This window comes from Cupriavidus sp. P-10, assembly GCF_003402535.2.
Classification (GTDB): domain Bacteria; phylum Pseudomonadota; class Gammaproteobacteria; order Burkholderiales; family Burkholderiaceae; genus Cupriavidus.
Genome location: NZ_AP025170.1, coordinates 3,621,421 through 3,735,108 on the forward strand (window position 1 = coordinate 3,621,421; position 113,688 = coordinate 3,735,108).

Here is a 113,688-nt window from a genome sequence, read left to right on the forward strand (position 1 = left end):
CGCAACGTATCGCGCATCGCCGCCAGCTCGGCGATGCGCTGTTCCAGGTCAGCCACGTGCCTGAGCGTCAGCGCCTTGACGTCGGCACTGGCGCGGCCGCGGTCGTGCCACAGCGACAGCAGGTTGCGGATCTCGTCGAGCGAGAAGCCCAGATTACGGGCGCGCCGCACGAAGCGCAAGGTATGCACCGCGCGTTCGTCATAGCGCCGGTAGCCGCCCTCGGTGCGCGGCGGCGCCTCCACCAGCCCGATCGATTCGTAGTGCCGGATCATCTTGGCCGACACGCCCGACGCTTGCGCCGCTTCGCCGATATTCATCGCTTGCCTCCCTCGGTCGTGGCCGCCGCGGCCGCGCCGGACTGCGGATGCCAGCGCCGCAGCAGCAAGGCATTGCTGACCACGCTGACGCTGGAGAACGCCATCGCCGCGCCCGCCACCACCGGGTTCAGCAACCCGGCCGCCGCCAACGGGATGCCGACCACGTTGTAGAAAAATGCCCAGAACAGGTTCTGCCGGATCTTGCGCACGGTGCGGTGCGAGACCACCAGCGCATCGGCCACCAGCGCCGGGTCACCGCGCATCAGCGTGATGCCGGCGGCGTGCATGGCCACATCGGTGCCGGTCGACATCGCAATGCCGACATCGGCCGCCGCCAGCGCCGGCGCGTCGTTGATGCCGTCGCCCACCATCGCCACCACCGCGCCGCCCTGGCCCAACGCCTGCACGCGCGCGGCCTTGTCCTCGGGCAACACCTCGGCCTGCACGTCGTCAAGGCCAAGCTCGCGCGCCACCCGCGCCGCCGCGCCAGCGTTGTCGCCGGTCAGCATCACGGTGCGAACGCCCGCCGCGCGCAGCCGGGCAATGGCCTCGGTCGCGCGCGGCTTGATCGCATCGCCAAATGCAACCAGCCCCACCACGCGCGGCGGCGTGGTCTCGACCAGCCACGACACGGTGCGGCCTTCGTCGCGCAGCCGCTGCGCCACCGGGGCCAGCGCACCCGCTTCGGCACCGAGCGATTCACGCAGCCGTTCGCTGCCGAGCTGCAGCGCCTGGCCGTCGACCACGCCGGCAATGCCGCGGCCCGGCAGCGCCTGGACGTCATCGGCCTTGGGTACTGCGATGCCGCGCGCCTGCGCCGCGGCCAGCACCGCGCGCGCCAGCGGGTGTTCGCTGCCGGCCTGCAGCGCGGCCAGCCGCGCCAGCAGCACGCCGCCGTCGGCATCGGCGCGATCCGCGGCATGCAGCGCCACCACCTCGGGCTTGCCGACCGTCAGCGTGCCGGTCTTGTCGAACGCCACCACGCTGACGCGATGCGCCACTTCCAGCGCCTCGGCGTCCTTGATCAGGATGCCGGCACGCGCCCCGGCGCCGGTGCCGGCCATGATCGCGGTAGGCGTGGCCAGCCCGAGCGCGCACGGGCAGGCGATCACCAGCACCGCCACCGCGTTGAGCAGCGCCGCTTCCCAGTCGCCGCCCAGCAGGCCCCAGCCCAGCACCGTCACCAGCGCAATGCCCAGCACTATCGGCACGAACACCGCGCTGACCTGGTCCACCATGCGCTGGATCGGCGCCTTGGCCGCCTGCGCATGCTCGACCATGCGGATGATGCGCGCCAGCACGGTCTCGGCCCCAACGGCAACGGTGCGCGCCACCAGCAGCCCTTCGAAGTTGATCGCGCCGCCGGTCAGCCGGTCGCCCGGCTTCTTGGGTACCGGCACGCTCTCGCCGGTCAGCATCGATTCGTCGGCATGGCTGCTGCCTTCGATCACCTCGGCATCGACCGGGATGCGCTCGCCCGGGCGCACCACGACCTCGTCGCCGACGCGCACCGACGCCAGCGGCACGCTCACTTCCTGTCCGCCGCGGCGCACGCGCGCGGTATCGGGGCGCAGCGCCGCCAGCGCGCGGATGGCCTCGGCGGTCTGGCGCTTGGCGCGCGTCTCCAGCCACTTGCCCAGCCGCACCAGCGTGATCACCACTGCCGCGCTTTCAAAGTACAGGTGCGGCATGGCATCGGCAGGCGTGCGCCACATCAGCCACAGCGACAGGCCGTAGGCCGCGGTCGTGCCCAGTGCCACCAGCAGGTCCATATTGCCGGCGCCGGCGCGCACGGCCTTCCAGCCGGCCTTGTAGAACCGCCAGCCAAATACGAACTGCACCGGCGTCGCGAGCAGCCACTGCACCCAGGCGGGCAGCATCCAGTGCACGCCGAACCATTCCAGCACCATTGGCGCAACCAGCGGCAGCGACAGCACGGCCGAGATCGCCACCGGCCAGGGGCCGTCCCAGAACGCAGGCGTGCGTGCGGCTTGCGCCGATCCCGCTTCACCGGCTTCGGCTCCGGCCGCCGGCGTTGCGCCATAGCCCGCGCGGGCCACGGCGGCCACCAGCTCGGCGTCGTCGGCGGTGCCGCGCAGCACCGTGACCGTGGCGCGTTCGGTGGCCAGGTTGACCTGCGCCTCCACCACACCCGGCACCGCGCGCAGCGCCTTTTCGACACGCGTCACGCAAGACGCGCAGGTCATGTCGGTGACTTGCAACTCGACGGTGTCCTGCGGCACCGCATAGCCGGCATCGGCCACGGCGCGCGCCGCGGCCGGAAGCACGGCAGCGGATTCCGCATGCAGCGTAGCGGCCTCGGTGGCGAGGTTGACGGCCACGTCGCGCACGCCGGGCACGCGCGCCAGCGCATTCTCCACGCGGCGCACGCATGAGGCACAGGTCATGCCCTCGACCGGCAGGCGCCATTCGGCCGCATCGTCAGCGGTCTTGGCGGATTGCGGGGCGAGCACAGCGCTGGAACTGGTCATGGTCCTGGATCATCCACAGTGTCGATGTCAGCATCATGGACCTTACCATCATGGGAAGGTCAAGGTGCAATCGAATGCTTTTGGCGCCACATTGAATTTCCCCTTGCGCTTCCCACCATGGCAAGGTTCACACTACGTCTGTCGCGGCGCCGTGCCGCCAGTCATCCCCTTCAGGAGGTTTCCAATGATCCAGTTCCAGGTCGAAGGCATGTCTTGCAACCATTGCGTCGGCGCCATCACGCGTGCCGTGCAGGCAGTCGACCCGGCCGCCAAGGTCAGCGCCGACGTGCCGAGCCAGGCCGTGCGCGTGGACAGCGGCGCCGACACGCAGGCATTGCGGCATGCCATCGAAGAGGCTGGCTATCCGGTCAAGTCGGTGGCGTAGGCGGGCAGGCCTGCAGCAAAAAGGGACGCCCCCGGGCGTCCCTTTTTTGCTTGTTCGTGGCGCTGCGCTCAGAAGCGGTAGCCCACCGTCAGGAACGTCACCACCGGATCGATCTTGATCTTGGTATGCGAGACGATCGTGACGGGGCCGGCCTGCGTCGTCAGCGTCGCGCGCGTCGACAGCGGCAGGTAGGAAACGGATAGTCCGAGGAACCAGTTGTCGTTGAGCGCGTAGTTGGCACCGATGTTGAACACGGGGTTCCACGACGGCTTGGCGCTGGCGGTCATCGTGGCGCCGGGAATGCCGAACGCGCCATTGACGAACTGCTGGTTCGTGATGGTTTCATCGGTAAACCACGTGTAGTTCACGCCAATGCCGACATATGGGCGGAACTTGGTCCTGGCGTCGAAGAAGTGGTACTTGACCAGCAGTGCCGGGCTCCATTGCTTGACCGAGCCCAGCTTGCCGTATTTCGCGTAATCGCCCGTGCCCGTGACGTCATGCTTGGGCGGAATCCCCGCGACCAGCTCGCCCGAGATGTTGTCGGTGAAGAAGTGCGTGAACGCCAGGCCCAGCGTATTGGCGGTCTCGATCTCGGCGCCGGTGTTGGCGCGGGTCATGTTGACCGGCCGGCCGTTGATGCTGTCGACAGTCAACGGATCCGCAGAGCTGTTCGGCATCACGCGGAACCAGCCCAGGCTGACGATATTGCTGCCTGCCGACTGTGCTTGCGCGGCTCCTGCCAGCGCCATGACAGCGCCAGCCGCGAGCATCTTCTTCTTGTTGGTCGATTTCATAGTCCTCTTACTCCTCATTCGTTTACTGCCGCATGCATTATCCGGCGTGTGGGAGCTGAACTGTTTCACCGACGATACAGATTCGTAGAGGACGCCCCCTAATGGAGGGTTAACCACTAAGAAACCCAGGCTGGACGGCGGTCAGGCCGGGTAAACGCGGCGTCGGCGCAACGCTTTATGCCGCGCGTCGGAAAAAACCCTGACTGATACGAGGGTTTAGGGGCGGGCTGCGCAATAGCGCCCCGCCTGCCCCAACCTTCGCAGCCCAGTCACGCTCAGGTTCAGGGTGTGACGATGGCGAAGCTCGGTTCGAACTTGTCCATCAGCGCCACCCATGCGGCGAGCGCCTGCGGATCGCCATCGACCTTCGTGCGGCCGGCCTGGGTCTCCGCCTGCAGCGTGGTCTGCCCCGCCAGCACGCCGGTCAGCACCGCACGCGGCATCGTCAGCGTGGCCTGCGGTGCGGCATGCTGCGCGCCGGCCTTGTAGCGGAAGACGCCGTTCTCGACCGTCAGCGCGTAGCGCTTGCCGGTGTCCGGCTGGACCCAGTTGATCGCCACGGTCTTGCCCGCGGCGCGGTCTCCGTTCAGGCTGATCGCGAGGTAGTCCAGGAACATGGTGTCGGTCATCGCGCGCAGCACGTCGGGGCTGCCGGTGCGGCGCGTGGACTTGGGCGCGCCGTCGCGCAGCTCGGCCGCACCGCTCAGGTAGGCATTGCGCCAGGTGGACGACTCGGCCTGGTAGCCGAGCTGCTCCAGCGCATCGGCTTGTAGCCGGCGCGCGGCCTGGTTGTTCGGGTCGGCAAAGACCACGTGCTTGAGCACTTCGGCTACCCAGCGGTACTCGCCGCGCGCATACGACGCGCGCGCCTGCTCCATCACGCGCGCCGCGCCGCCCATGTATTCGACATAGTGCTTGCCGGCGTCCTCGGGCGGCAGCGGGTTGAGGTTGGCCGGGTTGGCGTCGTACCAGCCCAGGTAGCGCTGGTAGACCGCCTTGGCGTTGTGGCTGACGGTGCCGTAGTAGTCGCGCAGGTGCCACTCTGAGGCCAGCGACGGCGGCAGCTTCACGCGCTCGGCGATCTCGGCTGGCACATAGCCCAGGTTGGCCAGCCGCAGCGACTGGTCGTGGATGAACTTGTAGCCATCGCGCTGCTTGCCCAGGTAGGTGACGATGTTGTCGCGGCCCCACGTCGGCCAGTGGTGCTGCGCGAACAGCACCTCGGTGCGGCCGCCGAAGCGGTCGATGGTTTCGTCCAGCGCGCGCCACCACTGGTTGGCATCGCGTACCTGCGCGCCGCGGATGGTGTACAGGTTATGCAGGTTGTGGGTGGCATCCTCGGCCGCGCACAGCGCCTTCCACTGCGGCAGGTACATCAGCATCTCGGCGGGGGCCTCGGTGCCGGGGGCCATCAGGAACTCGATCTGCACGCCGTCGATGGTGCGGGTTTCGCCGGTTTTGGTGATCAGGTCGGTCGGCGGCACCAGTGTCAGCGTGCCCTGCGCCACCGCCTTGCCCAGCCCGGCATCGACCTGGGCGGTGGCCGAACGCGGCAGGTTCGTCCCGTACATGTATTGGGCGCGGCGGCTCATCGCGTTGCCGGCAAAGACGTTCTCGCTGACCGCCTCTTCCATGAAGCCTTCGGGCGCCAGCACCCTGACCTTCCCCGCCTTGACGTCGTCTTCGCTGATCACGCCCTTGGCACCGCCGAAGTGGTCTGCATGGCTGTGCGTATAAATTACCGCCACCACCGGCTTTTTGGGGCGGTGCTTGTAGTAAAGCTCCAGGCCCGTGCGGGCGGTCTCGGTGGCGGTCAGCGGGTCGATGATGATCAGGCCGGTGTCGCCCTCGATGATCGTCATGTTGGAGATATCGAAGCCGCGGATCTGGTAGATGCGGTCGGTCACCTGGAACAGGCCGTGGTTCATGTTCAGCCGGGCCTGGCGCCACAGGCTGGGGTTGACCGTCGCCGGAGCGGCCTCCTTGTCAATGAAGCGGTATGAATCCAGCGACCACACCACCTTGCCTTGCGCATCGCGAATCTCGCCGCTATCGATGGTGCCGATGAAGCCGCGGCGCGCGTCCTCGAAATCGCGCTGGTTCTGGAATGGCAGCTGCTGCAGCACGGCGGCCTGGGCACGGGCCGTGGCCTCGCTGGCCGGATTGGCCGGTGTGGGGACGGTACCGGCGGAAGCCGAAGAAGCGGCGAAAACAAGCGCGGCGGCAAGTGCTGCGGTGGTGGCGGTCGGGTACATACGGTGCTCCTGTCAACGCTGCCACCGGCCTCACTGGAACCGGGGGAGCGATAAGATTGTCCTGAACGTTCAGTACAATCTTGCAGTTTGCTAGCAGAGCGCTGCTACTGTCAAATCACTTCCGGCTGGAAAATTCTGAAATTCGCCCCCCGTATGTCGCCGCCGATGCCCCCGTCCCCCAAAACCCCGCCCGCCGCAATCAAGAACCGCCGCGGCCTGGAAACCCGCGACCGGATCCTCGCCGTCGCGCGTGCGCTGATCAGCGCGCATGGCTACTCCGAGGTCACGCTCGACCAGCTCTCCGCCGAGGTTGGCGTGGCCAAGAGCAGCCTGCTGTGGCATTTCGGCAGCAAGGAGATGCTGCTGGCGCAAGCCGCGACCAGCCTGTTCGAAGACTTTGGCCATGACCTGGGGGGTGTCGCCAGGCATGCCGGCAAGACGCCCCCGCAGCGGCTGGAAACGTTGTTTGACGAGCTCGCCGACTATTTCACGGCCAACCCCGAGGCCAAGGGCGTGGTGCTGGGCCTGTTGTTCTCCGGCGGCGTGCCGGCCAGCGTGCGCGAGCAGATCCGCCACAGCTGGGACGCGCATGTGCGCGACCTGGCCGAGGTGCTGTCACTGCCGGGCCAGCCGATGCCGCCCGACATGTCGCGCCTGATCGTGGCGACGCTGCACGGCTGCTATGTCCACTGGTACGCCAGCGACCGCAGCGAGCCCATTGCGAGTTTCCTGGCGCCCGCGCGTACCTTGTTCAGCGATTGGCTGCGTATGCGGGAGCGCTGATCGGCCGGCGTCAGGCGCGGCTGGCCAGCACGCACGCCGCGAGGTCCCACAGCGCATAGCCCACGCTCTTGAACACCAGCGGGCTGCCGCCGCGCGCGCGGATCGCGTCCGCCTGCAGGATCGCGGTCTCGAACGGCTGCACGGTGCCCCAGTCGATGCCCGCCTGCAGCAGGTCGCCCGCCTCTTCCTCGATGCCGAACAGCGTATCGGCCAGCAGGCGCCCATGGTCCGCGGCGGCATGGCACAGCTGCGGCGGCAGTTCGCACATGTCTGGGCGGAAGGCGCCGACCGCGGCAATGAAGTGATCGTCGCGCCAGAGGCCGCTGTCCAGGTCAGGCAACACCGGAGTACGGCTGGACGTGACCGTGACCACCATCGACACGCGCGGCAGCACCGCTGCAACGGTCTCAGTCACCTCCGCATCGACTCCCAGCGTGCGCGCCTGCGCAGCCAGCGCCTCGGCCTTGCCGCGCGTGCGCGACTGCAGCCAGACTTTGCGCACGCCCAGGCCGGCGATAAAGGCCTCCAGGTGCGTCAGCGCCTGCACGCCGGCGCCGATGATCAACAGTTCGCCGTCGGTGCGCGCCGCGAAGCATTGCGCCGCCAGCAGCGACACCGCCGCGGTACGCCTGCCGGTTACCGTCGGTCCGTCAAGCATGGCAAGACGCGCGCCGGTATGCGCGTCGGCCACCACCACCTCGCCGAGAATACTGGGCAGCCCGCGCTGCGGATTGCCAGGATGCACGGTGATGTTCTTGGTCATCACCAGGTTGCGGTTGCGCGCCGGCATTACCAGCAGCGTGCCCTCGCCGTGCTGCGCGTCGCCGACCGGCAGCGCGATGCGCGGCGGCGCCATCGCCGTGCCATCGCGCAGCTCGGCCAGCATGTCGGCGATGGCGCGCGCCAGTTCGGGATACGGCAGGCGGGCCGCCGTGCTGGCGGCATCGAGGGGAAGCAGGGACATGCGGGCGCTCCGGCTGGATGGTGAAGCGGCAATTATGCGTTACGGCCCGTGCAGCGATGTCAGCGCCTGGCAGGCACGGACGGTGAACGCACCGAAGCACCGCGCACCTCGATGCCGATCCGGTCCACCACCCTGCCCGCAGCGTCGAGCAGTTCCACCTGGTGGCGCCCCGGCCACGGCAGCCACGCCACCTCGGCGCCGCGGCCGAGCGGCTTGCCGTCCATGCGCCAGTTCACCGCGCGTGCGGACTGGCCGGCGATGCCTTCGGCGTGGAACCACACGCGCTGCGACGCCGGTGGCATGTCAGGATCGAGCGCGAACACAGTGCCGTTGGCCGGGCTGGCAATCACCGGAGAGGTGCTGGCTGCCGCTGCGGGCTTGCCTACGCTGACGCGCGTCATTGCCGTGCCGGCGAGGAACACCTCTTCCCGCGCGGGCTCGAGGCCATCGTCGAAGCTCAGCGCCACGCGCTGGACGCCCGCGGGCATGTCGGGCGCGCGGCTGCCTTGCGCGCGATGCAGCGCGTCCATGACCTCGTGCCAGATCGGTGCCGCGCCGGACACCCCGGAGACATCATGCATGGCCGCGCCGCTGGCGTTACCGACCCACACGCCGACGGTATAGCGCTGCGACCAGCCGATGCACCAGTTGTCGCGCATGTCCTTGCTGGTGCCGGTCTTGACCGCGGTCCAGAAGCGCGTGGTCAGCGGGCTGTCGAGTCCGAAGGTGCGGGCGCGTGCGTGGCGGTCGGCAAGGATGTCGCCGATCACGTAGCTCGCGGCCGGCTGCATGACGGGCACCGCAGCGGCGGACGGCGCGCCTTCGCGCAGCCGCGGCGGCGCATAGCGCCCGCCATTGGCGAGCGCGCGATAGGCATTGGTCAGCGCCAGCAGCGACACGTCGGCGCTGCCCAGCGCCAGGCTGTAGCCGTAGTAGTCGCCCGCCTCGGTCAGCGGCAGGCCCAGCGCCACCAGCCGCTTGTGGAAGCGGTGCGGGGTCACCATCACCAGCGTGCGCACCGCCGGCACGTTCAGCGATGCCGCCAGCGCCGCGCGCGTGCTGACCCAGCCGGCGTAGCGATGGTCGTAGTTCTGCGGCACGTAGAGTCCGCCGCCCACCGGCAGGTTCACCGGCCGGTCATCGAGCAGCGACGCCGCGGTCAGCCGCCTCTCCTCCAGCGCCTGCGCGAACAGGAACGGCTTGAGCGTCGAGCCGGCCTGCCGCAGCGCAGCCGCGTGGTCGACCTGCGCGGCCGACGACAGCGCGCCGGACGATCCAACATAGGCCAGCACGTCGCCGCTGGCGTTGTCGATCACCACCACCGCGCCATCCTCGACATGGCGCCCCGCCAGCTCGCGCAGGTGACGGTCGAGACTTGCCACCGCCGCGCGCTGCAGGCGGGCATCGAGCGTGGATGTCATGCGTGCTGGCATGGGCGCGCCCGGCGCAAGCTGCGCGCGCATGTCGCTGACCAGCCGGCGCGCGAGATGCGGAGCAAGCTGCCGACCCGCGGCGTGCGCCGACGCCATGGCGTTACGCTGCGCCACCGGTCCGGTACGCAGCAGCGCCAGCTGCGCGAAGCCTTCCAGCCCCTCGCATTCGCGCGGCAGCCGCATTTCGCGCAGGATGCCGCACGCGCGACGCGCCACCTGTGCGGCCGGCGCATTGGGCGCGCGCACCAGCGCCACCGCCAGCGCAGATTCGCGCGCATCGAGCCCTTCCGGATACTTGCCGAACAACACCTGCGACATCGCCGACAAGCCGACCAGCTCGCCGCGGAACGGCACCAGGTTCAGGTACGCCTCGAGGATCTGGTCCTTGTTCCAGCTGCGCTCGAGCACCGCGGCGCCCGCCGCCTGGCCGACCTTCTGCGTGAAGCTGCGCCCCTGCGCCGCCGCGCCGGGCCTGCGCAGGTCATCGTCCAGCAGCCCGGCCAGCTGCATGGTCAGCGTCGAAGCGCCACGCGTGCGCGTGTTCCACAGGTTGGCCCACGCCGCAGCGGCCACGCCCTGCCAGTCGACGCCGCTATGCGCATGGAAGCGCTTGTCTTCCGACAGCACGATAGCCGTGCGCAGCGCGGGCGAGGTTTGCTCCAGTGCGACCCAATCGCCGCGGCGTGCGCGAAAGTCGTCGCGTACCCGCCCGACGACGTCGCCGTGGCGATCCAGCACGACCACGTCGGCGCTGCGCCAGTCGTCGCGCACCTGCGCGAAGGTCGGCATGAAGGTCGGTATGAAGGTCGGCAGCGCGGCGGCGTGCGCGCTCCATAGCAGCGGCCACAGCGCAAGGATGGCAAGACGCCCGCTGCGCGGCTTCATGGTTGCGACCGTCCGGATACGATGCCCGCCACCAGTAGCACCTGCGCCGCCGCGTAGGTCCACCAGATCCCGAGCGCGAAGGTCTCGAACGGCACCAGGAAACGCGCGATGCCGATCATCATGTCGGACGCGGCAAAGCACAGCGCGCCCAGCGCGGCCAGTGGCGTCGGCAGCCGAGCCACCAGCGCGCTGCAAGCCATTGCCGCGAGCACGCCCACGTACAGCGACACCGGCACCGTCAGCGTGCCAAGATTTGGCCAGAAGCGGCCCAGCATGGTGCCGGCCACGCCCAGCAAGGCGCCGCATGCGATCAGCCGATGCGGGCGCAGGTCGCCCGCCAGCGGCACCAGCAGCCGCAGGTAGGCGAGGTGCGCCAGCAGGAAGGCACCCAGCCCGCCCACGAACGAGAACGACAGCGCCGGCACCGCCAGCAGGAAATCGCCGATGGCCGAGCAGACCAGCGCCGTCACCAGCCAGCGCCGCTCCGCCAGCGGGCGGTGAAACCACGCGGCGCGCGCCAGCAGCAGCGCCATCGCGACCTTCCACGCGGGCTGCATGGCGATCTGGCCGTTCAGCGGCGCGCCCTCGGGCAACTCCATCGACACCTGCACCAGCAGGACGCCATAGATCAGGCCCGCCAGCGCGCCCGCGAGCCACCACTCGCGCACGCGCGCCGGCATCCTCATTGCCAGCCAGCTCATGGACGTGCCCCGACTACCAGCCGCGCGTTCGGCGCCACGCCGAACACATCGGGCGCGTACATCGCCTCGACACGCGACGGCGGCAGCGAGAACTCGCCGGCGTTGTTCAGGCGCACCGTGTACTCGACCGAGACCGTCCCCTTGGGCAGATAGCCGAAATACTCGCGATACGCCTGCGGCGTGCGTTCGGTGTAGGCCGGCCACGCCACGCCCTTGCGCCGCTCGCCGCGCGTGGCGATCTGCGAATCGCGGCCCAGGCCGCTGCCGAGTATGGTGGCGCCGGCGGGCACCGGATCGCTGACCACGACCCAGGTCATGTCGGCCTGCGCATCGATCTCGAGCTTGACGCGGTACACGTCGCCGCGCGACCACTTGCCCGGCACCGCCTGCTCCTGCGGCGTCACGGTGCGCATGATGCGGTAGCCCGCGGCCAGCGGCGCGGTGACCGGCACCGCGGCCAGTGCCTGCACAGTCGCCCAGGGATGGCCCGCGCCGGCCTGCTCGACATGCAGCGTGCCGCCTTCGGTGCCTGCCGGCCACGGCAGGTCGACACTGCCCTGCGCCACGCCGTCGTTGCGCTGCGCCCGGGCCCAGTCGAAGCTGCGCGTGCCATCGGCTGCGTTGCTCACAGCGACACGCGCGCTGCCCGCCACCGGCGTCTTCTCGAACACCTGCGCGAAGCGCGCCACCGCCAGCATGCCCCACGCGTTGGCAGTGGTGGTGCCCCATGCGCCGCGCACCTGACGGCCGATCAACCCGGTGGCCAGCTGTGGCGCGTCTTCCTTCCAGCCCGGCAGCTCCGCGGCCAGCGCCAGCAGGCGCGCGGCGTTGGTATCGCCACCGGCCATCATCCACCACCAGTTGTCGTTGCGCTCGGTGGAGAACGCCAGCCGCGTGCCCTGCACCGTCAGGCGCGAACGCAGCAATTGCTGGGCCTCGGCCAACCGCGGCTCGCGCTGCGGGATATCGGCCACGCGCGTCAGCAGCAGGGTCCAGTCGAGCAGCGCCGACGTCGGCCATTGCGCCGGCAGGATCTGGATCGCATCCAGCATGCGTGCCTGCGCATGGCCGGTGCGTGACAGCGCTTCGAGCGCGGCCAGCTTGCGCACCTCCAGGTACTGCGTGCCGCCCGCCGGCGACCAGCTGTCGCGGCGGATGCGCCCTTCGACGAAGTCGGCCAGGCCGCGCTCCATCTGTTCGCGCTGCGCGTCGGGAATGCGCAACGCCAGACCGGCGCGCGCGGCCTCGTCCGTCACCGCCAGCAGGTAAGCGGTCAGCACCTCGCTGCCATAGTCGCTGTCCGAAGCCAGCGGGAAGTACGAAGCCAGCCCGTTGGCGTCGAGGTACGACGGCAGCTGTGTCATCAGTGCTTCCCACGCGGCCGTGTCGTTCAGGCCGATCGCCTTCGACGCGCGCTGCTCCAGGCAGGTGAACGGATAGTTGCGGAACCACTCGCGCACGCCCGGCATGCCGCCCGCCAGCGACGACTGGAAGTTCACTTGCAGCCCGCCGCGCACCTTGCCGGCGGGATCCGCCAGCGCACCCGGCGGCGCCTTGACCGGCACCGACAGCGACGGCGCCACCTGCGCCAGCGTGGCCTGCTGTACCGTCACCGGCACCGCTGGGACGATCTGCTGCGAGACCTTGATGCGGTCGCCGGCATTGCCGCCGCCCTGCTCGCTCGCCTGCACTTCCCACATCACGGTGCCGCTGCGCGCATACGCCAGCAGCATGGGTGCGGTCACGTCCCAGCCGATTTCGCGCGCTTCACCCGCGGGAATCTGCACGGTCTGCGCCGGCAGCGTGCCGTCGTTGCCGAGCAGCGTGGCGCGCGCGCTCGCCTGCACGGTCATCGCGCGCCTGGTGGTATTGCGCAGCGTGAACATGGCGCGGTAGCGGTCGTCCTCGCGCACCAGCTGCGGCAGCCCGGAAATCACCTGCAGGTCCTGCGTGGCGGCGATGGTGGCGCTGCCGGTACCGAAGCGGCCAACGCCAAGGTCGGCCACCGCGACGATGCGGAAGCTGGTCAGCGAATCGTTGAGCGGCACTTCCAGGCTGGCGCGCCCTTCGGCATCGAGCTGCACGCGCGGGTTCCACAGCAGTAGCGTGTCGAACAGCTCCCGCGTCGGGCTCTTGCCGCCGCCACCGCCCGCGGGCACCGCTTTGCGGCCATAGTGCCGGCGACCGATGATTTCCATCTGCGCGGTCGACGTTTCCACGCCATAGCCGCGCCGCTGCAGCATGGCGTCGAGCAGGTCCCAGCTGGTGTTGGGCATCAGCTCCAGCAGCGCCTGGTCGACCGCGGCCAGCGCGACTTCGCCATTGGCGGCGGGCTTGCCGTCGGGCAGCCTGACCTGGATCGCCACGCGTGCCTTGCCGCGCACCGGATAGCTGGTCTTGTCGGGCGTCACCGTGACATCGAGCCGGTGCCCGGCATTGCCCACCCTGATCTCGGCCAGCCCCAGCCGGAAGGCCGGCTTGGACAGGTCGACCAGCGCCGTCGGCGCGGCATATTCGCGGCCTTCGCTGCGGAAGGCGCGCCACCACTCGCCGGGCTGGCGCCAGCCCCAGGTAAAGAACGAATACCACGGCACCTCATGCAGGCGCCCGCGCAGCGCCAGCACCGAGACGTAGACATTGGGCCCCCACTCCGGCTTGACCTGCACGCGCACCGTGGGGTCGCTGCCATGCAGCTCGACCACCTGGGTCTGGTAGACGCCCTCGCGCTCCACCGCCACCAGCGCAGTGGCGTGGCGGAACGGCATGCGCACCTGGAACTCCGCGGTGTCGCCCGGCGCGTAGAACTTCTTCTCGGGCAGCAGGTCGATGCGGTCATGGTTTTCGCCGCCGAACCACAGTTCGCCCTGGCGCGTGACCCACACCGTCGAAGCGGCCTGCGCGGTGCGTCCCTCCTTGTCGCGCGCGCTCGCCACCAGTTCGACCTGGCCGGCCTGCTCCAGCGCCACCTCGCAGCGCGCGCGGCCCTGCGCATCGGTGCGGGTCTCGCACACGGTGCCGAGGTCGCGCGTCTCGGTGCGGTTGTCATAGCGGTAGAAGCCGCCGACCACGCGCTTGCGCGCCGAGGTAGTAATGCGTGCGCGCGCGTTGAGCTTGACCGGCGCATCGGCCACCGGCTTGCCATTGAGGTCCAGCACCACGCCATGTACCGCCAGCTTCTGCTTCACCGAGACCCACCCTTCGGTACGGATGCCGACCACCACACCGGCCGGCCACAGCGGCACGGTCTGGCGCAGCGTCTGGATCTCGCCGTTGGGGTCGGCAAAGCCGGCTTCGAGCAGCAGGTCACGCGGTGCATCGGTCTTGGGCAGCTTGCGCAGCGTGACGGTGCCGTTGCCGTTCTTGTCCAGCGTCAGCGGCAGCTTGTCGGCCACCAGCTTCTGGCCGTCATCGGGCTGCTCCGAGTCATCCACCTCCTCATCGCCGCCGGCGCTTTCGCGCTGCGGGCGCGGCGGGTTGAACGAGAACTCGTCATAGCCGGGGAAGCTGACGCTCTTGTCGCGCAGCAGCGCCGACACCCGCACCGGCAGGCCGGCCGCGCCGCCGCCGGACAGGTAGTGGATTTCCACGCCGACCGGCAGCTCGGCCGGCGCGATCGCGGCGCCTGCCTTGCCGGCCAACTGCAGCGTGCCGGCCAGCACCGGCAGCCGGAACGCTTCGACGCGGAAGCTGCCGCTGGAATAGGTACGCGAACCCTCGTCCCGGCCGTTCGCCCCCCCACCCTGCTGCGCTTCCAGCTCGACGGTGTAGACGCCGAGCTTGGCCGCCGGCGGCACCTGGAACGTGCTTTCCGCGCTGCGCCCGCCGGTCGCGGTCTGGCGCCATTGCAGCGGCAGCTCGTAGGTCTGGCCGCTGCCGTCGTGACGGATCGTCACGCGAGTGGGTAGCGGGCGGCTGGCCGGCGGCAAGGCAAAGCCCTGCGCGGTCTCGGCGCGGATCAGGTGCTTCATCGACACGGTCTCGCCGGCGCGCAGCAAGGTACGGTCGAAGATGGTATGCGCACGCACCGTCGGCGCGGTGCTGGTGTCGGTGGGCACGTTGAAGCGCCAGGTTTCGATGCCGCGGTTCCAGTCCGACATCACGAAGGCCATGTCGGCCTTGCCACGTGCCTGCGGATGCCCCGCGGCGATACGCGCCGACACGAAGTAGCCGGACAGTCCGTTCTGGTCGCAAGTGGATTCCGGCGCGGCTTCGAGCTTGGCAAAGCGCACCACGCCGCTGGCGTCGGTGCGGCCCTCGCCCAGCAGGCGCCCGCTGCAGTCGCGCACCGCGACGGCGGCGTCGGCCACCGGCTTGCCGTCGTCGAGCGCTGTGACCCACGCCAGGCCACTGCGGCTGCCGTCATCCTCGTTGCCCAGGCTGCGGCCCAGCTTGAAATGCACGCCCAGGTTGGTCACCAGCGCAGCGGTGCGCACGTACATCGGCGCGCGCTTGCCGAGCAGCGCCTCGCCCAGCATCGGCGAAGCGATCTCGACCACGTGGAAGCCCGGCTCGGGCAGCGGGATGCCGACCACCTCGAACGGCCGCGGGCCGTCGCCCGATGGTTTGGGTACGGCCAGCTTCTGCACGCCGGGCGCGCGCTCCAGCAGAGACACCGAGCGCGTCTCGATCGATACCGCATTGCGCGGGTTGTTGACGCGGTAAGGCGAGCGGCCCGCCAGCACCGCGTCGAGTTCGCCGCGGGTATAGCTGGACTCATGCATGCGCCGCACCAGGCCGAGCCATTGCATCACCGCTGCATCGTCATCCACGCGCAGCTTCATCACCGTGCCAGCGCGGGCCTGGATGCCACGAACGGCCAGGTCCGCCTCGACATTGCGCAGCGTCACCGGCAACAGCGGCGGATAGTCCGCCGGCGACTTGCCGCGCGGCAGCTCGCCAAAGCGCTCCACCACGCCGAATGGCGCGGCCGAGAACTTGGCCAGCGGCGGCATGGCGGCGGTCGCGACCTTGAGCGGGAAAAGGTCGGCATTAGACAGCGTGCGGCCGCTGTCATCCTTCAGGTCCTTCGGTACCTCGATGGTGAATTGGACTTTCTCCGCGAACGGAGCGGCAAAGGTCAATGCGCTGACGCTGGCATCCGGCGCCAGGTCGGGATCGAATCGCGGCGCGCGCGGGCCGTTCGGTGTCTTCAGCACGACCTGTTCGGCCTGCTTGCGCGGCACCGGCGCCGAAAACGTGACCGACATCGGCCGCAGCGGCGTGCACGGCGACTGCGCATGCTCGCGCTCGCAGCTGAAGCTGGCGGTAAAGGGCTCGCGCACGGTGTAGTCGAAGCGCCGCTCGTCGCGCGTGGCCACACCCGACGGCGTGGCGATGCCCGCGCCCAGCACCAGTTGCACGCGCGCCGCAGCCGGCAGCCGCTGCTGGCAGGCAAGCAGATGGACGGCATCGGGCGCCGGCTTGGCCAGCTTGGTCCAGCGGATCGCTTCGAGCAGGTCGTCGCGTTCCTTGCCCGTGAGCAGCCGCACTGGGATGCGCTCGCCCAGTCCTTGCGCCTGGCACCAGGCGTGCTCGCGTACCGACGCCGGCGTGGCCAGTCCGTTGAAGCGCAGCGCGAAGACCTGGTCTTCCTCGATCTCGCCGCCGGACGGCCGGCTGGCGATCACGGTCGGGCCACCGGTCTCGAAGCGGTATTCGGGCTTGCCGGCATAGGCGGTGCCGGCGACGCTCTTCAACCCGGTACGCATGCGCACGCTGCAGCGTACGCCGGGCGGCAGGTCGCTGGCGAAATCGTAGACCCAGTTCCTGGCATCGACCCAGCGGGCCTGGCCGCTGGTGCTGGCGCCGGTGCAGGACACCGCGGCGGGCGCGGCGGCCTGCACGTCGCCCATCGGCACCATGGCCTCGTCGAAGCGGATCGCCACCTGCCGGACCTGCCCCACCGTGCCTTCCGGCGAGAAGCGGGTGACCTGGGCGGCATGGGCGGGCGGGCTCCCGGCAAGCAGGGCGAGCGCGGCGCCCAGCGCCAATGCCGCAGCGCATGACACGCGCGCCGGCTGCCTCCTGCCAAGGTCCCGATCGGCTCCGGCGACGATTCCCCTCATCCTGCCATCCTCCCTTTTCCGCCACTTTGTGGCACCCGGCGAGGGTGACACGCACGCCACAGGAGTGCAAGACCGGCACGCAATCCTGCAAGGCGTCCCGGGAAAAGATTCAACGCAGGTGCGACAGCGGCAGCGCCCCCTCGCACTTGATCGCGGTCAGCACGATATTGGAACGCACGCTCTCCACGCCGGGCACCCGCATCAGCCGCTTCATGGTGAATTCCGCCAGCGTCGGCAGGTCCGGCACGACCACGCGGATCAGGTAGTCGGCCTCACCCGCCACCGAATAGCACTCCTGCACCTCTTCCAAAAGCAGGATTTCCTCGCGGAAGCGCTCGACGATGGTGTCCCCGTGGTGCGCCAGCTTGACGCTGATAAAGACCAGCACGCCCAGCCCCAGCGCCTGCGTCGACAGGCTGACACGGTAGCCGGTGATGACGCCGTCGGCTTCCAGCCGCGCCAGCCGGCGGCCGACCTGGCTCGGCGACAGGTGCACGCGCTCGGCCAGCTGCTGGTGGGTGGCGCGGCCGTCGGCCTGCAGCGCGGCAAGCAGGGCAAGGTCGAACTGGTCGAGTGAGACGCTTTGGGCAGTCATACACAAATCCCGCATTCCTTGATCGTATGGCGCACATTACATGCACGCCACCTCCAAAACAAGCCGATATTGCGGCCTGCATGCAGCACGCAATCCATAAACTACGCAGTAAATCCGCATTCAAGCTGCCTGCGCCGCAGCAAACCAACAAATCCAGGAGACAAACCCATGTCCACACCCGCCATGGCCGCCACCGAAGCCCCCGCCGCCTTCCAGGGCACCCTGACCGACAAGTTGCGGGAACAGTTCGACGAAGGCCTGCTGTCCGGCCAGTCGCTGCGCCCCGACTTCACCATCGCGCAGCCGGTGCACCGCTACACCAGCACCGACCACGCTATCTGGCGCAAGCTGTACGAGCGCCAGGCGGCAATGCTGCAGGGCCGGGTCAGCGACGAATTCCTGCAAGGACTGGCCACGCTGGGCATGGAAAAGGACCGCGTGCCGGATTTCGGCCAGCTCAACGAAACCCTGATGCGCGCCACCGGCTGGCAGGTGGTGGCCGTGCCCGGCCTGGTGCCGGACGAGGTGTTCTTCGAGCACCTGGCCAACCGCCGCTTCCCGGCGAGCTGGTGGATGCGCAAGCCCGAGCAGCTGGACTACCTGCAGGAACCGGACTGCTTCCACGACGTGTTCGGCCACGTGCCGCTGCTGATCAACCCGGTCTTCGCCGACTACATGGAGGCCTACGGCAAGGGCGGCCTGAAGGCGGCCGGCATGGGCGCGCTGGACATGCTGTCGCGCCTGTACTGGTACACGGTGGAGTTTGGCCTGATCCGCACCGGGCAAGGACTGCGCATCTACGGCGCGGGCATCCTGTCGAGCCAGGGCGAATCGATCTACAGCCTGGATTCGGCCAGCCCGAACCGGATCGGCTTCGACGTGCGCCGCATCATGCGCACGCGCTACCGCATCGACACGTTCCAGAAGACCTACTTCGTGATCGACAGCTTCGAGCAGTTGTTCGACGCGACCCGTCCGGACTTCGCCCCGCTGTACCAGGAACTGCGCGCGCAGCCAACGCTGGGCGCCGGCGACGTGGTGCCGGGGGACCAAGTGATTAACGTCGGCACCCGCGAAGGCTGGTCCGAGACTGACGACATCTGAGCGACGCTTTTTGGGCGACGCTTTTTGAGCAACGATTTCTGAGCGAAGACGAACGCCGGGGCGCCTGCCCCGCTTCCCGCTTTGTGAAACAATGCCGGCATGCCCGCCGCCACGGCGCGGGCGGGCCGGCTATCCGCTTTTGCGGCGTCCCCGGACGCTGGTTGCTGTTTTCCCCAAGACCCAGATCGAGCCCACCATGACCCCTCTGTCCCCGCAAGCCCGAGCCACGCTGCTCGCCGAACTGCCTGGCTGGACCACCGTCCAGGACCGCGACGCGATCTACAAGCGCTTTACCTTCCACGACTTCAACGCCGCCTTCGGCTTCATGACGCGCGTGGCGATCCAGGCTGACAAGGCCGACCACCATCCCGAGTGGTTCAACGTCTACAACCGCGTCGACATCACGCTGTCGACCCATGACGCCAACGGCCTTACGCAGCGCGACATCGACCTGGCCCACTTCATCGAGCGCGCCGCGGCGGCGCTGGTAGTGCCGGAATAAGACCCGGCAGACCCGGCGCGGCGGCAGATATCCGGGCGGATGTAGGCAAACCGTAAGGAAGCGGCCGTCCGCGCCTAGTACAATCTGCGGCAGGCCCGCACCTGCGTGTGCTGCATGGGCCCTCCTCCAGCCATGCCCAACCTCCTGCCCGAGCCGCCATGCGTATCCTGCTGATCGAGGACGACCGCCAGATTGCCAGCGGCGTCGAAGCCGGCCTGTCCCGCGCCGGCCACCAGGTACGCGTCGTCCATGACGGCGTCTATGCCACCGAACACCTGCTGCGCGAGCAGCACGACCTGGTCATCCTCGACCTGGGCCTGCCCGGGATCGACGGCATGACCCTGCTGGCGCGCTACCGCGCGCGCAACCGCACCACCCCGGTCATCATCCTGACAGCGCGCGACGAGCTGGAAGACAAGCTCTCGGGCCTGAACGCCGGTGCCGACGACTACCTGATCAAACCCTTCGCCCTGCCCGAGCTGGAAGCGCGCGTGCGCGTGCTGCTGCGCCGCAGCCAGCATGGCGAAGCCGCGCCCGAGCGCGACGTGCGCCTGGGGCGCCTGCGCCTGTCCGGCAACGATCGCCGCATGTTCATCGACGCCCGGCCGCTGGAGCTGTCGCCGCGCGAGTTCGCGGTGCTTGAGCTGCTGCTGCAGCGCCAGGGCCGCGTGGTCAGCAAGGCGCAGCTGCAGGACCACCTGGCCACCTTTGCCCACCCCGCTGGCGAAGGCGGCGACACCGTGGGTGACACCGCGATCGAGGTCTACGTGCACCGCGTGCGCAAGAAGCTCGAGGACAGCGATGTCGAGATCGTGACCGTGCGCGGCTTCGGCTACCTGCTGCAGAACCGCGCCGGCCAATGAAACCGTTCCGGCCGCTTGCGCTGCCCGCGGCGCGGCCCTGACCCTCGGCCCTGATCCTCTGCCCAGCCGGCAATGTGGCCCCGCTCCCGCACCTCCTCCCGAGTCTCATGGCGCACTGCCTCCCGCATCGCAACGCGGAACGTGCTGCCAGCTTCCGCCGCGGCTGACGGCAGCGGCGCCGCGCCCGCCTCGGCACGCCAGGCCACCCGCCCCGGCTCCAACATCAGCCTGCGCGTGCACCTGCTGCGCGCGCTGGCGACCCCGCTGTTCGCGCTGGTACTGACCAGCGGCTCGCTGTCCTACTGGCTGGCGGCGCACTACACCACGCAGGTATTTGACCGCGCGCTGTACGGCGTGGCCAACAACATCGCCCAGCAGATCCGCATTGCCGGCCCGCGGCTGGAGCAGGACATTCCGATGATCGCGCAGACGCTGGTCGAGGCCGAGGGCACCGACCGCATCTACTGGCGCATCCACGGGCCCGACGGGCTGATCGGCGGCATGGACACGTGGCTCGGCTACGGCACCGGCCAGACCACGCTGCACGACGCGCGGCTGTTCTACGCCTGGTTCAGCGGACGCCAGGTGCGCGCGGTGCGGCTGCCGGTGATGCTGCCCAGCGCCGCCGTGGACGAGCTTGGCACCAGCGAGGCCGGCAAGCCGGCGCGCGGGCCCATCGTGATCGAGGTGGCCGAGCTGCTCGACCGGCGCGAGACCGCTGCCAACGAGATCCTGCTGTCGGTGTCGGTGCCGCTGATCCTGCTGCTGCTGGTCGGCAGCCTGATCCTGTCGCACGTGCTCAAGGAAGAGCTGGTGCCGCTGCAGATCCTGGCCGACAAGCTCAACCGGCAGACCGCGCGCTCGCTGGCGGCGCTGGACGAGACCCAGGTGCCGGCCGAAGTGGCGCCGCTGATCCGCGGCCTGAACGGGCTGCTGGCGCGGCTGCGCGACGCCCTCGACGCGCAGCGCAAGTTCATCGCCGATGCCGCGCACCAGCTGCGCACGCCGCTGACCGCGGTCAAGCTGCATGCCGACCGCGCCGTGGAAGCCGATTCGCCGGAAGTCGCCCGGCATGCGCTGCGTGAAGTCCAGACCGCCGCCGACCGCGCGGTACGGCTGTCGAACCAGCTGCTGTCGCTGGCGCGTGCCGAGCCCGGGCTGTCGCTGGAGCGGCTCGGGCCGGTGGAGCACTTCGACCTGGCCGAGCTTGCCTTCGAGATCGGCGCCGAATGGGTGCCGCAGGCGCTGGCGCGCCGCATCGACCTGGGTTTCGAGATATTGCCCGGACCGACTTTCACCGGCAGCACGCCCGCGGTCGTGCGCGGCAACCGCCTGCTGATGCGCGAGGCGCTGTCCAACCTGATCGACAATGCGGTGAAGTACGTGCCGGCCGGCGGCCGCATCACGGTGCGCGCCGGCGGCGAGGCCATGGGTCACCGCGGCATGGCGGTGGTGATGATCGAAGACAACGGGCCCGGCATCCCGCCGCAGCGGCGCGAAGAGGTGTTCAAGCGCTTCTTCCGCGGCGATCGCGCGGCCCAGAGCGGCGGTGCCGGCCTGGGGCTGGCCATCGTGCATGAAATCGTGACCCTGCACCAGGGCACCATCCATATCGAGGATGTGCCGCAGCAGCCGGCCAGCCCACAGGGCGCGGACGGCAAGCCGGAACGCAGGCCGACCATGCGTTTCGTGATCCGGATCCCGTGCGAGCCGGCAGGCTCGGCCGGCTGAACCGCTTCCGGCCTTACTTTTTCTTTTTCTTGTCCTTCGGTGCCAGCATGGTGCCGCGGCATTGCGGGCTGCCGCAGCGGCACTCGAATTCCTTCTTCAGCTTGGCGGTATAGCGCGCTTCGATCACCAGGCCGTAGTCATAGAACAGTTCTTCGCCCTGGGCGATATCGCGCAGCGCGTGGATATAGACGCGGCCCTTCTTCTCGCGCGCCTCGCAGTTGGGCTCGCAGGCGTGGTTGATCCAGCGCGCGCGGTTGCCGCCGAACTTGGCGTCGATGACGCTGCCATCATCCAGGCTGAAGTAGAAAGTGTGGTTCGGATCGCTCGGATCGTGCGGATGGCGCTCTAGCGCCTTCTTCCACGAGATGTGCTCGCCCTTGTATTCGATCACGCGTTCGCCTTCGACGATGGGTGCGATCGCGTAAACGCCCTTGCCGTGAACGCCTGACTGGCGCACCTCGATGCGGTCGCTCGCTGTCTTCTTGCCCGCTGCCTTGTGCTTTGCCTTGTCCGCCATTTGCCTTTCCGTGCGTGTCGCTTGCCTGTGCCGGCCGTTCCGGCGCGATCGGCATGATACCGGCGCGGCTGCGGCACGTATACGTGATCCCCGTGACCCCGGGTTAACCACTCGCGCCCCCTCCTGGGGGGGTATACCAGCCAACCATGTATACCTCGCCGATGTGGATAACCCCGTCTCCATCTGTGGAAAAGCACGCGGATTCGATGTGGGCTGCCTGGGGCTGGCATGGGGATGCCTCAGGCATAAGTCCGGGCGTTTACCAAACCACTTCATCCGACAGGCTGATTCATCCACTGCGACCAACATTGGATGCGACCACTTCTCGTTTACGTAAACCGTTGAAGACAAAGACGTTTACGTGGTTTTCCACAGACGGAGACGGTGCTTATCTACTACCACTATTTGTATACATGAAAGAAAGATGTAAACCGAAAGACGAGCCCAGGGCGGCGGCAAGGGTTCGGCGTAAACCGGAGACAGCGGAAGGCTTAAGGGAGAGGGACGTATACGCGGGTTTGAATTGCCCGCGGGGATGGGCTGCCGGAATTCATGCATGCATGAGCCGAATACCGGGCTTCGCAGACACGGACTTGCCGCTATTCCGATATGCAACATAGTGCAGTTGAACTACGCGGGCTTTTGCGCGCCTGCAGGCGCGTTTACGTGCGAGAGGCTTCCCTGGCCCTAAGCTGGCATCCCAGAGTGTCTGTAAACGCCTCTAAAGCGCTTCTGGGGCGTATACGCCCCACCGGCTGACTTCCTGCCTGGCAGCATCCTGCGCAGCGCGTGTGGCCGCCCCGGCGCTCGATGAGAGGCGTTTTCGTCGCAACGGCAGTGTCCGGAACCCGCCTCGCCGGCGCTTCGATTTGCCGCCAGCCAAGGCCTGATGCGGCCTCGCGCAAACCCGCAGGTAACAATCTGTTCCCGGTGCGCCTTGTCCGACACGGTATCATGTGGCCCGCGGCGTCTTGCCGGGGCGGTGCCAGCCTGGCCTCCTCCGACCGGGACGCCTGTGTTTTATCAACTCGATACGGAGTGAAGCATGACGAAAACCGAACTGATCGACGCTATCGCAGCCGGTGTGGACGGTCTGACCAAGGCCAAGGCGGAACAGGCACTGAACGTGACCCTGTCGGCCATCATGGACGCCGTGGCAAAGGGCGATACGCTGAGCCTCATCGGCTTTGGCACGTTCAGCAAGGGCGAGCGTGGCGAGCGCATGGCGCGCAACCCGCGTACCGGCGAAGAAATCAAGGTGGAAGCCGCCAAGACCGTGAAGTTCAAGGCCGGCCAGAAGTTCAAGGACGCTGTCAACCAGTGAGCCTGACGGGCTGCACTGCACGGCCCGAGTTTGTTTGACCCCGCCATGCCGCCGCCGGCCGCAAGGTTCGACCAGGGCGCAGGCGCGCGCCAGGCGGGGGACGTTATCCACAGCATGGATCGACGTTTTCTGCAGTATCCGCCGCTTCGCTGAAGCCATCGCTGCAGCGGGCGCGCGCCAGGTCTTCCAACAGGCGTCCAGCCAAGGCCGATGCAGGGCCGGACGGGGCGCCGAGCCATGTGGGGCTTCCATGTTTGCCCGTCCATCGCGCCGCAGATCTCCACAGCGTTATGCACAGCGCTTTCCACAGCGGATTCCACAGGTTTCTCCACAGGCAATTTGCGCCGCCGCGGCACTGGCGCTGCTGAGCGCCTGCACCACCGTCAGCGAACCCGCGCGTCCGCAGGCACGCCCGCTGCCCGATAACGAGCGGCCAGTCACCACGCCTGGCGCTACCGCGCGCGAGCGCATCGTCGAGATCGCCACGCAGGAATGGTCACGCTGGGGCGGACAAGTGGTACGGCTCGGCCGCGACGACAGCGCCTGCGTCGCTTATAGCCCGGTGCCGGCGCCCGAGCTGCCGCCTGCCTTGCCCGAACCGCCGGAGGTGCAACCCGATGCCCAGGCGAATACGGGAGCGCCCCCGGCCAGCGGCACCAGTGCCGACACCGACAACCAGCACTCGCAACTGCCCCGCGCCGATTGCCTGTCCTTCCCGGACGGCACCGGCATGGAGGCCACGCCGCTGGGCTGCACGCTGGCTCGCCGCTACTGGGGCATCGTCGGCGAGGCCCCCACCTGCCGGCAGGTCACGCAAGGCGCGTGGGCGTGGTCGGCGGTGTTTATCTCATGGGTGCTGCGCAAGGCCGGACTGGACGAGCAGCAGTTCCTGACCGGCCAGTCACATTCGATGTATGTGGTCGACGCGCGCGACGGCGTCCTGACCCGCCCCGCTTTCCGCATCGAACCGGTGCCCGCCTTGCCGCGCCCGGGCGACATCATCTGTTCCGGACGCGGGCGCGAACGCTACCTCGAAGATGTGGGCGAGATCGGCTTCGGCACCACGCCGATGCATTGCGACATCGTGGTGGCAGTCGATCCGGCGGCGCGGGTGGTGCGTGCGATCGGTGGCAATGTCCAGCAATCGGTATCGCTGGAGGAAATCGAACTGGGCGATTCCGGGCGGATCGACGGCGTAACGAACTCGCATATGCCGTGGGTGCTGGTGATGCGGAACAACCTGCAATAGGCCGACTCTTTATTGGTGCGAGTAATCGACTTGAGGAAAGAGTGCGGGTAATGATTATTCGCGTAAATAATTCTGGCGTCAGTCGAACAGTTCCAGCTGCGACTGGTCCCGGTCACTGGTCGCCACCCCAACCCCCAGCAACCGCACCGGCAGCCCGCGCCGGGCGTGGCCCTCGGCCAGCAGGCGCGCATAGATGGCGCGGTCCGGCGCATGGCCACGGCATTCCACCGTGGTCTGGCGGAAGTCGGAGAAGCGCAGCTTGACTGTGAGCTTGTCGATGGTGCCGTGTGCCTGTGCGCGCGCAATACGCGCCTCGAGCATTGCGATCAGCGGCTCCATCTCGGCGAGGCATGCCTGCAAATCGGGCAGGTCGTCGGCATAGGTCTCCTCCACGCTGATCGACTTGCGCTCGCGCTCGGGTGTCACCTCGCGCTCGTCCACGCCGCGGCAAAGCTTGTAGAGCCGCGCCCCGAACGCGCCGAATTCCCGGTGCAGCCGGTCCGGCGACCACGGCCGCAGGTCGCCGCAGGTCTGCGCCCCCAGGCGCCGCAGCTTGGCCGCGGTGACGTTGCCGACCCCGTGGATGCGATCGACCGGCAGCGCGGCGACGAAGGCATCGACCGCTGCCGGGCGGACCACGAACAGCCCGTCGGGCTTGTTCCAGTCGCTGGCGATCTTGGCGACAAACTTGCTGGGCCCCACGCCGGCGGAAACGGTTACACCGACCTCGTCGCGCACGCGCTGGCGGATTTCTTCGGCAATGCGGGTGGCGCTCCCGGCGTGGCGCGTGCAGAGACTGACGTCGAGGTAGGCCTCGTCCAGCGACAGCGGTTCGACCAGCTCGGTGTATTCGCGGTAGATCGCAAAGATCTGGCGCGATACCTCGCGATATTTGTCCATGGCCGGGCGCAGGATCAGCAAATCCGGGCAGCGCTTGACTGCCTGCGCCGACGCCATGGCCGAGCGCACGCCGAACGCGCGTGCCTCGTAGTTACAGGTGGCGATCACTCCGCGCCGGTCGGGCGAGCCGCCCACAGCCATCGGCCGGCCGCGCAGCGACGGGTCGTCGCGCGTCTCGACCGAGGCGTAGAAGCAGTCGCAGTCGCAATGGATGATCTTGCGCTGGACCGGGGGCGTGGCATCAGGCGGCGCGGACATTGCCGGGCACCAAATTTATCTACGTGAAGAATGAACTATTAATCGTTTTATATCGATTCATTAGTCGCCCGGATGGATTCCGCCTTTTGCCGGCTGTTCATCCACAACCCTTCCGCCGCATACAGCGCCAGTGAAATCCAGATCAGCGCATAGCCGGCCTGCTTCTGCGCGGGAAACGGTTCATGCCAAAGCCACACGCCCAGCAGCAGCTGCAGCGTTGGCCCGGTGTATTGCAGCAGCCCCAGCAGCGACAGCGGGATGCGCCGCGCGCCGGCGGCAAAGAACAGCAGCGGCACCGCCGTCACCGGCCCGGCCGCCAGCAGCAGCAATTGCGTACCAGGCGCTGCGTGGGTGAAGCCATCCTGCCCCGTGGTGAACAGGTAGGCCAGCGCCGCGGCGGCGAACGGGAACAGCAGCAGCGTCTCCAGCGACAGCCCTTCCAGCGCGCCCAGCGCCCCGGTCTTGCGCAACAGCCCGTAGCCGCCGAAGCTGGCCGCCAGCCCCAGTGCGATCCACGGCAGCTGGCCCGCCGCCACCGTCAGCCACGCCACCCCGGCCGCGGCTACCGCGATCGATAGCCACTGCACTGGCCGCAGCCGCTCGTGCAGGAACATCACGCCCAGCAGCACGCTGAACAGGGGGTTGATGAAGTAGCCCAGGCTGGCGTCGACTACCCGATTGGCCGACACCGCCCAGATATAGAGGAACCAGTTGGCGCACAGCAGCGCCGCGCTGGCGCCGAAGGACAGCAGCAGGCGCCGGTCCTTCAGCTGCCCAAGCCAGGCCCACTGGCGCCGCCAGGCCAGGATCAGGCCCAGGAACACCAGCGACCACACCATCCGGTGCAGCAGGATCTCCATGGGCGCAATGCCGGGCAGCGACTTGATGTAGAGCGGGAGCAGCCCCCAGATGACATAAGCCAGGAGCGCGTAAAGGATGCCGATTTGCATAGGGAATTCCGGTCGATGCCGGCGATTCTACCGGCGCTGCGTCAACCGCGCCGGGCAACAAAAAACCCCATGCCTGACGACAGGCATGGGGTTTGTGCCCGGCACCGGCCGGAATGTGCTTAGAGCTTGCGCGCGAAGCTGAACTGCGAGAATGCCTGCTCGGCCACGTTGAACCAGGCGGCCTCGTTGTTGCGGAACACGCGCCAGTCGTCGTAGATCTTCTTGAACGACGGGTTCTTGGCGGTCTCGTCGGCGTAGGCTTCCTGGGTCGCCTTGAAGCAGGCTTCCATGATTTCCTTGGAGAACGGGCGCAGCTTGACGCCGTTTTCCAGCAGGCGCGCCAGTGCCTGCGGGTTGACCGTGTCGTACTTGGCCATCATGGTGGTGTGGGCCTCGATGGTCGCCGTTTCCAGCGCGCGCTTGTACAGCGCCGGCAGTTTCTCGAACTCGCTGGCCGAGGCATAGAACGACAGCTGCGCGCTGCCTTCCCACCAGCCCGGGTAGTAGTAGTACGGCGCCACCTTGTAGAAGCCCAGCTTCTCGTCATCGTACGGGCCCACCCACTCGGCCGCGTCGATGGTGCCCTTTTCCAGCGCCGGGTAGATGTCGCCGCCGGCGATCTGCTGCGGCACCACGCCCAGGCGCGACAGCACCACGCCGGCAAACCCGGCGATACGGTACTTCAGGCCCTGGAGGTCGGCCACGGTCTTGATTTCCTTGCGGAACCAGCCGCCCATCTGCGCGTTGGTGTTGCCGCCCAGGAAGTTGACGACGTTGTATTCCTTGAAGAACTCGCGCATCAGCTTCATGCCGTTGCCTTGCAGCATCCAGGCGTTCTGCTGGCGCGCGGTCAGGCCGAACGGCACGGTGGTGTCGAAGCACAGCGTCGGGTTCTTGCCGAAGTAGTAGTAGCCGGCCGTGTGGCCAAGCTGCACGGTGTTGTTCTGCACCGAGTCCAGTACCTGCAGGCCCGGCACGAGCTCACCGGCCGCGAAGACCTTGATGTTGAACTTGCCGTCGGTCAGTTCCTTCACGCGCGCCGACAGCAGCTCGGAGGCGCCGAAGATGGTGTCGAGCGACTTGGGGAAGCTCGAGGCCAGGCGCCATTCCACGGCCGGGTTGCTGCCGACCACGGCCGGTGCTGCCGGACCGCTGGCGGCGGCCGGCGCCGCCTTCTCTTCACCCTTGCCGCACGCGGCCAGTGCCCCGGTGGCGGCAACGGCCGACGCCTTCAACAGAAAGGAACGACGTTCCATCTCTACTTCTCCTCTTATAGATTTTGGTTCGGACGCAAGCGCGCGGCTCGCTTGGTGCCGGCGCCGGACCGTGACGCACATGCCGCCGGCGATCGTGTCGATGGACGGCCTGCGCACGCTGTGCCTGTTGCGAACGGGCACGGCGGCGTGCCCTGCATGGCCGGGACATCAGTCGCACGGCGAGGGCTGTCTTACCCGAAAGAGTAGGGTAGGGACGAAGGTCATTACTGACCTGTCCCCCCCTAGGAACCGTACGTGCGAGTTTCCCCGCATACGGCTCGAGTCTCAACTAAATGCCCCTTCGGACACCGGCTTCACAACAGTTCTACCTTGGTGATGCACTTGCTTGTGACAGTTCGGATGCAGCAGCACGCGATTCCCTAGAGCATCGGAGCCCCCGCGTATGCGAGGTTCGATGTGATGATCTTCCCATCCTGTTTCCTTGGTTATCTTGCACTGACACACTGCGCACAAGCCTTGCTGGGATAGATACAACTTGATCCACTGCTTCCGGTGCGCCATGTTTTCCAACATACGCTCCTGTCGCAGCTTCTCGCCGTACCGTTCCTGCGTTGGATCGAAGGGATTGTAATCCCCCCGAATCTTCTTGTGCCGCCGGATAGGCGTACCCGCGAGCGAGTACAACTCCGTCCAACCTACACTGCCGTTGCCGCTCACGAACTTGGTTCCAAACACCCAGTTTCGTTCGCCGACGGTCGCAAAGTATTTCCTACGCACCCATTCGACGGACTTATGTGGATGTCGCCGCTTTGCCCACCGTCGCAGAGCATTAAAGATTTCATGCTCCACGCGGGCGAACACCGCTTTCGCCACCACCGGACTGTGATACTGTGCCCAGCCCCGTAGCATCGGGTTTAACAGTCGAATTAAGTCCGACTGCTCCACCGTCTTGTTGGTGCTGATGACCGCCTTTACCTTGCGATAGAACGCTTGCGCGTTTTTCTTGCTTGGCTTTATGAGCAGGGTTCCCGAGTACTTCCGGAAATTCCACCCTAGGAAGTCAAAGCCATCAGTGATGCTGACGATCCGCGTTTTCTCCGTAGACAGCGACAGCCCCCGTACTGCAAGGAACTGTTCTACCCACGGCTTCACTTCGTCCTCTAGGACCTCCGGCGTATCACCGGTGATGACGAAGTCGTCCGCGTAACGCACAACGTTCACTTTGAGCCTTTTCGCCTTGGTCGCTCCCAACTTCGTTCTGAGGAACTCGATCAGTTGCGTTTCCAAGCCGTTCAGCGCCACATTTGCCAGAGTCGGGGAAATGATGCCTCCCTGCGGTGTTCCGGCTTCGGTCGCCTGAAACTGGCCCTGAAATACCACGCCAGCTTTCAACCACTTGCGCAGGATTGCTTTGTCCATGGGGACATTGCTCTCCAGCCAGTCGTGACTGATATGGTCAAAGCATCCTTTGATGTCTGCTTCCAGTACCCATTGAGCCGAGGCCTTCTGAGATAGGGAAACAAACAGCTGGAACATGGCATCCGCGGTAGAGCGGTTGATCCGAAACCCATAGGAGTTCGGATCGCTCGTTCCTTCGGACACCGGTTCCAGCGCCAGCAAATACAGCGCTTGCATGGCTCGGTCCAACATGGTTGGAATGCCCAGAGGGCGCTCCTTCCCATTGGCCTTGGGGATGAAAACCCTCCGTAATGGCAAAGGTCTGTACCCCCGGCGCTTCAACCTCCCAATGGCTTCCCACCGGGCTTCAGGCGTTGTCCACTTTTCGCGATCGACGCCTGCCGTTCGCTTACCTTGGTTCATCGTCACTCGTCGTACCGCCAGTGCTTTGGCGGAGAACGAGCGGGTCAGAGACCGTTGCAGGGCTTTCACCCTACGCCAGTCCCCTTCCTGTGTCGCCTTCGCAATTCGAATCTGCATTTCTCGAACGTTCCGCTCCACGCGGCGCCAATTAATGGCGCCCCAGGTTTGCGGCACGCCGGAGAGCGCAGATTCATCCTTGCGGATCAATGCTTCCATGCTGCTCTCCAATCTTGAGGATCTCCCCCAACATCAAGAGACAGCACGCCCCTTGAGGGACGTGTTGCCCCTCAAGGGAAGAAAAATTTAAACAAGCGAGATCAGTCAGCCGTCCTGCGACGATTGACCAGTTGGAAGTCTGCCCGCTTTCGCGTGGGATGATGTCTCAACCCCTATCCGGACCATTACAGCCCGGCATTCGCTTTTTCCAACCTCCCATACCCGCACAGCCAACAGCGTTCCTTGCGGTTCGCCTGCCTGAGCCAAACTGCGCTCCGGCAGCCATACGGGCTTACCACGTTCCCTGCGCATTACACGACTGGGTTAGGGTCTGCCTTTCCGCCGGTGGTCATCGTGGCGACGTGTCCCAAGGCTTGAGTAGGACAACCGACCACACACCTTTTGGTTAATGCCTAGCAGCAGCTTTGGCATCTCAATCGTTACGACGTTTATCAGCAGTTCACTTACGTTACCCATACCAGTCAGCCTAGCGCCTCAACCCCGTTGCTGCTCGGAGCCTCCACCATCCTGTCTCGCGACCTGATGGCACCCTTTCGGGGGCTACATTGTCAGGAGAGCTTCACACCCCACCGTTACCAGTGACGCATGTCTCCCTAGGCTACTGCTAGTCGCATAGCAGGTTCTCTATCGTGTAACCCTTTCGGGCATATCCGACCGAACCATAATGCACAGAGCTACCGCTCCGGGACCTCACTTACCTACCGCTGTGCTCCTATGCAAGCGAGCGCTTGACGGCATCGGTCGCTCTTGCGAGCGCTGGCTGCCGTCCCAAAGAACGTAGCGCCGTTCCATCCAGAACGGTTTGAATGCTATGTTGCGGCGATACAACGGAATCTCCGCTGTTTGGCCGCATACACCCTCCGTTAGGGGGATGTCTACAGAGAACTCGCCCAAAGGCGAGCGTCCCCGCCCTTGGGCAATGGCTGGAAACCCATCCAGCAAAAAAGCAAGCTGCAAGTCGGCCAGCGTTCCGGCTTCCTCACAACACATCGGACTCCCCTCTGGCTGTTCGGCCGGGTTCGTCTAAGCAAGTAATGGTCGAGATTGGACGGTTCAGGCCGAGGCCCTCCCCTTGTCTCGACAAAGGTCGATGCTCCTTACGTTGGAGCTACCCGGACACGAGAATGCGTGTCGCACCAAGCCAGCCGATTATAGCGGTGGCCCTTTCGGCACGGGGCATCGCGCCACTGCGGGTTTTCGCTAGTCGATTGCGACAGCCGGCGTGTGATTTTCGCATTGTGAGACGGCCAACACTGTGATGGATTTTGTAACCCGGCTTGCGGTCAAATGGACCGGCTGATAAAAAAACAGTCCCCGCCATCGGCGGGTTTGTTCGTTCCGGCGGACCGTTTTGGTCGCCTGGAATCGTTATTCGCCTTGTTGCCTGTCTTGCCGTTCGTCTTGCTGCCCACCTCCTGCCGGCTTACCGCCGCCCTGCCTTGCCCGAGCCCTGCCGCCGGGCCGGGCGGCTTGCCCGTGCGCCGCTTCGGCTTTGCCGTGCTGGCCGCCTGGGGGCTGGTGGCGTGCGCGCAGACCGGCGGGCTGGTGGCAGTGGCCGCAAGCGACGGTACACAGCCGCCGCGCATTGCGCACCGTCCAGCGGTGCCGCCTGTGGTGCTGGCCGCGAATGCGACGGAGGCCCCCGGCCAGACCACCGGCCAGCCTCCCGCTGCGGGCCAGGACGACCCGCTGGCGGCGCTGATCGCCGGCAATGCAGCCCCGGCGGCTGGCGTGACCGTACCCGCCGCAGCGCCCGCCCCGGCCGGTGCCGAGACTGCGGCGGCGACGCCCGCGCCGTCCGAGGGCAGCCCGCCGGCGACTGTTGCCGGCACCAGCATGGCTGATACCAGTTTCGTGGGACCGCCTGAGCCGCCCGCGCCCTCGCCTCCGCCGTTGGTGCTGTTCCCGCCCCGTCTGGGCGAATTCCAGGCCGATCCGCCTGCACAGCGGGCAGCGGCCAGGACAGATGCGCCGGCGGAAGCACCCGCGGACGCGTCGGCCGCCAATACGACCCAAACACCTTCCGAAGCGCCGCCTGTGCTGCGTTCGCAACTTCCAGCCGATGATCCCGCGGGCGACTCGGTGTGGCGGCTGAGCTACAGTGGCCGCGCCGCGGCCGAAGAGCGCCCCGCCACCATGCGGGCCTGTCCGGGCGGCGCGCTGTCGACCGGCATCGGCAGCGGCCTGGCCTGCCGCAGCGCCGGCGAAGTGAAGATCCGCGAATCGGTGCTCGACCTGGACGGCGGCGCCCAGGTGATGCTGATCGCCCAGGCGCGTGGCACCGATGCCACCACCGTCAATGGCCGCCCAGCCGCGATCGATCCCTACGCGCTGGTGCCGCAGTTCTATACCGCCGTCAGCGGGCTGGCGGTGCTGGACGGCGCCACCATGTGGGCCGGCCGGCGTGACAATGCGCCGTTCCTGATGTCGTCCGGCCTGCTGCCACCCAATTCCACGGCGATGCGTTTCGGCGTCGACAACGCCAAGGTGATCGGCGACATCGGGCTGAGCTACCAGTACACCGCGCGGGCCGACCAGAATGGGCAAAACCTGCCGAGCTACCACTCGGTGCGCACCGCGCCGATCCCGACCAACGACAAGGGTTCGGTGCAGCTGGGCTTCACCCGCGTCGAAGCCCAGCCGATGGTGGAAGACACCGGCGGTGCATGGTGGGCGTCGGCGCTGCATGAGCAGAAAGGCGTGCTGTACGGGACCAATCGCCTGGGCATGCAGTTCGGCTCGGGCTCGCGCAATGCCATGACCGGCTATACCGGCATGGGGCCGTCGCTGTCGCGCATGCGCGTGGCGGAATCGATCGAATGGAAAGGCCGCTCGGGGCTGGGCGGCGCGGTGGAACAGAGCCTTCAGTTCGATCGCTCGCCGGTCGGCACGCTACAGTGGACTACCACGAGGGTGCGTCCTTCCTATGTGGCGAGCGACCAGTTCCGGCTGAACTTCGAGGTCTCGCACGACCAGATTTCGTCGGGCTTCGGCGTCGGCGGCCAGCGCACCGCGCTGACGGTCGCGCCCACGCTGACGCTGGGCAAGTCGGCTGGCAACGCCAACCTGCGGGCGTTCTATACCTACAGCCGCGCCAGCGATGTGGACGGTATCGGCTATACGGCGCCGGCCGATGCGTGGGCGTCGCAGGCCAGTGGCTCGATCTTCGGCGTGCAGCTCAATCGGCGCTGGTAGCGCTGGTCTGCCAGCCGCGCCGCGATGAAGCGCTGGTCGTTGCGTTGTCGGCGTTAGCCGGCTTTGACGCATTCGTCGCGCCATCGGCCGCCACCGGCTTGCGGCACAGCCAGTGGAACACCAGCGTCGCCGCCAGGCCGCCGCCAAGCTGCGCCAGCACGAAGCCCGGCACATCGATCGGCCGGATCCCGGTGAAGGTATCGGTCAAGGCGCAAGCGATGGTCAGCGCCGGGTTTGCGAACGATGTCGACGACGTGAACCAGTAGCCCGCCGTGATATAGCCCGCCACCACGAATGGCACCAGCTGCGGCCGGCTGCGCATCGTGCCGATGCCCACGCCGACCAGCCCGAAAGTCGCCACGCATTCGCTCCACCACATCGACGCCCCGGTACGCGCCTGGCCAGACCACGCCAGCGCCGGCTCGCCGAACATCGCATGCGCGGCCAGCACGCCGCACACGCCGCCCGCCAGCTGCACCAGCACGTAGCGCAGCGCATCGCGCGGCGACAGCGTCCCCTGCACCAGCGCGGACAGGCTCACCACCGGGTTGAAGTGCCCCCCGGACACCGGCCCCAGCGAGACCAGCAGCGCCACCAGGCCGGCGCCGGTGGCCAGCGAATTGGCCAGCAGCGCCAGCGCGGTATCGCCCGCGGCAAGGCGCTCGGCGCGGATGCCCGAACCCACCACGATCGCCACCAGCAGCGCCGTGCCCAGCCCTTCGGCCACGAGGCGGCGGGCGCGCGTACTCATCGCTGCGCTCCGGCGCCGGCGAGGTGGCCGGCAGGCACGCGCAAGGTAGCGGCAACGGGTGCGGGACGAGCGGGGAAAGCGTGCAGCGGCAAGATCGGCAACGTCGCCTGAGACGACGCCTCATACGGTGGGATTCAGCGGGGCAAGTCCCGCGCGGCAAGGGCCGGCGCGGACGCGACAGTGTTCCGCCGGCGGCAGGGAGCGTCAATGCGCGGCGGCTTTGTTGTGTGCTGACGCCGGGTATCGAATCGACACCGTAGGTCGGCTCTCGTCTACACTAAGCCAGTCCGCACGGCCAGCACATCGACATCGCGCGCCTGGTCGCCGGCATGCGACGCCCGACCCCTGACCGCACCGACAGGAGCCCGCCCCATGTGGCGACGTTTGCTGCCGCAGCCGCGCTGGCTGCCCCGCCTTGCCGTCATGCGCCCGCAACGGGTCGTGCTGGTTTGCTTCGGCGCGGTGTTCCTGATCACACTGGTGGTTGCCGCGCGCGAGCTGTATCTGGTGCGCGAGCGCGTCATTGGCGAGCGCCAGCATGCGCTGGTGCTGCGTGCGCTGGGTGTGGACGCAATCCTGTCCGCCGAGCGTCGCCGCCTGTTCTTCCTGCGCGACTTCGCCGAGCACCTGTTCGCGCTGCACGCCAATGTCGGCACCGCCGATGCCGATATCGAGCGCGCCTACGCCGCCCGCAATGACGAGGTCTGGCAGTTGCCCCTGCCGCGTGGCGATGCGCCCCTGACCGGTGTCAGCCCCGGCAGCCTTGCCGGTCTGCAAGGGTTTGCGCGGCGCGATGCCGACCTGAAGGCCGATCTGATGGTCGGCCGCACGCTGAGCCAGCTGCTCGGCCTGGGCCTGCGCGGGGACCTGATCCAGGGCAACGCGCTGTTCATCTCTTCCAATGGCTTCTTTGCCATCTATCCGCAGCAGGATCCCGCCAGGGCCGCCCGGCTCATGCAGCGCTTCGACAGCATGGATTACTACCGTGGCCACATGCCGGCGCAGAACCCGACCCGTGCCATCCATTGGGCGCCGCTCTATACGGAGTTCGAGGGCGCACGCGTGCTCACCACGATCAGCATTCCGGTCTACGCCGGCAGCCAGTTCCGCGGCGTGATCGCCGTGGACGTGGCGCAGCAGCGCCTGCACGACTTGCTGGGGGCGGCAAGCGCGCCCGGCACGGTGCAGTACATGGTCAACGTGCACGGCGACGTGGTGTCGTCATCCGGCAGCGGCTTCTCCACGCTGCAGAAGTGGCCCGAGGCCGTGCCCGGTGACTGGTCGGGTTATCGCGTGGCGGACCTGTTCGCGCGGGGTTCGGGCGTGCTCAGTCACCACGGCGACCTGCTGTTCTTCCAGCGCGCCGGGCAGAGTCCGTGGCTGGTGGTCGACGTGCTGCCCTTGTCGGCGATCGTGCCGGCGATGTTCAGCCAGCTGAGCGGGCCGCTGCTGATCGTGTGGCTGCTGTTGCCGCTGCTGCTGTGGGTCACGATGCGCGTGGTCACCCAGCTGTTCGACCATTACCTTGCGCTGGGCGAGAAGCTGCAGGAACTGGCGCAGCAGGACCCGCTGACAGGCCTGGCCAACCGCCGGCATTTCCGCGCAAGCTTCGGGCGCGAAGCCAGGCGCCAGCAGCGCGGCGGCACCGCGCTGTCGCTGCTGATGATCGATATCGATTTCTTCAAGAAGGTCAACGACCGCTGGGGCCATGCCAGCGGTGACCGCGTGCTGGGCACGCTGGCGCAGGCCCTGCACGGCACGCTGCGCGCCTTCGACCTGCCCGCTCGTCTTGGCGGCGAGGAGTTCGCCGTGCTGTTGCCGCAGACCGCGCTGGGCGATGCGGTGCGGATTGCCGAGCGCCTGCGCGAGGCCATCGCCGGGTGCAGGGTGGAGGCCGAGCCGGAAGCCGAGCCCGAGGCCGACCCCGCGCTGCGTGCGGGCGACGCCGGAACCGCGGGCCCCGAGCGCGTGATCCGCTTCACGATCTCGATCGGCGTGGCCGAATCGCCGGCCGACGCCCCGCTCGCGCTCGACGCGCTGCTCGCCATTGCCGACCGTCGCCTCTACGATGCCAAGACGCACGGGCGCAACCGCGTCGTCAGCGACGACGGGCTGCATGAAGGCGAAGCGGAGAATACGGAGCCGGCGACCTGAACGCGCGTCAGCGCAACAGGAACGCGATATCGTCGACGCCGATCTGCGATACCGGGATGCCCCTGCGGCGCTGGAACAGGATGTGCTGCTGCACGCGGCTGCGCTGCTCGGCGAATACCGCCGGATCGATCGGCGTACCCAGGCGCATGTAGTGCTGCACCAGCAGCTTGTAGGCGCGATGGCGCACCTGCATGGCCTCGGTCTCGGCACGCAGCCGCCGGATCTCGGCCGGACTGCGGTCCACCGCCTGGTGCAGTTCGTCGACGGTGCGGGCGTGGAGTTCGCGATAGACATCGCGCTCCGCCTCGGCATGGTGCAACGCATCGCGCAACTCGCGGATCTTGCGCTGCAGTTTCAGCGTCTGCGTCACCGCCTGCTGCATCTTGCCGGCCGCGCCCAGCGCCTGGCTCGCCGCGGCCATGGTGCTTTTCCACAGGCCGCGCTCGCCGGCCGTCCCGCTCAACGTATCCATCTGACCCCCGGTAGAAAGGACTGCCCTGGGCCGGATACCGCATTGTTCTGCAGCCGAGTGCGGTTCGCCGGCGCGCGACGCGCTGCCAGGTGGCAGGGCATCACGCAATCCTAGAGATACCTATAACGGGTGCCAAGTAGAAGATATTTACTTCTGGATTGGGTGTTGCGTGGCGAGCAAAGACATTTGATTTGATGCCAGTGTGCCGGACAAATGATGGGCACGGCGCCCAAAGCAAAAAGCCCGGCTGCAAGAGCCGGGCTTTTTTTGTTCTGGTGGCCTGGGACGGAATCGAACCGCCGACACAAGGATTTTCAATCCTCTGCTCTACCGACTGAGCTACCGGGCCAAAGAAGCGAAACTATAACCGTTGATTTTGACGCCGTCAAGCGTCATCTGCATCACTGGCTCATTGCTCTGCCGGTTCGGGCTTGTTGCGGCCCAGTTCAACGCCGAGCTGCTTGAGCTTGCGGTACAGGTGGGTGCGCTCCAGCCCGGTCTTCTCGGCCACGCGGGTCATGCTGCCATGCTCGCGCAGCAGGTGGTACTCAAAGTAGGCGCGCTCGAACAGGTCGCGCGCTTCACGCAGCGGCATGTCGAACGAGAACTGCATCTCGGCCTCGGGCACGCGCGCCGGGCTGCCGTTGGTGGCGGTTTCGGCCGCGGCTTCCGGTGCGGCGGTGGCGTTGGCGGAGTCCACCGACGGCGCGCTTGCCGGTGTGGCGGCAGTGGCGGGGACGCTGCGCGGACGTTCGATGCCGCGTGCCAGGCCCTGCTCCACCGCCGACAGCAGCTTTTGCAGCGCGATCGGCTTTTCCAGGAAATTCAGCGCGCCGATCTTGGTGGCCTCGACCGCGGTATCGATGGTGGCATGGCCCGACATCATGATGACGGGCATGCTCAGCTGGCCCTGCGCGGACCATTCCTTGAGCAGGCTGACGCCATCGGTATCGGGCATCCAGATATCGAGCAGCACGAGATCGGGCGTGCTCGCCACGCGGTATTCGCGCGCCTGTTGCGCGTTTTCCGCGAGTTCGACCACGTGGCCTTCGTCGCTGAGGATCTCCGAGAGCAGCTCCCGGATTCCCATTTCGTCATCGACTACGAGGATGGTTGCCATACTTCCCCTCTTAAACCCACCGCAGCGTTCCGGAGCGGAGCGCCAAATGTTGACTATGTCAGCTTAACGAACAGGATCGAGATCTGTGCGCCGATGACCTCCGCACCTTCCATGCGATTGCGCAGCTCGATGCGCGCACCGTGTTCGTCAATGATCTTCTTTACCATCGCGAGCCCGAGACCCGTGCCCTTGGCTTTGGTGGTCACATAGGGCTCGAACGCACGGCTCAGGATCCGTGGTGCAAAGCCGGGACCATTGTCCGCAATGGTGAGCTTGACGGCCTGCCGGTTTTCGCCGGCAGAATCTTTGTATTCTACAGTCTCGGTGTTCAGAGTGATATGGGGCGCCGCCCTACCCGCCGCGACGTTCTCCGTCGCCGCATCCTGCGCGTTCTGCAGCAGGTTGTGGATGACCTGGCGCAGCTGCGTGGGATCGCCCTTGATCTCCGGCAGCGCACTGCCCAGCGTCGGATGGATCACCGGATGCTCATGCACTGCCGGATCGTCGATCCCATACAGATGCAGTACGTCCGCCACCAGGCTGTTGAGCTGCAGCGATTGCAGCACCGCGGGCGGCGTGCGCGCGTAGTCGCGGAAGTCGTCGACCATGCGCTTCATCGCCGCCACCTGGTTGACGATGGTGGCAGCGCCGCGCTTGAGCACGTCGACATCGGTACCTTCCAGCTTTGGCGAAAGCTTCATCTGCAGCCGCTCGGCCGAGAGCTGGATCGGCGTCAGCGGATTCTTGATTTCGTGCGCGAGGCGTCGGGCCACTTCGCCCCATGCCACCGAGCGTTGAGCGGAAATCACATCGGAAATATCGTCGAAGACGATGACGTAGCCGGGCTCGTCGCGCTCGCCGCCAGGCAGCCGCGCACCGCGCACCAGCAGTGTCAGCGGCTGCTCGTCGGTGCCGGCGTGGCCTTGCGGCAGCTCGATCTGCTTCTGCCAGTGCTCGGCGCCGCCCAGGACCTCGCTGGTGTTCTGGTCCGAGAAGGCCTGGCGCACGATTTCGCCGAACGGGCCCATGCCGGGGATTTGTTCTACCGGCAGTCCCAGCACCGCGCCGAACGGCTGACGGAAAATGCGCTCTGCGCCGGGGTTCGCGGTGACCAGCACGAAGCGCCGGTCGAATACCAGCACGCCCGCGGTCAGGTTCTGCAGCACGCTTTCGAGGTAGGCCTTGGACTGCTCCAGCGCCGTGCGGTTTTCTTCCACCGCCAGGCGCGCTTCGGCCAGCTGCCGCGTCATCAGGTTGAACTGCTGCGTCAGCATGCCAAGCTCATCCCGGCTCTTCAGTTCGCGCTTGGGCGACAGATCACCCTCGGCCACTTCCTTGGTCCCCTGCAGCAGCATCAGCAGCGGCCGCGCCAGCTGGCCGCCGAGCAGCAGCGCCAGCATCACGGCGATAAAGACCGCGAGGAACAGCGTCAGCGTCAGCGTGCCGATATACATCTTGCGCAGGCCGGTGCGGCCCAGCGCCTTTTCCTGGTATTCCTGGTACGCGCGCTGGACCTCGTCGGCATTGCGCGCGAGCACCGCAGGCACCGGGTGCAGCACCTGCAGGTAGCGTTCTTCGCGCACGGTCTCGCCGACCAGGCCGAAGCCGCTCGACGGCGATTCCTCGGGCCGGCGTTCCACCGACAGGCCCGATCCGGCCCAGCGCGGGCGCGTCGCCGCGCGCGGCGTGCTCGCGGCCATCTGGTCCTGCGCGGTGGTTGGCGCCGCGCCCAGCGGGATGATCACGCGCAGCCGGTACAGGTGGCTGCTGTCGACGCGCTCGGCGCTCTTGCTGTCCTGCGCCGGATCGGTACCGCCTTCCACCGCCGCGTAGCCGCCTGCCAGTCGCGCCTGCTCGGCCAACACGCCCGAGGGCAGGTCGGGCACCAGCGCCGCGTAGTTGCTCGACGCGGTCGCCAGCACGCGACCGCTGCCGGTGAAGATCGCCGCCTCCTGCACGCCATACTGCTCGCGCAGCCGGCTCAGCTGCAGCGAGGTGGCCACGCCCGACGACCCGGCCAGTTGCTCGCCCATCAGCCGCGCCTTGCCCTGCAGGTCGGCCAGTGCGCTGTCGATGGTGGAGCGGCCCAGGTTGAGGCCGGCTTCGAGCGCGGTTTCCACGCGCACGTCGAACCAGGACTCGATGCTGCGCGAGACGAACTGCAGCGACACCAGGTAGATCAACACACCTGGCAGCACGCCCACCACGCCGAAGAACACCGCGAGCTTGGTCATCAGCCGGGTGCCAAACTTGCCGCGGCGATAGCGCAGCCACAGTGTCACCGCGAGTGCGCCGATGATCAGCACCAGCAGCACGCCGATCACCAGGTTCACCTTGAACAGCAGCGTGAAATAGCGATCGAAGAATTCGGTATTGGCCGACGCCCCGGCCAGCAGGCCAACCAGTACCAGCGCCAGGAAAACGATAATCCCTGCCACGACGCGATACAGCACGCGCCGGAAGCGGCTGTCCCACAGCGAAGTGTTCATGGCTGGCTTGAGGCAGACAGCGCTGGCTGCGCCAGCAGCGCCGGCGACAGCGCGTTCGACACCGTCTGCACGAAGACGGCGTTGCGCGGCTCCGCGGCGGCGGCCGGTGCGCCCGGCGCGGACGCAGGCGCGGGGACGGCAGGCGAAGCGGGCAGCGGCGGCGATGCCGGTGGCGGCGCCGGAACCGCGGGCGCCGGCACCGGCACCGGCGCTGGTGCCGCGTTCAGGTCCGTGGGCACGGTATAGGTAAAGCGGCGCCAGTCCGATGCCAGGTTCCAGTCGCGTGTATTGACCGCATTGATCTGGAATGGCTTGGGCAACTGCGACAGGTCAAGCCGCATGCGCACCTGCGCGTGATAGCTTTCGCCGAGCCTGACCGCGTTGCGTTCGAATACGCGCCAGCCGCGTACCCGCTGGATAAACTGCAGCGCGCTCTTCAGCCGCGAGAACGGCAACTGCAGGCCGCCGGTGGAAACGCGGTATTGCCGCGTCAGCGGCTGGTAGGACAGGCGCACGCTGCGGCTGGTGTTGACGGGCTTGTCATCGAACCAGTACCAGCGTGGCCGTGTCAGCTCGAAATCGACCACAAAATAGAGCGAGATGCCCTTGTGCAGGGCCTCTTCCGGCGCGGGCGGCAGGTCGAACTCGAAGCTCGCGGCCAGATCGAAGCCGCCGTCCTGGTATTCGATGCGGGCCTCGGTGGCCTCGATCACCTGCGCATGGGCTGCGGGCGGCAGCCACAGCAGCAACGCCAGCGCGAGCATCAGCACCACCCGCAAGCGCGCCAGCAGGTGCGTCTGCAGGTGCCCTGTTCCCGTGGCGGAATCCACAGTAACGCGGCAGTCTGACGGGCGCGGCGTGCTCAGCATCGGATCAGATCAGGCGCGCTTCTGGAAGCGGGCGTAGTAGAAGCCATCGTGATCCGATGGCAGGCTGGCATTGCCGGCATCCTTTTCACCTTGTTCACCGGCCGCGGGCGTTGTCGTACGGGTGCCGGGCAGCAGCTGCCCCGGCGCCTCCAATCGTATCGCATCTGCCAGTTGTGCACCAAACCAGCGCGCCTGCTCCTCGCCTTCCGTTGGGAAAATAGAACACGTGACGTAGACCAGGATGCCGCCCGGCCTGAGCAGCGGCCACAGCTGCGACACGATGCGGCGCTGCTCGGTGATCAGCTTGGCGATATCGGTTTCGCGCCGCAGCCAGCGGATATCGGGATGGCGCCGCACGATGCCCGAGGCCGAGCATGGCACGTCGGCCAGGATGCGGTCGAAGGGCTGGCCGTCCCACCAGTCGGCGGGCCGGCTGGCATCACCCACCACGATGCGGGCCTGCTTGCCGAGGCGCGCCAGGTTTTCGTTGATGCGGGTGGCGCGTTGCGGGTCGCTTTCGACCGCGGTCACGTCGATGTCGGCAAGCTCCAGCAGGTGGCCGGTCTTGCCGCCGGGCGCGGCACAGGCATCGAGCACGCGCATGCCGTCGGCCACCTCCAGCAGCGGCGCGGCCAGCTGCGCGCCGGCATCCTGCACCGACACCACGCCTTCGGCAAAGCCCGGCAATTGCGTCACCGGCACCGCGCGCACCAGGCGCACGGCCTGCGGGCCAACCACGGCGCCGGCCAGGCCGGCATTGGCCAGGTCGGTCTGGTATTGCTTCACGCTGACCCGCGCGGTGTTGACGCGCAGCGTCATCGGCGGGCGCACGTTGACGCTCGCGGCGAGGTCGGTCCACTGCTCGGGGTACGCCTCGCGCAGCATGCGCAGCCACCACGGCGGCAGGTTCCAGCGTGCCTGTTCGTCACGGTTGACCTCGGCCAGCAGCGCCTTGCGCTCGCGCAGGAAACGGCGCAGCACCGCGTTGACCAGGCCGCGCGCATGCGCGGTCTTGGGTTCCGAGGCGGCCGCGCCGACCGCCTGGTCGACCACCGTGAAGGTGCTGTAGCCGGCGCGGCCGGGCGCGCCTTGCGCCGTGTCCTGGCCGTCCTTGTCAGCCTTGTCCTGCCGCTGGCCCGGTGCCTGTTCCAGCAGCAGCGCCAGCGCCACCGCCAGCAGCGAGTCCACCTGCGCGCCAGGCGGGCGCGTGACCAGCTTGGTCACCAGCGCGCGCGCGGTGCCGAACTGGCGCATGGTGCGGTAGGCAATGTCCTGCAGCGCGCCGCGCGTGGCGGCATCGCGCACGCGGTCCAGGCGCAGCTGCGCCGAGGCGTCCTCGATTGCCTGCGGCAAGGCGGTGCCTTCGCTGACGGCACGTACCGCGGCGGCGGCGCCAAGCATCTGGAAGGCAAGCGAATCGGGAGGCAGGCGCATATCGGTCAGGCAGCGGGTGAGGCAGCAGGTAAGTCGTGAATCGGTGGGCAGCCGGGCATGGGTAAGAAAAAAAAGCCCGCTGGTCCATGTGGAAACCAGCGGGCAGTTTACCTTGTGCGAGGGGCCGGCACCGGATTTGCGGCCGCGACGGCTCCCCGACGGCGGCCAGCGCCCGCCTGGTCAGGCGGGATAGGTCCCGGTCTGCGCCATCTGCATCAGGCGCGCGATGCGTTCCTCGGTCGCCGGGTGGGTCGAGAACAGGTTGGCGATGGCGCCGCCCGAGAGCGGGTTCATGATCATCATCTGCGCCGTGGCCGGGTGCTCCTCGGCCGCCTGGAACGGGATGCCCTGCGCATAGCGATGGATCTTGTCCAGCGCGCTGGCCAGCGCCTGCGGGTCGCCGCTGATCTCGGCGCCGCCACGGTCAGCCTCGAATTCACGCGCGCGCGAGATCGCCATCTGGATCAGCGAGGCTGCCAGCGGCGCCAGGATCGCCACCGCGATGCTGGCGATGGGGTTGCTGCGGTTGCCATTCTCGTCGCGGCCGCCGAAGAACATCGCCATGTTGGCCAGTGCCGAGATAGCACCGGCCATGGTCGCGGCGATGGTCGAGGTCAGGATGTCGCGGTGGCGCACGTGCGCCAGCTCATGCGCCATCACGCCGCGCAGCTCGCGCTCGGACAGCACGCGCAGGATACCGGTGGTCGCCGCCACGGCGGCGTGTTCCGGGTTGCGGCCGGTGGCAAAGGCGTTCGGCGCGTCTTCGTTGATCAGGTAGACGCGTGGCATCGGCAGGCTGGCGCGCTGCGCCAGCTCCTGCACCATGCCGTAGAACTGTGGTGCGGTACTGGCGTCGACTTCCTGCGCGTTGTACATGCGCAGGACCATCTTGTCCGAGAACCAGTAGGAAAAGAAGTTCATGCCGAGCGCGAGCAGCAGCGCCATCATCATGCCGCTGCGTCCGCCGATCATGCCGCCGATGACGATGAACAGCGCCGTGATGGCCGCCATCAGCATGAAGGTCTTGACCCAGTTGAACATTGCGGTGATCTCCATGTAGTGGACCGCGCCTGCCGCTGCAAGACTTTGCAAAACATGCCGGCGCGATGACCGTTAGATAGGGGCCAACACCAGAAAATTCAACTGCTTGCGGGCGAAAGGGACCCGTGCCGGTCCCTGTCTCCGCGTCATGGCGCATGGCGCACACTGCATGTGCGCGCCGCGCTGGTTCCGCCCGCGGGTACCACCGATTATGCCTGCGGCGCCCCGTTGCCGGGTACCGCGCAGCGCGTTCCGGGGGGCAGCGGCATGGCCTGCAGGAACTGCTGCGCCGGCTGGCGGCGCCCGCCCGGCTTTTGCAGCTCGGTGACCTGCAGGGCGCTGCCGTCGCCGCAGGCGATGAGGATGCCGCCGGCATCGGCCGCCAGCACCGTGCCGGGCGGGTGCGGCAGGCTGCTGGCCGCCGCCAGCGGCAGCGCCTGCCAGCACTTGATGACGGTATCGCCGACCTGCACGGTGGCGCCGGGGAACGGGTTGAAGGCGCGCACCTGGCTGGCCAGCGCGGTGGCCGGGCGGCGCAGGTCCAGCGGCGCCTCGTCCTTGGCGATCTTCTCGGCGTAGGTGACGCCGGCTTCGGGCTGCTTCGTCGCCGCCAGCGCGCGGCCCGCGGCCAGTTCCTGCAGCGCCGCGACGGTCATGCGCGCGCCCAGCGCGGCCAGCTTGTCGTGCAGCGTGCCAGTGGTGTCGTCGGCGCCGATCGGCACGGCCTCGCGCGTGAGCATGTCGCCGGTGTCCAGGCCCTCGTCCATCTGCATCAGCGTGATGCCGGTCTCGGCATCGCCGGCCTCGATGGCGCGGTGGATCGGCGCCGCGCCGCGCCAGCGCGGCAGCAGCGAGCCGTGGATGTTGAGGCAGCCCAGGCGCGGCAGCTCCAGTACCTCGGCGGGCAGGATCAGGCCGTAGGCGGCCACCACCATCACATCGGGGGCGATCTCCGCCAGCGTATCCACGGCCGCGGCGGCCTCTTCCGGATACTTGCCTTGCCGGCGCAGCGACCGGGGCTGCAGCACCGGGCCGATCCCGTTGGCCACCGCGTACTGCTTGACCGGGCTCGCCTGCAGCTGCATGCCGCGGCCCGCAGGCCGGTCCGGCTGCGTCAGCACGGCCACCACGGGAAAGCCGGCGGCGTGGATGGCTTCAAGCGCGACGCGCGCGAACTCGGGCGTGCCGGCAAAGGCGACACGCAGGGGTTTGGCTTGGGACATGGCAGGTTCCGAGGTGAATACGGGCTGAAAGCGCAACCGGCCGCTATCGCGGCCGGTACGTTTGTTCTTCGGAAGTCATAAAGATAACAGACCCCGCGCACGTGTCGAGTGCAGGAGGCGGATTCCGCCGTGCTGTTACATCTTCGCGCGGACGCCGCCTTACATGCGGGTGCGCTCGCGCTTCTGCAGCTTGCTCTTGATGCGGTTCAGCTTGAGCGGCGACAGGTACTCGACGAAGACCTTGCCGCGCAGGTGGTCGATCTCGTGCTGGATGCACACAGCCAGCAGGTCGTCGGCGTCCAGCTCGAAAGTCTCGCCCTTTTCGTTGAGCGCGCGCACGCGCACGCGGTCGGGGCGCTCGACGCGGTCATAGACCTCCGGCACCGACAGGCAGCCCTCTTCCCACACCTTGCGGTTGTCGCTGGCCCAGACGATCTCCGGATTGATGAAGACCTGGAGCTGGTCGCGCGTTTCGGACACGTCGATCACCACCACCTGCTCATGGACGTTCACCTGCGTAGCGGCCAGGCCGATGCCGGGCGCCTCGTACATGGTCTCGGCCATGTCCTTCACCAGCTGGCGGATGCGGTCGTCCACTGCCGCGACGGGTTTCGCGACGGTGTGCAGGCGAGGATCGGGGTAAGTCAGGATGTCGAGTTTTGCCATGATGCTAGGGCGCAACGCCCGCTTGAGCGCGCGACCCGGCCGCGTTGCGGCGTCGGGTATTTACATGCAGAATCGGGGCGCCAGTACAAAAAATCAAGGCGCGCCGAAGCAGGCACGCTCTCCAGGGTCAATCCGGCCGTACCACCGGCCGGTTCAGGAAAATGCGCGATCTTACCAAAGAACACCAGGCGGCGTCGGGCCGCAGGCTGCACGCGTTCACCCTTACATTGCTGAGTGCCGCCGGCATCACTGCTGCGGCAAGCCTGCCCGTGCGGGCCGCTGACCTGACGGTCACGGCGGCGCAGCAGGCCGAGGCCCAGCGCACTGCCCGGCAGGGTATCCCGATCGCCGATCTCGCCCCCAATGCGCCCTCGCAGTACACCGTGCGCAACGGCGATACGCTGTGGGGCATTTCCGGCCGGTACCTGCGCCAGCCGTGGCGCTGGCCCGAGCTGTGGGGCATGAATCAGCAGCAGATCCGCAACCCGCACCTGATTTACCCCGGGCAGATCCTGTACCTGATCCAGCGCGACGGCCGCGCCTGGCTGTCGACCACCCCCGCCGGCAACGGGACCGTGCAGCTGTCGCCGCGCATGCGTGGCGGCGACGCGGACGGGGCCGCCATCCTCAGCATTTCCGCCAGCGATATCGAGCCGTTCCTGATTCGCCCGCTGGTGGTCGATGAGGGCACGCTGGCAACGTCGGCACGGATCGTCGCGGTGCCCGAATCGCGCGTGTACCTGGGCCGCGACGACAGCGCCTACGCGCGCGGCATTGCCGCCGATGCGCCGGCCGGCAGCGACTGGCAGGCCTATCGGCCAGTCACGCCGGTGCGCGATCCGGTCACCAACGCCGTGCTCGGCTATGAGGCCGAATACGAAGGCAATGCCCGCCTGGCGCGCGGCGCGCAGGGTCCCGACGCGGTTTCCACGCTGCAGGTCACGCAGGCCCAGCAAGAGATGGGCGTGGGCACATTGCTGATGCCGCAGCCGGCGCGCGAAGCGGTGCGCTACGTGCCGCACGCGCCCGATGCGGAGGTCGACGGCCGCGTTGCCAAGGTCTATGGCGGCGTCGAATTCGGCGGTGCCAAGCAGGTGGTGGTGCTCAACGTCGGCAGCAAGGCCGGGCTCGAGCCCGGGCAAGTGCTGGCGCTGTCGCGCGCCGGCGAGACCGTGCACGACCGGACCGATCAGAACCGCAGCATCCGCCTGCCCGACGAGCGCTACGGGCTCGCCTTTGTCTTCCGTGTGTTCCCCGGCGTTGCATACGCGCTGGTGACCGACGCCTCCAACGTGATCGCGGTCGGCGACCGCGCCACCTCGCCGCGCTGAGCCGGCCTTGGCGGATGGCGTGAAGGCCTTGCTCCTGGCTGGCGCAAGGCTGGACAACTCGGGGCAGGGCAACCCGCGGCAGGACACCGCGCGCGAGCCCGCGGACGTGCTCGCATGGCTGCGGCTGGCCAATGCGCCGGGCGTCGGCCCGGTGGCCGCGCAGCGCCTGCTGGCGGCGTTCGGCCTGCCACAGCAGGTGCTGGCGCAAAGCGTGGCAGCGCTGTCGTCGGTGGTGCCGGCCAAGCTGGCGCGCGCCGTGCTGGCTGCCCCCGGCGCCGCGGTGTCGGCGCTGGCCGAACGAACGCTGCGCTGGCTCGACACGCCCGGCAATCACGTCGTCACGCTCGCTGACGACGCCTATCCGCGGCGCTTGTTCGACCTGGCCGATCCGCCGTTGCTGTTATATATCCAGGGCGATCCCGCCATGCTGGCTCGCCCCGCCGTGGCCATCGTCGGCGCGCGCTCGGCCACCGTGCAGGGCACGCGCGACGCGCTGGCGTTCGGGCGCGCCCTGTCCGAGTCAGGGCTGACGGTGGTGTCGGGCCTGGCGCTGGGCATCGACGCGGCGGCCCATACGGGCGGCCTGCGTGGCTGCGGTGGCACCGTGGCGGTGACCGGCACCGGGGCGGACCGCGTCTATCCCGCCGGGAACCTTTCATTGGCACGCGAAGTGGCGCAGCGCGGCGCTATCGTCACCGAGTTCCCGCTCGGCATGCGCGGGCTGGCGGCCAATTTCCCCCGGCGCAACCGCATCATCGCCGCGCTCGCGCGCGGCGTGCTGGTGGTCGAGGCGGCAGCGCGCTCGGGCTCGCTGATCACGGCGCGGCTGGCGGCGGAGCTTGGGCGCGAGGTGTTCGCGATCCCAGGCTCGATCCACGCGCCGCTGTCGCATGGTTGCCACATGCTGATCGGCCAGGGGGCGAAGCTGGTGGAGTCGGTCGGGGACGTGCTCGACGAACTCGGCCTCCCCGCCCTACCCCGGGGCGCGGCGGCCCCGGACCACCACGATGTCACCGGCATGGCCCGATTTTCAGAACCGGCTGCTACCCTGTTGCCGGCACTCGGCTACGATCCGGTTACGCTGGACGCGCTGTGCGAGCGCAGCGGCCAGCCCCCGGAGTTGGTCGCGGCGCGCCTGCTCGAGCTGGAACTGGCCGGCGTGGCCGAACGTCTACCGGGAAACCTGTTCCGGCGCCTCGGCTGAGCCAGGCTTGGTGCCGCAAGAGAGGGGTGCAGTCCCGATACCGCTACAATCGCCGGCGTCCGCATGCTGCGGGCGCCTCATGATTCCGATGCCATGACCGTTTACTTTCCCGAGCGTGACGCCGCCGCCATAGCCGAATGCCTGGCGGCGCGGCCACAGGGCCGCCTGGTGGCATGCCTGTGCGCGCAATGGTGCGGTACCTGCCGGGATTACCTGAAGGCGCTGGCGGCGCTGGCCGGGCGCCATCCGCAGGATTGTTTCGTCTGGATCGATATCGAGACCCATGCCGACGCGCTTGGCGATATCGACATCGAGAACTTCCCGACGCTGCTGGTACAGCCGGCGTCGGGCGGCGCGCCGCAGTTCTATGGCACGCTGCTGCCGCACATCGAGGTGCTGGAACGCATGCTGACGCGTGGTGGCGCGATGCCGGCGAGCGCCGAAGAAATGCCGCAGGTGCTGGACTGGTTACTTGCCGGAGGCCGCGGCGCCGCCTAGGCGGTGCAGGCGACGACGATGGGGCTTGCTTGCACCGTCGTTGAAACCGCGCTTATTATTGGCGCCTCAAAGCCTCCCGGCGTTCTGATTACTACGTTTGCAGTGCAATAGCGGGTTGCCGGAAGCGGCTCGCAAGGACCCTTTCCCATGTCAAAAGCCCTCATCATCGCGGAAAAGCCGTCGGTCGCGGCGGATATCGCCCGTGCCCTCGGGGGGTTTACCAAGCACGACGAGTATTTCGAGAGCGACGAATACGTGCTGTCTTCGGCAGTTGGCCACCTGGTCGAGATTGCCGCCCCGGACGAATACGAGGTCAAGCGCGGCAAATGGAGCTTTGCCAACCTGCCGGTGATCCCGCCGCATTTTGACCTGCGCCCGATCGCCAAGACCGAGTCGCGCCTGAAGGTGCTGAACCGCCTGATCAAGCGCAAGGACGTGACCGGGCTGATCAACGCCTGCGACGCGGGGCGCGAAGGTGAACTGATCTTCCGCCTGATCGCGCAGCAGGCCAAGGCCAAACAGCCGATCCGCCGCCTGTGGCTGCAGTCGATGACGCCACAGGCCATCCGCGATGGCTTTGCCAGCCTGCGCGAGGACGAGGACATGCTGCCGCTGGCTGACGCCGCGCGCTGCCGCTCGGAGGCCGACTGGCTGGTCGGCATCAACGGCACGCGCGCCATGACCGCCTTCAACAGCAAGGGCGGCGGCTTCTTCCTGACCACCGTGGGCCGCGTGCAGACGCCGACGCTGTCGATCGTGGTCGAGCGCGAAGAGAAGATCAAGCACTTCGTCCCGCGCGACTACTGGGAAGTGCACGCCGAGTTCATCGCCGCCGCCGGCCTGTACGAAGGCCGCTGGTTCGATCCCAAGTTCAAGAAGAGCGAGTTCGATCCCGAGGCGCGCGAGTCGCGACTGTGGAGCGAGGCCGAGGCCAAGAGCATCGTTGCCGCCTGCCGCGACAAGCCGGGCACCGTCACCGAGGAATCCAAGCCTTCGACGCAGCAGTCGCCGGCGCTGTTCGACCTGACCACGCTGCAGCGCGAGGCCAACTCGCGCTTCGGCTTCTCGGCCAAGAACACGCTGGGCCTGGCACAGGCGCTGTATGAGAAGCACAAGGTACTGACCTATCCGCGTACCGACGCGCGCGCGCTGCCAGAGGACTACCTGGACACGGTCAAGCAGACCATGGACATGCTGGCCGACAGCTCGCCCAACTACCTGCCGCACGCCAAGAAGATCCTGGCGCAGGGCTGGGTCAAGCCGAACAAGAAGATCTTCGACAACAGCAAGATCAGCGACCACTTCGCCATCATCCCGACGCTGCAGGCGCCCAAGAACCTGTCCGAGCCAGAGCAGAAGCTGTACGACCTGGTGGTGCGCCGCTTCCTGGCGGTGTTCTTCCCGGCGGCCGAGTTCCAGGTCACGACCCGCATCACCGAAGTTGCCGGCCACCACTTCAAGACCGAAGGCAAGGTGCTGGTCAACCCGGGCTGGCTGGTGATCTATGGCCGCGAGGCGCAGGGCGACAAGGACGCCGCCAACCTGGTGCCGGTGGCCAAGGACGAGAAGGTCAAGACCGACAAGGTCGAGAGCGTCGGCCTGACCACCAAGCCGCCTGCCCGCTACAACGAAGCGACGCTGCTGTCCGCCATGGAAGGCGCCGGCAAGCTGGTGGACGACGACGCGCTGCGCGAAGCCATGGCCGGCAAGGGCCTGGGCACGCCAGCGACGCGCGCGGCCATCATCGAAGGCCTGCTGACTGAAAAGTACCTGGTGCGCGAAGGCCGCGAGCTGATCCCGACCGCCAAGGCATTCCAGCTGATGACGCTGTTGCGCGGCCTGGGCGTGCAGGAACTGACGCAGGCCGAGCTGACCGGCGAGTGGGAACACAAGCTCTCGCAGATCGAACGCGGGCGCCTGAAGCGCGACGAGTTCATGCTCGAGATCGCGCAGATGACGCAGCAGATCGTCAAGCGCGCCAAGGAATACGACAGCGACACCATCCCGGGTGATTACGCCACGCTGGATACGCCGTGCCCGCAGTGCGGCGGCCAGGTCAAGGAAAACTACCGCCGCTTCGCCTGCACCGCGTGCGAATTCTCGATCAGCAAGATCCCGGGCGGACGCCAGTTCGAGATCGAAGAGGTCGAGGAGCTGCTGCTGAAGAAGGAAATTGGTCCGCTGCAGGGCTTCCGCAGCAAGATGGGCCGGCCGTTTGCCGCCATCCTGAAGCTGGGCAAGGACGACGACGGCAATTTCAAGATGGAATTCGACTTCGGCCAGAATGACGACGAGGGCGACGGCGAGCCGGTCGACTTCAGTGGCCAGGAGCCCGTCGGCACCTGCCCGAAGTGCGGCAGCGCGGTGTTCGAGCACGGCATGAAGTACGTCTGCGAGAACAGCGTGGCCAGCCCCAAGAGCTGCGACTTCACCACCGGCAAGATCATCCTGCAGCAGGAAATCAGCCGCGAGCAGATCGGCAAGCTGCTCAACGACGGCAAGACCGACCTGCTGACCGGGTTCAAGTCGTCGCGCACGGGCCGCAACTTCAAGGCGTTCCTGGTCAAGCAGCCGGACGGCAAGATCGGCTTCGAGTTCGAGGCCCGCGAGCCCAAGCCGGGTGCCAAGACGGCGTCGCGCGGCGCGGCCAAGGCGGCTGACGCCGAGCCCGCACCGGCACCGGCCAAGTCCGCGGCAACGAAGACGGCGGCCACAAAGACGGCTGCCGCGAAAACGGCAGCGAAGAAGACCGCGACCAAGACCGCGGCCAAAAAGGCGCCAGCCAAGAGCGCGGCGCGCAAGACCGCCGTCGAAGCCGGCGAGTAACGTGGTCGAAGCGCGGCCGAATCGCGGTAACAGCACGGTAAAAGCAAAGGGGCCCGCAAGGGCCCCTTTTTCAATCCGGCATCGGCCCCTGAGCCCTTATGAGCTGACGCTATGCGCCGCATGCCGCGGCTCGGCGCCCTCTGCCTTCCCCTTCACCTGCCCTTCCTCCAGCAGGAAATCGATAAACGCACGGACCTTGGTCGGCAGGAACTTCCGGCTCGGGTAGACCACGCTGACGTCGCGCCGTGGCAGCTGGTACTGCGGCAGCACATGGACCAGCTTGCCCGATTCGATATTCGGCCGGGCCAGGTAGGAAGACAGCATCGCCACGCCCATATTGGCCAGCGCAGCCTGGTGCGCCAGCTCGGCATTGCTGCACAGCAGGCCCGGGCGGATCGGCACGGTCACCTCGCCCTCGGGGCCAAGCAGCGTCCATTCATGTTCGGCGTTGGGCAGCCGCATCGCGATGCAGCGATGGTGGCTCAGCTCGTGCGCATGGCGCATCGGCGCGTGCGCGGCCACGTAGCCGGGCGATGCGCACAGGATCACCTCGGCCGACAGCAGCGGACGCGCCACCAGGTGCGAGCCCAGGCCCAGGTCCGACAGCATCACGGCCACGTCTCGGCCTTCTTCGACGATATCGACGTTGCGGTCTGACAGCAGGACGTCGAACACCACATCCGGATAAAGCTGCTGGAAACGCGACAGGAGTTCAGGCAGCAGGTGCAGGCCGAACATCACCGGCGTCACCAGCCGCAGCGTGCCCGACAGCGACTGGCTGCGCGCGGCGACCACGCTTTCGGCCTCTTCCACGTCCTCGAGGATCTGCTGGCAGCGCTGCAGGTAGGTTTCGCCGGCGTCGGTCAGCGACAGGCTGCGCGTGGTGCGGTTCAGCAGCCGGGTGCCCAGGTGGCTTTCCAGGTCGGCGACGTAGCGGGTGACGACGGCGTTGGACATTTCCAGCTGTTGCGCTGCACGCGCGAAGCTTCCCAGTTCCACCACCTTGGAAAACACACGCATCGATTGCAGGCGATCCATGACATAGTCTCCCGTTTCTGCGCTGAATCCTTACGCGGTCAGGCTGCTTTATTGTTGGAATCAGAACCAATCATTGTGGATCCTGATATTTATTGATATGAGGGAAATGCCTAATATCTAGCCTTCGGATGCCGCAATGCAACAATCATCTTTCGCCGAAGTGCCGGCTGAGGCATCCACGCAATAAAGAAGACCTGAATCATGAAAAACCGCTCCGCCCTGATCGCTGTCGCCACCATCGCCGCCGCCCTGTCGGCCACGCCTGCCTTTGCCAAGGCCGGCAAGTTCGATGTGTTCGCCGACGGTGCCAAGGTGGCCAAGTTCGACGTCTACGCGGACGGCGCCAAGGCCGGCAAGTACGACGTGTTCGCTGACGGTGCCAAGGCTGGCAAGTTCGACACCTACACCGATGGCGCCCGCGCCGGCAAGTTCGACGCCTTTGCCGACGGCGCCAAGTACGACACCGGTACCGATCGCGCGCCGCTGTAAGCGGCCCGTGCCTCCGGGGCCGCCACACAGGCAACAGGGCTCCTGCAAGCGCGATCCGGGGCCGCTCCTCCCCAGAGCGGCCCCTTCTGTTTTTGCCTGGTCTCCAACCGGCTTTGGGAGAGTGCGCGAACGCCTCTTCCGACTTTACTGGAGAAGAAGCCCGCCTCCGGCATGTCCGGCCGCGGGCTTCTTTGTTTCGGGGTGCGGCAGGTCAAGTGCCTTGCCGAACCGATTATGCCTGACCGCGCAAATAAAAAACGGGCCCTTGGGGCCCGTTCTTGCTTAACCACCGCAGATCAGTCGTGGTGGTGGTGATGGTGATGCTTGTGCTTCTTGCGCTTGTAGCTGCTCTTGTAATAACGACGGTCATCGTCATACGAGTTGCTGCGCGAGACATTGCCGCCCAGCGCCGCGCCGGCACCGCCGCCCAGGCCGGCGCCGATCAGGCCGCCGGTACGGCCGCCCATGGCGTTGCCCGCTGCGGTACCTGCACCACCGCCCAGCGCGCCGCCGATGATGGCGCCCGTACGCTCGCGGCGGTTGGACGTCACGGCGCCACCTGCGCCGCCACCCACCGCACCACCGATCACTGCGCCGGTGCTACCGCCGAGCGCACCGCCAACTGCGGCACCGGCGACGCCGCCGAGCGCGCCGCCCAGTGCGTTGTTCATGTCGCTCGCGACGGCCGGCAGCGCGCAGGCCGCCAGGGCGAGGGCAATGGTCAGATTGCGAACGGGATGGCGAGTCATATGTTTTGTCCTTTGAATTGCCATGATGTGTCGCAAGTGTAGAGAAGGAGCCCCACCCTTGCTGTAACTACCTGTAAAGCCCTGTAACCCCCCACAGAAACGGCGTAACCGGGCATAAAAACGCGGGGAAAATACAACACTTAACAAAAAGACAGGCGATCAAGTGATCGCCTGTCTGCTTTGTCTGCACCCGGAAACTTGCCCGGATGCCTCTTACGGTTGCTCAACAGCACTTTCCTTGCCCGCCGCCGTATCGCGCTTCCTGGCGCTCGCGGAAGAATTCTTCGTAGCTCATGGGCGCGCGGTCCGGGTGGGTGCTCTCCATGTGCGCCACATAGGTCTGGTAGTCGGGCAGGCCGACCATCAGCCGCAGCGACTGCCCGAGATAGCGCCCCATCGTACCCAGTTGTTCCAGCATGGCGGGCTCCTTGTCGAGGTCAGGGTCAGGACTGGGCCGAAGCAGCGCCCGGCAGCGGCTCGAACGGCGTTTCCTTGTCGGTCGGGCGATTCACGGCGCGGGCCTGCAGTGCGGTTTTGAAGCCGTAGAACACGATCGACAGCACTACCACCATGAACAGCGCGCACAGGCTGGCGTCCAGGTAGTCGTTGAAGACGATGCGGTGCATCTGCTCCATCGACTTGGCGGGGGCCAGTACCTTGCCTTCTGCGATGGCGGCGCTGAACTTGGCGGCGTGGGTCAGGAAGCTGACCTTCGGGTCGGCGTGGAACAGCTTCTGCCAGCCGGCGGTCAGCGTGCAGATCAGCAGCCAGATGGTCGGCAGCAGCGTGACCCAGGCGTACTGGCCGCGCTTCATCTTGACCAGCACGCAGGTGCCCAGCACCAGCGCCACCGCGGCCAGCATCTGGTTGGAAATGCCGAACAGCGGCCACAGCGTGTTGATGCCGCCGAGCGGATCGACCACGCCCTGGTACAGGAAGTAGCCCCAGGCCGCCACGCACAGCGCGGTGGCGGTCAGGTTGGCGACCAGCGAGTCGGTCTTGCGCATCGACGGGATGAAGCTGCCCAGCAGGTCCTGCAGCATGAAGCGGCCGGCGCGGGTACCCGCGTCGACGGCGGTCAGGATGAACAGCGCCTCGAACAGGATGGCAAAGTGGTACCAGAACGCCATCATGGCCTGGCCGCCCACCACCTGGTGCAGGATGTGGGCGATGCCAACGGCCAGCGTCGGCGCGCCACCGGCGCGCGAGATGATGGTGTTCTCGCCGACGTCCTTGGCGGTCTGCACCAGCACGTCAGGCGTGATCACGAAGCCCCAGGTCGAGACCGCCTGCGCCACCGCTTCCGGCGTGGTGCCGATCACGGCGGCCGGGCTGTTCATGGCGAAGTACACGCCCGGCTCGATCACCGAGGCGGCCACCAGCGCCATGATGGCGACGAAGGACTCGGCCAGCATCGCACCGTAGCCGATGAAGCGCGCGTGCGATTCATTCTCCAGCAGCTTGGGCGTGGTGCCCGACGAGATCAGTGCATGGAAGCCCGACACCGCGCCGCAGGCGATGGTGATGAACAGGAACGGGAACAGGTTGCCCGACCACACCGGGCCGCCGCCCTGGGCGAACTGCGTGAACGCCGGCATCTTCAGCTCCGGCGCCACGATCACGATGCCCACTGCCAGCGCGATGATGGTGCCGATCTTCAGGAAGGTCGACAGGTAGTCGCGCGGGGCCAGCAGCAGCCACACCGGCAGCACGGCGGCGATGAAGCCGTAGATGATCAGCATCCAGGTCAGCGCCTTGCCGTCGTAGGTGAACAGCGGCGCCAGCGTCGCGCTTTCATGCACGTACTGGCCGCCGATGATGGCCAGCATCAGCAGCACGAAGCCGATCACCGACACTTCGCCGATGCGGCCCGGACGGATGTAGCGGGTGTAGATGCCCATGAAGATGGCGATGGGGATGGTCACCGCCACGGTGAAGGTGCCCCAGGGCGAGTCGGCCAGCGCCTTCACGACGATCAGCGCCAGCACCGCCAGGATGATGATCATGATCATGAAGCAGCCGAACAGCGCGATCAGGCCCGGCACCGTGCCCATTTCGGACTTGACCAGGTCGCCCAGCGAGCGGCCGTCGCGGCGCGTCGAGATGAACAGCACCATGAAGTCCTGCACCGCCCCGGCGAACACCACGCCGGCCAGCAGCCACAGCATGCCCGGCATATAGCCCATCTGCGCGGCCAGCACCGGGCCGACCAGCGGGCCGGCGCCGGCGATCGCGGCGAAGTGGTGGCCGAACAGCACTGCCTTGTTGGTCGGCACGTAGTCCAGGCCGTCGTTGTGGCGCCATGCGGGCGTCATGCGGCGCGGATCGAGCTGCATCACCTTGTCGGCGATAAAGCGGCTGTAGTAGCGGTAGGCGATCAGGTAGATGCAGAGCGCGGCAACCACGATCCACAGCGCGCTGACGGCCTCGCCGCGCGCCAGCGCGACGGTGCCGAAGGCAAACGCGCCGAGCACGGCGACGGCCAGCCACACCAGGTGTTCTCCGATGCGATTCATAGTGAAGGTCTCCTCAGACCGGGATTTGGAAAGCCTGCGGCGGCGAAGGACTGGTAACTGGCAACGGGGTGGGTCGGCGGCGGGCGCGCCTGGGGCGGGCAGCTGGGGCAATCCGGCGGTGAGGGTATCTCCTGGATCTGGCTGCTGCTCGCCCGGTTCGTGTCGTTTCCGGATCTCGTCTTGCAGGCAGGCGGTGCACCATCCGGGTAGGCCGGTGCACCAGCTGCGTGGACGCGCGCCGCATGTTGGGGCGGCTTGCGTGTCCGGCGTGTAGTATTGACACCCGCCAAACCACGCACAAGCGCGTAACTACGCAGCACTTCTGCGTAGTACTACGCAAATCGACGGTGGCATGCCGCCTGCGCGGCATCGGTGTTTACCCCCGGTCCTGTATGAAACTCCGCCAGAAGATCCTGTTGCTCGCGGTGGCACCCCTTGCGGTGGCCATGCTGGGCATCGCGCTTGCCGTTCGCTACCAGGCCACCCAACTCGCGCAGCACGAGCGCGCGCTGGTCGAGGCCGCCTACCTGCAAAGCAAGGAAATGGAGTTGCGCCACTACGTAGAACTGGCGCAGAGCGCGATCGCGCCGATGGTGCGTTCGGGGCGCAACGACACCGCCACGCGACAGGCGGCCATGGAGGCGCTGGCCCGGCTCGACTACGGGCCGGATGGCTATTTCTTCCTGTACGACCTGCAGGGCCGCAACCTGATGCACCCGCGCCAGCCCGAACTGGTCGGCCAGGACTTGTGGACCATGCGCGACCCGCAAGGGTCGCTGACCATCCAGCAACTGATCGCGGCAGCCAGGGACGGCGGCGGTTCGGTGCGCTACCTGTGGAAAAAGCCGTCGTCGCAGCAGCTGGTGCCCAAGCTCGGCTATGTGGTGTCGGTGCCCGAATGGGGCTGGATGCTTGGCACCGGCATCTATCTGGATGACGTGGAAAACACGCTGCGCCAGCTCGACGCCCGCGCCGAGACCGATATCCGCGAGACCATGGCCTGGATCGGCGTGATCGCGGCGATCAGCATCCTGCTGGTAGCGGCCAGCGGCCTGGCGCTCAATGTCAGCGAGCACCGGGAGGCCGATGCCAAGCTGCGCCAGCTGGCGCAGCGCGTGGTGCAGTCGCAGGAAGAGGAACGCGCGCGGCTGTCGCGCGAGCTGCACGACGGCATCAGCCAGTTGCTGGTGTCGGTCAAGCTGGTGCTGGAAACCGCCACCAACCGGCTGAGACTGGCCCCGACCGAAGGCGCCGCGGTGGCGCCGGTGCTGGGCATGGCGTTGAACCGGCTCGACACGGTTTTCAATGAAGTGCGGCGCGTGGCGCGCAACCTGCGCCCGGCGCTGCTGGATGACCTGGGTCTTTTTGCCGCGCTCCAGCACCTCGCGCGCGAGATGCAAGGCGGCAGCCGGCTACAGATCACCGTGGCGCAGTCAGGCACCCCGCGCGAACTGCCCGACGAGCAGGCCACCGCGCTGTTCCGCATCGCCCAGGAGGCGCTGACCAACGTGGAGCGCCATGCGAACGCCCGGCACGTGAGCGTGTCGCTGGCATTCGATGCCGACGCCACGCGGCTGACCGTGCGCGACGATGGCAGTGGTTTCGACGTGGCCCGCATGCAGGTCGATCCGCAGCGCGGCATCGGGCTGCGCAATTTGCGCGAGCGCATTGCCGCGCTGTGTGGAGAGTTCGGCATTGTTTCCGGCATTGGCGGCACGGAGCTGGTGGCAGCCTTGCCGCTGGCGAAGCCGCTGCCCCGGCCAGCCGCCGTTTCAGAACACCCTGTTTCCGCTGGACCTTCGCAGACATGAACCTTTCGTTTGAACCAACCCTCGCCGATGCGCCTGCGCGCGTGCTGCTGATCGACGACCACGCGCTGGTGCGCGACGGCATGCGCATGCACCTGGCGTTGCAGCCGGGTTTGCGGGTCGTTGGGGAAGCCGACGATGGCGAGGCGGCGCTCACCTGGCTGGGGCGTGCCGGTGAGGTGGACATGCCTGATCTGGTGATTACCGATATTGGCATGCGCGGCATGGGAGGGATTGCGCTGGCGGCGGCGCTGCATGACCGCTATCCGGAACTGGCGGTGTTGATCGTGTCGATGCACGACAACCTGGAATATGTGCGACAGGCGGTTCGTGCCGGGGCGCGGGGTTATGTCCTGAAGGATGCGCCGGCGGATGAACTGATGGCGGCGATTCAGGCGGTGCTGGCTGGGCGGGTGTTTTATAGTGCGCGGATTGCCCGGGGCATGGCGGAGCAGAACCCGGGGCCGCTGGATGCGCTGACGCGGCGTGAGCGGGATATTCTCGGGGGTATCGGGCGGGGGATGGCGAACAAGGAAATCGCGGCGCAGCTGGGGGTGTCTGTGCGGACGGTCGAGACGCATCGGCTTAATCTCAAGCGCAAGCTTGGGATTGAGGGGCGGGCTGGGCTGGTGAAGTATGCGGTCGAGGTATTGGGGGAGATTGAAGGCGGGTAAGGGTTTGATTTTGATATTTATCGTTCAATAAAAAAAGCCCGCCTCAATCAAGAGGCGAGCTTTTTAAATTAAAAGCAATAACACCAACTATTATCCAATAGCAGTGCGCCGCTAGAAGCCAAAATCACCCCTCAAGCCGCTTGCCCAGCGCCGCGCGAGTTTCCGCCAGCGCCTGCGGCAGGTTGTGCTTCAGCTGCGTGAACAGCTCATCATGCAGCGCCAGCTCCTTGATCCAGGCATCACGGTCGATCGAGGTCACCTGCTCGAACTGCGCCGGCGAGAACTCGACGCCGTTCCAGTTGAGGTCCGCGTAGCGCGGCGTGGTGCCGAACACGTGCTCGGCGCCCTGCCCCTTGCCTTCGACACGGTCGATCATCCACGACAGCACGCGCATGTTCTCGCCGAAGCCCGGCCACACGAAGCTGCCGTCGGCGTCCTTGCGGAACCAGTTGACGCAATAGATCTTCGGCAGTTTCGCGCCCGAGGCCTCCAGCTTCTTGCCCAGTTCCAGCCAGTGGCCAAAGTAGTCGCTCATGTTGTAGCCGCAGAACGGCAGCATGGCGAACGGGTCGCGGCGCACCACGCCTTGCTGGCCGGCGGCCGCGGCGGTGGTTTCCGAGCCCATGGTGGCAGCCATGTACACGCCCTCGGTCCAGTTGCGCGCCTCGGTCACCAGCGGCACGGTGGTCGAGCGGCGGCCGCCGAAGATGAACGCATCAATGGGTACGCCAGCCGGGTTGTCCCAGTTCTCGTCGATCGACGGGCACTGCGACGCCGGCGCCGTGAAGCGCGCATTCGGGTGCGCCGCCTTGGCACCGGTAGCCCTGGCGATCTCCGGAGTCCAGTCCTTGCCCTGCCAGTCGACCAGGTGCGCCGGCGCTTCCCTGGTCATGCCCTCCCACCACACGTCGCCGTCGTCGGTCAGCGCCACGTTGGTGAAGATGACGTTTTCCTTCAGCGTCGCCATCGCGTTGTAGTTGGTCTTCTCGCTGGTGCCCGGGGCCACGCCGAAGTAGCCGGCTTCCGGGTTGATCGCGTACAGGCGGCCATCCTTGCCCGGCTTGATCCAGGCAATGTCGTCACCGATGGTGGTGACCTGCCAGCCCTCGAAGCCCTTGGGTGGGATCAGCATGGCGAAGTTGGTCTTGCCGCAGGCCGACGGGAACGCGGCGGCAACGTGGTACTTCTTGCCGGCCGGCGAGGTCACGCCCAGGATCAGCATGTGCTCGGCCAGCCAGCCTTCGTCGCGGCCCATGGTCGATGCGATACGCAGTGCGAAGCACTTCTTGCCGAGCAGCGCATTGCCGCCGTAGCCCGAGCCAAACGACCAGATCTCACGCGTTTCCGGGAAATGGACGATGTACTTGGTCGGATTGCACGGCCACGGCACGTCCTTCTCGCCGGCGAAGAGAGGCTTGCCGACGGTGTGCACGCACGGCACGAATTCGCCGTTGGTGCCTAGCACGTCATACACAGCCTTGCCCATGCGCGTCATGATGCGCATGTTGACCGCAACGTATGGCGAATCGGACAGTTCCACGCCGATATGCGCGATCGGCGAGCCCAGCGGGCCCATCGAGAACGGCACCACGTACAGCGTGCGGCCGCGCATGCAGCCGTCGAACAGGCCGTTCAGCGTCTGGCGCATCTCGGCCGGGGCGGTCCAGTTGTTGGTGGGGCCGGCGTCTTCCTGCTTGTCGGAGCAGATAAAGGTGCGGTCTTCAACACGGGCCACGTCCGACGGATCGGACAGCGCCAGGAAGGAGTTCTTGCGCTTGGCCGGGTTCAGCCGCTTCATTGTGCCGGCGGCGACCATCTGCTCGCACAGGCGGTCGTATTCTTCCTGCGAACCGTCGCACCAGTAGATATTGTCGGGCTTGGTCAGCGCGGCGATTCCGGCGACCCAGGCCACCAGCTTGGGGTGCTTGACCCAGGCCGGGGCATTCACTGGCGCCGTGCCTTGCATTGTGGGGTGGTTCATGCTGCAACTCCAGGTTTATAAGGGAAGAAGGGAAGGGAAACCTTGCAAAGCCTGGCCGGCGGGCGGTTTTTCCGCAGCTCGCGCGGTGGACGGAATCGCGGCATCGCGCCATGGGGTCGTCATGTCCCGATCGTCACATCCCGTTACAACTCCGCGGCGGCCCGTGTTGTGCAAAAGGTCGCGGCGGTCCCTGCGGCTGCGCTAAAGTTGCGCTTCGCCCGCGCAGGGGTAGCTGCGCGCGCCGGGCGGGCTTTGTCCGGCGGCGTCCGCTTGCCGGGAGCATGGCTCGACCGACAATCCACGGCGGCACCGGAGCGGGCAAGGATACCACTGGCGCACCCCCCTGTTTTTTGCTGCGCAACAATTGACACCATTGTTTCGCAAGAGTTATTCCACCTCGCGGCGGTCGGACATGCTGGCCCGACGCTGGGTTATCCACAATACTGTTGGCCGGCGCGCGGCTCGGTTGCCGCGCGCACCAACCGGCACAAGCGCCGGAAGACAAACCAGAGTTGCCGATGAAGATTGCCGTACTCGACGATTACCAGGACGCCGTGCGCAAGCTGCCGTGCTTCAGCCTGCTGGAGGGACACGACGTCAAGGTGTTCAACAACACCGTCAAGGGCGTGGGCCAGCTGGCCGCGCGCCTGTCGGACGTGGAAGCCGTGGTGCTCATCCGCGAACGCACCCGCATCACCCGGCAACTGCTGGAAAAACTGCCCAAACTGAAGCTGATCAGCCAGACGGGCAAGGTCGGCGCCGGCCCCGGCAGCCATATCGACCTGGATGGCGCCACTGACCGCGGCGTGGCCGTGCTGGAAGGCGTCGGTTCGCCGGTGGCTCCGGCCGAGCTGACCTGGGCGCTGATCATGGCGGCGCAGCGACGCATTCCGCAGTACGTGGCCAGCCTCAAGCACGGCGCGTGGCAGCAATCGGGGCTGAAATCGACCACCATGCCGCCCAACTTCGGTCTGGGCCAGGTGCTGCGCGGCCAGACGCTCGGCATCTGGGGCTACGGCAAGATCGGCCGTCTGCTGGCCGGTTATGGCAAGGCCTTCGGCATGCGGGTGATGGTGTGGGGCCGCGAGGCGTCACTGGACGCGGCGCGTGCCGACGGGCTGGACGTCGCGACCTCGAAGGACCAGTTTTTTGCCGACAGCGACGTTTTGTCGCTGCACCTGCGCCTGAACGACGACACCCGCGGCATCGTCAAGCTGACCGACCTGACGCGCATGAAGCCCACCGCCCTGTTCGTCAACACCAGCCGCGCCGAGCTGCTGGAAGAGAACGCGCTGGTCACCGCGCTCAACCGCGGCCGGCCCGGCATGGCGGCGGTCGACGTGTTCGAATCCGAGCCGATCCTGCAGGGGCACGCGCTGCTGCGCATGGAAAACTGCATCTGCACGCCGCACCTGGGCTATGTCGAGCGCGACAGCTATGAGCTGTACTTCCGCACGGCGTTCCAGAACATCCTGGATGTGCTGGGCGGCAATCACGACTGCATCGTCAATCCCAAGGCGTTGACGCCGGCGCTGTCGCGCTGAGGCGTTTCAGTTCCTGCCGGTTTGCACCCTTCTCCCGCGTTTTCCCGCGCTCTCCCGCGCGCGGGAGAAGAGGTGTCCAGTTCGCAAGGTGTTGACTGGCGCGATTGCGTCGTCAACGCGAATCCCCCAATCCCGCTACACTCGGGACTTCCCTAACCGCCGGCCGCAACGGCCCTGGCGGCAGCCCGAGAACAACAAGCGCCCGCGCGCACCCCTCTTCCCAAGGCCGGCATGGATCCCAGGCTTGTGACGCTCTGCGTCGGCAACTTCGTCATCGGCACCGGCGCGATGATCGTGACCGGCATGTTGAACGACATTGCCGGCGATTTCGGGCTGGGCGCCGCCAGTGCCGGGCAGCTGATTTCGGTATTTGCCCTGGCCACCTGCGTGGGCGCGCCGCTGTTCGCCACGCTGGGTTCGCGCATCGACCGCCGCCTGCTGCTGGCGGGATCGCTGCTGGTCTATGCCGTGATGCACCTGGCGGCCGCCTTTGCGCCCAGCTTCGCGGCGCTGATGGCCATCCGCTTCCTGACCGCGATCGGCGCCGCCATCTACACGCCGCAGACCGCGGCGACGCTGCCGCTGCTGGTCAACGCGCAGACGCGCGGCCGTGCCATCAGCTTCGTCTTCCTGGGCTGGAGCGTCGCCAGCGTGGTGGGGGTGCCGCTGGGCACGTGGATCTCGACCACGCTGGGCTGGCGCGTCAGCATGGGGCTGGTGGGAGGGCTGGCGCTGCTGGTGTCGGCCGCGGTATGGCGGGCGCTGCCGCGCGGGCTGTACGTGGAGCCGGTCGGGCGCGAGGCCTGGGCCGCGGTGCTGCGCCACAAGCCGATCATGCTGGTGGTGCTGACCACCATGGTGTCGTCGGCCGGCATGTTCACCATGTTTACCTATGTCGCGCCGCTGATGCGCGATGTCTATGGCATCAGCGGCGGCGCGCTCAGCCTGATGTTCCTGGCCTACGGCGCCTGCGGCGTGTTCGGCAATGCGCTGGCCGCGTCGCGCATGGACCGCGTCACGCCCAGCCGGATCGTGCAGGTCGCCCTGCTGAGCTCGGTGACCGCCATGGTGCTGTGGCCGCTGGCGGGGCTGGGCGGCGTGGCGCTGGTGCTGCTGTTCATGCTGTGGGGGCTCGGCGGGTTTGCCACCAACAGCGCGCAGCAGGCGCGGCTGGTGCTGCTGGCGCCGGAGCGTGCCTCGGCCTCGATCTCGCTGAACTCTTCGTCGATCTACCTGGGGCAGGCCGCGGGCGCGATGGCCGGCGCCGGCATCTATACCCTGGCCGGGGTCGATTCGCTGCACTGGGGTGCCGCGGCGCTGATGCTGGCGGCGCTGGTGGTGTCGCAGCGCGCCCGCTCGCTGGGCTGCCAGTGGCAGCGCCCGCAAGCCCCGCAGCAGGCGCCCAACGCCGGCTGAAGCCCCGCCCCGGGGCATCATGTCCCCGGGCGCGCGCCCCGCCTTGCGCCGCCAACGGCGTCTTGTGAGGCACCGCACCAAGCACTTGTCCACAGCGTTATCCGCCCCTTTATCCTCAGGGATATCCGCAGCTTATCCACATCTCTTTCCACAACCACCGAGCGGGGGCGCATGTGAGCGATTCCAGACGCTGGCAAGGCAATGCACGCGTGCTGGCCGTGAGCCTTGGCAAGGCGATCCCGCTGGTCGTGGCCGGCGCCGGCACCGAGGCTGTGGTCCTGTCCGGCATCCGCAAGCATCCCGTCAGCACCCTGCTGCACCCGCTCTCCGTGCAGGTCCGCCCGCTGGGCCTAACCGGCGACGAGCAGGCCGACCTGACCGTCCATGGCGGCCGTGACAAGGCGGTCTATGCCTACCCGTCCGAGCACTACCCCTGGTGGAATGCGCGGCGGCGTGCCTGCGGGCAGCCCGAGTCGGGGCAGCCGCTGCCGTTCGGCGCGCTGGGCGAGAACCTGAGCCTGGAAGGCCTGCTGGAGTCCGACCTGTGGATCGGCGACCTGGTGCGCGTCGGGACGGCGCTGCTGCGGGTGGAGGCGCCGCGCCGGCCCTGCTACAAGTTCAATGCCGCGCTCGGCTACCGCCATGCGGTGCGGGACATGGTGCAGAGCGGGTATTCGGGCGTCTACCTGAGCGTGCTGGTGACCGGCCAGGTCCGCGCCGGTGACCCGGTCATTGTGCAGCCAGGGCCACGCGAACTGTCGATCGACAGCGTCAATCAGTGGCGTCGCGACAGCCGGCGGCAGCTTTTCTGATAATGTTTGTCTAACGATACAAGCGCCCCGCCAATCTCATATCCGGTTTTCTCCGTGGTCCGGAGGGCGCTTGCCGGCGCCCGCCCGTCCCCACACCGCATTGCACCCCTGTAACGGACTGTAATACGCGACGCTGGCTCCGGCGGGCGAAGCGCGGTACTAGTAGAGTCTTTGCGCGACACGCGCCGGCGACATTCGATCACAACAAGCCGGGGCGGATCACGGGGAGTGGCGCAAAAGACGCGGTGCAGAGGGTCCACAGAACATGAAAACTGACAGGATCGACCAGCCCAAGGGCTTCGTCGACAGCAATTGGAGTGCGGCGGCCGGAACCGGGCGCGGCCGGGTATCGCCGTGGGTATTGGTCACGGCCGTGCTAGTGCTGGCCGGGCTGGGCTGGTTTGCCTGGCGCACGTGGCTGGCGCCCAAGCCGGCGCCCAAGCCGCCCGCCGCGGTGGTGGTGACCACCGCGCTGGTGCAGCAGGGCGACGTGCCGCTGCAGGTCACGGCCAACGGCAACGTCACCGCGTTATCCACGGTCGAGGTGCGGCCGCAGGTGTCGAGCACGGTGCGCACGGTCCATATCAAGGAAGGCCAGACGGTCAAGCCGGGCGAGCTGCTGTTCTCGCTCGACACGCGCATGGACGAAGCCAACCTGGCCAAGGCCCAGGCGCAACTGCTGAAGGACCAGGCCGATCTTGCCGACGCCCGCCGCACGCTGGCGCGCAGCAAGGAACTGCTCGAGCGCAACTTCATTTCCAAGAGCGCGGTCGATACCGCCCAGGCCAAGGCCGATGGCTTCGAGGCCACCGTGCGCGCCGACCAGGCCACTATCGAGGCCAGCCGTGTCGCGATCAGCTATGGCTCGATCCGCGCCACCATCAGCGGCCGCACCGGCGTGATCAACGCCTTCCCCGGCTCGCTGGTGCTGCCCACCGGCGCCGTGCCGATGGTCACCATCGCGCAGGTGCAGCCGATCGCCGTGACCTTCAGCCTGCCCGAGCGCCAGCTGGCGGCGCTGCGCGAGGCGCTGCAGGCCGGCCCGGTGCAGGTCACCGCCCAGCCCAACGATGGCAGCAAGACCCCGGTGACCGGCAAGATCACCTTTGTGGACAACACGGTCGACCCGCAGTACGGCACCATCCGCGTCAAGGCCCAGTTCGACAACGACGAGCAGCGGCTGTGGCCGGGCACCTACGCCAACGTCAACGCCGTGGTGCAGACGCTCAAGGGGGCGCTGTCGGTGCCGCCGCAGGCGGTGGTGACCGGCCCCGAAGGCCGCTTCGTCTATGTGGTGCAGCCCGACAGCAAGGTCGCGCGCGTGCCGGTGCAGGTGATCACCACCACTGCCGCCGCGGCCGTGGTGGAAGGCGTGCAGCCCGGCGCCCGGGTGGTGGTGGAAGGCACGCAGAACCTGCGCCCGGGCGCGCTGGTGCGCGAGGCGCCGGCGGGCGCCGCCTCCGGTGCGGCCGCCGCACGGCCCGCCGGTTCCGCCACCGCCGCCAACGCCGCCGCGGGGCACTGAGCCATGACGCTGTCCGAACTCTGCATCCGCCGTCCGGTGATGACGGTGCTGCTGTGCCTGGCCGTGATCGTGACGGGCATCGTGCTGTATCCGACCATCCCGATCGCCGCGCTGCCCAGCTTCAACTCGCCGGTGATCCAGGTCACCGCGACGCTGCCGGGCGCGAGCCCGGAAACCATGGCGGCGTCGGTGGCGACGCAGCTGGAAAAGCAGTTCGCCACCATCCCCGGCGTGTCGGTGATCAGTTCGTCGAATACGCTCGGCAACTCCAGCATCACCATCGAATTCAACAGCGACCGCGATATCGACGACGCGGCCGTGGACGTGCAGGCGGCGCTGTTCCGCGCCCAGCGTTCGCTGCCGATCGAGATGACGACGCCGCCTTCGTACCGAAAGGTCAACCCGGCGGACGCGCCGGTGCTGCTGCTGGCGATCAATTCGCCGGCGATGAGCCTGGCGGACCTGAATGCCTTCGGTGACAACCTGATTTCGCCCACGCTGGCGACGCTGCCGGGCGTGGCGCAGGTGCAGATCTTCGGGCAGAAGCGCTTTGCGGTGCGCGTGCGCGCGCACCCGGATGCGCTGGCCGCGCGCGGCCTGACGCTGGACGAGCTGGCCACCGCGCTGAACCGCGCCAACGCCAACACCCCGGTGGGTACGCTGGACAGCGCACGCCAGACGCTGACGATCCAGGCCAACCGGCAGATGACCAACGCCGACGCCTTCCGCAACATCATCGTCGCCAGCCAGCCCAACGGCGCGCTGGTGCGGCTGTCCGACGTGGCCGAGGTCGAGGACAGCGTCGAGACCATCAAGACCGGCAGCTGGCTCAACAATGAACGTTCGATCGTGCTGGCCGTGCTGCGCCAGCCCGATGCCAATACCGTGGCGGTGGTCGATGCGATCAAGGCCGCCCTGCCCCGCCTGATCGCGCAGATGCCGGGCTCGGTCAATGTGGCGGTGGTCAACGACCGCTCCAATTCGATCCGCGAGTCGATCCACGACGTGCAGTTCACGCTGGCGCTGACGGTGGCGCTGGTGGTGATGGTGATCTTCCTGTTCCTGCGCCGCGCCGCCGCCACGCTGATCCCCACCGTGTCGCTGCCGATCTCGCTGATCGGCACGGTGGCGCTGATGAAGGCGTTCGGCTACAGCCTGGATAACGTCTCGCTGCTGGCCATCACGCTGGCGGTGGGGCTGGTGGTGGACGATGCCATCGTGATGCTCGAGAACATCGTGCGCCATATCGAGGAAGGCGTGCCGCCGCTGAAGGCCGCGCTGGTGGGATCGCGCGAGATGGGCTTCACCATCCTGTCCATCTCGATCTCGCTGGTGGCGGTGTTCATCCCGATCTTCTTCATGCCGGGCGTGATCGGCCTGCTCTTCCATGAGTTCGCCGCGGTGGTGTCGCTGTCGATCCTGGTGTCGGCGGTGGTGTCGCTGACGCTGATCCCGATGCTGTGCGCGCGCTTCCTGTCGGCCGAGAACGTGCCGGTGGATGAGTCGCACCATGCCTATGGCGACCATGCGGTGGCGCAGCCTGCCGCGCCGCAGAAGCAGACCCTGGGCATGCGCTCCACGCAGTGGTTCGAGAACCTGTTCGAGTTCACGCTGCACCGCTATGCGCGCGGGCTGGACTGGTGCCTGGCGCACCGGCGCACCGTGCTGGCGGTTGCCGGCCTGACCTTCGTGCTGACCGCCGTGCTGTTCGTCACGATCCCCAAGGGCTTCTTCCCCGAGGAAGACATCGGCCAGATCCGCGTCAACGCCGAAGGCCCGCAGGATATTTCCTTCGACGCCATGGCCGAGCGCCTGCGCGACGCGGCCGAGCGCATGCGCGCCAACCCCGCGGTCAAGAGCATCGTGGTGGCCATCGGCGGCGGCCCGTCGCCGGCGATCAACACCGGCCGCATGTTCGTCGAGCTCAAGCCGCGCGGCGAGCGTAATGCCATGCCCAAGGTGATCGAGTCCCTGCGCCGCGATGTGGCCGGCGTGCCCGGGCTGGCGGTGTATTTCGCGCCGGTGCAGAACCTGCAGCTCGGCGGGCGCCAGAGCAAGAGCCGCTACCAGTACACGCTGCAGAGCGTGAAGGCCGGCCAGCTGCAGGACTACTCCGACAAGCTGATGGCAAAGATGCGCGCCGACAGCCTGTTCCGCGATGTCACCAGCGACTCGCAGCAGTCGGGCCTGGAGGCGCACCTGTCGATCGACCGCGACAAGGCCAATGCGCTCGGCGTGCAGATGCAGGACGTGCGCACCGCGCTGTATTCGGCATTCGGCGAGCGGCAGGTATCGACCATCTACACCCCGATCGACAACTACTACGTGATCCTGCAGGCGGCCGACCTCGACCGCGTCGACGAGACCGCGTTCGCCAAGCTCTACGTGCGCAGCAAGACCGGCCAGATGGTGCCGCTGTCGGCGTTCGCCACCACCGAGCGCCGCGTCGGCCCGATCGCGGTCAACCACCAGGGGCAGCTGCCGTCGGTGACGGTGTCGTTCAACCTGGCACCGGGCGCGGCACTGGGCGACGCGTCGGCGCGCATCGACCGCTACAAGCAGGAGATCGCGATGCCGACGTCGATCTTCACCAGCTGGGGCGGCGACGCGGCGGTGTTCCAGTCATCGCAGGCCACGCAGATCGTGCTGCTGGTGGCCGCCATCGCGGTGATCTACACGCTGCTGGGCGTGCTGTACGAAAGCTATATCCACCCGCTGACCATCCTGGCGGGCCTGCCCTCGGCGGCGGTCGGGGCCTTGCTGACGCTGTTTATCTTCAATGTCGAGCTGTCGCTGATCGCGGTGATCGGCGTGCTGATGCTGATCGGCATCGTCAAGAAGAACGCGATCATGATGATCGACTTCGCGCTGGCGGCGCAGCGCGAGCAAGGCATGCTTCCGGCCAAGGCAATCCGGCAGGCATGCCTGCTGCGCTTCCGTCCGATCATGATGACCACCTTCGCCGCGGTGATGGGGGCGCTGCCGCTGGCGCTGGGCCTCGGCGCCGGCGCCGAGCTGCGCCAGCCGCTGGGCCTGGCGGTGGTCGGTGGCCTGCTGTTCTCGCAGGTGATCACGCTGTTCATCACGCCGGTGATCTACCTGGCGCTGGACAAGTTCTCGGGCACGGGGCCGCTGCAGATCGACTCGGAAGGCAACAAGCTGCCGGAGAAGGTCCCTGGGGAGACGGTGCGGCAGCACTGAGGGCGATGGCTGGCCAGACCAGCTATTCGCTCTCTTCGCCCAGCATGTCGCAGGGCACGCCCAGTGCTTGCGCCAGCCTGCGAAGCGCATCGGGGCTGCCGGCGCGCGAACGGTTTTCGATCTGGCTGAGATATGGCTTGCTCAGGCCCGCGGCCCGGGCAAGCGCGTCCTGCGTCAGCCGGCGATAGTTGCGCCATGCCTTGACCGGATGGTCGCCGGCCAGTTCGGCATCGAGCACGGCGGCCGGCACGCGGAAGCCGTCGTCCTTGGCCCTGGCGGCGTCGAACAGGGCGACGTCGCCCGCGTCTTCAATCAGGTATTTGACGCGCTCCCACATCTCGATGGGGATCACCGCATATTCGCGGCGGCCGTCTCGTTCAATAAACTGGATTCCAGTCATTTGTAAGCTCCTCCACGTGGGCTGACGGCCAGTACGAGAATCACCAGCCGTCCGTCCTCGATTTCGTACAACACTCGCCAATCCCCTACCCGGAGCCGATAGCCGTTTCGTCCCGCAAGCTTTCTTGCGTTCGGGTTCGGTGCGTAAGGATCCACGGCAAGGCCATTGACCTTCGCGACGATCGTTGCGGCAAGGTTTCTGGGCATGGCCTTCAGGGTCTGTGCAGCTTGCCGGGTGAACTCAATGGCGTACATGCAGCATGTCAGTGCTGCGCTAACACGTTAGCAAACAAAGTTAGCACGACACGTAGAGTTGTTCAAGCAGTCGAACATTGCATACATGTGGCATGCACGCCACGCCCTTTGATGTAAGTCATTTACCTATCTGCTGTAAATGATAATAATTCTCGTTAACTAAAAACGGCGTCACCCGCGGCCATGCGCCGGACGGGCAGCGCCTCTACGCGAGCCAGCCACCCTGTCACGGTTTTCCGCCAGCCAGCGTTCGATTTCTTCTGGGGAGAATCCATGAAACGTCGCTGCCTGGCGCGCCTGCGCGCCTCCGTCCGGGTCACGCCTGTTGCCGCCGTCTGCGCGGCGCTGGGCTCGCCAGCCTTCGCCGCCGAGGGCGATAGCCAGACCACCGCGCTTGCCTCGCTCAATGAAGTGGTGGTCACCGCCACGCGCACCGAGGAGCGTGCCGATGCGGTCGCCTCCACCATCACCACGCGCGAGGCGCGCCAGATCGAGCGCGCGCAGCCGGTCGACGAGACTGGCCTGTTCGCCGACGAGCCCGATATCGACGTGCCGCGCGACCGCCGCCGCTTTGGCGCGGGCAGCATCAATATCCGCGGCATCGAAGACAACCGCGTGCTGCAGATGGTCGACGGCGTGCGCCTGCCAGACTTCTTCAATGGCGGCGGCCCGTCGAACATCTCCAGCTCGACGCGCGATGCGCCGGAGTTTTCGTTCCTGAAGCGCGTGGAAGTGCTGCGCGGGCCGGCGTCGAGCCTGTATGGCTCGGATGCGATCGGCGGCGTGGTGGCCTATGCGACCAAGGACCCCGTCGACCTGACGCAGGGCCGCAAGGTCGGCGGCGAGGTCGGGCTGAACTGGAACGGCATCGACAATGGCTTCGGGCAGACCGCGGGCGTGGCCGGCGGCAGCGACACCATCCAGGGCCTCTTCATGGTCGCGAACCGCAATGCGCACGAAATGAAGAACATGGGCACCGACGGCTCCAACTCGGTCAACCGCACCAGGCCCAATCCGCAGGACGTGCGCACGCAGGCATGGCTGGGCAAGATCCTGCTCAACGCCACGCCCGAGCACAAGTTCAAGTTCACCTACGAGCATCGCGACGGCAATACCGACACCGACCTGCTGCGGTTATCCACAGCCCTGCCGCGTGTGACCGCCGCCAGCGGCAATGAAGACCTGAGCCGCGACCGCGTCAGCCTGGACTACGAGTGGAAGCCCGCCAGCGGCCTGCTGGATCGCCTGGCGGCGCAGGTCTACTACCAGGAATCGGAGACCTCCACGCTGACCAACCAGGTGCGCAGCAACACCAGCACCGGCTGCTCGGCCACCACGCGCGGCACCAGCCTGTGCAACGTCGCGCTGGGCTTTGCCTTCAGGCAGGAGCAGACCGGCTTCAACGTGCAGGGCGACAAGTCCTTCGTCACCGGCAGCGTCGGGCACCGGCTGATCGGCGGCGTCGATTTCATGCGCACGCGCACGTCCGAGTCGCGCGATGCCACGGTGGTCAACCTGACCACCGGCACCACCACCAAGTCCCTCGCCGGCGAGAACTTCCCGGTGCACGACTTCCCCACCGGCGAGACGCGCCAGACCGGCGTGTTCGCGCAGGACGAGATGCGCTTCTTCGATGGCCGCTTCACGCTGACGCCGGGGCTGCGCTTCGACCACTACTCGCTGTCGCCGGATGGCGACGACCTGGTCTACAGCAGTGCCGGCGGCCGCCCGGCGGTCAGCAAGAGCGATTCGCACGTGTCGCCCAAGCTGTCGGCACTGTGGCAGGCGACCGACCACGTCAACCTGTGGGCGCAATATGTGTTTGGCTACCGCGCGCCCAACTACCAGGAGGTCAACGGCAGCTTCCGCAATCCGGTGCAGGGCTACGGCGCCGCGCCTAACGCGGACCTGAACCCGGAGAAGAGCCGCTCGTTCGAGGTCGGCGCGCGCTATACCAGCGACAACGTGCAGACCAGCGTGGCGCTGTTCGATAACCGCTATCGCGACTTTATCGAACAGGTGCAGCTGACCTGCCCGTCCGACCCCGCCTGCCTGCCCGGCCTGCGCGCGACCTACCAGTACCGCAACCAGACCAGCGTGCGCATCTACGGCGCCGAGTGGCGCGGCGTGTGGCGCTTCCTGCCGCAATGGCGCATCGACGGCGCGGTCGCGTATGCGCACGGCACCAATGAGCAGACCGACCAGCCGCTTAACAGCGTGTCGCCGCTGCGCGCGAGCGCGGGGCTGACCTGGGAGCGCGTGCAGGGCCAGGGTGCCGCAATCCGCTGGCGCGGCGCGCGTCCGGTCACGCGTACCGATGACACGTCGTTCACCTACTTCAAGCCCGCCGGCTACGGCGTGGTCGACCTGCAGGCGTGGTGGCGCTTCAACCGCTTCGTCAGCCTGGCGCTGTCGGTGAACAACCTGTTCGACAAGAAGTACTGGCTGTGGGGCGACGTGCGCCAGACCGGCGTATCGGCCACCGAGCCCGGCGTGGACTTCTACACGCAGCCGGGCCGTACCTTCGCCGCCAGCCTGAAGCTGTCGTTCTGAGCCACATCGGCTCAAGGAGGTATCGCATGTCCCCACAAAACATAACCGGTCGCTGCCTCTGGGCGCTGCTGTGCCTGCTGGTGTGGATGGGCGCGGCGCAGGCTGCCACGCCGCGCATCGCCATCCTGACCAGTTCGCCGGTGCCGGCCGGCAAGTTCGGCCCGCTGCGCGAGATGGCGCAGGCGCAGGGCATGACGCTCGATGCGCAGTACCTGGAGCGCATGGCGGCGCAGGACATCGCGCCGTTCATCAACAACGCAGACCTGCTGATCGTCGATGCGCCGCGCGACCACATCGTCACCGCGACGCTGCAACGCCTCGGACCTTTGTGGACCGAAGCGCGCGTACCGCGCGTACTGATCGCCACCGACCGCTACGAAGCACACGGCGTCGACGACAAGCTCGCGGTGCAACTGCATGCGTACTACGTCAACGGCGGCCGCGGCAACTTCGGCGCGATGATGCGCACGCTCGCGGCACAGCAGTTCCGCCTGCGCGGTGACGACGGCATTCCGGCACCCGTGGTGTTTCCCAAGGCCGCCTATTACCACCCGAAGCTGGCAGGCGTGATCACCACGTCGCCGCAGGACGCGCTGGCCGCATCGGGCAGCAGCGGTCCGGTGATCGGCATTGCCATCCACCAGGCCTATGTGTCCGGTCTCGACAGCGCCTTTATCGACGACCTGATTGGTCGCCTCGAAGCACGCCATGCGCGCGTGCTCACGTTTTACGGCCCGGTGATGGATGCCGACGGCATCACGCGCATGGCGATGCCCGGCGGCAAGCGCCTGGTCGATGTGCTGATCAACGGCCAGATCATGCTGAACCCGCACGGCCGCAAGGCCGAATTCGAGAAGCTCGACGTACCAGTGACGCAGGTCATGCCCTATCGCAGGGGAGATGCGCAGGCGTGGCAGGACGACCCGCACGGCATCAGCCTGACCGACACGCCGTTCTACCTGGTGCAGCCCGAACTGGCCGGCGTGATCGATCCCATCCTGGCCGCTGCCACGGCCAGGGGCGACGGCGCCATCGTCAGCCTGCCCGCGCAGCTCGATACGGTGGCCGACAAGGCGTTGGCACTGGCACGGCTGCGCCACCTGCCCAACGCCGACAAGCGCGTGGCGATCCTCTACTACAACTACCCGGCCGGCGAGAAGAACCTGTCGGCGTCGTTCCTGAACCTGCCCAGGAGCCTGGCCAGCACGCTCGCCGCGCTGCGCGCCGCGGGCTATACCACCGAGGCCGCAGACGAAGCGCGCTTGCAGCGCGACCTCGGCGCATTGCTCGCACCGTTCTATCGCAGCGGCAAGCTGGAGCCTTTGCTCGATGCCGGCCTCGCGGTGTGGATGCCGATGGCGCAATACCGCCGCTGGTACGACGCGCAGCCGGCACCGTTCCGTGCGGCGGTGGCGCAGCGCTGGGGCAACCCCGAGCAATCGGCGATGGCGGCCACGCACAACGGTGAGGCCGGCTTTGTGATCCCGCGCCTCCAGCTCGGCAACGTGGTGCTGACGCCGGTGCCGCCGCGCGGCGAGCGCAATGAATCGGACGAGAAGGCGCTGTACCACTCCACCACCACGCCGCTGAACCACTTCTACATGGCGGCCTACCTGTGGGCGCGTACCGGAGATGGGGGTCGAGAGGCGCTGGTGCACTACGGCACGCATGGCACGCAGGAATGGACGCCGGGCAAGGAGCGCGGCCTGTCTGTCACCGACCAGCCCTACCTCGTGCTGGGCAGCGTGCCGGTGATCTATCCGTACATCGTCGACGACGTTGGTGAAGCGATCCAGGCCAAGCGTCGCGGCCGCGCGGCAATCGTCAGCCACCAGACGCCGCCGTTCCGGCCGGCGGGCCTGCATACCGACATGGTATCGCTGCACGATCAGTTGCATGCGTACCTGCAGCAGGACGAAGGCGCGGTGAAGGACACCATCCGCCGGCAGATCCTGTCGCGCAGCGCGTCGATGCACCTGTACGAGGACATGGGCTGGACCGCCGCGCGTGCGCGCTCGGACTTCACTGGCTACCTGGATGCGCTGCATATCCACCTGCATGAACTTGGCGGGGCGCTGCAGCCTTATGGCCTGCACACGTTCGGGCAATCGCAGGACGACGGGCTGCGGCTTTATACGACCATGGCGATGCTCGGCAAGGACTGGCTCAGGCGCGTCTTCCCCGAGGAGCCCGAGGAGCTGTTCGCGGTCGACTACGCGCAACTTGCGCAGACGCCGCCTTATGCGATGGTGCGGCGCTACGTGGCCGAAGGCGCATCGCTCGATGAACTGGGCGACGCGCGCCAGCGCGAAGACATGCAGCGTGCGCGGCAGCTCTATGCCAGCCTCGATGCATCGCCGGAAAATGCCGGCTTGCTGACCGCGCTGGCCGGCCGCCACCTGCAATCGGGAACGGGCGGCGATCCGGTGCGCAATCCCGACACGCTGCCGACCGGCCGCAACCTGTACGGCTTCGATCCCTCCAGGGTGCCCAGCCGCGAAGCGTGGAAAGCGGGCCAGGCCGCCGCCGAGGCGATGATCGCCGACTGGCGCAAGCGCCATGGCCGCTATCCCGACAAGCTGGCGTTCTCGCTGTGGAGCGTGGAGACCATGCGCCACCAGGGCATGCTCGAAGCGCAGGCGATGGCGGTTCTGGGCGTGCGGCCGAAATGGGATGACGGTGGCCGCGTGGTTGGCGTCGAACCGATTCCCGCAGCTGAATTGGGACGCCCGCGCGTGGACGTGGTGCTGTCCGCGACCGGACTCTATCGCGACCACTTCCCTAACCTGATGAAGTGGCTGGCCGAGGCGGTGAAGCTCGCCGCTGCGCAGCCGGAGGCGGACAACGTCGTCGCCGCGAACACCCGCGCGGTGCGCGAACGGCTGGCGAAGCTGAACGTTCCCGCCGACAGCCTCGATGCGCTGGCGGTGACGCGCATCTTCGCCAGCGAATCGGGCAACTACGGCACCGGCCTGAACGATGCGGCGATGGCCACCGACACGTTTGGCAGCGGCCGCGAGGCCGACGCCAGGCTGGCCAGGCTGTACCTCGCGCGCATGCAGTACGCCTACGGTCCCGATGAGCAGCACTGGGGCGAGGCGCTGCCGCAGGTCAACCTCTATGCCGAGAACCTGAAAGGCGTCGACGGTGCGCTGCTGGCGCGCAGCTCCAACCTGTACGGCATGCTGACCACCGACGACCCGTTCCAGTACCTTGGTGGCATCGGGCTCGCCGTGCGGCACCTGACCGGCAAGGCGCCAGAGTTGCTGATCTCGAACCTGCGCGATGCCAGCAACGCGCGCACCGAGACCGCCGCGAGCTTCCTCGCCAGCGAGCTGCGCACGCGCTACTTCCATCCGGGCTGGATCGAGGGCATGAAGGCCGAGGGCTACAGCGGCGCGCTGAACGTTCTCGACACCGTCAACAACTTCTGGGGCTGGACCGCGGTCTCGCCCGAGATCGTGCGTGACGACCAGTGGACCGAGTTCGCCGAGGTCTATGTCAACGACAAGCACAAGCTCGGCCTGAACGAGTGGTTCGAGAAGAACGCGCCGCAGGCCCAGGCCCAGGTGATCGAACGCATGCTCGAAGCCGCGCGCAAGGGCTACTGGAAGGCCGACGACAGGCTGCTGAAGACGCTGGCGCAGCGCTACGAAGCCCTGGCGCAGCGCCACGACATCGTCAGCAACAACCGCGCCTTCAACCAGTACCTGAAGCAGCAGGTGCCGGCGCAGACGCAGGCGCCGGGCTATGGCATGCGGCCGCCCGCTGCGGCGCCACGTCCTGCGCCCGCGGCAACGCCTCCAAAGCCTGCCCCCGCGGCACCAACGCCAGAGCCGCCGCCCGGGCCCGCCCCGAACCAGCCGCAGCCGGTGCACGGCATGCAGCTGGTCGAACGCAAGCCGCCCGCGGCCGAGATCGTGCCGGTGCTGTCGTGGCTGGCAGGCGGCATCGCGCTGGCGGCCGCTATCGCAGGCGGCGCGCTCAGCGCGCGGCGGCGCCAGGCCGATGCCGGCGGCAGCTGGCTGCCCGGACGGCGCTGAGGCACCGAAGATATCCATCGCATCCAAAGAGACGAGACATGACACCCACCCTGCTTGAAACCCTGATGTACGACGTCGGCCAACTGTTCCTGATCCCGACGCTCGCGCTGATCGCGCTGCTGTTCCTGTACGCTTTCTGGGCGCTGGGCGAATTCGCGATGCAGGCCTGGCTGCGCGCGCGCCATCCCATTGCCAGCGGCCGCGGCTACGTGCTGGTGGCGTGGGCGCGGCGCAACAAGGTGGCCGATGCCGATGCGCTCGACGTCGCCGCGCACCGCTTGCTGGAGCGCCCGCGCATCGCCACGCGCGTGGCGCCGATGCTGGGGCTGGTGGCCACCATGATCCCGATGGGCCCGGCGCTGAAGGGCCTGTCCGGTGGCAACCTGGCCAATGTGGGCGAGAATCTCACCATCGCCTTCTCCGCGGTGATCCTGGCGCTGATCGCGGCCAGCATTACTTTCTGGGTGGTCAACGTGCGCCGCCGCTGGCTGGCCGAAGAACTGGTGTGGCTGGGCAAGTCCCACCCGCAATGGGAGGTCGACGCATGAAATTCCTGGAAGATAGCGAAGCCGACGATCCGATCCTGTCGGTGGTGAACCTGATCGACGTGTTCCTGGTGGTGATCGCCGCGCTGCTGGTGGCGATCGCGCAGAACCCGGCGAATCCGTTCACGCATGACGACGTGACGGTTATCACCAACCCCGGCAAGCCGAACATGGAGATCGTGTCGCGCCAGGGAGAGAAAGTGGTGCGCTACCAGGCCAGCGGCCAGGTCGGCAGCGGCGACGGCATCAAGGCCGGCGTGGCGTACCGGATGAAGGACGGGTCGATGGTGTACGTGCCGGAGCAGCCCGCGCAGGCGGGCGGCGAACAGGCATCGGCGCCGGGGACCACAACCAGATAAAGGAACCATGGCGTGATCTCATTCCGCTTGTGCGCGGCCGGCATGCTGGCTGCAAGCTTTGCCGTGCTGAGCGCCGGCTGTGCGACCCCGGGCCCTTCGCCAGCAGCAGTCAGCGCCACCTTTGCCGGCAAGCCCTACGTGCTGCTGGGCGAGGTCCACGACAACGCCGACGGCCAGCAGCAGCGGCTCGGCGCGCTCACGCGCGCGGTCGAGCAAGGCTGGCGCCCGGCCATCGCCATGGAGCAGTTCGACCGGGAACGGCAGGCCGATATCGACCGCGCCCGCCGGGAGCGGCCCAGGGATGCCGATTACCTGATCGCGCAGGCCGGCGGCGGCGCCTGGCAGTGGCCGCTGTACCGGCCGGTGGTGGCGCTGGCGCTGCAGTACGACCTGCCGCTGGTGGCGGCCAACCTGTCGCGCGCGGATGCGGGCAAGATCGTGCGCGGCGGGCTGGACGGGCTGTTCCCGGCGGACGAGCGGCAGAAGCTTGGCCTGACCGGAGAGTTGCCGCCTGACCTGGTGGCGGCGCAGACCGCGGTGCTCGACCGCGGCCACTGCGGCAATTTCCCCAAGGCGATGCTGCCCGGCATGCTGGCCGCACAGGCGGCGCGCGACGCGGTGATGGCGCAGGCGTTGCGGCCCTACGCGCAGCGTGGGGCGGTGCTGATTGCCGGCAACGGGCATGTGCGGCGCGATGTCGGGGTGCCGCGCTGGCTTGCTGGCGAGGCCGGCAAGGTTGTCAGCGTGGGCTACGTGGAGAGCGCGCCGGCGGACGGCGAGTTCGACATGGCAGTGGTGGTGCCGGCGGTGGCGCGCAAGGATCCTTGCCTGCAGGCGAAGCCGGCGGGGTGAGCGCTGTTTGGCTGTTGCGGGGCCAGAGCCACCACGAAGTCCCGCCCCCCCACATGCCAATCCCACGCCATCCACGTAAACCCCGACCCCGTCCCGCCCCTTTTGACAGCCTTTTGACAGTTTCCCCCGCCTAGAATCCGCCCCATGGTCGCTAATCCCGGCCTGATGTTCACCAATAATCCAAGAACAGTCCCGGCCACGCCCCGCCGCGCCCGGACAGGAGACAACCCCGGCAGCGCCCCGCGCGCCGCCGGCAGGCCGTGTCCCCGTCCCCGGCAACGCTCAGGCTGCCGCCGGAACCCCGGGTCGGATCGCGGTCGCCAGTGACTGGCAAGCGATCACCGGTACAACCAAGGAGACCGCTATGCGCCGTTCGATTTCCCGTTTCGCCCATGCCGCGCTGGCATCGGCCGCCGTTGCCGCCACCGTCGTTGCCGCGCCCGCCTATGCGCTGGACAGCGTCAAGGTCATGATCGGCGCCAACCCCGGCGGCGGCTACGACCAGACCGGCCGCTCGCTGGGCGCCGCGATGATCGCCGCGGGCCAGGCCAAGACCGCTTCGTACGACAACAAGGGCGGCGCAGGCGGCACCATCGCACTGACGCAGTTCGTCAACACCGACAAGGGCAACCCCAACGCGCTGATGGTGGTGGGTGCGGTGATGGTCGGCGCGATCGAGACCAACAAGCCGCCGGTCACGCTGAAGAACGCCACGCCGATCGCGCGCCTGTTTGCCGACACCATGGTCATCACCGTGCCGGCCAGCTCGCCGATCAAGTCGATCAAGGACCTGACCACGCAACTCAAGGCCAACCCGGGCAGCGTCAGCTGGGGCGGCGGCTCCAAGGGTTCGATCGACCATATCCTGGCCGGCCTGGTCGCCAAGGAAAGCGGCGTCGATCCCAAGAAGATCAACTACGTGCCGTTCCAGGGCGGCGGCGAAGCCTCGGCCTCGATCATGGGCGGCCACGTGACGGTGGGCATCGCCGGCGTGTCTGAGTTCCTGCCCTTCATCAAGAGCGGCAAGATGCGCGCGCTGGCGGTGACCTCCAAGGACCGCACCGCCGACATCCCGACGCTGAAGGAGCAAGGCGTCAACGTCGAGATCTACAACTGGCGCGGCGTGTATGGCGCGCCCGGCACCACGCCGGAGCAGCGCAAGGCCATGATCGACGCGGTGGTCAAGGCCACCGAGAGCAAGGCCTGGAAGGACACGCTGCAGAAGAACGACTGGACGCCGTTCCTGCTGACCGGCGACGAGTTCGGCAAGTTTGTCGACAGCGAATCGACCCGCCTGGGCGGCACGCTGCGCGAGCTGGGCGTCGCCAAGTAAAGCCCGCTGCCGCGCGAACCCGGCGCGGCCCGAAACACCCCGCATTTCCGCATCAGAACCGCTTTACCTGTCGTGCCTGCCAACACCGCCGGAGATCCCGGCGGCAGGAAAACGGCATGGGGCCCGGTGTCCACCTGCGATACCGAAGACAACAACCATATGTCGCCGGGCCCCATTGCCGCGCGGGCCTTGACGTCAGACGGCTAAGCCAGCGTCGCGGACGCCAGCCCCCCTTGCTGGCGACAAAGGCCAAGGAGTCTCCATGAAACCCTCGCACGTTGCCATCGGCGTTGCCGTCCTGGCGCTTTCGCTGTTTTTCTTTGTGGGCCTGTCGGGCATTACCGGCGAAGAGGGCTATGCCGGCCTGTCGCCGCGCTTCGTGCCCACGCTGGTGGCCGTCGGGCTGGCCGTGTGCGGCGCGCTGCTGACGTGGCAGGGCGTGCGCGGCGGCTTCCGCAACATGCCGGAGGAAGATGCCGAGCTGCCCAACGCGCCGCACAACTTCAAAGGCTTCCTGTGGGTGGCGGCCGGCCTGGTGCTGAACATGGCACTGATCGGCACGCTCGGCTTCGTGTTTTCTTCCACGCTGCTGATGGTGTGCGTGGCGCGCGGCTACGGCAGCCGCCGCATCGTGCGCGACGTGATCGTGGGCCTCTGCATCACGGTGCCGATGTGGGCGCTGTTTGAATTCCTGCTCGGCATCAACCTGCCGCTGCTCCCCATCGCCGGCTTCTGAGCCCGCCCGTCCAGCAAGGAGTCTTCGAATGGAAACCCTGAACATGCTGATGCACGGCTTTGCCGTCGCGATCACGCCGATCAACCTGATGTGGGCCCTGGTGGGCTGCTTCCTCGGCACCGCCATCGGCGTGCTGCCCGGCATCGGCCCCGCGCTGACGGTGGCGATGCTGCTGCCGCTGACCGCCAAGGTCGAACCCACTGCTGCGCTGATCATGTTCGCCGGCATCTACTACGGCGCGATGTACGGCGGCTCGACCACGTCGATCCTGATGAACACGCCGGGCGAGTCTTCCACCATGGTCACGGCCATGGAAGGCAACCTGATGGCCAAGAACGGCCGCGCCGGCCCGGCGCTGGCGACCGCGGCAATTGGCTCGTTCGTGGCGGGCACCATCGCCACCGTGATGCTGTCGCTGTTCGCGCCGGTGGCGGCCGACGTGGCGCTGCAGTTCGGCCCGGGCGAATACTTCATGATCATGCTGCTGGCCTTCACCACGGTCTCCGCGGTGCTGGGCTCGTCGCTGCTGCGCGGCATGACGGCGCTGTTCCTGGGCCTGGGCATCGGCCTGATCGGCATGGATTCGCTGTCGGGCCAGACGCGCTACTCGATGAACGTGCAGGAGTTGTACGACGGCATCGACATCGTGGTGGTTGCCGTTGGCCTGTTCGCCGTGGGCGAGGCGCTGTTCAATGCGTTCTTCCCGCAACCGGACGGCACCTTCAACAAGCTCGGCTCGGTCCACATGAACAAGTCGGACTGGAAGCGTTCGTTGCCGGCGTGGCTGCGCGGCACCTTCATCGGCTTCCCGTTCGGCCTGATCCCCGCGGGCGGCGCCGAGATCCCGACCTTCCTGTCGTACGCGACCGAGAAGAAGCTGTCGGACCACAAGGAAGAGTTCGGCAAGGTCGGCGCGATCGAAGGCGTGGCCGGCCCGGAAGCCGCCAACAACTCGGCCGTGACCGCGACGCTGGCTCCGCTGCTGACGCTGGGCATCCCCACCTCGAACACCACCGCGATCCTGCTGGCCGCGTTCCAGAACTACAACCTGCAGCCGGGCCCGATGCTGTTCCAGACCTCGGGCGACCTGGTGTGGGGCCTGCTGGCGTCGCTGTATATCGGCAACGTCATGCTGCTGGTGCTGAACCTGCCGGCGATCGGCCTGTGGGTGCGCATGCTGCGCGTGCCGACGCCGCTGCTGTACGGCGGCATCCTGATCTTCGCCGGCCTGGGCGCGTACGGCATCCGCCAGTCGTGGTTCGACCTGCTGCTGCTGTTCGTGGTCGGCCTGCTCGGCATGGTGATGCGCCGCTTCGACTTCCCGACCGCGCCGGTGATCGTCGGCATGATCCTGGGGCCGATGGCGGAGAAGCAGCTGCGCAATGCGCTGTCGATCGGCCAGGGCGACTGGACCCTGTTCGTGCGCCAGCCGATCTCGGCCACCATCCTGGCTCTGACGGTGGCGGTGGTGGTGATCCCGCGCCTGCTGCGCTGGCATGCCGCGCGCGGCTCGGCACACGCGCAGGCTGACAACGCGGCGTGATGCGCGTTAGCATGCGGTAGTGTCTCCGGGGCCCGGCGCCATGGCGTGCGGGCCCTTTGCATTTCCACCCTTGGAAAACAACAAGCGCCGGCGCCCCCGCGCCAGGCCGCTGACCGATGAGTCTTGCCGCCAACCGCTGGCTGTCCGCGGTGCCCACGCTGGCACTCGGGCTGGCCGCCGCCCTGCTCTGTACTGTCCTGCATACGCCGTTGCCCTGGATGATCGGACCGCTGCTGGCCGTCGCCACGGCGCGCATGTGGGGCGCCGACCTGCGCGCGCCGTCGCAGGCGCGCAATGCCGGACAGTGGGTGATCGGCGCGTCGCTCGGCCTGTATTTCACGCCGGACGTGGTGGCGCGGCTGGTGGAGTTCCTCCCCTATATCGTTGCCGGCTCGCTGTTCGCACTGGCGATGGGCGCGGGCGGCGCGCTGATGCTGCGCCGGACCACCGGCGTCGCGTTCAAGACCGCCTACTTTTCCACAGCCATCGGCGGCGCTTCCGAGATGGCCAACCTTGCCGAGCGCAATGGCGCACGCATCGACCAGGTCGCGGCGGCGCATTCGCTGCGCGTGCTGATGGTGGTGGTGACGGTGCCGGCGATCTTCCAGTACGGCGGCATCCATGGGCTCGACACGTATATCCCCGGCCCGCGCGTGGTCAGCGCGCCGGGCCTGCTCGCGCTGGTGGCGATCACGCTGAGCGTGGCGCTGCTGGTCAGGCGCCTGAACATGCCCAACCCGTTCGTGATCGGCACGCTGCTGGCGGCAGCGGTGCTGACGGCATCGGGCATCGAGCTGTCGGCGATCCCGACCTGGATGAGCCGTGCCGGCCAGCTGCTGATCGGCGTGTCGCTGGGCGTGCGCTTCTCGCGTGAGTTCCTGCACACCGCGCCGCGCTTCCTGTCGGGTGTGGCGCTGTACACCGTGCTGGCGCTGGTGGTGTCGGCGCTGTTCGGCTGGGCGCTGTCCGCGCTGTCGGGCGCCCACCCGGCCACGATGATCCTGGCCACCACGCCCGGCGGCATTGCCGAGATGTGCATCACCGCCAAGGTGCTGGAGCTGGGCGTGCCACTGGTGACGGCCTTCCATGTGATCCGGATGGCCTTCGTGGTGCTTGCCACCGGCCCCCTGTATCATTGCCTGAAGCATCGCGTCGCGCCGGGGGAGACAGCGTAAGGTCGGCCACGGGTCCGCCACGGGCCGGCCACGGGCGCGGCTAAGGAACATGGATACAAGAACGAGGACCGCCATGTCTGAAGCATCACCGCAACTTGCCCTTGCCGACATCGACGCCACGCTGGAGCGCGTGCTGGCGCCGTGGGTGCGCCAGCTCGGCCTGCGTGCCGAAGCCGTCGATGCAAAAGGCGTAACGCTGCGCCTGCCTTTCAACGAATCATTTCGCCACGCGGGTGGCGTGGTGTGTGGCCAGGTGCTGATGTCGGCGGCCGACACCGCCATGATCGTCGCCGTCGCGAGTGCGCTCGGCGGCTTCCGCCCGATGACCACGGTCTCGCTCACCACCAACTTCATGCGTCCCGTGATCGACGGCGACGTGCTGGTGCGCGCCAACGTGCTGCGCCTGGGCAAGACCGTGGTGTTCGGCGAGATCGAGCTGACCGGCACCGACGGCAAGCTGGCGGTGCAGGCCACCACCACCTACGCGCTGCTCTGATGCCGGTGAGCGCGGGCGCCAATCCCGCCAACCCCTTCGACCAGGTCGTCTTTGCCGGCGGCGGCAACCGCTGCTGGTGGCAGGCGGGCTGGTGGGACACGGTCGCGCCCGAGCTGCAGCTGCGGCCGCGCGTGATCGCGGCCATCTCCGCCGGCGCGGCTACCGCGTGCATGGTCTATGCGCATGATTCGCACCAGACCATGGATTACTACCGCGAGGTGCTGTCCAGGAACCGCCGCAATGCCTACTGGGGCAACCTGCTGCGCAACGAGCGCGTGTTCCCCCACTACGGCATCTACCGCACCGCCCTGCTGACGATCTTTGCCGACGGCCGCCTGGCGCACCTGCAGCAGGCGCCCGAGATCCGCATCGGCGTGGCGCATATCCCGCGCTGGAGCGGCCCGCGGCTGGCGGTGGCGGCGGGGCTGCTGGCCTACAACATCGACAAGCATGTGCTCAAGACGCTGCACCCGCGGCTGGGGCGCAAGCTGGGCTTCCGGCCGGAGTTCGTGCGCGCGCAGGACTGCGCCTCGCCCGAGCAGCTGGCCGACCTGCTGCTGCAGTCGGCGTCGACGCCGCCCTTCACACCCGTGCTGCGCCGCCAGGGCCGGCCGGTGCTGGACGGCGGGCTTGTGGATAACGTCCCGGTCGATGCGCTCGACGCCGCGCCGGGCAATGTGCTGGTGCTGGTGACGCGGCTCTATCCGCGCCCGCGCCGGTTTGTGCTGGAACACGTTCTCGAACAAGGCGGCCAGCGCCGCCTGTACTTGCAGCCCTCGGAACGCGTGCCGATCTCGAGCTGGGACTACACCCGGCCCGATGCCATGACGCACGCCTACGAACTCGGCCGCCGCGACGGGGAAACTTTCCTGCGCGAGTGGCCGTCGATCCTGAATACCGAACTGCGGCCGGCCGCCTAGCTTCGCGGCGAGGCACCGGCCAGATCGATTGTCGATGCGGCCCGCGGGCCGCGACAGGAGGCATGGATGACCGAGCGCAAGACAACCCCCACCGCAACGCAGGGGACCAACGAACCGCGGCGTGCCCGCCAGGTCAGCGCGGCGCCGCCCGTGGAGCGCGTCCCGCGCGCCCGCGGCCAGGGCGGCAAGCGCCGCAACGGCAAGGCGCGCGACGCCGACCTGGTGGTGATCGGCGGCGGCTCCGGCGGCGTGGCCTGCGCGCGGCGCGCGGCGGCGCACGGGGCCCGCGTGATCCTGGTCGAGCGCGATGCCATCGGCGGCACCTGCGTCAACCGCGGCTGCGTACCCAAGAAGATGCTGTCGTATGGCGCCTCGTGGGCGGCGATCCTGTCGGGCTGCCTGTCGCACACCGGCGGGCACGAGGACTGGCGCGACTCCATCGTGCGCGTCAATGCCGAAGTGGCGCGGCTGAACGCGGGCTACACCCAGCGCCTGCATGAATCCGGCGTGGAAATCCTGCGTGGCGACGCGCGCGTTACCGCGCCCGATGAAGTCCGCGTCGGCGATGAAACCATCCACGCGCGCCGCATCCTGATCGCCACCGGCGCGCGCCCGCGCACGCTGGACGTGCCCGGCGGCGAGCTGGCCGCCAGCTCCGACGATGTCTTTACCTGGCAGACGGTGCCCGCCTCGGTCGCCGTGATCGGCGGCGGCTATATCGGCGTGGAGCAGGCATCGATCCTGTCGCGCTACGGCGTCAAGGTCGACCTGATCGTTTCCGGCGACCGGCTGCTGCGCCACTTCGACCATGACATCGGCGCTGCGCTGGCCGATGCGCTGACGGCACGCGGCGTGCGCGTGCACCTGAACGCCGAAGTCAACCTGTTGAGCCAGGCCAACGGCGCGGTGGAAGTCTGCTACCGCCCCACCGACCGCCCCGGCCAGACCGAGGCCGTACGCGCGCAGGCCGCGCTGGCGGCGATCGGGCGCATCTCCAATGTGCAGGGGCTGGGGCTGGAAGAACTCGGCGTGGCGTTTGGCGACAAGGGCGGCATCCATGTCGACAAGCAGTACCGCAGCAGCGTGCGCAAGGTCTACGCGATCGGCGATGCCACTGACGGCTTGCAGCTGACGCCGGTGGCGACGGCACAGGGCCGCTGGCTGGCCGACCGGCTCTATGGCCAGCGCGGCGAGCGCGCGGACTTCGATTTCGTGCCCACCGCGGTGTTCTCCGAACCTGCCATCGGCGCGGTGGGCATGACCGAGGCGCAGGCGATCGCCGATGCCGGCAAGCCCGAGCGCATCCGCACCGTGGTCAAGCGCTTTGTCTCGCTGGAAAACCGCTTCGGCGGCACGCAGCACCAGAGCGTGTTCAAGCTGGTGCTGAACGCGCGCAGCGGACGCGTGCTTGGGGCCCACCTGATGGACAACGCCGCGCCGGAGATCGTGCAGGCGCTGGCGGTGGCGCTGCGCCTGGGCGTGCGTGAGTCGCACTTGCAGACCACGGTGCAATTGCATCCGACGGTGGCGGAGGAACTGTTCAGCTAGCTGCTTGCCGCCGGTTTGCTCCCCTCTCCCGCTTGCGGGAGAGGGAGACCAGAGTCGGTCGCGATGCGTTCTTGGCCGGGTTATTCGCCGACAGGCAGCTTCAGCACCGCCCGCACCCCGGTGCCCTGCAGCCCTTCGCCCAGCTCCACCGTGCCGCCGAAGCGCGACGCCATTTCGCGCGAGATTGCCAGCCCGAGCCCCGAGCCGGGCTCGGCGTTGCCCACGCGGCGGTAGAAGCGCGCAAAGACCTTCTCGCGCTCCTCGGCCGGGATGCCCGGCCCGTCGTCTTCCACGATCAGGCAGGCCGCTTCGTCGTTGCGCCTTGCCGACAGGGTGATCCGGCTGCCGCGTGGCGAGTACTGGATCGCGTTGTGCACCAGGTTCGCCAGCGCCTCGCGCAGCAGCGCGGGATCGGCGCGCACCGGCAGCTTCAGCCCAGGCACCGGCTCCCAGCCGAAGTCCTGCTGCTTGCCGCGCGCCAGCGGCAGGTAGTCCAGCGCCACCTGCTCGGCCACGGCGACGGCGTCGATGATGTCGATGGCATCGGCTTCCTGAGCGTTCTCGCCGTGGTGCTGGCGTACCCGCGCCAGCGCCAGCAACTGGTTGGTCAGGCGCGCGGCCTGCTCCAGCTGCGTGACGATGCCGCCCACGGCCTCGCCCGCGGCGCGGCGCGCGGCTTCCGGATCGGGATCGCGCAACTGGCGCTGGGCGTATTCCGCCTGCGTCTTCAGGATCGCCAGGGGCGTGCGCAACTGGTGCGCGGCATCGGCAATGAACTGCGCCTGCGACTGCGCCATCGCCGCCGAGCGCGACACGTGCAGGTTGACCGCGTCGACCAGCGGCCGCACCTCGGATGGCACGCGCTCGAAAGCCAGCGGCGCGAGGTCGTCGGGCGAGCGCGCCTCCACGTCGTCGCGCACGCGCCTGAGCGGGCGCAGCACGTAAGTGACGCCGCCCACCAGGATGGCCGCGCTCAGCAGGATCAGCAGCAGGTCGCGCGCCAGCGCGCTGCGCCATACCGTGGCGATCAGCGCGCTGCGCGGCTCGGCGGTCTCGGCGACCTGGATGATCACGCGCATGCGCGCGTCGGGCCGGTACACGGGGCGCGCCATCACGCCAATGCGCACCGCCTCGCCCAGGTACTCGGTATCGTAGAAACGCGGCTGGTTGTTGACGAGGTTGCCGGCGGGCAGCGGCAGGTCGTCATAGCCGGTAATGGTTTCCACCTTGCCGGCGCGTTCCAGCGACACGCGGTAGTACACATGGGTCTGCGCCGCGCTCTCGAACATTTCCATGGCGGCGTCGGGCAGCGTGAGCTGGATGCTCTCGCCGGCCATGCCGATGGCGTTGTCGATGGTGCGGATCGAGCCGTACAGCGAGCGGTCGTAGGCGCGGTTGGCGGCATCGCGCAGCGTGCCGTAGGTAAGCCAGGTGTCGATCGCCATCATCGCCGCCAGCGCCGGCACCAGCAGCAACAGCAGCTGGCGGCGCAGGCTGCCGCGCCGCCACAGCAGTATGGGATGGCGCGGCCCGAGGCGAAGGCGCATGTCAGCGGCCGGCCTCGGGCTCCAGCAGGTAGCCGAAGCCGCGCAGCGTGACGATGGTGACGCCGTGTCCGGCCAGCTTCTTGCGCAGGCGGTAGACCAGCACTTCGATGGCGTCCGGCGAGACATCGGCATCGAGCGAGAACACCTTGTCGAGCAACTGCGCCTTGGTCAGCGGCTGGCCGCTGCGCGCCAGCAGCGCGCCGAGGAGCGTCGATTCGCGCGGCGTCAGCGCCAGCGGCTGGCCATCGAGCGTAAAGCTGCGGGTCTCGCCGTCGAACACCAGCGTGCCGCACTGCAGGCGCGGGTGCGCGCGGCCGCGGCTGCGGCGGATCAGCGCCAGCAGGCGCGCTTCCAGCTCGGCGATGGCGAAGGGCTTGGGCAGGTAGTCGTCGGCGCCGAGGTTGAGGCCGCGCACGCGCTCGTCGAGCGTGTCCTGCGCGGTCAGGATCAGTACCGGGGTGCGGTCGTCGCGCCCGCGCATCGACTTGAGCACCGCCAGCCCGTCCTTGCCGGGCAGGCGCAGGTCGAGCACGACCGCGTCGTATTCCTCCGCCTGCAGCCGTGCCTCGGCCTGCAGGCCGTCGGTGACGTGTTCGATCACGAAGCCGCCCTGCTCCAGTGCGCGGGCGACCCAGCGTGCCAGTTCGACTTCATCCTCTACCAGCAGGATGCGCATGCCGGTCCTCCTCCTCTGCCGGTTCTTGATGGCGGCCCCGGCGCTATGGCGCGCCTGCCGCGGGCGCCTATAATAACCCCGCCCCGCCTGTCCCGGCGTGCCCGCTGCAGGGCCGCCTTCCAGTTCCCGACCACCGTGCCAAAGCGTCCGCCCCAGCAGTCCGCTTCCATGCCGCCCGCGGCGCATGGGTCGCCCGCCCTTCCTGCATCACATCACGCATCACCTGCCTCGCCGCAGCGCCGCCGGCTGGTCGGCGCCTCGCTGCTGGCCGCGGCTTCGCCGTCGCTGCCGCTGCATGCCCAGTCCATGCTGCCGTCGCCGCCGCCGGGCTACCCGTCGGGGTATGACGCCACCATTGGCCGCGCGCTGCGCGAAGGCGAGGTGGTGGTCTATGGCTCGACCGACCTGGAAGTGGCGCGGCCGCTGATCACGGCGTTCGAGACGCGCTATCCCGGCATCCGGGTGCGCTACGAGGACCTGAACACCGTCGACCTGAACCAGCGCTTCCTGGCGGAAACCGCCGCGCTTGGCAGCAGCCGCCCGGCGCCGGGCGCACGTTATGCCGACGTGCTGTGGAGTACCGCCATGGACCTGCAGATCAAGCTGGTCAACGACGGCAACGCCCAGCGCTACGCCTCGCCGGAGCGCGCCGGGCTGCCCGGCTGGGCGGTGTGGCGCGACGAGGCCTGGGGCACCACCTTCGAGCCCGCGGTGATCGTCTACAACCGCCACCACTTCGCCGGCATGAGCGCGCCGCGCAGCCGCACCGGGCTGGCGCGGCTGCTGCAGGAGAATGCGCCGCGCTGGCGCGGCAAGGTAGTGACATATGACGTGGAACGCTCTGGCGTCGGCTACCTGCTGGCGCAGCAGGACGCACGCATGGGCAGCGAATTCTGGTACCTGGCGCAGGCGCTGGGGCGCGCCGGGGTGCAGTTGTCGTCGTCGACCGCCGAGATGGTCGAGTGCATCGCCAGCGGCGAGCTGGTGATGGGGTACAACCTGCTTGGCTCTTATGCGCTGTCGCTGATGGAGCGCGGCGCCGCGATCGACGTGATCGCGCCGCGCGACTACACGCTGGTGATGTCGCGCGTGGCTTTTATCGCCCGGCGCGCACCGCGGCCCAATGCCGCGCGGTTGTGGCTGGATTTCCTGCTGTCGAGAGAAGGGCAGGCGCTGCTGGCCAAGTCGACCACGCAGCTCTACACCATTCGCACGGATACCGACAGCGTGCATACCGCCGCGGCGCTGTCGGAGCGCCTGGGCTATGCGCTCAAGCCGATCAGCGTGGGGCCGGGCCTGCTGGCCGCGCAGGACACCCTGCGCAAGCGCGCCTTCCTGGCGCGCTGGCACGAAGCGGTACGCGGCTAGCCCAGGCGGCTGTCAGGGAGATCAGGGAGGTCAGGGGATCAGGGCACCAGGTCGCTGGTGTCCAGGCCCGCGGCCTTCTCGGCCTGGATGCAGGCCTGCTCGCACAGCGTCGACAGTTCGTCGTCGAGTTGCGCCATCGGGCGCGGCATGTAGCCGAGCCGCAGCGCGGGGGAAAGTCTCAGGGTATCGATGAAAGCGTCCGCCATGCGCTCGGCATTGGCGTCGAGGTCGAAGTCCTCGGGCGAGAACAGCCAGTGCGCCAGCACGCCGCCGATGCTGGCATGGAAGGCGTTGACGGCCAGGTCCAGGTCGAGGTCCTCCGGCAGCTGGCCGCGCTCGCGCGCCAGGCGCAGGTGCTCGCGGATCTTCACCAGGCCTTCCTTGTGCGACTGGCGCTGGCGCTCGAAGATGGCGCCGTTGTCCTGCACCATCTCGCACTTGTGGAAGATGATCTCGAAGACGCGGCGCAGGCGCGGGTTCACCACGGTCTGGCGCATCACGTAGGCGCAGATGTCGCGCACGCCGCCAAGCGGGTCCTCCTGGCGCGCGATCCGCTCCGGATCGCACAGCGCTTCCACCGGCAGGTGCACGCGGTCGCACATGGCGGCAAACACGTCGCTCTTGTTCTTGAAGTGCCAGTAGATCGCGCCGCGGGTGACCCCCGCCGCTTCGGCGATGTCGGCCAGCGACGGCCGTGCCACGCCGCGGGCGTGGAACACGGTTTCGGCCGCGTCGAGAATCCGGTGGCGCGTTTCCAGCGCCTCTTCCTTGGTGCGTCTGACCATTTCTGTCTCATATGCCGGCGGTGCATGGCCACGGTGGCCACGGTCCGGCGTGTTGAATCTACCCGGTGCAGCGCAAGGCGCGCGACGGGTCGTTGTCGTCACATGGCGATGTTGTCGCAAGCCCTGGGTCCGACAGGACGGCGCGCATCCTAACCCGAGTCGGCGGTTTGCGCCGGATCTGGATCAGGTTTGCCGGCTTTTCGTTGGAATCTGATGGTTCTCACCGGATTAGCCCCGACGGGATGTGCGTCCGAAAGCCCCTGTCGATGAATCGACTTAACATACATGCTTGAATGTATATATAATACGCGCTCGCCCGGCTTTCGGCCAGCCGCCCTTTGTGACATAGCCAGCACCTTGGGCGACTCCTTGCGCAGGCCAGCCGGTCGGCGATCCAGTCGTCATATAAAAGCCACCGTTCGTCGCATTCGTCACCGCGTCGACGCGATTTGTGGCTAGCATCACGCTTTTATCCGCTGCAAAAATTGCGGCGGGCTGCGTCGTTTCCGCTTTCCTGAGAAGGCAGGTCGGGGCGATGCGGCAGATCTCAAATTGCCATCATGGGGTTATCGATGAGGAAGTCCCAACGTATCAGCCGCGTTGCCACCTTTGCAGCCGCGGCGCTGTCGGCGCTGGCGCTCACTGCCTGCGGCGACAAGAAGGCCGAGGGCGGTGCCCCGCCGCCGCCGGAAGTCGGCGTGGTCACCGTGACGCCGTCGCCGGTCGCCGTCGTCAATGAACTGCCGGGCCGCCTCGAAGGCGTGCGCACGGCCGAAGTGCGCGCTCGCGTCGAAGGCATCGTGCTGTCGCGCAACTACACCGAGGGCGGCGAAGTGAAGGCCGGCCAGGTGATGTTCCGCATCGACCCGGCGTCCTACCAGGCCGAGCTGTCCTCGGCCCAGGCCGCGCTGCAGCGCGCCGAGGCCAATGCCGTGTCGGCGCGCCTGAAGGCCGAGCGTTACAAGCCGCTGGTGGCCGTCAACGCGGTCAGCAAGCAGGAATACGACGACGCCGTGGCCGCCGCCGGCCAGGCCAATGCCGACGTGGCATCGGCCAGGGCCGCCGTGCGCACCGCCCAGATCAACCTGGGCTACACCACCGTGACCGCGCCGATCAGCGGCCGCGCCGGACGTGCGCTGGTGACCGAGGGCGCGCTGGTGGGCAAGGGTGAGGCGACCAAGCTGGCGCTGGTGGAACAGGTCGACCCGATGTGGGTCACCTTCACCCAGCCGGCTTCGGAAGTCACGCGCCTGCGCCGCGCCATCGAGTCGGGCGCCGTCAAGGGCGTCAACGGCGGCGCCAACGTGCACCTGTACGTGGAAGACGGACGCGAGTACGAGCACACCGGCAAGCTGCTGTTCTCGGACATGACGGTCGACCCGACCACCGGCGCGATCACGCTGCGCGCGCAGTTCCCCAACCCGAAGCGCGAGCTGCTGTCGGGCACCTTCGTGCGCGTGAAGATCGAGCAGGGCGTGGATGAGAACGCGCTGACCGTGCCGCAGCGGGCGCTGATCCGCGGCGCGCAGGGCGCCACCGTGCTGGTGGTCGGCAACGACGGCAAGGTCGCCGCGGTGCCGGTCAAGGCGCCGCAGGCCATCGGCGACCGCTGGATCGTGACCGAAGGCCTGAAGGGCGGCGAGATGGTGATCGTCGAGGGCCTGCAGAAGGTCAAGGTCGGCGCGCCGGCCAAGGCGGTGCCATTCGTGCAGGCGGGTGCCTCGGCACCGGCCGCCACGCCGGCTTCGGCTTCCGCTGCCCCCGCCTCGGCCCCCAAGGCCGAAGCCGCGCAGCAAGCCAAGGCCGAGGGCAAGCAAGGCTGAACACCGCCGCGCCGCAGCAGCTGAAGCCAGCCGCCGCGGCACACAGGGCTAGACAAAGAGGGAGCCAGTCTTATGGCCAAGTTTTTTATCGACCGGCCGGTGTTCGCGTGGGTGCTCGCGCTGATCATCGTGCTGGGCGGGATGTTGTCGATCATGCAGTTGCCGATCGCGCAATACCCGAACATCGCGCCCCCCACGATCTCGGTCACCGCCACCTACCCGGGTGCGTCGGCCAAGACGCTGGAGGATTCCGTCACTTCGGTGATCGAGCAGGAGCTTAACGGCGCCCCCAACCTGCTCTATTACAACTCGACCAGCGAATCGACCGGCCTGGCGACGATCACCATCGCGTTCGCGCCGGGTTCCAACGTCGACCTGAACTCGGTCGAAGTGCAGAACCGCCTCAAGCGCGTGGAAGCTCGCCTGCCGGCCGAAGTGCGCCAGCAGGGCGTGCGCGTGGACAAGGCCGGGAACAACTACATGATGTTCCTGACCGTGTCGTCCAAGTCCGGCACGGCCAGCGCGATCCAGCTCGGCAACTATGTCTCGGCGCAGGTGATCGACTCGATCCGGCGCGTGCCGGGCGTGGGCCAGGCCGACCTGTTCGGCACCGAGTACGCCATGCGTATCTGGCTGGACCCGTCCAAGCTGACCGGCTACAACCTGACGCCGCTGGACGTGACCGCCGCGGTGAGCGAGCAGAACGTGCAGGTCGCCGTGGGCGAACTGGGCGGCACGCCCTCGCCCAAGGGCACCGAGCTGAACGCCACCGTCACCACCGAAAGCCGGCTGTCCACGCCTGAGCAGTTCGGCAACATCCTGCTGCGCACCAACCCCGACGGTTCGTCGGTGCGCATCAAGGACGTGGGCCGCGTGGAGCTGGGCGGCGCCGACTACTCGACGCTGGCCCGCACCAACGGCAAGCCCTCGGCGGCCATCGCCATCAAGCTGGCCCCGACCGGCAACGCGCTGGCCACGGCCACCGCGGTGCGCGCCAAGATGGAAGAGCTGTCGAAGAACTTCCCGGGGGACTACCAGTACTCGGTGCCTTACGACACCTCGGCCTTCGTCAAGATCTCGATCGAGGAAGTGATCAAGACGCTGCTGGAAGCCGTGGTGCTGGTGTTCCTGGTGATGTACCTGTTCCTGCAGAACTTCCGCGCCACGCTGATCCCGACGCTGGTGGTGCCGATCGCGCTGCTGGGTACGTTTGGCGCGCTGCTGGCCTTCGGCTTCTCGATCAACGTGCTGACCATGTTCGGCATGGTGCTGGCGATCGGTATCCTGGTGGACGATGCCATCGTGGTGGTCGAGAACGTCGAGCGGATCATGAGCGAGGAAGGACTCTCGCCACGTGAAGCCACGCGCAAGGCCATGGGCCAGATCACCGGCGCCATCGTCGGCATCACGCTGGTGCTGACCGCGGTGTTCATCCCGATGGCATTCTTCTCGGGCTCGGTGGGCAACATCTACCGCCAGTTCTCGCTGTCGCTGATCGCCTCGATGGCATTCTCGGCGCTGCTGGCGCTGACGCTGACCCCGGCGCTGTGCGCGACGCTGCTCAAGCCCGTGGAAGCCGGCCATCACCATGAGAAGAAGGGTTTCTTTGGCTGGTTCAACCGCACCTTCGCGCGCGCTTCGACCAGCTACCAGGGCGTGGTGGCGCGCATCCTCAAGCGCACCGGCCGCTACCTGATCATCTACGCGCTGATCATCCTCGGCGTGGTGGTGCTGTTCAAGCGCCTGCCGTCGTCGTTCCTGCCCGATGAAGACCAGGGCTACATGATCACCGTGGTGCAGCTGCCCAACGGCGCGACCCAGGACCGTACCATCGGCGTGCTCAAGCAGATCGAGGACTATTACCTGCAGAAGGAAAGCAAGGTGGTGGACCAGATGATCACGGTGGCGGGCTTCTCCTTCTTCGGCCGCGGCCAGAACGGCGGTATCGCGTTCGTGCGCCTGAAGGACTGGAAGGAGCGCACCGGCGAGGGCGAGAACGCGCAGGCGCTGGTCGGCCGTGCCTTCGGCGCGCTGTCGTTCATCAAGGACGCGATCATCTTCCCGCTCAACCCGCCGGCGATTTCCGAGCTGGGCAACTCCTCGGGCTTTGACTTCCGCCTGCAGGACCGCACCGGCCAGGGCCACGCCAAGCTGATGGAAGCGCGCAACATGATGCTCGGCATGGCCGCACAGAACCCGGTGCTGATGGGCGTGCGCCCCGAAGGCCAGGAAGACGCGCCGCAGCTGCAGATCGACATCGACCGCGAGAAGGCGCGTGCGCTGGGCGTGTCGGTGGCCGAGATCAACTCGACGCTGTCGATCGCGTTCGGCTCCAGCTACGTCAACGACTTCATCTATGAAGGCCGGGTGCGCAAGGTGATCGTGCAGGCCGACGGCGCCGACCGCCGCCTGCCGGACGACCTGACCAAGCTGCGCGTGAAGAACAGCAACGGCGACATGGTGGCATTTGCCGCGTTCGCGACCTCCAAATGGATCATGGGTTCGCCGCGCCTGGAGCGCTACAACGGCATGCCGGCGGTGAAGATCGCGGGCCAGGCCGCACCGGGACGCAGTACCGGTGAAGCCATGCGCGTGATGGAAGAGAACTTCGCCAAGCTGCCGCCGGGCTTCGGCTTCGAGTGGTCGGGCCAGTCGTATGAAGAGCGCCTGGCCGGCTCGCAGGAACCGATCCTGTACACGCTGTCGCTGATCATCGTGTTCCTGTGCCTGGCCGCGTTGTACGAGAGCTGGTCGATCCCGTTCTCGGTGCTGCTGGTGGTGCCGCTGGGCGTGCTCGGCGCGCTGCTCGGCGTGACGCTGCGCGGCATGCCCAACGATGTGTACTTCAAGGTGGGCCTGATCGCCACGATCGGCTTGTCGGCGAAGAACGCCATCCTGATCGTGGAATTCGCCAAGGACCTGCAGGCGCAAGGCAAGGGCCTGGTCGAAGCCACGCTGGAAGCGGTGCACCTGCGGTTCCGCCCGATCCTGATGACGTCGATGGCATTTATCCTGGGCGTGCTGCCGCTGGCGATCGCCACTGGCGCGGGCTCGGGCAGCCAGCGCGCCATCGGTACCGGCGTGATGGGCGGGATGATCACGGCCACGGTGCTGGCGATCTTCCTGGTGCCGGTCTTCTTCGTCGTGGTGCGCAAGCGCTTCAAGGGCAGCGAGCGCCAGCGCATGCTGGACAAGAAGTGGCATGACCCGCAAGAGGAAATCTGACATGACCAAGACCCTGACCACACTGCTGCTGGTGGCCGGCGTTCTGACGGGGTGCACGCTGGCACCCCACTATGACCGCCCCGCCCCGCCGGTGGCAGACAGCTTCCCGGTGGCACCGGAGGGCTATGCCACGGCCGAGGTGAAGAGCGGCGAGACCCGCCGCGCAACCGACATCGGCTGGCGCGAGTTCTTCCGCGACCCGCGCCTGCAGGCGCTGATCGCCACCTCGCTGGATAACAACCGCGACCTGCGCCAGGCCGCGCTGCGCATCGAGGAAGCGCGCGCCACCTACCAGGTGCAGCGTGCCGATCTGCTGCCCACGGTGAACGTGGAAGGCGGCTACACCCGGGCCCGCACCACCCCGGCCGAGGCCGCCACCGCGCTGGGCCAGCCCGGGGTGACCGAGGTCTACCGGGTCGGCCTGGGCATCTCGTCGTACGAGCTCGATTTCTTCGGGCGCGTGCGCAGCCTGTCCAACGCCGCGCTGGCGCAGTACTTCGCCACGGAAGAGGCACACCGCTCGGCGTATATCTCGCTGGTATCGGAAGTCGCCAAGGCGTACCTGGCCGAGCGTTCCTTCGCCGAGCAGTACGAGCTGGCGCGCAACACGCTGCAGGCGCGCGAAAGCACCTACGGGCTGGCCAAGAAGCGCTTCGATGCCGGCGCCACCTCGGCGCTGGACCTGCGCGACAACGAATCGCTGGTGGCGCAGGCGCGCGTCGCCGCGGCGCAGCTGGCACGCCAGCGCGCGCAGGCGCAGAACGCGCTCGAAGTGCTGGTGGGCAAGCCCATCGGCACCATCGAGAACCTGCCCGAGCCGATGCGGCTGTCGGACGAGCGCATCGTCAGCGATATCCCGGCGGGCCTGCCGTCGGAGTTGCTGGAGCAGCGTCCCGATATCCGCCAGGCCGAGCAGCAGCTGCTGTCGGCCAACGCCAATATCGGCGCGGCGCGCGCGGCGTTCTTCCCGCGCATCTCGCTGACCACCAGCGTCGGCACCATCAGCCCGACGTTCTCGGGACTGTTCGATGCCGGCACGCGCGCATGGTCGTTCGCGCCGCAGCTGACGCTGCCGATCTTCGACTATGGCCGCAACAGGTCGAACCTGGATCTGGCCAACGTGCGCAAGAACATCCAGATCGCCAACTACGAGAAGACCATCCAGACGGCCTTCGCGGAAGTGGCGGATGCGCTGGTGGCACGTGGCACGCTGGAAGACCAGGTCACTGGCCAGGAGCAAGTGCGCGACGCGGAAGCCGCTCGATATGAGTTGTCGCGCCTGCGTTTCCGCAGCGGCGTGGCCAGCTACCTGGACGAGCTCGATGCGCAGCGCCAGCTGTTCACCGCGGAGCAGGCGCTGATCCAGGCGCGGCAGCTGCGGCTGAATAACGCGATCGATCTGTATCGCGCGCTGGGCGGCGGCTTGAAGGAGGACAGCGCGGTCGCGCAGCAGGCAGCGCCTGGAGCGCAGCAACCGGTGACGCAGTAACGCGGGGGTTCTCCCCTCTCCCGCTTGCGTCGCTTGCGGGAGAAGGAGCAAACCGTCGGCCGTTCAAGCGAAAAAACCAGTGGCACACCGCCACTGGTTTTTTTTCGCCTGCACCGCAGGAGTGACGCTTTGTCATGCCGTGATGCGTCGGGCCAGTGCATCTGCATTCTGTGCCGTCAGCGCGAACACCGACAACTGGGGATTGGCGCCCACGCTGGTCGGAAACACCGAACCGTCGAACACCGACAGGTTGGCCAGTTGGTGGTGGCGCCCGTGGCTGTCCACCACGCCACGGCGCGGGTCGTCGCTCATGCCGCAGCCGCCCATCAGGTGCGCGGTGAACAGCGCCGTGCGGAACGGCTTGAGCGGCAGCTTCGCGATCGCGTCGCGCGCTTCAGGCCAGCTGCGGTAGTCGGTCGCGTCCAGATGGGCCGGCCGCACCTTGACCGCACCCGCGGCAAACTGTGCCTGCGCCATGCTCAGCCATGCGCGGCGCACGCCGTCCCAGGCGTAGTCGCCCATCTCGTAGTCGAGCAGCGGGCTGCCGTTGGCGGCCAGCCGCACGCGTCCGCCCTCGCTCTGCGGCACGAAGCCGTCGCGCAGCAGCGCCAGCATGGCATTGGTGTTGGGCAGTTGCGCAATATCGCGCCGCAACGCATCGCCCATGCCGTTGAGCACGCCGGCGCTGATGCCGGGGAACAACGGCGGCACCTCCAGCTTGTAGCCCATCGGGCCCGTGGCGCCATTGGCCCACTGGAACTGGTCGGAGGCCACCGACTGTGGCGCACCATAATAAGGATCAATGCGCTCAGGCATCACGGCGATGCTGATATTCACCGGATGGATAAAAGTGCGCACGCCCAGTCGCCCATGCGGGTCCGGTACGCGCGAGCGCAGCAGCAGCGCCGGCGAGTTGATGGCCCCGCCGGCGACCACCACGTGCCGTGCGCGCACGGTCACGCCCAGGCCGGTGGGCGTATAGCCGTCGGCGCCGAGCGCTTCGCCGGTGACCGACCGCACGCGCTGCCCGTCATGTTCGAGCGTGCGCACCCGGACGCGGTGCACCAGCGTCGCGCCGGCGGCCAGCGCCGCCGGGATGGTCGATACCAGCATCGACTGCTTGGCATTGACCGGGCAGCCGAAGCCGCAATAGCCGGAGTTCCAGCAGCCCTTTACGTTGCGCGGGATCACGTGCCACTCCCAGCCCAGCTTCTCGCAGCCGCGGCGCAGCACGTCGTTGTTGGGATTGGGCGCCATGGCCCAGGGCGCGATGCCCAGGCGCGCTTCCACCTGCGCAAACCATGGCGCCATGTCGGCCTCGGCATGGCCGCTGACGGCGTGGTGCCCGGCCCAGTGCGCCAGCGTCTGCGGCGGTGTGCGAAAGCTTGACGACCAGTTGACGGTGGTGCTGCCGCCGACCGCGCGGCCCTGCAGGATGGCGATGGCGCCGTCGGCCGTGGTGCGCGCCGCGGCCTCCTGGTACAGCTCGCGGTAGGCACGGTTCTCGTCCATGTCACGGAAGCTGTCCGAAGTGCGCAGTGCGCCCTCTTCCAGCAGCACCACGCGCAGCCCGGCACGGCTCAGCGCCTCGGCGCTGATGCCGCCGCCCGCGCCGCTGCCGACGATGGCAACGTCCGCATCGATCGTGCGGGAGGTGGTGAAAGTGCCGGCATCCAGCACCTTCCAGCCCGCGGCGATGCCTGCGTCGTAGAGATTGTCGATGGCCATGTCGGTGCTCAGGCGTGCAGCGCCTTGTAGACGGGCGCATTGGGGCCGGGATAGCCGCTGCCCTCCCAGGCGGCAGGCAGCACGTAGTAGCTCACGCTGGCGAGCTTGACCAGCACCACCGCGCCGGCATTGAGCGTGGCCAGCCGGCTGGCGCGCCAGCGTTCCAGGAAGGCTTGTACCTGTGCCGGCGTGGTCGCGTTCCAAGGCTGGCCGACGCCAGCCAGCGCCCAGCGCAGCGGCGTGCTGGCGAGCAGGCCGAACAGCTTGCGCAGCTCGGCCTGCGCGCCCGCGTTCATCGCCGAGCAGGTGGTGTCGATATTGCGCAGCGTCTCCTGCACCAGGGTCTCGCGCCGCGGCGGCGGTGCCTCGGCGAGTTCGGTGACGACGGCCGGCAGCAGCGCGCGGAACATGGCCACGTCGTCTGGCCGCAGCCACGCCATGCCGGCCTGCGGCGCGGCATCCGCGGCGCTGCAGCCAGCCAGCGACGGCACCAGCGCGGTACACGCCAGCGCGGCCGAGAAGCCGAGTCCGACCTTGAGGAAGCCGCGGCGCGACAGCGCGTGCAGCGCCTCGGTGTCGGCGTCCGCGCGCGGCTGCGGCGCACGTTGGGTATGCGGGAGCATGTGGCCTCCTGTGCGTCGGTATTCTTGTCCGGGCCGGGCGGACCGGCATTGACGCTATCTCTAGTATGGTTGGCAAACATTCCAACCGATGCATGGCGGCATGCAAGATGGCCGCCGGTTTTGCCGATAATGTGGGCAGACCAACGCTACTCGTCCCGCCTTCCATGCACATCCGCTGGCTTGAAGACTTCGTCTGCCTGGCGCAGGCCGGCAGCCTGGCGCGCGCCGCCGAGCTGCGCAACGTGACCCCGCCCGCGTTCGGCCGGCGCATGCAGGCCGTGGAAGTGTGGGCCGGCGCACCGCTGATCGACCGCAGCGTGTTCCCGGTGCGCCTCACCGCCGAGGGCCGCCAGTTCCTGGAAGCCGCGCAGAGCGCGCTGCGCACGCTGGATGAAACGCGGCTGGCACTGCGCGCCGCGCATCGGGCCGACGCCAGCACCGTCACCATCGCCACCGGCAAGACGCTGGCGCGCTCGATGGTGCCGGCGTGGCTGTCCGGCCTGCGCGAAGCGCTGCGCGGCGATCCCGCCGCGGCAGGCTTCCGCACACGGCTGTCGACCTTCCCCATGCATGACGCGCTGGCGATGTTCGCCGAAGGCGACGCCGACTTCCTGCTGTGCTACAGCCCGCCTGACCTGCCGGTGATGCTGGACGACGCGCGCTACCAGTTCCACCAGGCCGGCGTGGAACGGCTGGTCTGCGTCAGCGCCGCCGACGCGCAGGGTGCGCCGCTGCACCGGCTGCGCACCGGCAAGGCCACGAAAGAAAAGCCGGTGCCGATGATCGCTTATGCCGAGACCCTGACGCTCGGGCGCATGGTCAACCAGGAGATTGCGCGCCGCAAGCTGGCGCCGCGGCTGGACGTGATCGCGGTCAGCGACTTTGCCGAGTCGGTGCACGAGATGGTGCGCCAGCGCATGGGGCTGGCGTGGCTGCCCGCGCGGCTGATCGCCGACGACCTGCACGCGGGCCGGCTGGTGCGGGCGATCGGTGCCACCGCCGCCGGAGCTGACGATGGCGGCGACCTCGCCCTCGATATCCGCCTGTACCGCCCACGCGCGCCGATGCGGCCGCTGGCCGAGGCGTTCTGGCGCGCGGCGGTGGCGGCCCCACGGTGAGCAGTGATCGCCACCATTGCCGAATCGGCAACCCCCCTTGCCAAAGCCGCATGCCGACCGGGCCGGCCGCTCTCTAATATCGGGTCACAACATCGATTCCGGGGACCCCCAGCCAAGACCATGAAGACCATCCTGCGCGCGGCCGCTGCCGCACTCTGCCTTGCCACCGCTACCGGCGGCGCCTTCGCCAGCACCTGGCCCGCCAAGCCGATCACGCTGGTGGTGGGCTACACCGCGGGCGGCAGCGTCGACCTCGTCGCCCGCACCATCGCGCCGGAGCTGGGCAAGCGCCTCGGCCAGAGCGTGGTCATCGAAAACCTGGGCGGTGCCGGCGGCACCATCGGCGCGTCCAAGGTAGTCAAGGCCGAGGCCGACGGCTACACGCTGCTGATGGGCTCGGGCAGTGAAGTGTCGATCGCGCGCCTGACCAACCCCGCGGTGCGCTACGACGGCGAGAAGGACCTGGCGCCGGTGACTTTTGTCGGCACCCAGCCGATGGTGCTGGTCGGCAAGCCCGGCCTGCCGGCGAAGAACGCCGCCGAGCTGATCGCGCTGGCCAAGGCCCAGCCGGGCAAGCTGGCCTATGCGTCGTCGGGCGTGGGCACGCCGCTGAACCTGGCTGGCGAGCTGATCAAGCAGCAGGGCAACGTCAATATCACCCACGTGCCGTACAAGGGCGCATCGGCCATGGCCACCGACCTGCTCGGCGGCCAGATCGACCTGGCGGTGATGGTGCTGTCGTCGGCGCTGCCGCATATCCAGGCAGGCCGCGTGCAGGCCTACGGCGTGACCGGCGCCAAGCGCGCCGCGGTGGCGCCGAACGTGCCGGCACTGGCCGAGACGCCGGCGCTCAAGGGCGTCGACATGGGCGTGTGGTTCGGCCTGATGGGGCCGGCCAACCTGCCCAAGCCGGTGGTCGACCGGCTCAACACCGAGATGCAGGCCGTGCTGGCGATGCCGGACGTGAAGAAGAAGCTGGCCGAGGCCGGCGTGGAAGTGACGCCGGGCAATCCTGCGCAGTTCGGCAGCTTTATCAAGCGCGAGACGGGGCGCTATCGGACCATTGTGCAGACGGCCGGGATTCGTGAGTGAGGGATGGGATGTCGGTGCTGCCAGCGCCGGCCCTCTCCCCCGCCCCTCTCCCGCACGCGGGAGAGGGGAGACCACAGCGAGCATGAGCAAGGCCTGACGCCCTCTCCCAAGCCGCCGGTTTCCTTTCCCTCTCCAGCTTGCTGGAGAGGGAAGACCACAGCGCGCGTGGGCAAGGTCCGACGCCCTCTCCCAACCCACCGGTTTGCTCCCCTCTCCCGCTTGCGGGAGAGGGGCCGGGGGAGAGGGCCGGCGCCTGCCAGTACCAACGACGTCCCAATCCATACGACCCGCCAGGCACCGACCCACCGGGCACCCCTGAGAGCACCGATTCCCATGACCCAACCCACCCACCTCGACGCCTACCCCGTCGACGTCACCTTTCCCGATATCGGCCCCTACGCCCCCGGCAACACCGGCATCCCCTACCTGTACACCTTCGACAGCGGCGAGCCCGGCCCCCACGTGATGGTCAACGCGCTGACCCACGGCAACGAGGTCTGCGGCGCCATCGCCGTCAAGGCATTGCTAGACCACGGCCTGCGTCCGCGCCGCGGCCGCCTGACGCTGGCCTTTGCCAACGTCGACGCCTACCGCAGCTTCGACCCGGCCAGGCCAGACGCGTCGCGCTTCGTCGACCAGGATTTCAACCGCGTGTGGACCGCCGCCACGCTGGACGACACCAGCCGCGATTCCTCCGAGTTGCGCCGCGCGCGCGCCATGCGCCCCGTGATCGACACCGTCGACCTGTTGCTCGACCTGCACTCGATGCATGAGAAAAGCCGCCCGCTGATCGTCTCCGGCCCGCTAGAGAAGGGCATCGCCCTGTCGCGCGCGCTGGGCGCGCCGGCCGACGTGATCGTCGACGAAGGCCACCCCGAGGGCCGCCGCATGCGTGACTACGACGGCTTCGGCGATCCCGCCAGCCCGCGCAATGCGCTGCTGATCGAATGCGGCCAGCACTGGGAGCCGGCAGCCGTGACGGTGGCGCAGGACAGCACCGCGCGCTTTCTGCTGCACGCCGGCGTGGTCGACGCCGCCGACCTGCCCGCCGGCTGGCTGCAGCCGCTGCCCGCCACGCAGCGGGTGGTACGGGTGACCGAGCCGGTGGTCGCCGCCAGCATGGATTTCCGCTTTGCCGGCCCCTATACCGGCCTGGAGACCTTTGCCGATGCCGGCACGGTCATCGGCTGGCGCGACGGCGAGCCGGTGGTGACGCCCTACCCCGACTGCGTGCTGGTGATGCCTTCGCTGCGCCAGTTGCGCCCCGGCGTGACCGTGGTGCGGCTGGGCAAGCTCGAGCGCTGAGCCGGGTTTGCCGACGGGCGTGGAAAGGTAAGGCCTCGCCTGATCAGGCCCCCGCCGTCGGCGCCGGCGGCGTGCCGGCCGACGGCGCTGGCGGCGGCAGCATGCCGGGGAACAGTTGCTCCACCATCTCGTCCAGCTTGGACGCCGGCTGCACCAGGTTGCTCAGGTTGAGCCCGCCCGCGCTGCGGTTGGCGTTGTAGATCGCCTTGCCGACGCGGTCGCCCTGGCGGAAGACGGTGATATCCACGCTGACCAGGTATGACGTCCAGAACCAGGCGCTGCGCGCGGTGTAATACGCCACCATCGGGCACGCCAGCGCCGACGCTGCCTCGGCTTGCAGCATCTTCACCTCGAAGTTGCGGTGCTCCAGCGACGCACGGAAGGCTTCGACATAGTTATTGCCGCCGACCGGGCTCACCACCACGCACAGCAGCATGCCGTTGGCGCCGTAGTTGCCGCGCGGGCCGCCACCGGCGGGCACCTGGAACGCGGTATTGGGATCGGACTGGTCGAGGCGGTCGACCGGGGTCACGGCCTGGTAGGTCGAGCAGCCGCACAGCAGCAGGCCGACACTGGCGGCCAGCAGGGCTTTGTTCATGGGAATCCTGGATGGCTTGAGACACCGCCGCCGGCGCGCAATCCGGGCAGCGTGCCTTCACACTGTAGGCGCTGCCGGCGCCAGTCAATGCCCGGAACAGAAGTACAAAATCCGCGCTGCTGTGTCGGCGTGGCGCGTCAGCCGCTCGCCCCGCCTTGCGCGAGCCGGCCCACCAGGATCAGGCAGAACGCAGCCAGGCACAGGCCTACCACCGCGACCTGCAGTCGCGTTACGGGCCGGCCGCCCAGCAGGGTCTCGCTGAGCCAGCGCGGCGAAGCCAGGCCGGCGGCGGTCGCCGCCAGGATGATGAGCGCAAGCACGGACAGCAAGGATTGCATCGCAGGTTCTCCCGATCAGGCTAGCGCTCAGTTGGCGCCGCCGCGCAGCAGGCAGTCGCGCAGCAGCGGCACGCCATCGGCCTGGCCCGCGCCGTTGCACTCCACCGCCACCTTCTGGCCGCGCCGAACCATGGTCGCACGGGCCTCCACTTCACAGACCCGCCCCGCCGGGCCGCAGATCTGCCGCTGCAGCAGCAAGGCGCGCACATTGGCGGCCGGGTCGTTGGTGCGGATGTCGACAAAGACCTGCTCGCCCTCGCGGCGCACGCCGCTGGCGACGCCTTCGACGATCACATAGTGGTCGAGGTAGCGCGCATCCGCGGCCTTGGGATCGTTGCGGTAGTCGTCCAGTATGGCGCTGGCCTGATATTGCGGCAGCCGGTCGGCGGGCCGCTGCGGGTCGATGCTGACCGGATCCAGCGTGCCGTCGCGCGGCACGCCGCGCACGTCGCTGGCCGGCACCGCGCTGGCGGCGGCCAGCTCGCCCGGATCGGCGGGGGCCGTGGAGGCATCGTCATGCCGGTCATTGCCGGCAAACCACAACATGCCAAGGACAGCCACGGCGACGATGGCAATGAGGATCTGCTGGGTACGGTTCAACATCTGGGGGTCCTGCCTGGGGGCATGCAAACGGCGAAAGCGCGATTATGCGCCACCCGGAGCGCAGAAGCGCCCGATTGCGGCCACCGCGTGTTCCACCCCTTGCTCCGCGGCCACCGCGCGACCCAGCGCGGCGGCCTTGTCGCGCGTCTCGGAGCGCTCGGCAAAGGCGATCATCGACGCCAGCCGCGCCGCGTCGATCTTGTGTCCCGGCACGTATGCCGGCGCCACGCCCAGCGCCGCCAGCCGGCCCGCCCAGAAGAACTGGTCGCCCGCGAACGGCAGCACGATCGACGGCACGCCCGCCGCCGCCACCGCATGCGTGGTGCCGGCCCCGCCATGGTGGATCGCCGCCGCCACGCGCGGCAGCAGCCAGTCATGCGGCGTGGCGCCGATTACATGGAAATTGGCCGGCAGCGCGGACACATCGATACCGGACCAGCCCGGATAGAACAGCGCCCGCCGGCCGTCAACGGCCTGCACCATGGCATTGACCACCTTCTGCCGGTCAAAGCCCGCCATGCTGCCGAAGCCGATATACAGCGGCGGCGCGCCGGCCGCCAAAAAGTCGCACAGTGCTGCGGTCGGCTGCCAGTCCGGCTGCGCCGGCACGTTCCACGCGCCGGTCACCAGCCAGTCCGCATGCCAGTCGCGCGGGCGCGGCACCAGGTGCGGCGACATCGCATACAGCGACGGGAAATCGCGCCACATCGCCCGGCGCGGCGCCACGCCAAACAACTTTGCGCGCGCCGCGTTGGTGGCATTGCGGAACATCCGCCACAGCACGAAATTGATCACAGCATGGCTGGCCCGGTTGGCCCAGCCGGGCATGCGGAACGGCGGCAGCAAGGCCGAAGGAAAATCCCGCGTCGGCGAGATCGGGAACATGCCAGCACCGATCACAGGCTTGCCCAGCTGCTCACCCACGGACAGCCCCACGTAAGCCGTCAGTCCCGAAAACACGATGCCATCAATGTCGCGCGCCGCCTCCGCCAACTGTGCCATCCACGCCTCGGTGTTCTCCTCCGCAATGCGTCCAAAGGCACGCGTGGCCTCGGCCACGTTGCCGCCCTCGGTCATCAGCTTGTGCAGGGCCCCGCCGGGCTGCAGGGTTTGCTGTATATCGCCGGCCATTGGCGCGAACGGCAGGCCATGCTCGGCGGCAAGCGGCGCGGCGGAGCGTTCGCCGAGCATCAGCACGTCATGTCCTGCGTCACGCAGGCCCAGGCCGAGGGCTACGACGGGGCGGCAGTCGCCTTGGGTGCCGAAGGTGATTAGGGTGAGGCGCATGGGAGAAGAAGGTGGCGCGTTCCGGTAGCGACCGCCTTACTTCCCAATACAAAACCGCGTAAAAATCGTGCCCAACAAATCATCACTGGTGAACTCCCCGGTAATGCTGTTCAGGCACTCCTGCGTCAGCCGCAGTTCTTCGGCGAACAGGTCCAGCGCCTGCGCCTGATGCTCTGCCTGCTCCGCCGCGATATCGAGGTGCGACTGCGCATTGCGCAACGCTGTCAGATGCCGTTCGCGCGCAAGGAAAGTGCCTTCGTTGCCGGATTGCCAGCCCACCAGCCGCAGCAACTCGCGCCGCAGCAATTCAATACCGGCGCCGGTGCGCGCAGAGATCCAGATCTCGGTGGGGTTAGGGCCGTTTGCGGCGACTACGTGCGGGCGGTTGCCGCCGAACATCGTGTCGCCCACTGCCGGCGCCTTGTCGATCTTGTTGACAACGCGCACGATCGGCGAGCCCGGTGGCAGATGGCCGCTGAGCCGGTCGTCGATGGCGTCGTCGATCTCGGACAGGCCGTGGCGCAGGTAGTCGGTGGCGTCGACCAGGTGCAGCACGATGTCGGCGCGGCGGATGGCGTCCCAGGTGCGTTCGATGCCGATACGCTCGACTTCGTCGGTGGCGTTCTCGCGCAGGCCGGCGGTGTCGATGATATGCAGCGGGATGCCGTCGATCTGGATGGTCTCGCGCACGCGGTCGCGCGTGGTGCCGGCGATCGGTGTGACGATCGCAAGTTCGGCGCCGGCCAGTGCATTGAGCAGCGAGGACTTGCCCACGTTGGGCTGGCCCGCCAGCACCACCGACAGGCCTTCGCGCAGCAGCGCGCCCTGCCGCGCCTGCGCCAGCACGCCGCCCAGTTCATTCCGGATGGTCGCGAGCTGGCCGCGCGCGTCGGACTGCTCCAGGAAATCGATCTCTTCCTCGGGGAAATCCAGCGTGGCCTCGACCAGCATGCGCAGGTGGATAACCTTATCCACAAGCTTGCGGATCGCATTGGAGAACTCGCCTTCCATCGAGCGCGCCGCCGAGCGCGCAGCGGCTTCGGTGCTGGCTTCGATCAGGTCGGCCACTGCCTCGGCCTGGGCCAGGTCGAGCTTGTCGTTGAGGAAGGCGCGGCGCGTGAACTCGCCCGGCTCGGCCAGGCGCAGGCCGATGCTGTCGCCGGCCTGCAGGCAGCGCGTCAGCAGCATCTGCATCACCACCGGGCCGCCGTGGCCCTGCAGCTCCAGCACCTCTTCGCCGGTGTATGAATTGGGCGCGGGGAAGTACAGCGCGAGGCCGTGGTCGATGACCTTGCCCTGGCCGTCGAGGAACGGCAGGTAGGTCGCGTGGCGCGGCTTCAGTGCCTGGCCGCAGACGGCGCGCATCACGGGGCCGACATCGGGGCCCGACACGCGCACCACGCCGATGCCGCCGCGTCCGGGCGCGGTGGCGATGGCGGCAATGGGAACCTGGGGAGCAGTCATGGCGGTATTGTCGCAGATCGGTTGCGGTTGGCGTGGCGTGGGTTGCACTTGCAGAAGCGCCGCGCGGCGCGGTAGGTCGGCCGCCATGTCAGGCGGGGCGTCAGCTCGCGCCGGGCGGTGGCGGCGGCACGTCGTCGGGCAACTCCGGCACGTCCAGGCACTCGCCCATCAGCCGGCGCGCGACCATGGCATCGACAAAGCCGCCCAGCCGCGACTGCTGCCTGACCAGCTTGCGGTGCAGCCGCTTGGTAAAGCGCGACGGCAGCACCGGCTCCAGCGCCTCGATCGTGTAGCGCAGCCGCTTGCCCGCGATGCGCTGGTCGTGCACCGCGCGCAGGTCGCCGCCATGGGCTGCCTGTTTCAAACCGCGCAACTGCTTGCGCCCGCGGCGCACGCGCTTGCGGGCGAACTGGCCCAGGCGGTCGCGCTTCCCGGCTTCGCTCCTGGCGGCAACCCTCCCGGCAAGGTGGGCCAGGTGGGCGAGATCACGCTGCACGACAGGCAGCTGCCCGTCGCGATAGCTGACCAGTGCGGCAAGCATGGCCGCGCGCGCCATGTTGCGCCGGGTTGTGGCAGTGTCGGCCACGGCGGCCAGCACGGGATCCTTGCGTTCCTTCTCGCGCGCTGGGGCAACCGTCTCGGCCAGGAAGACATCCCAGTCGCGCACCTCGCTGGTCGCCTGCGCCAGCGTGCGCAGCTCGCGCTTCCAGCGGTCGCGTTCCAGGGTTGGCAGCGCTGGCCCGAGCGCCCACAGCACCGCGCGCGCATGGCGCACCGCCACGCGCAGTGCGTGCAGGTCTTCCGCTTCGTCGCGGTGCAGCAAATTCTGCAGGGATGCGTCGATCCGCGCCAGGCTGGCTTGCGTCAGCGCGGCAAAAGCAACGACCGGCTGCGTCTTGCGGCGCAGCGTGAACGGCTTGGCGTCGGTCATGGCGGTCTTCATGCGGTCAGGCGCGCCGGTGGGGACGCAGATGCCACCAGTGTAGGCGACGGCACGCGCGAATGCGTCCGGGCGGCGTATCCGGCGCTGCCGCGGTTGACAGCGGCCCGCCGTCGCGCTGGAATGCGCACACCGCCTGGTGATGCAGAGACCGTAAGAGGACCCGCCATGACCACCGAACAGGAGCGCTTGCTGCTGCGCGACACCATCGAGGCCGGCTTCCGCCAGGCCGCGTTCGTCAATGACGTCGGCATCGCGCTGGCGGACTGCGGGCCGGGCTGGTGCGAATCGACGCTGGCCATCACGCCGCGCCACCTGCAGCACGGCGGCATCGTCCACGCGGGCGTGCAAGCCACCATGGCCGACCACACCGCGGGCGCCGCGGGCACCACCATCCTCGAAGCGGGCCAGCACGTGGTCACCGCGGAATTCAAGATCAACCTGCTCAGGGCCGTGCGCAGCGACCGGCTGCGCTGCCGTGCCGACGTGCTCAAGTCCGGCCGCTCGATCATCGTGGTCGAGGCGGATGTGTTTGCGGACGTGCACGGCGAATCGGTGCTGGTGAGCCGCTTCAACGCCACCATGAGCGTGCTCGACCTGGCCTGAGCCCAACCCTGCAAGGAGCCAAGCATGATCGACCATACCGGCGCCAGCGTCAGCGATTACGCCAGGAGCCGCGCGTTCTACCTGGCGGCGCTCGGCGCCATCGGCTACGACCTCGTCAAGGAATTCCCGGCCAGTGTCACCGGCAGCACCGACGTGGCGGGATTCGGGCCGCCGGGCAAGCCGGATTTCTGGATCCACCGTGGCGAGCCGAACCGGCCGCCGATCCACGTAGCGTTCCGCGTAGACAGCCGCGAGCTTGTGGATAAGTTTTATCGCGCCGCCATCGAGGCGGGCGGGCGCGACAATGGCGCGCCCGGCATCCGCGCGCACTACCACCCGGACTACTACGGCGCCTTCGTGCTGGACCCGGACGGGCACAACATCGAGGCGGTGTGCCACAAGCCGGCCTGACCTGGCAGATCCGGCAGATCCGGCAAATCCGGCAGATCCGGCAGATCCGGCAGATCCGGCAGATGGCGTTCAGCGCGTTGCCACGATAAACAGGCGCGGGAACGGCAGCAGCACCGATCCGTCCGGCAGCGCGGGGTATGCCCTGGCGATCTCGCTTTCATAGCGCGCCAGGTAAGCGGCGCGCTCGGCCTCGTCCAGCGGCTGCAGGAACGGCCGCAGGCCGCTGCCCTTGAACCACTCCACCACCGCCGCCGGCCCGCCAGCCAGCGGGTGGTGATAGGTGGTCAGCCACACGTCCACGCGCTGGCACAGCGGGCGCAGCAGTTCGTAATACCACCGCGCCGGGGAACGCTCCGCGCGCGCCTTGCTGGCGCCGGCCAGCTTTTCCGCCCACGGGCTTTCCGCCGCCACCTGGCGCATCAGCCGGTGCGCGGGTTCTTCCAGGTTGTCGGGCATCTGCACGGCCAGCGTGCCGCCTTCGGAAAGCCTGGAGACGAGCTTGGGGAACAGGCTGGCGTGGTCCGGCAGCCATTGCAGCACGGCGTTGGCCAGGATCACGTCGTAAGGGCCGGCATCGTCCCACGCGCCGATGTCGGCCACGCCGAACTGCACGTCAGGCAGGCGCTTGCGCGCGGCGTCGACCATGTCGTCGGAACTGTCCAGGCCGGTGATCGACGCGCCGGTGTAGCGGCCCAGCAGCACCTCGGTGGAGTTGCCCGGGCCGCAGCCGATATCCACCGCGTTGCGCACGATCTCGTTGGGGATGGCGGCGACGAGGTCGCGGACGGGACGCGTGCGTTCGTCTTCAAAGGCAACGTATTGCTTGGCGGACCAGCTCATGGGAATTCTCCAGTCAATGAGGCGCAGGCCCGTAGCATACGCCCGCTGCAACATGCCCTGCACAAACAAAAAGCCCGGCTTCCGCCGGGCCTTTTGCTAACTACATCAACGCAACTGGCAATCAGCTCTTGGCCACGACAGCCGTCTTGCCCTTGCCAAGCATCCGGTTGATCTGCCACTGCTGCGCGATCGACAGGATGTTGTTCACCACCCAGTACAGCACCAGGCCGGCCGGGAAGAAGAAGAACATCACCGAGAACACCAGCGGCATGATCGTCATGACCTTGGCCTGCACCGGATCCGGCGGCGTCGGGTTCAGCTTGGTCTGCACAAACATCGACACGGCCATCACGATCGGCAGGATGTAGAAGGGATCCGGCACCGACAGGTCCTTGATCCAGCCCAGCCACGGCGCACCGCGCATTTCCACCGACGACAGCAGCACCCAGTACAGCGCAATGAACACCGGGATCTGGATCACGATCGGCAGGCAGCCGCCGAGCGGGTTGACCTTCTCGGTCTTGTACAGCCCCATCATCTCCTGGTTCATCTTCTGCGGGTCGTTCTTGTAACGCTCGCGGATCGACGTCATGCGCGGCTGCAGGTCCTTCATCTTGCCCATGGACTTGTAGCTCGCCGCCGACAGCGGGAAGAACACCAGCTTGATCAGCACCGTCAGCGCGATGATCGACCAGCCCCAGTTGCCCAGGAAGCCATGCAGCTTCTCCAGCAGCCAGAATAGCGGCTTGGCCAGGATGGTCAGCCAGCCGTAGTCCTTCACCAGTTCCAGGCCCGGGGCGATCTTCTCGAGCATGTGCTCTTCCTGCGGACCGGCGAACAGGCGTGCATCGGTGGTCACCGTGGCGCCCGGGGCCAGCTCGCCCAGCGGCTGCTGGATGCCCACGCGGTACAGGTTCGGATCGATCTGCTGGACGTAGAAGCTGTGCTCCTTGCCGGTCTGCGGGATCCAGGCCGAGGCAAAGTAATGCTGCACCATCGCCACCCAGCCATTGTTGGCGGCGGCCGGCACGCTGGCCTTGCCCTTGGCGATGTCTTCGAAGCTGAGCTTGTGGTACTTGTCGGCGTCGGTGTAGATCGCCGGGCCGGTGAAGGTGCTGTAGAACTGCGACTGCTCCACCTTGCTGCCGTCACGCGCCAGCTCCAGGTACAGCGTCGGCGACACCGGCGCGGTACCCGCGTTGGTCACCGCGAACTTGGTGTCGACCACATAGCTGCCCTTGCGGAAGATGTAAGTCTTCACCAGCTTCACGCCGTTCTTCTCGCCGGTCAGCACCACTTCCAGCTGCTCTGCGCCGTCCAGGTTGCGCTGGCCCGGGGCGGCGGTGAACACCGTGGTGTGGTTGGGCAGGTCGCCGCCGATCAGGCCCGAGCGCGCCATGTAGGTGCGCACGTTGTCACGCTCGAACAGCACCACCGGCTTGCCGTCCTTCTCGAGTTCCTTGAGTAGCTCCAGGCGCGACAAAATGCCGCCGGCGGTATCGATCTCGGCGCGCACCGTGTCGGTGGTCACCACGATCTTCTCGCCGGTGGGCTGGGCGGCGGCCTGCGGCGCGGCGCCAGCGGCCGGTGCGGCTGCGCCCGGCTGGACGTTGGCCTTGGGCACGTCGCCCTGCGCGGCCGCGCCGCTGGCGGCCGGCGCCGAAGCGGCCTGCTGCGTCGTGCTCGGGAAGAACATCGACGCATGGCCTTGGGCGCGTTGCCAGTTGTCGTAGAGCAGCACGAGGGACATCGAGAAGATGACCCAGAGGATGGTGCGTTTGATATCCATGTCTGGCTGTGGTCGGAGAAATCAGGGTCTGGGCAGACGGATCACGGCAGGCGCATGGCCTGCCGCGGCATGGACGGAACAGTCCGCGGCGGTTTGCGGCTTTGAGTCCGGCCTGGCAGTGTCGGCTTCCGTGCCCGGCACGGGATCATACCCGCCTTGGGCGAAGGGGTGGCAACGGCACAGCCGGCAGGCGGCCATCCAGCTGCCGCGCGCGGCGCCGTGATGGACGATTGCGTCGCGGGCGTAGTCGGAACAGGTTGGCAGGAAGCGGCACTGCGAGCCCAGGTACGGACTCAGGGCGATCTTGTAGATACGCAGCAGGGCTATCAGGATTCGCTTCATGGCGGGCGTTGGCTCGCGATCAGGCCGGAAGGCCGGGTGGCTGGCTTTGCGGAGCACCCGCCGGCGGTGGGGCTGGCGGGGCGGAAGGCGTGGCGGACGGCACCGGCGGCGGTGGCAGCGGTTTTGCCGCTACCTCCAGCAGGCTGGCAATTTCCGCCGCGCACGCCCGTCGGACAGCGGCACGCGTGGCAAATTCCGCTCGCGGGAATTTTGTCTGCAAGCGCAACAGCACATCGCGCCCAGACAACTGGTCGCGGCGCTGGCGGAACAGCTCGCGCGCCATGCGCTTCACCAGGTTGCGCTCGGCGGCGCGGGGCGCGAACTTCTTGCCCACGACCACGCCCAGCCGGGCTTCTGCCAGGCCGTTGGCGCGCACATAGAGCACGAAATGCGTACTGCGCCGCCGGGGCCGCAAAGCAAAAACGGATGAAAACTCATCCGTCTTTGTGAGCCTCGCGGCTTTGGGGAAGGCATGGGCTGACACGCTGGGCAAGGCTGGCGAGAGATACTGCTGACTGACTAGCTGGACCCGACGGCAACCCGGCGCAAACTGCGCAGTCCGTCCTGGACCCGAGGCAAGAGGCATTGACGGCGCCGGTGGCGCCGTCAGGCCGGTTGCCCGGGCCTCAGATGGCCAGGCGCTTGCGGCCCTTGGCGCGGCGAGCGTTGATGACGGCACGGCCGCCACGGGTCTTCATGCGCACACGGAAACCATGGGTACGCTTGCGGCGGGTAACGGAAGGTTGGTAGGTACGTTTCATGTTGCACTCTCTGGTTGATCTGGGCGTGCCCGGCTTCGGCCGGTGCCGGGGTGCCGTGGCCGCCGCGTATGGTTCGCATGGGGCTGCCGCTGGCAAGGAACTGCCGCGGTAATGCCGACGATTCTGGTTCTGTCTTGCTGCCGGCCGGCGGCGCGGTGCAGGCGTAGGCCTGCTGGCGCGGACGGCACGAACAGGCCAGACCCGGCGATGCGCATACGTGATCCCCTGCCGCATCGCAGAACCCGGCATTTAACCCAGTTTTGTCGACGGTGTCAAGGTAAACGGCGAGGTGCGCCGACACATATGCCACAAACCGAAGAACCTGTCAGTGCGCCATTGTCCACAGTGGTCAGTGCAAAAACATATGTGCCTGCGGCGCCGCCAACATATAGGACAACTGAGGTCGAAGTCCATGTTTTGCCTGAAGTTTTGCGGCTTTCCACAACCCGCTACCCCGCACTGCAGCACGGGTTGTGCACAGCAATCCACTGAATTTGCACAAGTTGTCCACAGACTTATCCTTTGTGGATAACTTGGGGGCGGGGGTACAATCCGGGTCCAAACACATCACGGGCTGCGTGGCGCAGGCGCAACCCGGGCCCCCCACCGCGAAAAACGCATGAGTTAACGCACGCTCAGTGCGGCGAGCCGATTGCTCGCTGGCTGTCGCATGCCATGCCGCGGGGGTACGCCAACTGGTATTGATTACCAGTTCGGCAGCATGGCCCGGTCGACGCGACGTTTACGCCGCTCGTGACGTGCCCGGACCGCGATCCCGGGTGCGACTACTAAACAACAAACA

At 67.7% G+C, this 113,688-nt stretch carries 90 protein-coding genes and 1 tRNA gene (1 of these 91 only partly in view); 44 read left to right on the forward strand and 47 right to left on the reverse strand.

Translation table 11 applies throughout. The annotated features are described in order from the left end of the window. Both cueR and CTP10_RS16735 read right to left on the reverse strand, forming a co-directional pair. Positions 1-317, reverse strand: partial view of a Cu(I)-responsive transcriptional regulator gene (gene cueR / locus CTP10_RS16730; protein WP_116320035.1) — the 5' portion only. Its footprint begins 118 nt before the window's first position; the window shows 317 of its 435 coding nt (coding positions 1-317); it begins with the start codon at positions 315-317; its stop codon lies off the left edge, out of view. Beyond that, on the reverse strand, positions 314-2,809 hold the full coding sequence (locus tag CTP10_RS16735; protein ID WP_116320036.1) for a heavy metal translocating P-type ATPase: 2,496 nt from the start codon (positions 2,807-2,809) through the stop codon (positions 314-316). The genes cueR and CTP10_RS16735 overlap by 4 nt, the downstream gene beginning before the upstream one ends. 184 nt (positions 2,810-2,993) lie before the next feature. Between CTP10_RS16735 and CTP10_RS16740 the strand changes: the two genes are divergently transcribed. After that, positions 2,994-3,194, forward strand: coding sequence for a heavy-metal-associated domain-containing protein (locus tag CTP10_RS16740; protein WP_116320037.1), 201 nt, complete (start codon positions 2,994-2,996; stop codon positions 3,192-3,194). Positions 3,195-3,262: 68 nt separating this feature from the next. On the opposite strand, the gene CTP10_RS16745 is transcribed toward CTP10_RS16740, so the two are convergent. Next, positions 3,263-3,991: an OmpW/AlkL family protein gene (locus CTP10_RS16745; protein WP_116320038.1), complete on the reverse strand. Its 729-nt coding sequence runs from the start codon at positions 3,989-3,991 to the stop codon at positions 3,263-3,265. A gap of 281 nt (positions 3,992-4,272) precedes the next feature. After that, a complete protein-coding gene (locus tag CTP10_RS16750) occupies positions 4,273-6,246 on the reverse strand; it encodes an alkyl/aryl-sulfatase (protein WP_116320039.1) in 1,974 nt (657 codons plus the stop codon). Positions 6,247-6,411: 165 nt separating this feature from the next. On the opposite strand from CTP10_RS16750, the gene CTP10_RS16755 reads away from it, so the two are divergent. Further along, the gene (locus CTP10_RS16755) at positions 6,412-7,029 is read left to right on the forward strand and encodes a TetR/AcrR family transcriptional regulator (protein ID WP_233528156.1); all 618 of its coding nucleotides are present in this window, start codon (positions 6,412-6,414) and stop codon (positions 7,027-7,029) included. A 10-nt stretch (positions 7,030-7,039) separates the two neighbouring features. On the opposite strand, the gene CTP10_RS16760 is transcribed toward CTP10_RS16755, so the two are convergent. From CTP10_RS16760 to CTP10_RS16780, 5 genes are all read right to left on the reverse strand, one after another. Continuing rightward, on the reverse strand, positions 7,040-7,993 hold the full coding sequence (locus CTP10_RS16760) for a delta(1)-pyrroline-2-carboxylate reductase family protein (RefSeq protein ID WP_116320041.1): 954 nt from the start codon (positions 7,991-7,993) through the stop codon (positions 7,040-7,042). Between the two features lie 59 nt (positions 7,994-8,052). Beyond that, complete coding sequence (pbpC, locus tag CTP10_RS16765; protein WP_116320042.1) at positions 8,053-10,311, reverse strand: penicillin-binding protein 1C; 2,259 nt, start codon at positions 10,309-10,311, stop codon at positions 8,053-8,055. After that, positions 10,308-11,012 (reverse strand): lysoplasmalogenase, encoded by a 705-nt coding sequence (locus CTP10_RS16770; RefSeq protein WP_116320043.1) that lies wholly within the window; start codon positions 11,010-11,012, stop codon positions 10,308-10,310. Before CTP10_RS16770 ends, pbpC begins: the two co-directional genes overlap by 4 nt. Further along, complete coding sequence (locus CTP10_RS16775) at positions 11,009-17,077, reverse strand: alpha-2-macroglobulin family protein (RefSeq protein ID WP_116320044.1); 6,069 nt, start codon at positions 17,075-17,077, stop codon at positions 11,009-11,011. Before CTP10_RS16775 ends, CTP10_RS16770 begins: the two co-directional genes overlap by 4 nt. 109 nt (positions 17,078-17,186) lie before the next feature. Then, on the reverse strand, positions 17,187-17,672 hold the full coding sequence (locus CTP10_RS16780; protein WP_116320045.1) for an Lrp/AsnC family transcriptional regulator: 486 nt from the start codon (positions 17,670-17,672) through the stop codon (positions 17,187-17,189). A gap of 183 nt (positions 17,673-17,855) precedes the next feature. Between CTP10_RS16780 and phhA the strand changes: the two genes are divergently transcribed. The 4 genes from phhA to CTP10_RS16800 all read left to right on the forward strand — a co-directional run bounded on the left by phhA (position 17,856) and on the right by CTP10_RS16800 (position 21,872). Continuing rightward, the gene (phhA, locus tag CTP10_RS16785; protein WP_411860312.1) at positions 17,856-18,776 is read left to right on the forward strand and encodes a phenylalanine 4-monooxygenase; all 921 of its coding nucleotides are present in this window, start codon (positions 17,856-17,858) and stop codon (positions 18,774-18,776) included. Positions 18,777-18,972: 196 nt separating this feature from the next. After that, positions 18,973-19,278: a 4a-hydroxytetrahydrobiopterin dehydratase gene (locus CTP10_RS16790; protein ID WP_116320047.1), complete on the forward strand. Its 306-nt coding sequence runs from the start codon at positions 18,973-18,975 to the stop codon at positions 19,276-19,278. Between the two features lie 158 nt (positions 19,279-19,436). Continuing rightward, entirely contained in the window at positions 19,437-20,141 is a 705-nt protein-coding gene (locus CTP10_RS16795; protein WP_022537042.1) for a response regulator transcription factor, read from the forward strand. Between the two features lie 72 nt (positions 20,142-20,213). Then, the gene (locus CTP10_RS16800; protein ID WP_116320048.1) at positions 20,214-21,872 is read left to right on the forward strand and encodes a sensor histidine kinase; all 1,659 of its coding nucleotides are present in this window, start codon (positions 20,214-20,216) and stop codon (positions 21,870-21,872) included. Between the two features lie 13 nt (positions 21,873-21,885). Here CTP10_RS16800 and CTP10_RS16805 read toward each other — a convergent pair whose 3' ends face one another. After that, positions 21,886-22,389 (reverse strand): SET domain-containing protein, encoded by a 504-nt coding sequence (locus CTP10_RS16805; RefSeq protein ID WP_116320049.1) that lies wholly within the window; start codon positions 22,387-22,389, stop codon positions 21,886-21,888. 1,045 nt (positions 22,390-23,434) lie between these two features. Between CTP10_RS16805 and CTP10_RS16810 the strand changes: the two genes are divergently transcribed. Both CTP10_RS16810 and CTP10_RS16815 read left to right on the forward strand, forming a co-directional pair. Beyond that, positions 23,435-23,713 (forward strand): HU family DNA-binding protein, encoded by a 279-nt coding sequence (locus CTP10_RS16810; protein ID WP_012354324.1) that lies wholly within the window; start codon positions 23,435-23,437, stop codon positions 23,711-23,713. Between the two features lie 250 nt (positions 23,714-23,963). Beyond that, positions 23,964-24,962 (forward strand): DUF2272 domain-containing protein, encoded by a 999-nt coding sequence (locus CTP10_RS16815; protein ID WP_116320050.1) that lies wholly within the window; start codon positions 23,964-23,966, stop codon positions 24,960-24,962. A gap of 78 nt (positions 24,963-25,040) precedes the next feature. On the opposite strand, the gene dinB is transcribed toward CTP10_RS16815, so the two are convergent. From dinB to ltrA, 4 genes are all read right to left on the reverse strand, one after another. Continuing rightward, entirely contained in the window at positions 25,041-26,120 is a 1,080-nt protein-coding gene (gene dinB, locus CTP10_RS16820; RefSeq protein ID WP_116320051.1) for a DNA polymerase IV, read from the reverse strand. A gap of 47 nt (positions 26,121-26,167) precedes the next feature. Next, entirely contained in the window at positions 26,168-27,070 is a 903-nt protein-coding gene (gene rarD, locus CTP10_RS16825) for an EamA family transporter RarD (protein ID WP_116320052.1), read from the reverse strand. 119 nt (positions 27,071-27,189) lie between these two features. Beyond that, positions 27,190-28,326, reverse strand: coding sequence for a TRAP transporter substrate-binding protein (locus tag CTP10_RS16830; RefSeq protein ID WP_116320053.1), 1,137 nt, complete (start codon positions 28,324-28,326; stop codon positions 27,190-27,192). Between the two features lie 285 nt (positions 28,327-28,611). Further along, positions 28,612-30,324, reverse strand: coding sequence for a group II intron reverse transcriptase/maturase (gene ltrA, locus CTP10_RS16835; protein ID WP_116320054.1), 1,713 nt, complete (start codon positions 30,322-30,324; stop codon positions 28,612-28,614). A 1,308-nt stretch (positions 30,325-31,632) separates the two neighbouring features. Between ltrA and CTP10_RS16840 the strand changes: the two genes are divergently transcribed. Continuing rightward, positions 31,633-33,540 (forward strand): carbohydrate porin, encoded by a 1,908-nt coding sequence (locus CTP10_RS16840; RefSeq protein ID WP_233528157.1) that lies wholly within the window; start codon positions 31,633-31,635, stop codon positions 33,538-33,540. Here CTP10_RS16840 and CTP10_RS16845 read toward each other — a convergent pair. Further along, a complete protein-coding gene (locus CTP10_RS16845; protein ID WP_116320055.1) occupies positions 33,524-34,291 on the reverse strand; it encodes an aquaporin in 768 nt (255 codons plus the stop codon). The genes CTP10_RS16840 and CTP10_RS16845 overlap by 17 nt on opposite strands. Before the next feature lie 372 nt (positions 34,292-34,663). Between CTP10_RS16845 and CTP10_RS16850 the strand changes: the two genes are divergently transcribed. Continuing rightward, a complete protein-coding gene (locus tag CTP10_RS16850) occupies positions 34,664-36,445 on the forward strand; it encodes a diguanylate cyclase (protein ID WP_116320056.1) in 1,782 nt (593 codons plus the stop codon). A gap of 7 nt (positions 36,446-36,452) precedes the next feature. Here CTP10_RS16850 and CTP10_RS16855 read toward each other — a convergent pair whose 3' ends face one another. From CTP10_RS16855 to def, 9 genes are all read right to left on the reverse strand, one after another. Next, a complete protein-coding gene (locus tag CTP10_RS16855) occupies positions 36,453-36,917 on the reverse strand; it encodes a hypothetical protein (RefSeq protein WP_116320057.1) in 465 nt (154 codons plus the stop codon). Between the two features lie 273 nt (positions 36,918-37,190). Then, positions 37,191-37,266: transfer RNA gene (locus tag CTP10_RS16860), tRNA-Phe, on the reverse strand. Positions 37,267-37,326: 60 nt separating this feature from the next. Next, positions 37,327-38,037 (reverse strand): response regulator, encoded by a 711-nt coding sequence (locus CTP10_RS16865; protein ID WP_116320058.1) that lies wholly within the window; start codon positions 38,035-38,037, stop codon positions 37,327-37,329. 53 nt (positions 38,038-38,090) lie between these two features. Continuing rightward, a complete protein-coding gene (locus tag CTP10_RS16870) occupies positions 38,091-40,526 on the reverse strand; it encodes a sensor histidine kinase (protein WP_116320059.1) in 2,436 nt (811 codons plus the stop codon). Further along, positions 40,523-41,395, reverse strand: a complete 873-nt coding sequence (locus CTP10_RS16875; protein ID WP_116320060.1) for a DUF4390 domain-containing protein — start codon at positions 41,393-41,395, stop codon at positions 40,523-40,525. The genes CTP10_RS16870 and CTP10_RS16875 overlap by 4 nt, the downstream gene beginning before the upstream one ends. Positions 41,396-41,404: 9 nt before the next feature. Further along, positions 41,405-42,829, reverse strand: a complete 1,425-nt coding sequence (rsmB, locus tag CTP10_RS16880; protein ID WP_116320061.1) for a 16S rRNA (cytosine(967)-C(5))-methyltransferase RsmB — start codon at positions 42,827-42,829, stop codon at positions 41,405-41,407. A 180-nt stretch (positions 42,830-43,009) separates the two neighbouring features. Continuing rightward, positions 43,010-43,870 (reverse strand): zinc metalloprotease HtpX, encoded by an 861-nt coding sequence (htpX, locus tag CTP10_RS16885; protein WP_116320153.1) that lies wholly within the window; start codon positions 43,868-43,870, stop codon positions 43,010-43,012. Between the two features lie 209 nt (positions 43,871-44,079). Then, entirely contained in the window at positions 44,080-45,093 is a 1,014-nt protein-coding gene (fmt, locus tag CTP10_RS16890; protein WP_116320062.1) for a methionyl-tRNA formyltransferase, read from the reverse strand. A 159-nt stretch (positions 45,094-45,252) separates the two neighbouring features. After that, a complete protein-coding gene (gene def, locus CTP10_RS16895; RefSeq protein ID WP_116320063.1) occupies positions 45,253-45,759 on the reverse strand; it encodes a peptide deformylase in 507 nt (168 codons plus the stop codon). 161 nt (positions 45,760-45,920) lie between these two features. Here def and CTP10_RS16900 point away from each other — a divergent pair, with 161 nt between their 5' ends. The 4 genes from CTP10_RS16900 to CTP10_RS16915 all read left to right on the forward strand — a co-directional run bounded on the left by CTP10_RS16900 (position 45,921) and on the right by CTP10_RS16915 (position 51,618). Continuing rightward, positions 45,921-47,090 (forward strand): LysM peptidoglycan-binding domain-containing protein, encoded by a 1,170-nt coding sequence (locus CTP10_RS16900; RefSeq protein ID WP_116320064.1) that lies wholly within the window; start codon positions 45,921-45,923, stop codon positions 47,088-47,090. Between the two features lie 28 nt (positions 47,091-47,118). Then, positions 47,119-48,294, forward strand: a complete 1,176-nt coding sequence (dprA, locus tag CTP10_RS16905) for a DNA-processing protein DprA (protein ID WP_116320154.1) — start codon at positions 47,119-47,121, stop codon at positions 48,292-48,294. Positions 48,295-48,387: 93 nt separating this feature from the next. Then, positions 48,388-48,792 (forward strand): thioredoxin family protein, encoded by a 405-nt coding sequence (locus CTP10_RS16910; protein WP_116320155.1) that lies wholly within the window; start codon positions 48,388-48,390, stop codon positions 48,790-48,792. A gap of 147 nt (positions 48,793-48,939) precedes the next feature. After that, complete coding sequence (locus CTP10_RS16915; RefSeq protein ID WP_116320065.1) at positions 48,940-51,618, forward strand: DNA topoisomerase III; 2,679 nt, start codon at positions 48,940-48,942, stop codon at positions 51,616-51,618. Positions 51,619-51,714: 96 nt separating this feature from the next. Here the strand turns inward: CTP10_RS16915 and CTP10_RS16920 are convergent, their stop codons facing one another. Further along, positions 51,715-52,656, reverse strand: coding sequence for a LysR family transcriptional regulator (locus tag CTP10_RS16920; protein WP_116320066.1), 942 nt, complete (start codon positions 52,654-52,656; stop codon positions 51,715-51,717). Between the two features lie 198 nt (positions 52,657-52,854). Here CTP10_RS16920 and CTP10_RS16925 point away from each other — a divergent pair, with 198 nt between their 5' ends. Then, positions 52,855-53,145 (forward strand): hypothetical protein, encoded by a 291-nt coding sequence (locus CTP10_RS16925; protein ID WP_116320067.1) that lies wholly within the window; start codon positions 52,855-52,857, stop codon positions 53,143-53,145. A gap of 296 nt (positions 53,146-53,441) precedes the next feature. On the opposite strand, the gene CTP10_RS16930 is transcribed toward CTP10_RS16925, so the two are convergent. The 3 genes from CTP10_RS16930 to CTP10_RS16940 form a co-directional block, all read right to left on the reverse strand. After that, positions 53,442-53,894 (reverse strand): hypothetical protein, encoded by a 453-nt coding sequence (locus tag CTP10_RS16930; RefSeq protein WP_116320068.1) that lies wholly within the window; start codon positions 53,892-53,894, stop codon positions 53,442-53,444. A 223-nt stretch (positions 53,895-54,117) separates the two neighbouring features. After that, positions 54,118-54,312 (reverse strand): YbdD/YjiX family protein, encoded by a 195-nt coding sequence (locus CTP10_RS16935; protein ID WP_012354346.1) that lies wholly within the window; start codon positions 54,310-54,312, stop codon positions 54,118-54,120. Positions 54,313-54,337: 25 nt separating this feature from the next. After that, positions 54,338-56,410 (reverse strand): carbon starvation CstA family protein, encoded by a 2,073-nt coding sequence (locus CTP10_RS16940; protein WP_116320069.1) that lies wholly within the window; start codon positions 56,408-56,410, stop codon positions 54,338-54,340. 392 nt (positions 56,411-56,802) lie between these two features. Here CTP10_RS16940 and CTP10_RS16945 point away from each other — a divergent pair, with 392 nt between their 5' ends. Continuing rightward, the gene (locus CTP10_RS16945) at positions 56,803-58,221 is read left to right on the forward strand and encodes a cache domain-containing protein (protein ID WP_116320070.1); all 1,419 of its coding nucleotides are present in this window, start codon (positions 56,803-56,805) and stop codon (positions 58,219-58,221) included. Continuing rightward, entirely contained in the window at positions 58,218-58,892 is a 675-nt protein-coding gene (locus CTP10_RS16950; protein WP_116320071.1) for a response regulator, read from the forward strand. The genes CTP10_RS16945 and CTP10_RS16950 overlap by 4 nt, the downstream gene beginning before the upstream one ends. A gap of 124 nt (positions 58,893-59,016) precedes the next feature. Here CTP10_RS16950 and CTP10_RS16955 read toward each other — a convergent pair whose 3' ends face one another. Beyond that, positions 59,017-60,873: a phosphoenolpyruvate carboxykinase (GTP) gene (locus tag CTP10_RS16955; protein ID WP_116320072.1), complete on the reverse strand. Its 1,857-nt coding sequence runs from the start codon at positions 60,871-60,873 to the stop codon at positions 59,017-59,019. Positions 60,874-61,391: 518 nt separating this feature from the next. On the opposite strand from CTP10_RS16955, the gene CTP10_RS16960 reads away from it, so the two are divergent. From CTP10_RS16960 to CTP10_RS16980, 5 genes are all read left to right on the forward strand, one after another. Further along, the gene (locus tag CTP10_RS16960) at positions 61,392-62,417 is read left to right on the forward strand and encodes a D-2-hydroxyacid dehydrogenase family protein (RefSeq protein ID WP_116320073.1); all 1,026 of its coding nucleotides are present in this window, start codon (positions 61,392-61,394) and stop codon (positions 62,415-62,417) included. A 231-nt stretch (positions 62,418-62,648) separates the two neighbouring features. After that, entirely contained in the window at positions 62,649-63,833 is a 1,185-nt protein-coding gene (locus CTP10_RS16965) for an MFS transporter (protein WP_116320074.1), read from the forward strand. A gap of 173 nt (positions 63,834-64,006) precedes the next feature. Continuing rightward, positions 64,007-64,645 carry an MOSC domain-containing protein gene (locus CTP10_RS16970; RefSeq protein WP_116320075.1) on the forward strand — a complete coding sequence of 213 codons (639 nt, stop codon included), beginning with the start codon at positions 64,007-64,009 and terminating at the stop codon, positions 64,643-64,645. A gap of 265 nt (positions 64,646-64,910) precedes the next feature. After that, positions 64,911-66,170: an efflux RND transporter periplasmic adaptor subunit gene (locus tag CTP10_RS16975; RefSeq protein ID WP_116320076.1), complete on the forward strand. Its 1,260-nt coding sequence runs from the start codon at positions 64,911-64,913 to the stop codon at positions 66,168-66,170. 3 nt (positions 66,171-66,173) lie between these two features. Beyond that, entirely contained in the window at positions 66,174-69,371 is a 3,198-nt protein-coding gene (locus tag CTP10_RS16980; RefSeq protein WP_116320077.1) for an efflux RND transporter permease subunit, read from the forward strand. 22 nt (positions 69,372-69,393) lie between these two features. Here CTP10_RS16980 and CTP10_RS16985 read toward each other — a convergent pair whose 3' ends face one another. Then, positions 69,394-69,771 (reverse strand): helix-turn-helix domain-containing protein, encoded by a 378-nt coding sequence (locus CTP10_RS16985; protein WP_116320078.1) that lies wholly within the window; start codon positions 69,769-69,771, stop codon positions 69,394-69,396. After that, a complete protein-coding gene (locus tag CTP10_RS16990) occupies positions 69,768-70,025 on the reverse strand; it encodes a type II toxin-antitoxin system RelE family toxin (RefSeq protein ID WP_116320079.1) in 258 nt (85 codons plus the stop codon). The genes CTP10_RS16985 and CTP10_RS16990 overlap by 4 nt, the downstream gene beginning before the upstream one ends. 273 nt (positions 70,026-70,298) lie before the next feature. On the opposite strand from CTP10_RS16990, the gene CTP10_RS16995 reads away from it, so the two are divergent. From CTP10_RS16995 to CTP10_RS17050, 12 genes are all read left to right on the forward strand, one after another. Next, positions 70,299-72,578 (forward strand): TonB-dependent hemoglobin/transferrin/lactoferrin family receptor, encoded by a 2,280-nt coding sequence (locus CTP10_RS16995; RefSeq protein WP_116320080.1) that lies wholly within the window; start codon positions 70,299-70,301, stop codon positions 72,576-72,578. Between the two features lie 26 nt (positions 72,579-72,604). Next, the gene (gene cobN / locus CTP10_RS17000) at positions 72,605-76,621 is read left to right on the forward strand and encodes a cobaltochelatase subunit CobN (RefSeq protein ID WP_116320081.1); all 4,017 of its coding nucleotides are present in this window, start codon (positions 72,605-72,607) and stop codon (positions 76,619-76,621) included. Positions 76,622-76,659: 38 nt separating this feature from the next. Continuing rightward, positions 76,660-77,169, forward strand: coding sequence for a MotA/TolQ/ExbB proton channel family protein (locus tag CTP10_RS17005; RefSeq protein WP_116320082.1), 510 nt, complete (start codon positions 76,660-76,662; stop codon positions 77,167-77,169). Then, positions 77,166-77,525, forward strand: a complete 360-nt coding sequence (locus tag CTP10_RS17010) for a DUF2149 domain-containing protein (RefSeq protein ID WP_116320083.1) — start codon at positions 77,166-77,168, stop codon at positions 77,523-77,525. The genes CTP10_RS17005 and CTP10_RS17010 overlap by 4 nt, the downstream gene beginning before the upstream one ends. A gap of 42 nt (positions 77,526-77,567) precedes the next feature. Then, on the forward strand, positions 77,568-78,377 hold the full coding sequence (locus CTP10_RS17015) for a ChaN family lipoprotein (protein ID WP_116320157.1): 810 nt from the start codon (positions 77,568-77,570) through the stop codon (positions 78,375-78,377). 364 nt (positions 78,378-78,741) lie between these two features. Beyond that, complete coding sequence (locus tag CTP10_RS17020) at positions 78,742-79,710, forward strand: Bug family tripartite tricarboxylate transporter substrate binding protein (RefSeq protein WP_029046453.1); 969 nt, start codon at positions 78,742-78,744, stop codon at positions 79,708-79,710. Between the two features lie 262 nt (positions 79,711-79,972). Further along, the gene (locus CTP10_RS17025) at positions 79,973-80,446 is read left to right on the forward strand and encodes a tripartite tricarboxylate transporter TctB family protein (RefSeq protein WP_116320084.1); all 474 of its coding nucleotides are present in this window, start codon (positions 79,973-79,975) and stop codon (positions 80,444-80,446) included. A gap of 28 nt (positions 80,447-80,474) precedes the next feature. After that, the gene (locus tag CTP10_RS17030; RefSeq protein ID WP_116320085.1) at positions 80,475-81,989 is read left to right on the forward strand and encodes a tripartite tricarboxylate transporter permease; all 1,515 of its coding nucleotides are present in this window, start codon (positions 80,475-80,477) and stop codon (positions 81,987-81,989) included. 116 nt (positions 81,990-82,105) lie between these two features. Continuing rightward, positions 82,106-83,164, forward strand: a complete 1,059-nt coding sequence (locus CTP10_RS17035; protein WP_116320086.1) for an AbrB family transcriptional regulator — start codon at positions 82,106-82,108, stop codon at positions 83,162-83,164. Between the two features lie 73 nt (positions 83,165-83,237). Further along, a complete protein-coding gene (locus CTP10_RS17040) occupies positions 83,238-83,660 on the forward strand; it encodes a PaaI family thioesterase (RefSeq protein WP_116320087.1) in 423 nt (140 codons plus the stop codon). Then, the gene (locus CTP10_RS17045) at positions 83,660-84,580 is read left to right on the forward strand and encodes a patatin-like phospholipase family protein (protein WP_116320088.1); all 921 of its coding nucleotides are present in this window, start codon (positions 83,660-83,662) and stop codon (positions 84,578-84,580) included. The genes CTP10_RS17040 and CTP10_RS17045 overlap by 1 nt, the downstream gene beginning before the upstream one ends. A gap of 66 nt (positions 84,581-84,646) precedes the next feature. After that, a complete protein-coding gene (locus CTP10_RS17050; protein ID WP_116320089.1) occupies positions 84,647-86,128 on the forward strand; it encodes a dihydrolipoyl dehydrogenase family protein in 1,482 nt (493 codons plus the stop codon). A gap of 80 nt (positions 86,129-86,208) precedes the next feature. Here the strand turns inward: CTP10_RS17050 and CTP10_RS17055 are convergent, their stop codons facing one another. Together CTP10_RS17055 and CTP10_RS17060 are read right to left on the reverse strand one after the other, a co-directional pair. Beyond that, complete coding sequence (locus tag CTP10_RS17055) at positions 86,209-87,675, reverse strand: sensor histidine kinase (protein ID WP_116320090.1); 1,467 nt, start codon at positions 87,673-87,675, stop codon at positions 86,209-86,211. Position 87,676: 1 nt separating this feature from the next. Further along, the gene (locus CTP10_RS17060; RefSeq protein ID WP_116320091.1) at positions 87,677-88,351 is read right to left on the reverse strand and encodes a response regulator; all 675 of its coding nucleotides are present in this window, start codon (positions 88,349-88,351) and stop codon (positions 87,677-87,679) included. 306 nt (positions 88,352-88,657) lie between these two features. Between CTP10_RS17060 and CTP10_RS17065 the strand changes: the two genes are divergently transcribed. Beyond that, positions 88,658-89,719: an ABC transporter substrate-binding protein gene (locus tag CTP10_RS17065; protein WP_442875129.1), complete on the forward strand. Its 1,062-nt coding sequence runs from the start codon at positions 88,658-88,660 to the stop codon at positions 89,717-89,719. A gap of 38 nt (positions 89,720-89,757) precedes the next feature. On the opposite strand, the gene CTP10_RS17070 is transcribed toward CTP10_RS17065, so the two are convergent. Further along, on the reverse strand, positions 89,758-90,504 hold the full coding sequence (locus CTP10_RS17070; protein ID WP_116320093.1) for a TetR family transcriptional regulator: 747 nt from the start codon (positions 90,502-90,504) through the stop codon (positions 89,758-89,760). 471 nt (positions 90,505-90,975) lie between these two features. On the opposite strand from CTP10_RS17070, the gene CTP10_RS41270 reads away from it, so the two are divergent. The 4 genes from CTP10_RS41270 to CTP10_RS17085 all read left to right on the forward strand — a co-directional run bounded on the left by CTP10_RS41270 (position 90,976) and on the right by CTP10_RS17085 (position 97,041). Then, on the forward strand, positions 90,976-91,080 hold the full coding sequence (locus CTP10_RS41270) for a primase-helicase zinc-binding domain-containing protein (RefSeq protein WP_116320158.1): 105 nt from the start codon (positions 90,976-90,978) through the stop codon (positions 91,078-91,080). After that, complete coding sequence (locus tag CTP10_RS17075; RefSeq protein ID WP_116320094.1) at positions 91,077-92,327, forward strand: efflux RND transporter periplasmic adaptor subunit; 1,251 nt, start codon at positions 91,077-91,079, stop codon at positions 92,325-92,327. Before CTP10_RS41270 ends, CTP10_RS17075 begins: the two co-directional genes overlap by 4 nt. Positions 92,328-92,399: 72 nt before the next feature. Further along, positions 92,400-95,552 carry an efflux RND transporter permease subunit gene (locus CTP10_RS17080; protein WP_116320095.1) on the forward strand — a complete coding sequence of 1,051 codons (3,153 nt, stop codon included), beginning with the start codon at positions 92,400-92,402 and terminating at the stop codon, positions 95,550-95,552. A 1-nt stretch (position 95,553) separates the two neighbouring features. Next, a complete protein-coding gene (locus CTP10_RS17085; RefSeq protein WP_116320096.1) occupies positions 95,554-97,041 on the forward strand; it encodes an efflux transporter outer membrane subunit in 1,488 nt (495 codons plus the stop codon). A gap of 132 nt (positions 97,042-97,173) precedes the next feature. Here CTP10_RS17085 and CTP10_RS17090 read toward each other — a convergent pair whose 3' ends face one another. Both CTP10_RS17090 and CTP10_RS17095 read right to left on the reverse strand, forming a co-directional pair. Beyond that, positions 97,174-98,769 (reverse strand): GMC family oxidoreductase, encoded by a 1,596-nt coding sequence (locus CTP10_RS17090; RefSeq protein ID WP_116320097.1) that lies wholly within the window; start codon positions 98,767-98,769, stop codon positions 97,174-97,176. A gap of 8 nt (positions 98,770-98,777) precedes the next feature. Next, positions 98,778-99,392, reverse strand: a complete 615-nt coding sequence (locus CTP10_RS17095; protein ID WP_116320098.1) for a hypothetical protein — start codon at positions 99,390-99,392, stop codon at positions 98,778-98,780. A 164-nt stretch (positions 99,393-99,556) separates the two neighbouring features. Between CTP10_RS17095 and CTP10_RS17100 the strand changes: the two genes are divergently transcribed. From CTP10_RS17100 to CTP10_RS17110, 3 genes are all read left to right on the forward strand, one after another. Beyond that, positions 99,557-100,510: a LysR family transcriptional regulator gene (locus tag CTP10_RS17100; protein ID WP_116320160.1), complete on the forward strand. Its 954-nt coding sequence runs from the start codon at positions 99,557-99,559 to the stop codon at positions 100,508-100,510. 120 nt (positions 100,511-100,630) lie between these two features. Next, positions 100,631-101,602 carry a Bug family tripartite tricarboxylate transporter substrate binding protein gene (locus tag CTP10_RS17105; protein ID WP_116320099.1) on the forward strand — a complete coding sequence of 324 codons (972 nt, stop codon included), beginning with the start codon at positions 100,631-100,633 and terminating at the stop codon, positions 101,600-101,602. Positions 101,603-101,935: 333 nt separating this feature from the next. After that, positions 101,936-102,907 carry a M14 family metallopeptidase gene (locus CTP10_RS17110; RefSeq protein WP_116320100.1) on the forward strand — a complete coding sequence of 324 codons (972 nt, stop codon included), beginning with the start codon at positions 101,936-101,938 and terminating at the stop codon, positions 102,905-102,907. Positions 102,908-102,950: 43 nt separating this feature from the next. Here CTP10_RS17110 and CTP10_RS17115 read toward each other — a convergent pair whose 3' ends face one another. The 6 genes from CTP10_RS17115 to CTP10_RS17140 all read right to left on the reverse strand — a co-directional run bounded on the left by CTP10_RS17115 (position 102,951) and on the right by CTP10_RS17140 (position 108,128). Then, a complete protein-coding gene (locus CTP10_RS17115) occupies positions 102,951-103,505 on the reverse strand; it encodes an Sbal_3080 family lipoprotein (RefSeq protein WP_116320101.1) in 555 nt (184 codons plus the stop codon). Positions 103,506-103,642: 137 nt separating this feature from the next. Beyond that, on the reverse strand, positions 103,643-103,843 hold the full coding sequence (locus CTP10_RS17120; RefSeq protein WP_116320102.1) for a hypothetical protein: 201 nt from the start codon (positions 103,841-103,843) through the stop codon (positions 103,643-103,645). 27 nt (positions 103,844-103,870) lie between these two features. Next, positions 103,871-104,446 (reverse strand): OB-fold putative lipoprotein, encoded by a 576-nt coding sequence (locus tag CTP10_RS17125; protein WP_116320103.1) that lies wholly within the window; start codon positions 104,444-104,446, stop codon positions 103,871-103,873. 42 nt (positions 104,447-104,488) lie between these two features. Then, positions 104,489-105,733 (reverse strand): glycosyltransferase, encoded by a 1,245-nt coding sequence (locus CTP10_RS17130; RefSeq protein ID WP_116320104.1) that lies wholly within the window; start codon positions 105,731-105,733, stop codon positions 104,489-104,491. A gap of 36 nt (positions 105,734-105,769) precedes the next feature. Beyond that, positions 105,770-107,197: a tRNA uridine-5-carboxymethylaminomethyl(34) synthesis GTPase MnmE gene (gene mnmE, locus CTP10_RS17135; RefSeq protein WP_116320161.1), complete on the reverse strand. Its 1,428-nt coding sequence runs from the start codon at positions 107,195-107,197 to the stop codon at positions 105,770-105,772. A 100-nt stretch (positions 107,198-107,297) separates the two neighbouring features. Then, positions 107,298-108,128: a CHAD domain-containing protein gene (locus CTP10_RS17140; protein ID WP_233528158.1), complete on the reverse strand. Its 831-nt coding sequence runs from the start codon at positions 108,126-108,128 to the stop codon at positions 107,298-107,300. A 177-nt stretch (positions 108,129-108,305) separates the two neighbouring features. Here CTP10_RS17140 and CTP10_RS17145 point away from each other — a divergent pair, with 177 nt between their 5' ends. Together CTP10_RS17145 and CTP10_RS17150 are read left to right on the forward strand one after the other, a co-directional pair. Then, positions 108,306-108,743, forward strand: coding sequence for a PaaI family thioesterase (locus CTP10_RS17145; protein ID WP_116320105.1), 438 nt, complete (start codon positions 108,306-108,308; stop codon positions 108,741-108,743). 24 nt (positions 108,744-108,767) lie between these two features. Further along, complete coding sequence (locus tag CTP10_RS17150; protein WP_116320106.1) at positions 108,768-109,154, forward strand: VOC family protein; 387 nt, start codon at positions 108,768-108,770, stop codon at positions 109,152-109,154. A gap of 69 nt (positions 109,155-109,223) precedes the next feature. On the opposite strand, the gene tam is transcribed toward CTP10_RS17150, so the two are convergent. From tam to rpmH, 5 genes are all read right to left on the reverse strand, one after another. Next, positions 109,224-109,994: a trans-aconitate 2-methyltransferase gene (gene tam, locus CTP10_RS17155; RefSeq protein ID WP_116320108.1), complete on the reverse strand. Its 771-nt coding sequence runs from the start codon at positions 109,992-109,994 to the stop codon at positions 109,224-109,226. A 121-nt stretch (positions 109,995-110,115) separates the two neighbouring features. Continuing rightward, positions 110,116-111,783, reverse strand: a complete 1,668-nt coding sequence (gene yidC / locus CTP10_RS17160; RefSeq protein WP_116320109.1) for a membrane protein insertase YidC — start codon at positions 111,781-111,783, stop codon at positions 110,116-110,118. A 21-nt stretch (positions 111,784-111,804) separates the two neighbouring features. After that, complete coding sequence (yidD, locus tag CTP10_RS17165) at positions 111,805-112,125, reverse strand: membrane protein insertion efficiency factor YidD (RefSeq protein ID WP_116320110.1); 321 nt, start codon at positions 112,123-112,125, stop codon at positions 111,805-111,807. A gap of 19 nt (positions 112,126-112,144) precedes the next feature. Then, positions 112,145-112,609 (reverse strand): ribonuclease P protein component, encoded by a 465-nt coding sequence (rnpA, locus tag CTP10_RS17170; RefSeq protein ID WP_116320163.1) that lies wholly within the window; start codon positions 112,607-112,609, stop codon positions 112,145-112,147. A gap of 142 nt (positions 112,610-112,751) precedes the next feature. Then, entirely contained in the window at positions 112,752-112,886 is a 135-nt protein-coding gene (gene rpmH / locus CTP10_RS17175; protein WP_008650850.1) for a 50S ribosomal protein L34, read from the reverse strand. Positions 112,887-113,688 lie beyond the last annotated feature (802 nt).

Bases quoted from the DNA above. Each gene is read 5' to 3' on its own strand.
- CTP10_RS16810 (WP_012354324.1), top strand. From the start codon at position 23,435: ATGACGAAAACCGAACTGATCGACGCTATCGCAGCCGGTGTGGACGGT.
- CTP10_RS16735 (WP_116320036.1), bottom strand. From the start codon at position 2,809: ATGACCAGTTCCAGCGCTGTGCTCGCCCCGCAATCCGCCAAGACCGCT.
- CTP10_RS17020 (WP_029046453.1), top strand. From the start codon at position 78,742: ATGCGCCGTTCGATTTCCCGTTTCGCCCATGCCGCGCTGGCATCGGCC.
- CTP10_RS17130 (WP_116320104.1), bottom strand. From the start codon at position 105,733: ATGCGCCTCACCCTAATCACCTTCGGCACCCAAGGCGACTGCCGCCCC.
- CTP10_RS17100 (WP_116320160.1), top strand. From the start codon at position 99,557: ATGCACATCCGCTGGCTTGAAGACTTCGTCTGCCTGGCGCAGGCCGGC.
- CTP10_RS16850 (WP_116320056.1), top strand. From the start codon at position 34,664: ATGTGGCGACGTTTGCTGCCGCAGCCGCGCTGGCTGCCCCGCCTTGCC.
- CTP10_RS16975 (WP_116320076.1), top strand. From the start codon at position 64,911: ATGAAAACTGACAGGATCGACCAGCCCAAGGGCTTCGTCGACAGCAAT.
- CTP10_RS16760 (WP_116320041.1), bottom strand. From the start codon at position 7,993: ATGTCCCTGCTTCCCCTCGATGCCGCCAGCACGGCGGCCCGCCTGCCG.
- CTP10_RS17040 (WP_116320087.1), top strand. From the start codon at position 83,238: ATGTCTGAAGCATCACCGCAACTTGCCCTTGCCGACATCGACGCCACG.
- CTP10_RS16910 (WP_116320155.1), top strand. From the start codon at position 48,388: ATGACCGTTTACTTTCCCGAGCGTGACGCCGCCGCCATAGCCGAATGC.
- CTP10_RS16995 (WP_116320080.1), top strand. From the start codon at position 70,299: ATGAAACGTCGCTGCCTGGCGCGCCTGCGCGCCTCCGTCCGGGTCACG.
- CTP10_RS17065 (WP_442875129.1), top strand. From the start codon at position 88,658: ATGCTGCCGTCGCCGCCGCCGGGCTACCCGTCGGGGTATGACGCCACC.
- CTP10_RS16985 (WP_116320078.1), bottom strand. From the start codon at position 69,771: ATGACTGGAATCCAGTTTATTGAACGAGACGGCCGCCGCGAATATGCG.
- CTP10_RS17015 (WP_116320157.1), top strand. From the start codon at position 77,568: ATGCTGGCTGCAAGCTTTGCCGTGCTGAGCGCCGGCTGTGCGACCCCG.
- CTP10_RS17030 (WP_116320085.1), top strand. From the start codon at position 80,475: ATGGAAACCCTGAACATGCTGATGCACGGCTTTGCCGTCGCGATCACG.
- CTP10_RS16840 (WP_233528157.1), top strand. From the start codon at position 31,633: ATGGACCGGCTGATAAAAAAACAGTCCCCGCCATCGGCGGGTTTGTTC.
- CTP10_RS16780 (WP_116320045.1), bottom strand. From the start codon at position 17,672: ATGACTGCCCAAAGCGTCTCACTCGACCAGTTCGACCTTGCCCTGCTT.
- CTP10_RS16775 (WP_116320044.1), bottom strand. From the start codon at position 17,077: ATGAGGGGAATCGTCGCCGGAGCCGATCGGGACCTTGGCAGGAGGCAG.
- CTP10_RS16855 (WP_116320057.1), bottom strand. From the start codon at position 36,917: ATGGATACGTTGAGCGGGACGGCCGGCGAGCGCGGCCTGTGGAAAAGC.
- tam (WP_116320108.1), bottom strand. From the start codon at position 109,994: ATGAGCTGGTCCGCCAAGCAATACGTTGCCTTTGAAGACGAACGCACG.
- CTP10_RS17105 (WP_116320099.1), top strand. From the start codon at position 100,631: ATGAAGACCATCCTGCGCGCGGCCGCTGCCGCACTCTGCCTTGCCACC.
- CTP10_RS16870 (WP_116320059.1), bottom strand. From the start codon at position 40,526: ATGAACACTTCGCTGTGGGACAGCCGCTTCCGGCGCGTGCTGTATCGC.
- CTP10_RS16930 (WP_116320068.1), bottom strand. From the start codon at position 53,894: ATGACTCGCCATCCCGTTCGCAATCTGACCATTGCCCTCGCCCTGGCG.
- CTP10_RS16795 (WP_022537042.1), top strand. From the start codon at position 19,437: ATGCGTATCCTGCTGATCGAGGACGACCGCCAGATTGCCAGCGGCGTC.
- CTP10_RS17095 (WP_116320098.1), bottom strand. From the start codon at position 99,392: ATGCTCCCGCATACCCAACGTGCGCCGCAGCCGCGCGCGGACGCCGAC.
- CTP10_RS16750 (WP_116320039.1), bottom strand. From the start codon at position 6,246: ATGTACCCGACCGCCACCACCGCAGCACTTGCCGCCGCGCTTGTTTTC.
- CTP10_RS16770 (WP_116320043.1), bottom strand. From the start codon at position 11,012: ATGAGCTGGCTGGCAATGAGGATGCCGGCGCGCGTGCGCGAGTGGTGG.
- CTP10_RS17070 (WP_116320093.1), bottom strand. From the start codon at position 90,504: ATGGTCAGACGCACCAAGGAAGAGGCGCTGGAAACGCGCCACCGGATT.
- CTP10_RS16805 (WP_116320049.1), bottom strand. From the start codon at position 22,389: ATGGCGGACAAGGCAAAGCACAAGGCAGCGGGCAAGAAGACAGCGAGC.
- htpX (WP_116320153.1), bottom strand. From the start codon at position 43,870: ATGTTCAACTGGGTCAAGACCTTCATGCTGATGGCGGCCATCACGGCG.
- pbpC (WP_116320042.1), bottom strand. From the start codon at position 10,311: ATGAAGCCGCGCAGCGGGCGTCTTGCCATCCTTGCGCTGTGGCCGCTG.
- yidC (WP_116320109.1), bottom strand. From the start codon at position 111,783: ATGGATATCAAACGCACCATCCTCTGGGTCATCTTCTCGATGTCCCTC.
- rarD (WP_116320052.1), bottom strand. From the start codon at position 27,070: ATGCAAATCGGCATCCTTTACGCGCTCCTGGCTTATGTCATCTGGGGG.
- CTP10_RS16990 (WP_116320079.1), bottom strand. From the start codon at position 70,025: ATGTACGCCATTGAGTTCACCCGGCAAGCTGCACAGACCCTGAAGGCC.
- CTP10_RS16980 (WP_116320077.1), top strand. From the start codon at position 66,174: ATGACGCTGTCCGAACTCTGCATCCGCCGTCCGGTGATGACGGTGCTG.
- CTP10_RS16745 (WP_116320038.1), bottom strand. From the start codon at position 3,991: ATGAAATCGACCAACAAGAAGAAGATGCTCGCGGCTGGCGCTGTCATG.
- CTP10_RS16955 (WP_116320072.1), bottom strand. From the start codon at position 60,873: ATGAACCACCCCACAATGCAAGGCACGGCGCCAGTGAATGCCCCGGCC.
- CTP10_RS17080 (WP_116320095.1), top strand. From the start codon at position 92,400: ATGGCCAAGTTTTTTATCGACCGGCCGGTGTTCGCGTGGGTGCTCGCG.
- CTP10_RS16915 (WP_116320065.1), top strand. From the start codon at position 48,940: ATGTCAAAAGCCCTCATCATCGCGGAAAAGCCGTCGGTCGCGGCGGAT.
- CTP10_RS17025 (WP_116320084.1), top strand. From the start codon at position 79,973: ATGAAACCCTCGCACGTTGCCATCGGCGTTGCCGTCCTGGCGCTTTCG.
- CTP10_RS16800 (WP_116320048.1), top strand. From the start codon at position 20,214: ATGTGGCCCCGCTCCCGCACCTCCTCCCGAGTCTCATGGCGCACTGCC.
- CTP10_RS16965 (WP_116320074.1), top strand. From the start codon at position 62,649: ATGGATCCCAGGCTTGTGACGCTCTGCGTCGGCAACTTCGTCATCGGC.
- mnmE (WP_116320161.1), bottom strand. From the start codon at position 107,197: ATGACTGCTCCCCAGGTTCCCATTGCCGCCATCGCCACCGCGCCCGGA.
- CTP10_RS16755 (WP_233528156.1), top strand. From the start codon at position 6,412: ATGCCCCCGTCCCCCAAAACCCCGCCCGCCGCAATCAAGAACCGCCGC.
- CTP10_RS16815 (WP_116320050.1), top strand. From the start codon at position 23,964: ATGTTTGCCCGTCCATCGCGCCGCAGATCTCCACAGCGTTATGCACAG.
- CTP10_RS17050 (WP_116320089.1), top strand. From the start codon at position 84,647: ATGACCGAGCGCAAGACAACCCCCACCGCAACGCAGGGGACCAACGAA.
- CTP10_RS17125 (WP_116320103.1), bottom strand. From the start codon at position 104,446: ATGTTGAACCGTACCCAGCAGATCCTCATTGCCATCGTCGCCGTGGCT.
- CTP10_RS17145 (WP_116320105.1), top strand. From the start codon at position 108,306: ATGACCACCGAACAGGAGCGCTTGCTGCTGCGCGACACCATCGAGGCC.
- dinB (WP_116320051.1), bottom strand. From the start codon at position 26,120: ATGTCCGCGCCGCCTGATGCCACGCCCCCGGTCCAGCGCAAGATCATC.
- CTP10_RS17090 (WP_116320097.1), bottom strand. From the start codon at position 98,769: ATGGCCATCGACAATCTCTACGACGCAGGCATCGCCGCGGGCTGGAAG.
- CTP10_RS16935 (WP_012354346.1), bottom strand. From the start codon at position 54,312: ATGCTGGAACAACTGGGTACGATGGGGCGCTATCTCGGGCAGTCGCTG.
- CTP10_RS16875 (WP_116320060.1), bottom strand. From the start codon at position 41,395: ATGCTGAGCACGCCGCGCCCGTCAGACTGCCGCGTTACTGTGGATTCC.
- CTP10_RS17045 (WP_116320088.1), top strand. From the start codon at position 83,660: ATGCCGGTGAGCGCGGGCGCCAATCCCGCCAACCCCTTCGACCAGGTC.
- CTP10_RS17120 (WP_116320102.1), bottom strand. From the start codon at position 103,843: ATGCAATCCTTGCTGTCCGTGCTTGCGCTCATCATCCTGGCGGCGACC.
- rpmH (WP_008650850.1), bottom strand. From the start codon at position 112,886: ATGAAACGTACCTACCAACCTTCCGTTACCCGCCGCAAGCGTACCCAT.
- phhA (WP_411860312.1), top strand. From the start codon at position 17,856: ATGGCCGCCACCGAAGCCCCCGCCGCCTTCCAGGGCACCCTGACCGAC.
- CTP10_RS16900 (WP_116320064.1), top strand. From the start codon at position 45,921: ATGCGCGATCTTACCAAAGAACACCAGGCGGCGTCGGGCCGCAGGCTG.
- CTP10_RS17085 (WP_116320096.1), top strand. From the start codon at position 95,554: ATGACCAAGACCCTGACCACACTGCTGCTGGTGGCCGGCGTTCTGACG.
- CTP10_RS16830 (WP_116320053.1), bottom strand. From the start codon at position 28,326: ATGGAACGTCGTTCCTTTCTGTTGAAGGCGTCGGCCGTTGCCGCCACC.
- ltrA (WP_116320054.1), bottom strand. From the start codon at position 30,324: ATGGAAGCATTGATCCGCAAGGATGAATCTGCGCTCTCCGGCGTGCCG.
- rsmB (WP_116320061.1), bottom strand. From the start codon at position 42,829: ATGCGCCTGCCTCCCGATTCGCTTGCCTTCCAGATGCTTGGCGCCGCC.
- CTP10_RS16740 (WP_116320037.1), top strand. From the start codon at position 2,994: ATGATCCAGTTCCAGGTCGAAGGCATGTCTTGCAACCATTGCGTCGGC.
- def (WP_116320063.1), bottom strand. From the start codon at position 45,759: ATGGCAAAACTCGACATCCTGACTTACCCCGATCCTCGCCTGCACACC.
- CTP10_RS16920 (WP_116320066.1), bottom strand. From the start codon at position 52,656: ATGGATCGCCTGCAATCGATGCGTGTGTTTTCCAAGGTGGTGGAACTG.
- CTP10_RS16790 (WP_116320047.1), top strand. From the start codon at position 18,973: ATGACCCCTCTGTCCCCGCAAGCCCGAGCCACGCTGCTCGCCGAACTG.
- CTP10_RS17055 (WP_116320090.1), bottom strand. From the start codon at position 87,675: ATGCGCCTTCGCCTCGGGCCGCGCCATCCCATACTGCTGTGGCGGCGC.
- yidD (WP_116320110.1), bottom strand. From the start codon at position 112,125: ATGAAGCGAATCCTGATAGCCCTGCTGCGTATCTACAAGATCGCCCTG.
- CTP10_RS16865 (WP_116320058.1), bottom strand. From the start codon at position 38,037: ATGGCAACCATCCTCGTAGTCGATGACGAAATGGGAATCCGGGAGCTG.
- CTP10_RS17150 (WP_116320106.1), top strand. From the start codon at position 108,768: ATGATCGACCATACCGGCGCCAGCGTCAGCGATTACGCCAGGAGCCGC.
- CTP10_RS17035 (WP_116320086.1), top strand. From the start codon at position 82,106: ATGAGTCTTGCCGCCAACCGCTGGCTGTCCGCGGTGCCCACGCTGGCA.
- CTP10_RS17075 (WP_116320094.1), top strand. From the start codon at position 91,077: ATGAGGAAGTCCCAACGTATCAGCCGCGTTGCCACCTTTGCAGCCGCG.
- CTP10_RS17140 (WP_233528158.1), bottom strand. From the start codon at position 108,128: ATGACCGACGCCAAGCCGTTCACGCTGCGCCGCAAGACGCAGCCGGTC.
- fmt (WP_116320062.1), bottom strand. From the start codon at position 45,093: ATGTCCCAAGCCAAACCCCTGCGTGTCGCCTTTGCCGGCACGCCCGAG.
- CTP10_RS16940 (WP_116320069.1), bottom strand. From the start codon at position 56,410: ATGAATCGCATCGGAGAACACCTGGTGTGGCTGGCCGTCGCCGTGCTC.
- CTP10_RS16845 (WP_116320055.1), bottom strand. From the start codon at position 34,291: ATGAGTACGCGCGCCCGCCGCCTCGTGGCCGAAGGGCTGGGCACGGCG.
- CTP10_RS17005 (WP_116320082.1), top strand. From the start codon at position 76,660: ATGACACCCACCCTGCTTGAAACCCTGATGTACGACGTCGGCCAACTG.
- CTP10_RS16945 (WP_116320070.1), top strand. From the start codon at position 56,803: ATGAAACTCCGCCAGAAGATCCTGTTGCTCGCGGTGGCACCCCTTGCG.
- CTP10_RS17010 (WP_116320083.1), top strand. From the start codon at position 77,166: ATGAAATTCCTGGAAGATAGCGAAGCCGACGATCCGATCCTGTCGGTG.
- CTP10_RS17110 (WP_116320100.1), top strand. From the start codon at position 101,936: ATGACCCAACCCACCCACCTCGACGCCTACCCCGTCGACGTCACCTTT.
- CTP10_RS16960 (WP_116320073.1), top strand. From the start codon at position 61,392: ATGAAGATTGCCGTACTCGACGATTACCAGGACGCCGTGCGCAAGCTG.
- cobN (WP_116320081.1), top strand. From the start codon at position 72,605: ATGTCCCCACAAAACATAACCGGTCGCTGCCTCTGGGCGCTGCTGTGC.
- CTP10_RS16950 (WP_116320071.1), top strand. From the start codon at position 58,218: ATGAACCTTTCGTTTGAACCAACCCTCGCCGATGCGCCTGCGCGCGTG.
- CTP10_RS17115 (WP_116320101.1), bottom strand. From the start codon at position 103,505: ATGAACAAAGCCCTGCTGGCCGCCAGTGTCGGCCTGCTGCTGTGCGGC.
- CTP10_RS17060 (WP_116320091.1), bottom strand. From the start codon at position 88,351: ATGCGCATCCTGCTGGTAGAGGATGAAGTCGAACTGGCACGCTGGGTC.